The 95,419-nt window shown below is 44.1% G+C and carries 87 protein-coding genes and 1 pseudogene; 62 read left to right on the top strand and 26 right to left on the bottom strand.

The features are described from left to right. Positions 1 to 171 precede the first annotated feature (171 nt). The 17 genes from BM241_RS04780 (at position 172) to BM241_RS04705 (ending at position 18,900) form a co-directional block, all read left to right on the top strand. Positions 172 to 1,545 (top strand): ABC transporter substrate-binding protein, encoded by a 1,374-nt coding sequence (locus BM241_RS04780; protein WP_092282163.1) that lies wholly within the window; start codon positions 172 to 174, stop codon positions 1,543 to 1,545. Positions 1,546 to 1,645: 100 nt separating this feature from the next. Beyond that, positions 1,646 to 2,575, top strand: coding sequence for a carbohydrate ABC transporter permease (locus tag BM241_RS04775; protein ID WP_092282162.1), 930 nt, complete (start codon positions 1,646 to 1,648; stop codon positions 2,573 to 2,575). Between the two features lies 1 nt (position 2,576). Further along, positions 2,577 to 3,425, top strand: coding sequence for a carbohydrate ABC transporter permease (locus BM241_RS04770; RefSeq protein ID WP_207648968.1), 849 nt, complete (start codon positions 2,577 to 2,579; stop codon positions 3,423 to 3,425). Between the two features lie 409 nt (positions 3,426 to 3,834). Further along, entirely contained in the window at positions 3,835 to 5,370 is a 1,536-nt protein-coding gene (locus tag BM241_RS04765; RefSeq protein WP_092282161.1) for a tagaturonate reductase, read from the top strand. Further along, positions 5,371 to 6,858 (top strand): UxaA family hydrolase, encoded by a 1,488-nt coding sequence (locus tag BM241_RS04760; protein WP_092282160.1) that lies wholly within the window; start codon positions 5,371 to 5,373, stop codon positions 6,856 to 6,858. It abuts the gene before it with no gap. A 223-nt stretch (positions 6,859 to 7,081) separates the two neighbouring features. Then, the gene (locus tag BM241_RS04755) at positions 7,082 to 7,771 is read left to right on the top strand and encodes a P-loop NTPase family protein (protein WP_092282159.1); all 690 of its coding nucleotides are present in this window, start codon (positions 7,082 to 7,084) and stop codon (positions 7,769 to 7,771) included. 314 nt (positions 7,772 to 8,085) lie between these two features. Continuing rightward, positions 8,086 to 8,292, top strand: a complete 207-nt coding sequence (locus BM241_RS04750; RefSeq protein ID WP_025747584.1) for a 4Fe-4S dicluster domain-containing protein — start codon at positions 8,086 to 8,088, stop codon at positions 8,290 to 8,292. Between the two features lie 204 nt (positions 8,293 to 8,496). Further along, positions 8,497 to 9,570 carry a 3-methyl-2-oxobutanoate dehydrogenase subunit VorB gene (locus BM241_RS04745; RefSeq protein WP_092282158.1) on the top strand — a complete coding sequence of 358 codons (1,074 nt, stop codon included), beginning with the start codon at positions 8,497 to 8,499 and terminating at the stop codon, positions 9,568 to 9,570. Then, positions 9,567 to 10,304, top strand: coding sequence for a thiamine pyrophosphate-dependent enzyme (locus BM241_RS04740; RefSeq protein ID WP_092282157.1), 738 nt, complete (start codon positions 9,567 to 9,569; stop codon positions 10,302 to 10,304). Before BM241_RS04745 ends, BM241_RS04740 begins: the two co-directional genes overlap by 4 nt. 1 nt (position 10,305) lies before the next feature. After that, positions 10,306 to 10,857, top strand: a complete 552-nt coding sequence (locus BM241_RS04735) for a 2-oxoacid:acceptor oxidoreductase family protein (RefSeq protein WP_092282156.1) — start codon at positions 10,306 to 10,308, stop codon at positions 10,855 to 10,857. Positions 10,858 to 11,125: 268 nt separating this feature from the next. Beyond that, on the top strand, positions 11,126 to 12,145 hold the full coding sequence (locus BM241_RS04730) for a lysylphosphatidylglycerol synthase transmembrane domain-containing protein (RefSeq protein WP_092282155.1): 1,020 nt from the start codon (positions 11,126 to 11,128) through the stop codon (positions 12,143 to 12,145). A gap of 22 nt (positions 12,146 to 12,167) precedes the next feature. Then, positions 12,168 to 13,910 (top strand): B12-binding domain-containing radical SAM protein, encoded by a 1,743-nt coding sequence (locus tag BM241_RS04725; protein ID WP_177206095.1) that lies wholly within the window; start codon positions 12,168 to 12,170, stop codon positions 13,908 to 13,910. 265 nt (positions 13,911 to 14,175) lie between these two features. Beyond that, on the top strand, positions 14,176 to 15,561 hold the full coding sequence (locus tag BM241_RS04720; RefSeq protein ID WP_092282153.1) for a 2-isopropylmalate synthase: 1,386 nt from the start codon (positions 14,176 to 14,178) through the stop codon (positions 15,559 to 15,561). Between the two features lie 60 nt (positions 15,562 to 15,621). After that, on the top strand, positions 15,622 to 16,719 hold the full coding sequence (locus BM241_RS04715; protein ID WP_092282152.1) for a GNAT family N-acetyltransferase: 1,098 nt from the start codon (positions 15,622 to 15,624) through the stop codon (positions 16,717 to 16,719). 307 nt (positions 16,720 to 17,026) lie between these two features. Further along, entirely contained in the window at positions 17,027 to 17,485 is a 459-nt protein-coding gene (locus BM241_RS04710; RefSeq protein ID WP_143094052.1) for a hypothetical protein, read from the top strand. 264 nt (positions 17,486 to 17,749) lie between these two features. Further along, positions 17,750 to 17,893 carry a hypothetical protein gene (locus BM241_RS12395; RefSeq protein WP_177206094.1) on the top strand — a complete coding sequence of 48 codons (144 nt, stop codon included), beginning with the start codon at positions 17,750 to 17,752 and terminating at the stop codon, positions 17,891 to 17,893. A 299-nt stretch (positions 17,894 to 18,192) separates the two neighbouring features. Beyond that, positions 18,193 to 18,900 (top strand): hypothetical protein, encoded by a 708-nt coding sequence (locus BM241_RS04705; protein WP_143094051.1) that lies wholly within the window; start codon positions 18,193 to 18,195, stop codon positions 18,898 to 18,900. Positions 18,901 to 19,291: 391 nt separating this feature from the next. Here the strand turns inward: BM241_RS04705 and thpR are convergent, their stop codons facing one another. From thpR to BM241_RS04690, 3 genes are all read right to left on the bottom strand, one after another. Next, complete coding sequence (gene thpR, locus BM241_RS04700) at positions 19,292 to 19,846, bottom strand: RNA 2',3'-cyclic phosphodiesterase (RefSeq protein WP_092282149.1); 555 nt, start codon at positions 19,844 to 19,846, stop codon at positions 19,292 to 19,294. A 5-nt stretch (positions 19,847 to 19,851) separates the two neighbouring features. Further along, positions 19,852 to 20,370 (bottom strand): nitroreductase family protein, encoded by a 519-nt coding sequence (locus tag BM241_RS04695; protein WP_092282148.1) that lies wholly within the window; start codon positions 20,368 to 20,370, stop codon positions 19,852 to 19,854. Between the two features lie 348 nt (positions 20,371 to 20,718). After that, on the bottom strand, positions 20,719 to 21,516 hold the full coding sequence (locus tag BM241_RS04690; RefSeq protein ID WP_092282147.1) for a CAP domain-containing protein: 798 nt from the start codon (positions 21,514 to 21,516) through the stop codon (positions 20,719 to 20,721). A gap of 383 nt (positions 21,517 to 21,899) precedes the next feature. Between BM241_RS04690 and polA the strand changes: the two genes are divergently transcribed. The 6 genes from polA to BM241_RS04660 all read left to right on the top strand — a co-directional run bounded on the left by polA (position 21,900) and on the right by BM241_RS04660 (position 29,573). Beyond that, on the top strand, positions 21,900 to 24,491 hold the full coding sequence (gene polA, locus BM241_RS04685; RefSeq protein WP_092282146.1) for a DNA polymerase I: 2,592 nt from the start codon (positions 21,900 to 21,902) through the stop codon (positions 24,489 to 24,491). 159 nt (positions 24,492 to 24,650) lie between these two features. After that, positions 24,651 to 25,241: a dephospho-CoA kinase gene (gene coaE / locus BM241_RS04680; RefSeq protein ID WP_092282145.1), complete on the top strand. Its 591-nt coding sequence runs from the start codon at positions 24,651 to 24,653 to the stop codon at positions 25,239 to 25,241. Beyond that, a complete protein-coding gene (locus tag BM241_RS04675; protein WP_092282144.1) occupies positions 25,226 to 25,801 on the top strand; it encodes a lytic transglycosylase domain-containing protein in 576 nt (191 codons plus the stop codon). Before coaE ends, BM241_RS04675 begins: the two co-directional genes overlap by 16 nt. A 20-nt stretch (positions 25,802 to 25,821) precedes the next feature. Beyond that, the gene (locus BM241_RS04670; RefSeq protein WP_177206093.1) at positions 25,822 to 27,678 is read left to right on the top strand and encodes an ABC transporter substrate-binding protein; all 1,857 of its coding nucleotides are present in this window, start codon (positions 25,822 to 25,824) and stop codon (positions 27,676 to 27,678) included. Between the two features lie 317 nt (positions 27,679 to 27,995). Beyond that, positions 27,996 to 29,009, top strand: coding sequence for a UDP-glucose 4-epimerase GalE (gene galE, locus BM241_RS04665; RefSeq protein WP_092282142.1), 1,014 nt, complete (start codon positions 27,996 to 27,998; stop codon positions 29,007 to 29,009). A 30-nt stretch (positions 29,010 to 29,039) separates the two neighbouring features. After that, positions 29,040 to 29,573 carry a VanZ family protein gene (locus BM241_RS04660; RefSeq protein ID WP_242948250.1) on the top strand — a complete coding sequence of 178 codons (534 nt, stop codon included), beginning with the start codon at positions 29,040 to 29,042 and terminating at the stop codon, positions 29,571 to 29,573. A 288-nt stretch (positions 29,574 to 29,861) separates the two neighbouring features. Here the strand turns inward: BM241_RS04660 and BM241_RS04655 are convergent, their stop codons facing one another. From BM241_RS04655 to BM241_RS04630, 6 genes and pseudogenes are all read right to left on the bottom strand, one after another. Continuing rightward, entirely contained in the window at positions 29,862 to 30,464 is a 603-nt protein-coding gene (locus tag BM241_RS04655) for a hypothetical protein (RefSeq protein ID WP_092282141.1), read from the bottom strand. Positions 30,465 to 31,475: 1,011 nt separating this feature from the next. Further along, positions 31,476 to 32,512: pseudogene (locus BM241_RS04650) on the bottom strand (transposase); the annotation flags it as partial. A 143-nt stretch (positions 32,513 to 32,655) separates the two neighbouring features. Then, a complete protein-coding gene (locus BM241_RS04645; RefSeq protein WP_092282140.1) occupies positions 32,656 to 33,564 on the bottom strand; it encodes a carbohydrate ABC transporter permease in 909 nt (302 codons plus the stop codon). 13 nt (positions 33,565 to 33,577) lie between these two features. Next, positions 33,578 to 34,432 carry an ABC transporter permease gene (locus tag BM241_RS04640; RefSeq protein ID WP_092282139.1) on the bottom strand — a complete coding sequence of 285 codons (855 nt, stop codon included), beginning with the start codon at positions 34,430 to 34,432 and terminating at the stop codon, positions 33,578 to 33,580. Between the two features lie 111 nt (positions 34,433 to 34,543). Then, positions 34,544 to 35,650: an extracellular solute-binding protein gene (locus tag BM241_RS04635; RefSeq protein ID WP_143094050.1), complete on the bottom strand. Its 1,107-nt coding sequence runs from the start codon at positions 35,648 to 35,650 to the stop codon at positions 34,544 to 34,546. Positions 35,651 to 35,712: 62 nt separating this feature from the next. Beyond that, the gene (locus BM241_RS04630; RefSeq protein WP_092282137.1) at positions 35,713 to 36,237 is read right to left on the bottom strand and encodes a hypothetical protein; all 525 of its coding nucleotides are present in this window, start codon (positions 36,235 to 36,237) and stop codon (positions 35,713 to 35,715) included. Between the two features lie 650 nt (positions 36,238 to 36,887). Here BM241_RS04630 and BM241_RS04625 point away from each other — a divergent pair. The 6 genes from BM241_RS04625 to mmsB all read left to right on the top strand — a co-directional run bounded on the left by BM241_RS04625 (position 36,888) and on the right by mmsB (position 44,802). After that, on the top strand, positions 36,888 to 37,874 hold the full coding sequence (locus BM241_RS04625; RefSeq protein WP_242948248.1) for a sugar-binding protein: 987 nt from the start codon (positions 36,888 to 36,890) through the stop codon (positions 37,872 to 37,874). Further along, positions 37,798 to 39,327: a sensor histidine kinase gene (locus BM241_RS04620; protein ID WP_242948247.1), complete on the top strand. Its 1,530-nt coding sequence runs from the start codon at positions 37,798 to 37,800 to the stop codon at positions 39,325 to 39,327. The genes BM241_RS04625 and BM241_RS04620 overlap by 77 nt, the downstream gene beginning before the upstream one ends. An 8-nt stretch (positions 39,328 to 39,335) precedes the next feature. Beyond that, positions 39,336 to 40,649 carry a helix-turn-helix domain-containing protein gene (locus BM241_RS04615; protein WP_092282134.1) on the top strand — a complete coding sequence of 438 codons (1,314 nt, stop codon included), beginning with the start codon at positions 39,336 to 39,338 and terminating at the stop codon, positions 40,647 to 40,649. Positions 40,650 to 40,807: 158 nt separating this feature from the next. Continuing rightward, positions 40,808 to 41,917, top strand: a complete 1,110-nt coding sequence (gene chvE / locus BM241_RS04610; RefSeq protein WP_092282133.1) for a multiple monosaccharide ABC transporter substrate-binding protein — start codon at positions 40,808 to 40,810, stop codon at positions 41,915 to 41,917. 153 nt (positions 41,918 to 42,070) lie between these two features. After that, entirely contained in the window at positions 42,071 to 43,627 is a 1,557-nt protein-coding gene (mmsA, locus tag BM241_RS04605) for a multiple monosaccharide ABC transporter ATP-binding protein (protein ID WP_092282166.1), read from the top strand. Then, positions 43,627 to 44,802, top strand: coding sequence for a multiple monosaccharide ABC transporter permease (gene mmsB / locus BM241_RS04600; protein WP_092282132.1), 1,176 nt, complete (start codon positions 43,627 to 43,629; stop codon positions 44,800 to 44,802). The genes mmsA and mmsB overlap by 1 nt, the downstream gene beginning before the upstream one ends. A 97-nt stretch (positions 44,803 to 44,899) precedes the next feature. Here mmsB and BM241_RS04595 read toward each other — a convergent pair whose 3' ends face one another. Continuing rightward, complete coding sequence (locus BM241_RS04595; RefSeq protein ID WP_092282131.1) at positions 44,900 to 47,272, bottom strand: glycoside hydrolase family 2 TIM barrel-domain containing protein; 2,373 nt, start codon at positions 47,270 to 47,272, stop codon at positions 44,900 to 44,902. A gap of 329 nt (positions 47,273 to 47,601) precedes the next feature. Here BM241_RS04595 and BM241_RS04590 point away from each other — a divergent pair, with 329 nt between their 5' ends. Next, complete coding sequence (locus tag BM241_RS04590; RefSeq protein WP_092282130.1) at positions 47,602 to 49,974, top strand: sialidase family protein; 2,373 nt, start codon at positions 47,602 to 47,604, stop codon at positions 49,972 to 49,974. Positions 49,975 to 50,095: 121 nt separating this feature from the next. Here BM241_RS04590 and BM241_RS04585 read toward each other — a convergent pair whose 3' ends face one another. The 7 genes from BM241_RS04585 to BM241_RS04555 form a co-directional block, all read right to left on the bottom strand. Beyond that, positions 50,096 to 51,772 carry a sensor histidine kinase gene (locus tag BM241_RS04585; protein ID WP_092282129.1) on the bottom strand — a complete coding sequence of 559 codons (1,677 nt, stop codon included), beginning with the start codon at positions 51,770 to 51,772 and terminating at the stop codon, positions 50,096 to 50,098. Next, entirely contained in the window at positions 51,769 to 52,449 is a 681-nt protein-coding gene (locus tag BM241_RS04580) for a response regulator transcription factor (protein WP_092282128.1), read from the bottom strand. The genes BM241_RS04585 and BM241_RS04580 overlap by 4 nt, the downstream gene beginning before the upstream one ends. Further along, positions 52,446 to 53,099, bottom strand: coding sequence for a phosphate signaling complex protein PhoU (gene phoU / locus BM241_RS04575; RefSeq protein WP_092282127.1), 654 nt, complete (start codon positions 53,097 to 53,099; stop codon positions 52,446 to 52,448). The genes BM241_RS04580 and phoU overlap by 4 nt, the downstream gene beginning before the upstream one ends. Next, on the bottom strand, positions 53,099 to 53,845 hold the full coding sequence (gene pstB, locus BM241_RS04570; protein ID WP_092282126.1) for a phosphate ABC transporter ATP-binding protein PstB: 747 nt from the start codon (positions 53,843 to 53,845) through the stop codon (positions 53,099 to 53,101). The genes phoU and pstB overlap by 1 nt, the downstream gene beginning before the upstream one ends. 8 nt (positions 53,846 to 53,853) lie before the next feature. Further along, entirely contained in the window at positions 53,854 to 54,720 is an 867-nt protein-coding gene (gene pstA, locus BM241_RS04565) for a phosphate ABC transporter permease PstA (RefSeq protein ID WP_025747539.1), read from the bottom strand. Beyond that, positions 54,717 to 55,568: a phosphate ABC transporter permease subunit PstC gene (gene pstC, locus BM241_RS04560; protein ID WP_025747538.1), complete on the bottom strand. Its 852-nt coding sequence runs from the start codon at positions 55,566 to 55,568 to the stop codon at positions 54,717 to 54,719. The genes pstA and pstC overlap by 4 nt, the downstream gene beginning before the upstream one ends. 72 nt (positions 55,569 to 55,640) lie before the next feature. Continuing rightward, positions 55,641 to 56,540, bottom strand: coding sequence for a substrate-binding domain-containing protein (locus BM241_RS04555; protein WP_025747537.1), 900 nt, complete (start codon positions 56,538 to 56,540; stop codon positions 55,641 to 55,643). Between the two features lie 279 nt (positions 56,541 to 56,819). Between BM241_RS04555 and BM241_RS04550 the strand changes: the two genes are divergently transcribed. The 3 genes from BM241_RS04550 (at position 56,820) to BM241_RS04540 (ending at position 59,059) form a co-directional block, all read left to right on the top strand. Then, the gene (locus tag BM241_RS04550; RefSeq protein WP_025747536.1) at positions 56,820 to 57,254 is read left to right on the top strand and encodes an OsmC family protein; all 435 of its coding nucleotides are present in this window, start codon (positions 56,820 to 56,822) and stop codon (positions 57,252 to 57,254) included. Positions 57,255 to 57,710: 456 nt separating this feature from the next. Next, on the top strand, positions 57,711 to 58,505 hold the full coding sequence (locus BM241_RS04545; protein WP_177206092.1) for an RDD family protein: 795 nt from the start codon (positions 57,711 to 57,713) through the stop codon (positions 58,503 to 58,505). A 239-nt stretch (positions 58,506 to 58,744) separates the two neighbouring features. Continuing rightward, positions 58,745 to 59,059, top strand: coding sequence for a PadR family transcriptional regulator (locus tag BM241_RS04540; RefSeq protein WP_025747534.1), 315 nt, complete (start codon positions 58,745 to 58,747; stop codon positions 59,057 to 59,059). Between the two features lie 34 nt (positions 59,060 to 59,093). On the opposite strand, the gene BM241_RS12390 is transcribed toward BM241_RS04540, so the two are convergent. Continuing rightward, the gene (locus tag BM241_RS12390; protein ID WP_084054663.1) at positions 59,094 to 59,255 is read right to left on the bottom strand and encodes a nucleotidyltransferase domain-containing protein; all 162 of its coding nucleotides are present in this window, start codon (positions 59,253 to 59,255) and stop codon (positions 59,094 to 59,096) included. 297 nt (positions 59,256 to 59,552) lie between these two features. On the opposite strand from BM241_RS12390, the gene polX reads away from it, so the two are divergent. The 6 genes from polX to BM241_RS04510 all read left to right on the top strand — a co-directional run bounded on the left by polX (position 59,553) and on the right by BM241_RS04510 (position 65,832). Further along, the gene (gene polX, locus BM241_RS04530; protein ID WP_025747533.1) at positions 59,553 to 61,265 is read left to right on the top strand and encodes a DNA polymerase/3'-5' exonuclease PolX; all 1,713 of its coding nucleotides are present in this window, start codon (positions 59,553 to 59,555) and stop codon (positions 61,263 to 61,265) included. Positions 61,266 to 61,475: 210 nt separating this feature from the next. Beyond that, positions 61,476 to 61,742: a hypothetical protein gene (locus tag BM241_RS04525; RefSeq protein WP_025747532.1), complete on the top strand. Its 267-nt coding sequence runs from the start codon at positions 61,476 to 61,478 to the stop codon at positions 61,740 to 61,742. Between the two features lie 169 nt (positions 61,743 to 61,911). Beyond that, positions 61,912 to 62,091 (top strand): hypothetical protein, encoded by a 180-nt coding sequence (locus BM241_RS12630; protein WP_207648967.1) that lies wholly within the window; start codon positions 61,912 to 61,914, stop codon positions 62,089 to 62,091. Between the two features lie 24 nt (positions 62,092 to 62,115). Then, positions 62,116 to 63,216 (top strand): ADP-ribosylglycohydrolase family protein, encoded by a 1,101-nt coding sequence (locus tag BM241_RS04520; RefSeq protein ID WP_340147905.1) that lies wholly within the window; start codon positions 62,116 to 62,118, stop codon positions 63,214 to 63,216. Positions 63,217 to 63,355: 139 nt separating this feature from the next. Continuing rightward, complete coding sequence (locus BM241_RS04515) at positions 63,356 to 64,840, top strand: MATE family efflux transporter (RefSeq protein WP_092282123.1); 1,485 nt, start codon at positions 63,356 to 63,358, stop codon at positions 64,838 to 64,840. A gap of 20 nt (positions 64,841 to 64,860) precedes the next feature. After that, positions 64,861 to 65,832 carry a small ribosomal subunit Rsm22 family protein gene (locus BM241_RS04510; RefSeq protein WP_025747529.1) on the top strand — a complete coding sequence of 324 codons (972 nt, stop codon included), beginning with the start codon at positions 64,861 to 64,863 and terminating at the stop codon, positions 65,830 to 65,832. Between the two features lie 38 nt (positions 65,833 to 65,870). Here BM241_RS04510 and BM241_RS04505 read toward each other — a convergent pair whose 3' ends face one another. The 3 genes from BM241_RS04505 to BM241_RS04495 all read right to left on the bottom strand — a co-directional run bounded on the left by BM241_RS04505 (position 65,871) and on the right by BM241_RS04495 (position 68,824). Beyond that, a complete protein-coding gene (locus tag BM241_RS04505; RefSeq protein WP_025747528.1) occupies positions 65,871 to 66,395 on the bottom strand; it encodes a GNAT family N-acetyltransferase in 525 nt (174 codons plus the stop codon). 145 nt (positions 66,396 to 66,540) lie between these two features. After that, complete coding sequence (gene argF, locus BM241_RS04500; protein ID WP_025747527.1) at positions 66,541 to 67,506, bottom strand: ornithine carbamoyltransferase; 966 nt, start codon at positions 67,504 to 67,506, stop codon at positions 66,541 to 66,543. 106 nt (positions 67,507 to 67,612) lie between these two features. Next, a complete protein-coding gene (locus BM241_RS04495; protein ID WP_025747526.1) occupies positions 67,613 to 68,824 on the bottom strand; it encodes an acetylornithine transaminase in 1,212 nt (403 codons plus the stop codon). Between the two features lie 213 nt (positions 68,825 to 69,037). Here BM241_RS04495 and BM241_RS04490 point away from each other — a divergent pair, with 213 nt between their 5' ends. Then, on the top strand, positions 69,038 to 70,441 hold the full coding sequence (locus BM241_RS04490; RefSeq protein ID WP_092282122.1) for an endo-1,4-beta-xylanase: 1,404 nt from the start codon (positions 69,038 to 69,040) through the stop codon (positions 70,439 to 70,441). 55 nt (positions 70,442 to 70,496) lie between these two features. On the opposite strand, the gene BM241_RS04485 is transcribed toward BM241_RS04490, so the two are convergent. Continuing rightward, the gene (locus BM241_RS04485; RefSeq protein ID WP_143094053.1) at positions 70,497 to 71,870 is read right to left on the bottom strand and encodes a glycine--tRNA ligase; all 1,374 of its coding nucleotides are present in this window, start codon (positions 71,868 to 71,870) and stop codon (positions 70,497 to 70,499) included. 231 nt (positions 71,871 to 72,101) lie between these two features. On the opposite strand from BM241_RS04485, the gene BM241_RS04480 reads away from it, so the two are divergent. The 7 genes from BM241_RS04480 (at position 72,102) to BM241_RS04450 (ending at position 76,825) form a co-directional block, all read left to right on the top strand. Beyond that, the gene (locus BM241_RS04480) at positions 72,102 to 72,626 is read left to right on the top strand and encodes a hypothetical protein (RefSeq protein WP_025747523.1); all 525 of its coding nucleotides are present in this window, start codon (positions 72,102 to 72,104) and stop codon (positions 72,624 to 72,626) included. Between the two features lie 123 nt (positions 72,627 to 72,749). Further along, positions 72,750 to 73,013: an HPr family phosphocarrier protein gene (locus tag BM241_RS04475; protein WP_025747522.1), complete on the top strand. Its 264-nt coding sequence runs from the start codon at positions 72,750 to 72,752 to the stop codon at positions 73,011 to 73,013. A gap of 299 nt (positions 73,014 to 73,312) precedes the next feature. Beyond that, complete coding sequence (locus tag BM241_RS04470; RefSeq protein ID WP_025747521.1) at positions 73,313 to 73,627, top strand: carbohydrate-binding protein; 315 nt, start codon at positions 73,313 to 73,315, stop codon at positions 73,625 to 73,627. A 181-nt stretch (positions 73,628 to 73,808) separates the two neighbouring features. Beyond that, complete coding sequence (locus BM241_RS04465) at positions 73,809 to 74,072, top strand: hypothetical protein (protein ID WP_025747520.1); 264 nt, start codon at positions 73,809 to 73,811, stop codon at positions 74,070 to 74,072. Between the two features lie 140 nt (positions 74,073 to 74,212). Next, the gene (locus BM241_RS04460; RefSeq protein WP_025747519.1) at positions 74,213 to 75,898 is read left to right on the top strand and encodes an MASE3 domain-containing protein; all 1,686 of its coding nucleotides are present in this window, start codon (positions 74,213 to 74,215) and stop codon (positions 75,896 to 75,898) included. Between the two features lie 120 nt (positions 75,899 to 76,018). Continuing rightward, positions 76,019 to 76,279, top strand: a complete 261-nt coding sequence (locus tag BM241_RS04455) for a TM1266 family iron-only hydrogenase system putative regulator (protein WP_025747518.1) — start codon at positions 76,019 to 76,021, stop codon at positions 76,277 to 76,279. A gap of 9 nt (positions 76,280 to 76,288) precedes the next feature. Next, positions 76,289 to 76,825, top strand: a complete 537-nt coding sequence (locus BM241_RS04450) for an ECF transporter S component (RefSeq protein ID WP_025747517.1) — start codon at positions 76,289 to 76,291, stop codon at positions 76,823 to 76,825. A 42-nt stretch (positions 76,826 to 76,867) separates the two neighbouring features. On the opposite strand, the gene BM241_RS04445 is transcribed toward BM241_RS04450, so the two are convergent. Next, complete coding sequence (locus BM241_RS04445; protein WP_092282121.1) at positions 76,868 to 77,905, bottom strand: hypothetical protein; 1,038 nt, start codon at positions 77,903 to 77,905, stop codon at positions 76,868 to 76,870. Between the two features lie 28 nt (positions 77,906 to 77,933). Next, positions 77,934 to 78,080, bottom strand: a complete 147-nt coding sequence (locus BM241_RS12385) for a hypothetical protein (RefSeq protein WP_156925077.1) — start codon at positions 78,078 to 78,080, stop codon at positions 77,934 to 77,936. 144 nt (positions 78,081 to 78,224) lie between these two features. On the opposite strand from BM241_RS12385, the gene BM241_RS04440 reads away from it, so the two are divergent. Together BM241_RS04440 and BM241_RS04435 are read left to right on the top strand one after the other, a co-directional pair. Then, positions 78,225 to 78,452 (top strand): hypothetical protein, encoded by a 228-nt coding sequence (locus BM241_RS04440; protein ID WP_025747515.1) that lies wholly within the window; start codon positions 78,225 to 78,227, stop codon positions 78,450 to 78,452. A gap of 83 nt (positions 78,453 to 78,535) precedes the next feature. After that, positions 78,536 to 79,786, top strand: a complete 1,251-nt coding sequence (locus tag BM241_RS04435; RefSeq protein ID WP_207648965.1) for a S8 family peptidase — start codon at positions 78,536 to 78,538, stop codon at positions 79,784 to 79,786. 49 nt (positions 79,787 to 79,835) lie between these two features. On the opposite strand, the gene BM241_RS04430 is transcribed toward BM241_RS04435, so the two are convergent. Next, entirely contained in the window at positions 79,836 to 80,978 is a 1,143-nt protein-coding gene (locus BM241_RS04430) for an aminotransferase class V-fold PLP-dependent enzyme (protein WP_092282165.1), read from the bottom strand. A 167-nt stretch (positions 80,979 to 81,145) separates the two neighbouring features. After that, the gene (locus BM241_RS04425; RefSeq protein WP_092282119.1) at positions 81,146 to 83,008 is read right to left on the bottom strand and encodes a hypothetical protein; all 1,863 of its coding nucleotides are present in this window, start codon (positions 83,006 to 83,008) and stop codon (positions 81,146 to 81,148) included. Positions 83,009 to 83,266: 258 nt separating this feature from the next. Here BM241_RS04425 and BM241_RS04420 point away from each other — a divergent pair, with 258 nt between their 5' ends. From BM241_RS04420 to larC, 13 genes are all read left to right on the top strand, one after another. After that, positions 83,267 to 83,599, top strand: coding sequence for a uroporphyrinogen decarboxylase family protein (locus tag BM241_RS04420; RefSeq protein WP_177206091.1), 333 nt, complete (start codon positions 83,267 to 83,269; stop codon positions 83,597 to 83,599). A 111-nt stretch (positions 83,600 to 83,710) separates the two neighbouring features. Continuing rightward, positions 83,711 to 84,031, top strand: coding sequence for a hypothetical protein (locus tag BM241_RS04415; protein ID WP_092282117.1), 321 nt, complete (start codon positions 83,711 to 83,713; stop codon positions 84,029 to 84,031). A gap of 71 nt (positions 84,032 to 84,102) precedes the next feature. Next, positions 84,103 to 84,777, top strand: a complete 675-nt coding sequence (locus BM241_RS04410) for a uroporphyrinogen decarboxylase family protein (RefSeq protein ID WP_242948246.1) — start codon at positions 84,103 to 84,105, stop codon at positions 84,775 to 84,777. A 293-nt stretch (positions 84,778 to 85,070) separates the two neighbouring features. After that, entirely contained in the window at positions 85,071 to 85,709 is a 639-nt protein-coding gene (nth, locus tag BM241_RS04405; protein WP_025747510.1) for an endonuclease III, read from the top strand. Positions 85,710 to 85,901: 192 nt separating this feature from the next. Further along, entirely contained in the window at positions 85,902 to 87,074 is a 1,173-nt protein-coding gene (locus BM241_RS04400; protein WP_092282115.1) for an NAD(P)-dependent malic enzyme, read from the top strand. A 19-nt stretch (positions 87,075 to 87,093) separates the two neighbouring features. Continuing rightward, positions 87,094 to 87,906, top strand: coding sequence for an Asp23/Gls24 family envelope stress response protein (locus BM241_RS04395; protein WP_092282114.1), 813 nt, complete (start codon positions 87,094 to 87,096; stop codon positions 87,904 to 87,906). Positions 87,907 to 87,940: 34 nt separating this feature from the next. Next, entirely contained in the window at positions 87,941 to 88,771 is an 831-nt protein-coding gene (locus tag BM241_RS04390; protein ID WP_092282113.1) for a sulfide/dihydroorotate dehydrogenase-like FAD/NAD-binding protein, read from the top strand. Positions 88,772 to 88,780: 9 nt separating this feature from the next. Continuing rightward, positions 88,781 to 90,163: an NADPH-dependent glutamate synthase gene (gltA, locus tag BM241_RS04385; protein WP_394328173.1), complete on the top strand. Its 1,383-nt coding sequence runs from the start codon at positions 88,781 to 88,783 to the stop codon at positions 90,161 to 90,163. Between the two features lie 92 nt (positions 90,164 to 90,255). Next, entirely contained in the window at positions 90,256 to 91,116 is an 861-nt protein-coding gene (locus tag BM241_RS04380; RefSeq protein WP_092282112.1) for a DNA-3-methyladenine glycosylase family protein, read from the top strand. Positions 91,117 to 91,399: 283 nt separating this feature from the next. Continuing rightward, positions 91,400 to 92,857: an IMP dehydrogenase gene (guaB, locus tag BM241_RS04375; protein WP_025747505.1), complete on the top strand. Its 1,458-nt coding sequence runs from the start codon at positions 91,400 to 91,402 to the stop codon at positions 92,855 to 92,857. Between the two features lie 78 nt (positions 92,858 to 92,935). Beyond that, a complete protein-coding gene (gene larB / locus BM241_RS04370; protein WP_092282164.1) occupies positions 92,936 to 93,697 on the top strand; it encodes a nickel pincer cofactor biosynthesis protein LarB in 762 nt (253 codons plus the stop codon). A 241-nt stretch (positions 93,698 to 93,938) separates the two neighbouring features. Beyond that, a complete protein-coding gene (locus BM241_RS12910) occupies positions 93,939 to 94,817 on the top strand; it encodes a nickel pincer cofactor biosynthesis protein LarC (RefSeq protein ID WP_278292100.1) in 879 nt (292 codons plus the stop codon). 17 nt (positions 94,818 to 94,834) lie between these two features. Next, a complete protein-coding gene (larC, locus tag BM241_RS12905) occupies positions 94,835 to 95,293 on the top strand; it encodes a nickel pincer cofactor biosynthesis protein LarC2 (RefSeq protein WP_051456356.1) in 459 nt (152 codons plus the stop codon). Positions 95,294 to 95,419 lie beyond the last annotated feature (126 nt).

Below are 95,419 nucleotides of genomic sequence, written 5' to 3'. Positions count from 1 at the left end.
TGGAGTATAAAAAAGCATCTTAATAGGTATATAAATTGGCTGAATTATTGATTTTTCAAGGTCTAGCAGTCAATATTTAACTGCGAAGTTTGAGTTTATTTAAATTTTTGTACCCATCCGATAAAATCAATTGTGTAAAGGCTTCAATTAAAAATAAAAGGGGTGTGTATAATGAAGAAATGGTGGGGTTTATTAATCATTGCAATTCTGGTCATGACAATGGTATTGACAGCATGTGGGCAAAGTCAGCCGACTAAAGATACCGATGGTACAACTACAGGGGATCAGCAAAAGCAGGATGAACCAAAACAGGATGAGTCAAAAGAGAATGCTGGGAGTCAAAAAGCTGAGCTGCGTATTTTTTGGTGGGGTTCTCAAGATAGACACGATAGGACAATAAAAGTTATTGAAATGTTTGAGGAAAAGAATCCCGATGTTTCTATTCAATATGAATTTTCCGGATGGGATGGATATTGGGAGAAAGTAGCAGCTCTAGCGGCTGCAAACACCTTGCCTGACGTTTTTCAACAGGATTATCAATATCTAGCACAGTATGCCAAAAAGGGACTTTTAGAGGCATTAGACCCCTATGTAGAACGGGGAATTTTAGATTTGTCGGATGTGGATGAGAGTAGTATAGTAGGTGGGAAGGTAGATGGCAAACTTTATGGAATAAATTTGGGTTCTAATGCTCCTTGTATTGCCTATGACCCTGCTTTGTTCCAACAAGCAGGTGTTCCAGAACCGACACCTGATTGGACATGGGAAGATTATATGGATGCTGCTAAAAAAATACATGAAAAATTAGGTATTTATGCCGATAACACTTTCCCTGGTGGTTATTTTCACGGGTTAAAACATTATATTCGTCAACATGGACAGAAATTGTACTCCGATGACGGAACTAAGTTAGATTATAGTGATGATAAGCTTTTTGAGGAATTTTTTACAATGGAGTTAGAATTAGTAAAGCAAGGGGCGCTACCCATGCCGGATGAAAGCTTAGAAGTTAAATCGGTAGAGGACCAATTCCTTGTCACCAAAAAAGCGGCTATGGCAGAAGTTCATGCTAACCAGATTGTTGCTATGGTAAAAGCTGCTAATCGACCTCTTAAATTGGCATTACTTCCTAAACATAAAGACCAGGTTAAGGAAGGAATGTATGTGAAACCTAGTCAATTTTTCTCGGTGGCAGCTACTAGCAAAAACAAAGATAAAGCTGTACAGTTTGTGAATTATTTTACTAACGATATAGAAGCAAATAAGGTTTTGATGGCAGAACGTGGTGTTCCTATTTCCTCTAAAGTGCGGGAAGCCTTAATGCCATTGTTGAATGATGCGCAGAAAGAACTGTTTAATTTCATGGAGGTAGTTATTTCGAACAGTAGCCCAATAGATCCGCCAGATCCTCCAGGGCATCCAGAAGTAGACAAGCTTTTGAAGAATTTAGAAGCACAAATGCTATATGGACAGCTTACTCCAGCAGAGGCAGCTATAAAATTTAGAGAAGAAGCTAATAAGATTTTAGCAAAGAGTGCTCAGTAATAATAAGAGTTAGTTAGATATGGTTTGTACTTTGTGCAAACCATATCTAACTAAACCTTTTAAACCTTAATTTTCTAAGTTATAGAAAGGGGCACTTTTAATGGTATTTGCAAAAGGGTTGAATAAACAAAGAAAAAGAAGAAATGATTATAATAATCTAGCCGGTTATGCTTTTATATCTCCATGGCTTATTGGTTTTATTTTATTTACTGTTATTCCAATTGGGGCATCTTTTGTATTATCATTTACACGATATGATCTCGTGTCGCCACCCAAATGGGTTGGGCTAGAAAATTACAAAACCATGTTCCTACATGATGAGCGTTATATAAGTGCATTGAAAGCAACCTTTTCTTATGTTTTTGTTGCCGTGCCTTTGCGCTTGATCTTTGCGCTTTTTATAGCTGTGCTTCTTGTGAAAGATAGAAAAATGGTAAGCGTATATCGTGCGGCCTTTTATATTCCTTCTCTCATTGGAGGAAGTGTAGCCGTAGCAGTGATGTGGCGGCAGTTATTTGGGGTTAATGGTGCCTTGAATTCTATTCTTATTGAATTAGGAGTTATTGATAAAGGAATTGGTTGGATAGGAAACCCACACACTGCTATGTGGACTCTTATTTTATTAGCTGCATGGCAATTTGGTTCCCCTATGCTCATTTTTATTGCTGGGCTGAAACAGATTCCAATAAGTTATTATGAAGCTGCTTATATTGATGGAGCTAATAGCTGGCAGAGGTTTATTAGAATTACTATGCCGTTGTTAACACCTATTATATTTTTTAATTTTATTATGCAAACCATAAGTGGATTTATGGCGTTTACTGAGAGTTATCTTATTACTGGTGGAGGCCCCTTTGATAGAACTTTATTTTATGCGTTATACCTATTTGAAAAGGCTTTTAAGTTTTATGACATGGGGTATGGATGCGCAATGGCATGGGTACTTTTATTGATTATTGGGGTATTTACAGCACTTATCTTTAAATCATCAAATTATTGGGTATATTACGAATCAAAAGGGGAATGGTAATATGAAAATGAAAAAAAAGGGATATATTAATACTCTTTTATATCATGCTTTTATATGGATATTTGGGTTTTTTATGCTATATCCGGTATTGTGGCTTATAAGTAGTTCTTTTAAGGGACATGCCGATATTTTTCAAAGAGCTCATCATTTAATCCCTACACAGTGGGAATTTAGTAATTATATAGAGGGGTGGAAAGGATTTGGAGGAATTTCTTTTGCTGTTTTTTTTAAAAATTCCTTTATTGTAGCTACTTTAACAACCATTGGTCAGGTTGTATCATCGGCATTTGTTGCGTATGGATTTTCGCGTATTCGGTTTAAGGGAAAGAAGATATTGTTTGGATGTATGATTACTACTATGCTGTTACCTTCTCAGGTATTGATCATTCCCCAATATATTATGTTTAGCAAATTAGGATGGATAGATTCTTTTAAACCCCTGATTGTTCCTGCTTTCTTTGGATTACCTTTCTTCATATTTTTAATGATGCAATTTATTCAGGGAATCCCTAAAGAATTAGATGAATCAGCTACTATCGATGGATGTAACCATATGGGAATTTTCCTCAGAATTATTGTACCACTGTTAGTTCCAGCACTGATGACTTCTGCAATCTTTGCATTTTATTGGAAATGGCAGGATTTCTTTGGACCTTTGTTGTATTTGCAAACTCCCGGAAAGTACACAGTCTCCTTGGCGTTAAGGATGTTTTCTGATCCTGCAGCTGTTACTAATTGGGGAGCTATGTTTGCCATGTCGGCTTTATCCCTCGTACCAGTTGTTATATTGTTTATTGCGTTTCAGAAGTACATTGTAGAAGGAATTAGTACAAGCGGATTAAAAGGATAATGGTTTATGCGTAAGTGTAAAATAATCCCCACCTTGAAAAAGGCGGGGATTATTTATGTTTAGTCTACCTTACAACTTTTGTATGCTTCAATTCTGGATTTCCTCTGTTATTTCCGTTTTTTTGTGTAATGAATAATCCCTCTCTATCCTTTTTGTAGATGAATTATTTCATATTTGCCATTATAGTTTAAAGTAAGCTCTATTTGAGGCTTACTAATTGACAATTGCAGGGCATTAATGTTAAACTCTTAAGGTAAGCGCTTTCCTATAGGAAATGGACTTAAATAAGGCGTTTTTATGTGAGGGTCGCTGACGGTATTTATTATATTTCTTAATAAAATATAACAAAATTCACAACAGATGCTTAAAATTTATCCAGCTTAAATCAAAAAATTAAGGAGGAATAATTGTGGAAAAGCTTTGCAGCAATCTACTGAAAGGAAACTTTAACTTTCCTGATGATATTGAGGTTCCAAAATATCCTGCAAATCTACCCGAGAGAGTTCTTCAGTTTGGAGAAGGGAATTTCCTCAGGGCCTTTGTGGACTGGATGATTCATCAAATGAACAAAAAAGGTTTATTTAATGGGCGTGTGGTGGTTGTACAGCCCATTGCTGAAGGACTTGTTGAAAAATTAAATGAGCAGGATGGGCTTTATACTCTGATTTTGAGGGGATTGAAGAATGGCAAACCTACGGAAATAAAGGAGATAATCAGCTCGGTAAGCCGGGGAATAAATCCCTATAAGGATTGGGACGAATTTATAAAATGTGCTGAAAATCCCCAAATAGAGTTTGTGATATCCAATACCACCGAAGCGGGAATAGCCTATGACAGAGAAGACAGCATTGAAATGAAACCGCCCCGTTCTTTTCCTGGAAAGCTTACGGCATACCTTTACCACAGATTCAAACATTTTAATGGTGACCCCGAAAAAGGAATGGTAATAATACCCTGCGAACTTATAGACAGGAACGGCGATAACCTGAAAAAAATAGTATTGCAGCTTGCTGATGACTGGAATTTACCTGGAGAATTTAAGATATGGGTAAAAGAACACAATATTTTTCTTAACACTTTGGTGGACCGAGTGGTAACAGGGTATCCTAAGGATGAAATAGAGGCAATAAGGGAAAAACTGGGATACGAAGATGAACTTTTGGATACAGGTGAACTTTTCCATCTCTGGGTAATAGAGGGTCCGAAAGAACTCTCAGAAAAGCTGCCTTTTACAAAAGTAGGCCTTAATGTTATATGGACTGATGACATGACACCATATAGAACTCGCAAAGTGAGGATATTAAATGGTGCCCATACGTCGTCGGTCCCGGCAGCGTTTCTTTACGGGCTTGAAACTGTGGGTGAGATGATGGATCATGAAGTGATGGGCGAATATGTAAGGAGCATCATATACGATGAAATAATTCCTTCAATTGACCTTGACAGGAATATGCTTATAGAATTTGCCGACGCTGTTATAGAGAGGTTTAAGAATCCCTTTATCAAGCATTATCTTATAAGCATTCTATTGAACTCAACGTCCAAGTTTAAGGCGAGGGTACTTCCGTCCATCAAGGAATATTACAGTAAATACGGCAATTTGCCCGAGAAGCTAACATTTTCTATGGCAGCGTTGATAGCGGTTTATAAGGACGGTAAGGTGGAAGGAAATGCTATGAGGGCCTATAGGGAAAAGGGAGAATTTATCATGAGGGATGACCTCCCTCTCCTGGAATTTTATGAAAATGTTTGGAAAGCGTTTGACGGTAGCCGCCAGTCTGCATTTGAGGTTGCCAAGAGGATACTTGGTAATACTGCACTGTGGAATGAGAACTTGAATGCCATCCCGGGATTTGCCGAGAAGGTGGGTGAATACCTGTATGAGATAGCAGTATCTGGAATCAAAGACGTGGTGAACCGGTTGGTGAAGGGAGGAAACCGGTAAATGAAAGTGCTGGTCATAAATCCTTGTGATAATGTAGCTGTAGCTTTGGAGAGGATAAACAAGGGGGAAGCCTTCAAAATAGGGGCTTCCTCCATTGTTGCCCTTGAAGATATAGAAAGGGGACATAAGATAGCACTTAAGGATATCCGAAGGGGAGAAAATATAATAAAGTACGGATTTCCAATAGGCCATGCTACTGAAGACATAAAAGCAGGGCAATGGGTTCATTCCCATAATTTGAAGACTAATCTGGGAGAGATTTTGGAATACGAATACTGTCCTCAAAAAAATGAATTTAAATATGAAGAATGTTGTAAGACTTTTATGGGTTACCGCAGGAACGATGGCAGGGTGGGTGTAAGAAACGAGATTTGGATAATTCCCACTGTAAGCTGTGTAAACAGAAATGCTGAATTGATAGCGTTGAAAGCCAGGGAGATATATGCGAATGCGGATGGTATAGACGGTATATATGAATTTAAACATCCTTATGGCTGTTCTCAGCTGGGGAAGGATCATATTAATACACAAAAAATCCTGGCCAATCTGGTTAAACACTCGAATGCCGCGGGAGTGTTGGTGCTGGGCCTAGGCTGTGAGAACAACAATATAGAGGAGTTTAAAAAGGTGCTGGGAGAGTATAACCCTAACAGGGTAAAATTTCTTATAGCTCAAGAAGTGGAGGATGAGATTGAGGAAGGGCTAAAGCTTATCGGTGAACTCATTGAATATGCCGTGCAGTTTAAAAGAGAAGAGTGCCCTATCTCCGATTTGGTAATTGGCCTAAAATGTGGAGGGTCTGATGGATTTTCTGGGATTACCGCCAATCCCCTGGTTGGCTTTTTGTCAGATAAACTCATAGCCTGTGGTGGAAGTGCCGTGCTTACCGAGGTACCGGAAATGTTTGGAGCAGAAACCATACTGATGAACAGGACTAAAGACAGGGAAGTGTTTAAAAAGATCGTAAAGCTTATAAATGATTTCAAAGAATACTTTATGAGTTACAACCAGCCTATATACGAAAATCCTTCTCCAGGCAATAAAAAGGGAGGTATAACTACACTTGAAGAAAAGTCCCTGGGATGTACGCAAAAGGGTGGGACAAGCCCGGTCGTGGATGTATTGGATTACGGTGATGTGGTAAGAGAAAAAGGGCTGAATTTGCTTTACGGGCCGGGCAATGACATGGTGGCCTCAACGGCGCTTGCATCAGCAGGATGCCAGATTGTTTTGTTTACCACAGGGCGAGGAACGCCGCTTGGAACGGCGGTCCCCACCATAAAGATTGCCACCAACAGTGAGATATTTAACAAGAAGCCCCACTGGATGGATTTTGATGCAGGAAGGCTTCTTGCGGGGGAAACCATGGAACAGCTTACCGAGGAACTCATAGATTATGTGATCAGGGTGGCATCTGGCATGCCGACAAAGTCCGAAAAAATGGGATTCAGAGAAATCGCTATCTTCAAAAATGGTGTGACGTTGTAATGATTACAAGAAGACCCGTCATCCTGTTATTTTGTAATTAAAGGGATGGCGGTCTTTTTTTCTGTTCAGAAAATATGGGGAAGGTTATAATCATGAAGCCATCACCTTTACAGGTTGTTGGTAGTTCACCAAAAGGAACAAACAATTAATAGAATAATGCAAAAAAATGTGATAAAATAATCGAAAATGTATTTGTTTTATAGCTGAAAGGGTTGGATGCTACATGCAACAGGAAAACAGGCGGATTATACTTTTTACAGGTCACTTCGGTAGCGGCAAGACTGAGCTGGCCATAAACTATAGTATAAAATTGGCCAGGCAGGGGCAGGCGGTGACTGTTGTGGACCTGGATATCGTGAATCCATTTTTTCGTTCAAGCGAGGTTAGGGATGTTTTAGAAAAAGAGGGGATAAGGCTTTTGTCGCCTAATTTTGTTGGGACTACTGTGGATGTCCCGTCGCTGCCCCCTGAAATTTATTCGGTGTTTCAAAGCAAAAACAGCAAGGTGATTTTCGATGTAGGTGGAGATGATATAGGGGCTACGGCACTGGGGCGATACTATCCTTATTTCATGCAAGAGCCTTATCGAATGTTTTTTGTGATCAATGCGCGAAGGCCGCTGTCCAGTACCCCTGAGCAGATCATAGAGATGCTTAAGGCTATTGAGAGTCATTCAAGGTTAAAAGTTACTGACCTCATTAACAACACCAATTTGATGTATGAGACAAATTTAAATCATTTGCTTGAAGGACAGGAGATCGTGGAGCAGGTATCTGAAAAGTTAAATATACCGATTGCTTATATTTCCGGTGTCGCGGAGGTTATTGAGCAACTGCCGGAACAGTACAACAAAAAGGGATTCCCTATAGATATCTATCTCCATCCTCCCTGGGATCGCGAGGATGAGGTGTAAACGTTGTGATTCTTTTAAATTGTTTTTAGTGAATAAATGGAAGTGGTGTAATTGTGGAGTGAAGTACTGTGTTTTTCTTTGTATATTATAAAGATATTATAAATAAAGCGTGAAAATTGCGATTTATAAAGACATTAGCCTTAATGGATTTGTGTGGTACGATTTTCACAATGTTGTTCACAGCATTATTGCTGGCAAAATAGCGTTTATTCATTTAAAATAAGATTGTATGGAAGGACAAGATAGACATTAATGTACTTAATACATCAGTTAAGATTTTAGGCTAAAAATTCTCTAAGGAGAGGGGTATATTTATGGCAAGGGTTATTTTTGATGAGGAACGATGCAAGGGATGTGAACTATGCGCCACGGTTTGTCCCAAGGGGATTGTGGTGATGGCTCGTGATCGCATGAATTCCAAAGGGTATCACCCGGCTACGGTGATAGAGATGGATAAATGTATTGGGTGTGCATTTTGTGCGCGAATATGCCCGGATGTGGTTATTGAGGTGGAGAAGTAGAAGTGGAGTGCGGGATTTAGCAAAGGGACTACGCAGTGCAACACCAGTATCGGGCAGATAAAAGCCCATATGTGCAAGGGCAATTGATGATTAACTGTGTTGAACTGAAGCGGTTTATCAGTTGTCTGCCAAGTTGATACTGCAAAGCGAGCCGGTACGCGTCATGCAAGGCAATAAAAGCAAGAAAATGGGGGTTGTGTATTTATGTCAAAAGTGTTGATGAAAGGCAATGAAGCCATTGCTGAGGCGGCCATCCAGGCCGGATGCAGATATTTTTTTGGATATCCCATAACTCCGCAAAATGAGATCCCCGCGTATATGGCCAAGAGGCTCCCAGAGGTGGGCGGGTGTTTCATCCAAGCCGAAAGTGAGGTATCTGCCATAAACATGGTGTATGGTGCAGCGGGTGCGGGTGCCCGCGTTATGACGTCTTCTTCCAGTCCGGGCATAAGCCTGAAGCAGGAGGGGTTGTCATATATTGCGGGGGCTGAGCTTCCCTGCGTTGTGGTAAACATGGTTCGCGGAGGTCCGGGATTGGGAGGAATTCAGCCTGCGCAGTCGGATTACTTCCAAGCAACAAAGGGAGGCGGCCACGGCGACTATCACCTGGTGGTGCTGGCACCTTCCACAATACAGGAAGCGGTAGACCTGGTAATGGAAGGCTTTGATATAGCTGACCAGTACCGCAACCCGGTAATGATATTGGGAGATGGAATGCTGGGACAGATGATGGAGCCGGTGGAATTCAGGCCTTTGAGCAGTAAACGGGAGCTGCCACCAAAAACCTGGGCTACTACCGGATATACGGGAGACCGGCCGAGAAATATTATAAACTCGCTGTTCATTGACCCGCAGGCTCTGGAAGAGCATGTAAAGAGAATCTATCAGAAATATGAAGAGATCAAGAAAAACGAGGTAAAGGTTGAGTGCTACAACTGCGAAGATGCAGAGATAATCGTGGCAGCATATGGCACCACCGCTCGAATTGTAAAGAGCGTCATTCAGAAGGCAAAGCAGGAGGGCATGAACGTTGGGCTTATACGCCCTATCACCCTTTGGCCTTTCCCCACCAGCACCTTTGAAGAATGGGCTCAGCGTGAACACGTCAAGGCCTTTATGTCGGTGGAGATGAGCATGGGCCAGATGGTGGAAGATGTGCGCTTGAGCGTCAATGGCAGAAAACCGGTGTTCTTCTATGGTAGGACGGGCGGGATGGTACCCGAGCCCAATGCGATATTGTCCGAGATCAAGAAGGTCATAGGGGGTGTTTCAAGATGACCAAGGTTTTTACCAGGCCCAAATCGCTGACAGATAAGCCGTTTCACTACTGCCCGGGTTGTACCCACGGCATAGTTCACAGGTTGGTGGCCGAAGCGATAGATGAATTGGGTATCCGTGAGAGGACGATAGGGGTTGCCCCGGTGGGATGTGCCGTATTTGCCTATGAATACTTCAATTGTGACATGCAGGAGGCCGCACACGGTAGAGCGCCGGCTGTGGCTACCGGTATAAAGCGGGTTTTGCCCGACAGGGTTGTGTTTACTTACCAGGGAGACGGGGACCTGGCGGCCATAGGCACGGCTGAGATAGTGCATGCTGCCACCCGGGGTGAAAACATCACCGTCATATTCATAAACAACGCCATATACGGCATGACAGGAGGGCAGATGGCACCCACCACCCTTATTGGACAGGTGACCACCACCACTCCCTATGGGCGTGACCCTGGCAAGGCGGGCTATCCCATAAGAATGAGCGAAATGCTGGCAACCCTTGAGGGTTCGGCATACATCGAAAGGGTTTCGGTGCACGATATAAAACATATAAATCAGGCCAAGAGGGCGATTAAAAAAGCATTTGAAATCCAGCTGGCCGGCAAAGGTTTTTCAATGGTAGAGGTCCTTTCTACCTGCCCGACCAACTGGGGTATGACGCCGGTGGAAGCGCTGAAATGGCTGGAGCAAAATATGATACCTTATTATCCTTTGGGTGTTAAAAAGGAGGGAAAGTGATATGACCCACCAGATTATCATTGCAGGATTTGGCGGGCAGGGGATTATGCTGATGGGACAGCTCCTGGCCTATGCTGGCATGCTGGAAGGCAAGAATGTGTCATGGCTTCCTTCATATGGCCCCGAGATGCGCGGCGGCACGGCCAACTGCAACGTCATCATATCTGATGAGCCGGTGGCGTCGCCAATTGTGACCGAGGCAACGACGGTTATGGTGATGAACAGGCCATCGCTGGAGAGGTTTGAAAGTGCTGTCATGAAGGGAGGCCTGCTATTGGTTAACAGTTCGCTGATAGATAAAAAAGCCTCCAGAGATGATATAGAGGTTTGCTATATACCCGCAAATGAGATTGCGGATCAGCTGGGAAATAGCCGTGTGGCCAATATGGTAGTGTTGGGAAGTTTTTTAGCAAAGACGGGTGTCGTATCGCCGGCATCTGTCATAGAGTCTTTGAGAAAGGCGCTGGGGCCTTCCAAAGAGCACCTCATTCCGTTAAATGAGGAGGCTTTAAAGAGGGGCGCCGAATGCGTTAAGGAATGTGTAAGGAGATAAATCGAATCCTTTTCATCGATAGAAATATTTTGATCGAGAACAAGCAGTATCACAGGGGTAAGAAGCCGCGGTCTTGTATGCCGCGGCTTTTATGTGATTTTATCAGGCCATGGTGGTGTATACTGTCTTCAGTTTGCGGTATTCTTTGGAGTATAGTATAATAGAGACAATGATGGAGCCGCCAGTGTGTTTTTGTTTTATGCAACTGGTATTTGGCTTGATGTATGCAATATGGGAAGTAAGGATATTAATAATTTAAGGAGAGAATATGGACAAGAAAAAGTACGCAATTCTTTTTTATATTTCAGTAAATATCATAATTATTGCAGTTATAGGGCTTTTGGATCCCAACCTTAAGGATATAGGCCGTGCGTTTAACACGCTTAAACTGCACTGGCTTGCCGGGGCAGCGGCGTGCATGCTGATGTTCTGGGTTATGGATGCTCTAATACTCAGATATTCGCTGGCTGCTATTTTTGAACCCAGGCGTTTTAAGGGCTGTATGGAGGTTGCCTTAATAGGTCAATATTACAATGCCGTTACGCCCTTTGCCAGTGGTGGGCAACCTGCGCAGGTGTATTATATGTCCCGATTTGGCATCCCGGCCGGTTATTCCACCTCGGCTCTCATAATTAAATACCTGGTCTACCAGGTGGTTTTGTCAATATTCTGTGCGATAGCCTTTATATTTAAGGCTAGTTTGATATTTTCATATCCTTTTGTAGTGGTTTGGATATCTTTAATTGGGTTTGTGATCAATGCGGGAGCAGTGTTTTTCATATATTCTCTCTCGCTCAATCGCGGTTTTATAAGAAAAATAGTATTGTCTGTATTGAAATTTTTTCACCGCGTGCGTATAGTGAGGGATTTAGAGAAGTGGAAGGCACGAATGGAAGCGGCTGTGGAAGACTTTCACAGGAGCCTGTGCATGTTCCGGGGAAACTACAAAGGCATGGCTCTGATGGCCGTTATGACGGCTATGCAGCTCATCTTTTATTTCAGCGTTACGTTTTTTATCTACAGGGCGTTTGGTTTGAAGGACAGTGCGTGGATGGATATGATATTTGTTCAATCCTTTTTGTATCTGGCGGTATCCTATTTCCCAGCTCCGGGTGCCATGGGAGCCTCTGAAGGCGGGTTTTATCTGTTCTTTCAACGGTTTTTCCCCGGGCATTTGATATTTGTTGCCATGCTACTGTGGAGGTTTATGACCTATTATTTGAACATCATAGTGGGTGGTTTGGTGATTCTAACTAGAAGTATCAAGGATTTGTCACGGATCCGATAAAAAGAAAATGGAGGAGCCAGTCATGAAGGTGCTTTTAGTTGCAATCAATTCGAAATTTATTCACAGCAACCTGGCTTTGAGGTATCTGAAAGCGTACTGTGGCAAAGAGCATTCGATGGATCTCCTCGAGTTTTCTATAAATGATCATATAGAGAGGATAATCAGGGAGATTTATCTTGCAAGGCCTGATGTGGTGGCCTTTTCATGTTATATCTGGAATATTAGAGAAGTATTGATGGTGGCCGATACATTAAAAAGGGTGATGGACCGGTGTGTGATTGTACTTGGGGGTCCCGAGGTTGCCTTTGATGCCGAGGATGTCATGAGGGATAATCCTGCGGTTGATTATATCGTTGCGGGAGAGGGAGAGGAGACCTTCCATGAGCTGCTGCATATCCTTGAGGACAAGGGGAATCCGGCACAGGTAAAGGGTCTGGTCTACCGCCATGGTAGGGACATAGTCGTCAATCCGGCCAGGCCTTTGATACAGGATTTGGATATGATTCCATTTCCGTATCAGGATGGCTTTGCGGGGCTTGAAAACAAGGTCCTCTATTACGAAACTTCAAGGGGCTGTCCCTTTAACTGTCAGTACTGTCTTTCTTCAACCATTCCGGGTGTGAGGTATTTTTCGCTTGAGCGGGTGGAAAGGGAGCTTGCGCTATTTGTAAAGGCAGGTATACCGCAGGTCAAGCTGGTTGACAGGACGTTCAACTGTAATCCGGTGAGGGCAAAGCATATATTTAAGACCCTCATTTCGCTCGGTGGGCAAACCAACTTTCATTTTGAGATGGCGGGGGATTTGATAGACGATGAGATGCTGGATATATTGAGGCAGGCGCCTCCCGGACTTTTTCAATTTGAAATAGGGGTGCAGTCCACAAATCCCGACACAATACATGAGATTCAAAGGAAGATGGATTTTGACGCTTTGGCCAGGGCGGTTGCACGGCTGCGTGATAGCGGGAACATACATCTCCATCTGGATTTAATAGCCGGATTGCCTGAAGAGGATTATGCCTCCTTTAAACGCTCATTTAATGACGTGTATTTTTTGCGACCCAACAGGATCCAGTTGGGATTTTTGAAGTTACTCAAGGGTTCGGGTCTCAGGCTGAAGGCTGAACAATATGGTTACGAATATACGCAGTATCCGCCATATAAGGTGCTTAAGAATAACCACATAACTTACGATGAAATCGCAAAGCTTGAGATGATAGAGGATCTGGTTGAGAAGTATTACAACTCCGGTCGCTTTAAATATACTCTTGAATACCTGATCAGTTGCCATGATGACAATCCATTCGAATTTTTTGAAAGGTTTATGGCTTTCTGGAAGGAAAAGGGCTATGAAGGGCTTTCATATAGCCAGATACGCCTTTATGAGATATTGCTTGAGTATGGACTTACGCTGGATAACGTGGATCACAGGCTTTTGAGAAATATCATGCGGTTTGACTGGGTAAGCCAGGAGAAGCCCAGCAGGTATCCTGAAGGTTTGGAGCCGCCCCAGATACCGGGCCTGAGTAAGGCTGTTGATTCTTTTTTCAAAAGCGAAGAAAATGTGCTAAAATTTATGCCGCACCTTAAAGGGTATACGCCCAGGCAGATATCCCGTATGGCTCATATAGAGGTGTTCGAATACGATGTTGTGGAAGGCGTAAAAAGCGGCGTTTATCCTCCTTCCATCACTTACGTGCTGTTTGATTATAATGCTGGGAACAGGATATTTCGTAGAAGCAATTTCCATAAGGTCCGATTATAAATCGTATTCTTAATAATTTTTCAATTTTTACAATTAAGAGCTTGACAAATACGTGTATAACTGTATACAATTATACACAAATAACTGAAGATGTGCCGGCCCGAAAGTACATCGACCCTGTGTTTCAATGTTTTTTTGTTGAAAAATAATTTATTGAATTTTTTACATGAACACAATTGAAAGATATAGCAGGTTGTTGAAATATAGCCGACTTAAAAGACGTCAAGAAAGCCTGGAGACTTATTTGGGAGGAGGAGATGTTGAGGTGCTGGAATTCAGCAAGAGGACGAATACGTTGGAGCAGTCGGCATGTAAATATTCGCTTCAGGACGTAAAGGAGCCAAATCTTTATAGGCATCTGTTCCCGTATGACAGCATACCCAGAATACCGTTTAATCATCGTCTTGTGCCGATGCATGTACCTGATGAAATATGGATCACCGACACCACCTTTAGGGATGGACAGCAGGCAAGAGCACCCTTTACGGTGAAGCAGATTGTGGACCTGTTTGATTTGCTACACAAGCTTTCGGGGCCCAATGGCGTTATTCGCCAGAGCGAATTTTTCCTGTACACCGATAAGGATAAGGAAGCAGTGCGCAAGTGTATGGAGCGAGGGTATCAGTATCCCGAGGTTACCAGCTGGATACGCGCTTCCAAAAAGGATTTTGAGCTGGTAAAGGAGATGGGGGTAAGAGAGACCGGCATTCTGGTGAGCTGTTCGGATTACCACATATTCAAAAAGCTCAACATGACTCGTAAGCAGGCCATGGATATGTATCTGTCGGTGGTAAAGATGGCGCTGGAATACGGTATCAGGCCTCGCTGCCACTTTGAAGATATTACGCGGGCTGATTTTTACGGCTTTGTGGTTCCATTTGCCATTGAGCTTAAGAAGCTGATGGATGAATCCGGGATACCTATAAAGATTCGTGCATGTGATACTTTGGGGTATGGCGTGTCTTATCCGGGTGTTGCGCTGCCCAGGAGCGTGCCGGGTATAATATATGGTTTGAGACACTTTGCGGGCATACCCAGCGAGCTGATTGAGTGGCATGGACACAATGACTTTTACAAGGCGGTCACCAACTCTGCTACTGCCTGGCTGTATGGCGCTTCGGCGGTCAACTGTACCATGCTGGGCATAGGCGAGCGTACCGGAAACTGTCCTCTTGAGGCCATGGTTATAGAATATGTGGCTTTAAGGGGCGACACCAATGGCATGGACCTGTCGGTTATTACCGAGATTGCCGAATACTTTGAGAAAGAAATAGGCTATGAGATACCGCCTAATACGCCGTTTGTGGGCAGGAATTTCAACGTAACCCAGGCGGGGATTCATGCCGATGGCCTTTTGAAGGATGAGGAGATATACAACATATTTGACACGGGTAAGATACTTAAGAGGCCGCCCAGGGTGGCTGTAAGTCAGCATTCTGGCTTGGCCGGGATTGCCCATTGGATCAATTCTTACTTTGGGCTGGAAGGGGAAAATGCCATAGATAAAAGGGATCCGGTGGTGATCAAGCTCAAGGAACTGGTGGATAAGGAGTATGCACAGGGACGCACCACTGTTATGTCCGATGGCGAGCTGGAGGATATGCTCAAGCAGATTGCTCCCGATTTCGTTGAGAGGTTTAAGAAGGAATAAATAAATGGCTTCGAAAGGAAGCCTTACGCTTGATTATTTCTTTTCGAGGGGGGAAGGATTATGGTGGATTTTCGCCCGGCCAGGCCGGAAGACGTGGAACAAATTCTAGAGTTGGTTAACTATGTTTTTCGTACGTCCAGCGGGTTAGAGCCCACTATGGGCAGGCAGTTTCCTACTTTTATATGTGTAGAAAACGCTCCTAATCTTTATGTGGCTGTTGACGATGGAAGGATTGTAGCACACATCGGTATAAAGAAGAATACAGCCGTGGTATATGGCCATAAAGTCAGTATGGCCAACATGGGTGCGGTATGTACCCATCCGGACTACCAGGGGAGAGGGATTGGAACCAGACTTCTTCATGAGGTGTTCAGGAGCCTGGGTGAGGAAGGTATAGGGTTGGTCAGTATATCTGGTACCAGAGGCTTGTACAAGAGGAATTCCTGTGTAGAGATAGGTGAGGCATTTACGTTTGTATTAGAAAAGGGTAAATTCTCATGTGAAAATTTTGAAGGAATCCGGTACCATATCTCTGAAGACGCAGATAGAGCAGATGTTCTTTTTGATATATATAAGCGAGAGCCGGTAAGGTATCAGCGAACCAAGCGGGAATTTCCTATGCTGCTTGAAGCGGTTCCCATGGTCCATCCCCCCGTTCCAGCTTTAACTGCGGCAGTGGCTTTTGCTGAGGAAAATGTAGGCCTTGCCTATCTTATAGGGTACGAGAGGAAACCCGGGGCATTTAAAGTGGTGGAGTATGCCGGGGAAAGAATGGTTGTTGTTTGGCTTATTGATAAGCTATTGCATGACAGGGAAATGGAACAGGTGATATTGGAGGTACCCGCATATGATAGGGGTCTTGTATCAATCTTGAATTCAGCAGGATTAAATGGGGTTTCATCATATTATCCCGGTACCACCTTGAGAATCGTTAATAAGGAAAGCTTATGGAAGGAGATATATCCTATCATTGAGGAAGCTTGGGATGAGGGTGTACTTCCTTCCTCTTTAGCTGAATTACCAAACAGAGTGGTTGATGATGCCGCAAAGCTGGCAGAATTTCTGTTTACTGGGTTCAATCGACCGTCTTATGGTCAGCCATGGGACCAGGTTTTCCCACTGCCTTTACCTTGGCCGAATGGTTTAAACTATATATAAAAAGGGCTTTAAGCCCTTTTTATTTTTCTGCAATTTTGTATTTATATTTTTCATTAAATATGCTATTATCATTGTAGTAAAAAATTTCATGATAATTTTAAACTCAAAGTAAAACAATTTTTTGTTTTTCCGTAAAATGTATTTTTCGGTTTTTCTAAAACGATTTCGCGGGATTGATGCTGTTGATTCACAAGGATATTTGGCACTTCAACGGAGCTATTTCTTAACGAGGGAAGCTGCGATAATCCAAATGTATGGCCCACCGGGACAGTTGTGGGATACCTTAGACGACCAGGGGTTACCCATATTGAAGAAGGCTGAAGGTGAATTGACGGCCGAAGAGCGTGATCGTTTGGGGCTTTGGTTCTGGATGATGCCAGGACACAGCGACCATGTTGATACCATCAAGTTTGCAGTAAATGATAAGCTGCCAGAGGAAAAGAGAAACTGGGTAGTTTCAATGCAGGCACATATCTTGACGCCAACCAAGCTGTTAAGTGACGAGTTTGTAGGCATTGGCGAGACCATCGACCCACAGAGCGATTTGGGTATTCAGAGGACTTTGTGCGAAGACTATATAAAGGCGAATTATCCAAAAGTGATCATGGCAAAATCCCCAGTAGAGGCAGAAAAGGTATACGAAGACATTATCAAGTTCTGTGATCAAAATGGAATGCCTCAGATAGAGGAAACATATGACAAGAAGTATCAAGATAATGTCAAGCGCTTTGGTACTGTCTTGAAAAAGGGAAGGTATGCAAAATAATGTCAGGTACTTTGGCACTGTCTTAACTAAGTAATGAATCGTTAAATAAATGAATGTGCATTAAATGGTATGTTTTTGCCGTGTGGGCAGAATTGTGTGTCTGCTCACACGGTAAAAATTTTTAGACTCAGTTAATTTAGAGTACACTTATGACTCACGATTCAGTGGTAGATTAAGTCTGCAAAAAGAGAAGTAGGATGTGGTTATAAAAGCGGGGCTAAGTTATGAAAATGTGAAATCAAAAGAAGGGGAGTGGTATTTTTGATGAAGATGTTAGACTTAAGTAAGTTTACTCCTATCAATTGCAGGGTTGAGAATGGACAAAGCGGAGAAGTCTATCTTATTTGCAATAGCGAAGGAGGAAAGCTTAAGGTAGAGGGTATACCTGGCAGTTTGGGGGGGTGTTGACTGGAGGGATGCTAAGTACATAGTTTTTGATGCTATCAACCACGAGGATTATGTGATGGGGGTGACCTTGGAATTTTGGGCTAAGGGAAATCCTGGCGATCAACCTAATTTGACTGTAACCCTTGGACTGTTTCCAAGACTTAAGACTAGACTATCATTCCCCCTTGAGGCTTTAAACTCTCAAAGGATGTTTCTTAAGGAATGAACCACAATGGGCTTTTATCCACGATTTGAATATTGCTGAAGAGCTGCTGGAGAATGAGCAGGATTTGGCCTCAAAGGAGGTTCTAATAAAATTCTTGTCAACACGGTATGACGGTGATATTGAAAAATTCAATCGGGCTTGGAATCTTGCATTGCACAGTTTTGGCGAACTTAGGAAAGGCGTTAAGCGTGCATCAAAGCTATCCAAAAAGGCGTCAGAGGACCTGAATGAGTTTTCAAAAATGATGATCAAGGCATATGTGGAGATTCCCAGCGTTGCTTGCAAGAGGGTAGATCCACACCACATGAATCTCGGTATGCGGTACGCTTATATTGCCAATGAGAACCTACTGGCAGGCTATGAAAATTTTGATGTGTTTTCTATTAATTGTTATAAGATTACTCCCTATGAGGACATCGAGCAGATAGGTAAAATTACAGGAATGCCGGTGATGATAGGTGAATTCCACCATGGCGCTTTGGATCGGGGATTGCCAGCCACGGGAATACGCGGGGTTGCTTCGCAACAAGAACGCGGAAAAGCCTACCGCTATTATATGGAAACTGCTGCTATCAGCAAGTATTTTGTGGGAGCACACCACTTTACCCTGAATGATCAGGCGGCTTTGGGACGATTCGATGGTGAAAACTTTCAGATAGGGTGTGTAGACATCTGTCAAAGGCCTTATCATGAATTCATCGAGGGGATTATGCAGACTAACAGGATTTTGTATGAGGCAGCCGATGGCAGGCGGGCAAATTATGACCAGCCGCCTAAGGAAATACCCAGGGTGGGCTTTTGAGTCAAGTGGGTTTTTAAGCCGTAGTGGTGATGTTGTTTCTATAGCGGAAGAATTAGAGTTAGTACAAAGCTATATGTATATACAAAATGTACTTTTATACAAAATGTACTTTTTCAGAATCGTATTCAACTGTTGGTCGATGTTCCAGAGTATATACAGCAGTGTTCAATTTCTGAGATCACTTTACAGTCTATTGTAGAAAATACCATTATTCATGGTATACTTGGAAATGTAAAAAGTCGGTTGTATTTAAATAATTAGAAGACTAGTGGAATGATTGAATTATCAGTAATAGATGATGAAGTGGGTGGACGCTGGTAAACTTGAAAAGCTTAAAAGGGGTGAGGGAAGCTGGCGCATTTGTTGTTGCAATAGCACCTGCTGGCTGGGATTAATCGGCCAACGGTTGTCTGTGGAGGGGGATGTACATAAGGCGGCCTTCTTCTCTTTTGCTTTCCATGAGGGATATTTTGTGCACCTCGATTATCTGTTGCTGGTGGTCTATTGCAACAGCGCTGGCAACTTTTGAGAAGGGCACTGCCAGGCGCACCTCCCTGCCCAGGGTAATATGGGGCGAATATCCCCTTGTGTCTTTAGCAATGCCTATGCTGCCCAGCGATGTTTCCAGCTGGTTAAACAGCAGGTTTAGCACATCCAGCTCTCCGCCCACTCCCATCCATATGATCATCTTATTTCCCCGAGGGAAGTTCCCAAGATTGTGTAGGCGAAGCTTAAAAGGCTTTATGCCATGGACCGATTGTGCCATCGCTGCAGTAATGCTGCCCAAAAAAGACGGCTGTACCTCTCCTATGAATTTGAGCGTTAGGTGGAAATTTTCCGGCCTTGAAAAGTTTCCATCGGTGCTGTAGCTCATTACCTGTTTCTGGATTTTATTTAGGTAATCCTTTATATGCTGTTCAAACTCAATGGCGATGAAAACTCTCATTGCTTTTACCACCTATTCATATGTACTCTTTCAGGATTGTATCTGTCGGATGGACCTTTTTCCTCATCCGGTACGCCAATTGCCACGATAGCGAAGGGCACAATATGGTCAGGGATGTTGAATATCTTGCGGATCGCTTCCTCACGTTCCTTCCTTGGATGGACGCCCAGCCATACTCCGCCCAGCCCTAGCTGCGCTATGGCCAGCAGCATGTTCTGTGTGGCAGCTGCACAGTCCTGTACCCAGTAGCCTTCGTATCTTTGCGAAGACACATCCCCTGCTACGATGATGCACTTGGGTGCCGTGTTGAGCATTGAAGAATAGGGGTGGTATTTGGTGATCTCCTTCATCTTTTGGCGGTCGTCTACTACTATGAAATGCCAGGGCTGCTGATTCCCTGCGGATGGAGCTGACATGGCCGCTCTCAGGATGATGTCGATGTCTTCCTGGTTTACATCCATATCCTTGTACTTCCGGATGCTCCTTCTTTTAAAGAAGAAGTCTAGCACCTGTTGTCTATCCATATTACATTCCTCCCGCCTCATTGATTTAGTTGTAGATGAGCGCCTCAAAAATTATTATACCAAAATAATCCGCAAACTACCACCGTCCATTGTGCCCAATATGGAACTGGCCAGGATTTTTGCTAAGAGGGAATTGATAGAACCACTACATGCAGTTGTATGAAGGATAAACCGCTGATTGGGGAAATAGCGATTTCATATAAAGGGTGTAGCCGATTTTCTGCTTTTTGGCCTTAGCTATCTGCTATCTTCTCGTTCTTTTTGGGGGATGAAATTTTCTTGGGCGAGGGAATATTAAAAATATAAAAAAGCGGTATCATGTAGATACCGCTTTTGTTGATTATCCGGTTATCTGCCGACAAACATTTGGACGAACACATAACCGTATCTCGGGCTCTTTTGAACCCCTATGCCTATATGCGTGAAGCTGGGGTTTAAGATGTTCTTCCTATGCCCTTCCGAGTTCATGAGGCCGTTGTGTGCCCCTTCCACAGAGGGATAGCCCGCCAGGTTTTCGCCTGCAGTCCTGTATTGTATGCCAAATTTCCTCATCATTTCAAACGGACTGCCGTAAGTTGGTGAGGTATGGCTGAAGTAGTTGTTGTCAACCATATCCTTGGCCTTGATGTTGGCCACTCTGGCCAGGTCAGCATCCCATGTAAGGGGTTTGAGGCCTGCTTTTGTTCGCTCGGCATTGACCAGCTCCAACATTCTTGACTGCTCATAGCTTAGCTGGTTTGAAGGCTCCTGCGGAACAGGCTGTTGAGGTTCAGGCTGCTGCGGAGCGGGTTGCTGTGGAGCAGGCTGCTGTGGTGCAGGCTGCTGTGGTGCAGGCTGCTGTTCCACAGGCCTTGTAAACCACTTAAGGATCGATCCAATTTCTCCGTTATCGGTCTTTATTATATACCAGTTGCCCTTCTGACCCAGTACATTAACTACCTGGTTATTCTTCAGAACATCTATTATAGACGACTGTGTGTTGCTGTTTGCCCTTACATTCAGGTTGTTCGCCGTGACCATTACTTTGGCGGGGCATGCTTTTTCAGCTGCTGCCAGTACTGCTGTCTGCGGCGATGCTTGTCCTGCTGTGAGCAGCAACCCTATTAGGAAGATACCCAATAAAATTGCGGAAATACGTTTTTTCATAACTATGACCTCCAATTTTTAATATATTTTATATATCTGTAATACATTTTAACATAATCGTAACATATTTGTCATTATAAAAATTATGGTAATTTTATTGGTGAAAGGCTAAAATTTTTCTTTTGTAGCGCTGTTCCTTTAATTATAAATTTTATGTAAATTATATATTGATCCGTCATATATAATACACGTTAAAAGACATCAATATTAAGCAATAGTCACTATGGTTGACAATAAAAGCAAAGCAATTCATAGGAAATATATGTTAATGAAAAAGGCTGATTGAATTTTGATGGTGGATATGATAAAGTCTAAATGTCAGGTAATATAAGCAATGAATGGCTGCTGGCTCGATAAATGCCAAGTTTTAAGGAGAGATTTTCATGGGACGACCGCGAGTGATGATAATAGATGGAAACAGCTTGATGCACCGTGCGTTTTATGCCCTTCCTATGTTGACAAATAAAAAGGGCGTGCCTACCAATGCCGTGTATGGCTTTACCAATATGCTTTTAAGGCTAATAGAGGATTATAAGCCTGACTATCTGGGGGTGGCATTTGACAAGAAGGGGCCCACCTTCCGCCATGAGGCCTATACCGAGTACAAGGCCACAAGGCAAAAAACACCTGAGGAGCTCATTCCCCAGTTTGACCTCCTCAAGAGGATGTTGCAGCTTATGGGAATAGCCATATACGAAGTCGAGGGCTATGAGGCAGATGATATCCTAGGGACTTTTGCGCGTTTGGCCAGGGAAAGGGGATGGGAGGCTTATCTGGTCACCGGCGACAGGGACGCCCTTCAGCTGGTTTCCCCCGAAGTGAGGGTTATTATGACAAAAAAGGGTATATCAGATGTACGGGTTTTTGATGTTGAAGGGATAAAGAACGAGTATGGCTTGACTCCTGCTCAAATCATAGATTTAAAGGCCTTGATGGGTGATAGTTCCGATAACATACCCGGTGTTCCAGGTATAGGCGAAAAGACGGCTCTTAAACTACTGCACCAGTATCATACTGTTGAGCAGGTTTTGGATAACGCCGATAAGATAAGCGGTCAAAAGCTTAAGGAGGCGTTAATCAAGTACCGGGAGCAGGCCATGCTGAGCAAAAGGTTGGCCACCATTATGCAGGATGCACCGGTGGATATAAAGCTGGAGGATCGCTGTTATGAGATACCGCACTCGAGAGAACTGTTGGAATTCCTGGAAGAGTTGGAGTTTCACAGCATAATTAAGAAGCTCGGTATACAGCCAGAGAGCAGGGTTTCGGTTAAAACGTCTGTTCGTGAAAAAAACGTGATAGAGGTTAACACGGGGGAAGAGTTGCGACAGCAGGTGGAAAATCTCATCAAGAGCAGCAGGCTGGCCATATTGGTAACTGATGGCTGTGTAACCATTGCTGATAATCCAGGCAGGGTGTACAGGATAAAAGTAAAAAACGATTTGCTGTCCCAAGGGTTAAACCTGCAAGATATATTTATAGAGTTAAAACCCATTTTGGAAAGGCAAGAGGTGCGGAAGATCGTACACGATGGCAAGAGGTTAATTTTGGAGGCCCACAGATGCGGCATTCATGTGGAAGGGCTTGAATTCGATGTGTTCATAGCGGCTTATCTGTTGGACCCAGCAAAAAATCGCTACGATTTGAGCCAGCTGCTTTATGAGTATGCTGACCTAGACGTCGATGATGCCGATGCGGCTGACCTATACTTGCTGGCGGACCATATGCGCGACAAGCTCAAGGAGACCGAGATGCTCTATCTCTACGAGGAGATTGAGCATCCGCTTATAAACGTGTTGGCCGATATGGAGATTACGGGGTTTAAAGTGGACAAAAGAATGCTGGAGCAGCTGGGAGAGGAGTTTTCCGCCGAGCTATCAAGCCTTACCCGGGAAATATATGCCCTGGCGGGGGAGGAGTTCAACATAAATTCGCCAAGACAGCTGGGCAGTGTGCTGTTTGAAAAGTTGGGGCTACCGGTCATAAAAAAGAGCAAGACGGGGTATTCCACCGATATCGAGGTGTTGGAACAGCTGCGCCCGTATCATGAGTTGGTGGAGAAAATCATCGAGTATCGCCAGGTGATGAAGCTTAAATCTACCTATATAGACGGGCTTTTGAGCGTCATCGACCCCGGGGATGGAAGGATCCATTCCAGCTTTAATCAAACGGTGACAGCTACCGGCAGGATCAGCAGCGCAGAGCCCAATTTGCAGAATATCCCTGTTAAGCTTGAGATGGGGCGTAGAATACGTAAAGTGTTTGTTGCCAGCGGAGAGGATTATGTCCTGGTGGACGCCGATTACTCGCAGATTGAGTTGCGGGTACTGGCGCATATGTCAGGAGATCCTACTTTTATCGACGCTTTTAGAAACAATCAGGATATACACCTGCGAACCGCTTCCGAGATATTTGGCGTGCCAATCGACAAGGTCACTCCCGAGCAGCGTAGCAGCGCAAAGGCGGTTAACTTTGGGATTGTGTACGGTATCAGCGATTACGGTCTAGCAAAGAGCTTGGGAATAAGCCGTAAGCAGGCCAGGGAGTATATAGACAGTTACTTTGCCCGCTATCCAAAGGTGAAGGAATATATGGAGCGGATAGTGGAAATCGCCAAAAAGCAGGGCTACGTGACCACGCTGATGAACCGGCGTAGGTATTTACCCGAGCTCAAGTCCCGAAACTTCAACATTCGTTCGCAGGGCGAGCGGTTGGCCATGAATACGCCCATACAGGGCAGCGCGGCTGATATAATAAAAAAGGCCATGAATGACGTGTATGCTGAATTGAAGAGGCGGAACCTAAAGTCAAAGCTGATTTTGCAGGTGCACGATGAGCTGATCATAGACACCTATAGGCCCGAATTGGAGGAGGTAAAGGATTTGGTGGTGCGGTGCATGGAGAATGCCGTAAAGCTCTCGGTTCCGCTGGTAGTGGATGTAGGAGTGGGCAGGAGCTGGTATGACGCTAAATAGGATATAATAACTTGGTATGATATAGAAATTTGACATTGCTGCGGTCATGGCATGAGGAATTTTTAAATAGTAATGATATTGTTATGGTGTAACGAAATGATTGTGAAGGAATTAATCTAAGTTGATATGATATGATCATGATGAAAAGCAGGGGGAGCTATGAAGGTAATTGGACTAACCGGCGGGATAGCCTGTGGCAAGTCCACGGTATCCAGGATGCTCGCAGATTTGGGAGCTGCAGTCATAGATGCTGATATGGTTGCCAGGGAAATAATGAAAAAGGGAACGCCTGTGTGGCAGAGGATAAAGGAAACCTTTGGGGATCAGTATTTGCTGCCCGATGGCGAGATTGACAGAAAAAAATTGGGAGAGCTGGTGTTTGCCAACCCCGAAGCTTTAAAAAAACTTAACTCCATTACGCATCCGGCAATTCAGCATCAGGTGCTATCCGAAATAGATAGGTTAAAGTCCAGGGGCGGCTATAAGGCCGTTGTGGTGGATGCTGCGCTGCTGATTGAGGCCGGATGGTGCGATATGGTAGATGAGGTATGGCTGGTTGTGGCCGACAGGGAAACTCAGATAGAAAGGCTTATGAAGCGGAACGGGTTGACGCGCCAGCAGGCTTTAAACCGGATAAACAGCCAGATGGATCAGGATATAAAGAGGCGGTATGCTGACAGAATAATAGATAATTCGCATGGCCTGGAGCATACCCGGAAGCAGGTGGAGCAGCTATGGGCAGAACTTTGACCTTTAAATTTGTGCTCATCATCATACTGGCATTATTTATACTGTGCGTGGCGTTGGTGTACGGTTGGGTTCAGAGGAGGATGTATCCCTTAAAATACGAGGGCTTGATACTTCAGTATGCGAGTGAATATAGGCTGGATCCATATCTGGTGTGTGCAGTGATATGGGTTGAAAGCAAATTTAACGAGGCTGCAACGTCACACAAAGGGGCAAGAGGGCTCATGCAGGTCATTCCCTCTACTGGACGGTGGGCGGCAGAAAGGCTGGGTATCGAAGGATACAGCGATGACAGCCTTTATGATCCAGCGGTGAATATACGGATAGGGTGCTGGTATCTTGATAGGCTTCGCAATCACTTCAAAGGGAATTTAGATCTGGCTCTTGCAGCGTATAATGGCGGCAGTGGCAATGTCGAGAGATGGCTACAAGATCCCAGGTACAGCAAAGACGGGAAAGGGTTGGATAATATCCCTTTTAAAGAGACACGGGATTTTGTGGCCAGGGTATGGAGCGCTTACGATAAATACAAACAGCTATATCGCATACATGATGTCTATTGATGAGAGGGATTGGGAAGCGTATGAAGAAAGGGCTTGCTTTGATATCGTTGGTCATCTATATATTGACTTTGACAGCATGTCAAATTGTAGAGGCACCGCATATCGTAGAACAGGATATCGACATGGGTGAAACTGAGGGGGAAGAGGCTCAAACTCCTGAGCCCCAAAAGGGGGGCGAGTTGGTGGTGCCCATACCATCACCTGATACGCTTAATCCTTTGTTTACCAAATCCAGGGATATGATTAATTTTTTTGGTTTGATATTTGAAGGGCTGTTTGAATACGATGAGAATATGAAGCCTCAACCCTGCTTGGCTGAATCATGGGATGTGGAAGATGACGGAAAACTATGGCGTTTTCATTTGCGAAAAAATGTGGTGTTTCATGATGGACGGCCGCTCACCGGGGATGACGTGGTGTTTACCTTTTTGGCATTGCAGGGAGGACGCCTTGGGTCGTTTTATCAAAAGGGCATCGCCGGCAACGCAAGTATACAAAAGATTGAAACAGACCCCTTTGATCCCTATACGGTGAACGTGTATCTATCTCAACCTGTAAACAACATGCTGGATATTATGACCTTCCCCGTGCTTCCTAAATGGGTGTATCAATCCGATGAGTTTATGCTGCAGCACAGGCAGGACATGAGTTTCCTGCCAGTAGGAACAGGGCCTTACAAGGTAGATGAGGGAGGAATTGAGCGGGAGGAGAGGGGGAATGGGCTTAGGCAAATCAGGTTGGTGAGAAACGAAAAATATTGGGGGAAACAGCCTTATATCGATGCCATACTGGCCCGGATTTATCATGATGAGATGCAGGTAAGGCAGGCCTTCCATGACCGAGAGATAGACTTGATGAATATTATGGCTACTGTAATTAATCCCTATCCGAGGGAAGAGGATGCGAAGGTCCACCGATATCTCACGCGCAATTACGAATTTTTGGCGTTTAACATGAGCCACCCGGTATTGAGCGATGTTAGCGTTAGGAAAGCCATTGCCTATGCTCTGGATAGAAAGGATATCATTTTCAAGGTATATTTGAACAATGCGGAAGCTGTGGATGTTCCCATTCCTTCCGATTCATGGCTTTACGATAGCAGTTACAGGATATATGATTACGACCCTGATAAGGCAATTGAACTGCTCGAGCAAGCGGGCTGGGTGCTTGGCAAGACAGATCAAACCGCCAGTAATGGGTCCAATGCTCAAAATACACAGGAGCGGATTGAGGAAGGGCAGATGCTGGAAGAGGAGGCTGCCGAAAATGCACAGGAGCAGACCGATGAAGGCCAAGTGTTGCAAGATGAGGCTGCTGAAAACGGTTTGGCACAAAGTCAGCAGGAGGATAATTGGGTCAGGCACAAAATGATCGGGTCTCAAAAAGTTGAGCTTAGATTTTCTATTCTAACAAACTCTGAAAATATCTTGAGGAAGGATGCCTTGGAAATAATTGCTGAACAGCTAAAACGGGTGGGCATTGCAGTGGAGATAGAAATCCTCCCCTGGGAGGAGCTAACCGAAAGGTTGAAAAGTGGCCGGTTTGAAGCGGTATTGACCGGCTATTATCTGGACATATTTCCGGAACTTAGGTTCATGTTTCATTCAGGGGAGATAGGGAATGGTCTCAATAATTTTATGAGATACCGCAATGAAGAACTTGACAAGTTGCTCGATGAGGCGGCTTTGACTTATGAAGATGCCAAGCTTATTGAGCTTTATAGCCGCATACAAAAGCACCTGGTCGAGCAGCTGCCTGTGGTCAGCCTGTATTTTCAAACCGCTTCCCTTATGACCAGCAACAGGGTTTACGGCGTCAAGGCCCCTGGGGAGCTCAATATATACAGAAACATCGAGGAGTGGTATTTGAGCAAGTAGTGGTGTTTTGCAGTAACCATTTTAAAATTGCATTAATAGATGACTGAAATGCTTTGGAAGGATATGTTTTAATTGAATTTTATCCTATTTCAGCTAAAAAATTCCATCTTAATGAAGATGAATTATCCGAAAAAATATGATAGAATATTTTTCGGTGATGGAAAAGAAAGTATAGGACGGATTTGGGTCCCATTAGGCAGCCAGCATTAGATTTCCCATAAAAGTCATTATCTCGTAAGTTGACAGTAGTGTGTAAATTTGCTATTTTGCTTTAATTTTCAACTAAATTGCATTGCAAATACAAGAGGAGGGATAACATGTCTATACTCGTAACAGGTGGTGCAGGGTATATTGGAAGCCATACCTGCGTGGAGCTGTTGGACGCAGGCTATGACATCGTTGTTGTGGATAACTTCTCCAACAGCAAACCCGAAGCGTTGAGGCGTGTAAAGGAGATAACCGGCAAGGATTTCAAGGTATATGCCGTTGACCTTCTGGACAGAGACGGGCTTGACAAGGTGTTTTCGGAGAACGACATTCAAGCCGTCATACACTTTGCAGGGCTTAAGGCCGTTGGTGAGTCGGTGGCCATACCGCTTAAATACTATTACAATAACATCACGGGTACCATTATATTGTGCGAGGTCATGCAGAAGCATGGCGTCAAAAAAGTAGTCTTCAGCTCCTCTGCCACTGTATACGGCAAGCCCGAAAGCGTCCCCATAAAGGAGGATTTCCCGCTTTGCCCCACCAATCCATATGGGCGTACCAAGTACATGATAGAGGAGATTTTGAGAGATGTGTATGTTGCGGATAACGAGTGGGGTATTATTCTGCTGAGATATTTTAACCCGATAGGTGCTCATGAAAGCGGCAGGATAGGGGAGGACCCCAACGGCATACCAAACAACTTGATGCCCTATATAACCCAGGTGGCTGTAGGAAAGCGAGAAAAGCTGTATGTATTTGGCAACGATTACGATACCCACGATGGTACAGGTGTAAGGGATTACATCCATGTGGTGGATTTGGCCAGAGGGCACCTGAAGGCACTGGAGAAGGTGATGAAGGACAATGGTGTGGAGGTATACAATCTGGGAACGGGCATGGGGTACAGCGTGCTTGACGTGGTTAAGACCTTTGAGAGGGTTAACGGCGTAAAGATACCCTATGTCATTACCGGTAGAAGGCCTGGGGACGTAGACAAATGCTATGCTGATCCCACAAAGGCGCATAAGGAACTGGGCTGGAAGGCAGAGAAAAACCTTGAGGACATGTGCAGGGATTCGTGGAACTGGCAGAAGAACAACCCCAACGGGTATGAGAAATAAATCGGCCGTGTATTCAAACGATGCGGGTCCATGACACAATTGTCAAAATGGCAGTTGCTTTTTCTGCAAAAAGCTGAGCGTGAAAATGTAATGTATGCGATGGGAAAGAAAAAAAGAATATCCACACTGGTGTCATGGACTCTTGTATTTGCCTGGATGGCGGTTATCTTCTTATTTTCGGCTCAACCTGCACATGAATCCGATGGCCTGAGCAAAAGTGTAACCCTATTTGTCATTCAGCTGGCAAAAAGAGTTATGCCTTTAGATGAGCTGACTGTGGATATAGCAACGCTAAACCACTTAATTAGAAAATTGGCTCATTTTGCAATCTATCTTGTACTAGGCGTTTTAACTGTAAACGCACTGAGGGCAAGCGGCGTTCCGACATTTAAAGCTGTTGCTTGGGCTTTGGCTATTTGTATTGTATACGCTGCTACTGATGAAATACACCAGATGTTTGTGCCGGGCAGAGGTGCGCAGGTGAAAGACGTGTTGATTGATTCCGCAGGGGCAGTTGTGGGGGTTGGTGTTTATGTATTTGTTAGTGATTTCATAGGGCCTTAACAAAATTGCCTACAAGGAGGTGTATCAGCTGGTGCGCTAAAGAAGCGCACCAGCTTTGAGCTTCCTTGGCTTTTGAAGGCTATTAATTAATATATCCATCTTTATTTTTTTAGTAGGGATATCATTGTTGTTTTTCAAGCTATGAACAGGGAAGGCTTTCATGTAAGATAGGAGATTTTTTATTCAATGTTTTGTTATGGCCGGGAGTTTAGCGATCCAGTTATCGCTTTGTTTATGAATATTTGTTCCATAAAATAATAATTTTCTGCCTCTTTTAAGCTAACTTCCTTATCCACGTGTTCGTGTTGTTGGTACAAGTACCGCATATTGAACAGCAATTCGAATCCCTGTATCTGGAATATACTTCATCTCCAATGTAACCGATATTTCATCATTAACTTTCCATGTTTCCATATAATGAGAAATCCTGTCAGTTGCTAATTCTTCGTAACTTGGAATTTTTGAAATGCTATTCGGCGATTCTGGATAAGTTGTAGGATCTCCGTATTCTTTAGTTAAATCTTGGTACAATTTTTTTGTAAGATTATATCCATCCTTTAGATTATCTTCAAAATCTTTAATGTACATAAATCCGTACATTTTATCATTATTTGCATCAAAATTAAGTGCAAGAAGAAAATCTTCACCATAAAATTTTTGTTCATCTTTTAAAATATATGCACCAGCCATTTTATCAGATAATTCTACATTTTTACCTTCCTTAAGGTTTAAACTTTTAAATACTACCTCCTTCGTTTTTCCTATATTTTCGCTTAAAATATCTATTCCTATACCCCCATTTAAACCATTAGTTCCTACTTCGTTCTGTGTGCTACATGCCATAAAACTCAAAATTATTATAAGAAACAATGTGAACCCAATTTTATTCATACTAACTCACATTCCTCCTTTTGCTTCCTTAATTTACAAATAGTAATGAAAGTACTTTAGCTAATTTTTTATTTTTTGGTTAATGAATTAAAATAATATAGATAACCTCATGATCATGTATTACAGACACCTTCTGTCAAAAGTTAGATTGCATAATGTCCTAATTTCAGGGACACATGATCAAATTCCATCAAAGGTTTAAATATGATTCGCGTACAGTGGAACGCACCAATAAGAGATTATTCGTGAATTATTCTATTGAAGATGCACGTCCCCGAAGCAATATGATGAAATTTGCCATGGCTACCTTTGCTGCAGTTAATATTCATCTTGATGCATGGGGCAAACATACAAACTTTAGTTTTGTAGATACTTTTATCGAAGCGACATAGATACTTAGCCTTCATATAGTGTTAGAAGCTTTAAAAAATTGTATTTTTAAGAATTAGATTGCTATACCTTTTTTCGGTTATCCAGTTAATACCATATAAGTTTTTCAAGGTCCATTTGTTTTATTTCCTGATAATACCTGCAATTTTGTTAATATGACCCATTTTCAAAAGCTTCGCCACTATTTCCAGCTATTTTTCGAGAGTGTTCCATGTAAGTTATGAACATTAGCATAGCCAGAGGCTTGATTACGTCCTATAAGGGTTCTGTTACTCGATTGTCTTAAGGCACTACGCCAAGACATTGTTTTTTATAAGTGGGTTATATTTGACGCTTACTCTTATGGTTTCTTCATTTTCTATGGTAGCATTTTTATACCTGTTTAGTAAAATTGGATAATGCATGAAAACTAATTTAAATAAACTAAAATAAACTATTATTGGAATTTATATCTTTTGTTCTCACTTTTATACTTTAAATGTCTAAAATGTAAAACAATCCGCGATAGAGATATAAATGCAAGTAAGAACGTGTTAAATGAAAGTAAAAGAATATTAGGAATAGCATAAATTTTGAAATAAAGTAGGGTAGGAACTACCCGAAGTTACGCCTGGAGACTTGTCAAGAATTTTGTGTCTGATTAAAGTAACGTAGCTGGAAAATTTGTGTTGTATATCATAGATGTGAGCATTTATCATTGGAACCAATTTTTTCTATTTTGTACGTCTTAAATTCTCCCTCTGCAAATATATATATTGATTTCTAGTACTTTAACAGAATTGAAGTATCCACCCGATCTTATGCGGATTTTCTCAATTAGACTGTTAACGCTTTCTACACTATTGGTAGTGTAGATATATTTCCTCAAGGGTTCAGGATACTTAGTAAAGGCCAAATAATATTCTGCTTTTTTCTATAAGAAGGTTCATATAGCGGCCGTATCTATCTTTGAATTTACTGCAGAGGTCCTGAAATTTTTCAACAACCTCATCAAATGAAGAAGAGAGCTTTATCTTATTGAGTTCTTTATTGAATTCTGTAGCATCAGCTTTGGTCATATATTTGCGTATATTTCTTTGAAGATGAACAAAACAGAGTTGGTGATGAGCGTATGGATATACGGCTTTGACTGTTTCAATTATCCCAAAGATGTTTTTACCTTCCATATAGATACCAAGAAAATTATGTACCATGCAGCTTTTTTAGCTTTTGAGCCATCTTTAATTTTGCAGTGGTAGGCATTGATGAATAGTGCAAAGACTGTTTCAGGCAATTCCCTTTGTTTGAAAAGGTCTAATTCACTTTTGATGTCATCTTTGATTTTATTAAGTTCATCATCAGAATAAGGCAGGTGAAGACTTTTGAGGGTATTCAAGAGAGAAGATTCTGAATAGCCGTTAATAATCAGGGACATAAGGAGTTCGGTGTATGATTCGTCAATCTTTTTATATGGGTTCAGGGAGGATGTTGGGTCTAAAATCACCTGTACGAGTTCTGGGCGCAGAGATTTTTAGATTACTCACAGGAGTAGCAAGTTTTCTATCATAGAAACCATTGCCTTTGTCGTTGTCGTTTTTCAGAAGATAGATTTCACGTTTAGACATCATGAACCAGTCGAGCAAATCTTCTAGAAGTTTTTTCAATGCAGGACGGGATGGGGCCTGGTTAAGAGGTATTTTTTAGGTTGTTTGTATGTGTTAGAGTGAAGGTTTTGCCAAACGAGAATAAAAACAGGGTTCCCATAAAGAATGAGAAGTTGGGAATCCTGTTTTTACTATTAAATTGCTTTGATACAATTTTTTTATCCTTTTAGTGAACCTATCATAACACCTTTTACAAAGTATTTTTGTACAAAAGGATAGAGGAAAAGAATGGGCAGGGTGGCAACTATTATAGTACAATACTGCACAAGCAGTCGTGCGAAGTATACAATGTCAGCATTTGCTTGAACGCTTACGTCTACCAATCCTTCAAGGTTACTCATGCTTTGCATGTCATTGGCTATAAGTATTTCTCTTAGTATTAATTGTAAAGGGAAGAGTTCTCTCTTTCTTAAGAATATCATTGCATTGAACCAGGCATTCCAGTGCCCAACTGCATAGAAGAGGGTCATGACAGCTAATACAGCCTTTGATAAAGGTAGTATTATTCTAAACAAAATTATAAAGTCGTTTGCACCGTCAATCTTTGCGGATTCTTCTAAACTGTCCGGGATGCTAGCAAACGAAGTGCGCATGACAAAAAGGTTATACGTAGATATGGCACCTGGTATAATTAATGCCCATCTGGTGTTAACCATTCCTAGGCTTTTAACGAGTAGGTAGAACGGTATTAATCCACCACTGAATAACATAGTGATGGTTATCATAAATGCTATTGCGTTTTTCCATAGCACATTTTTTCTGGAAAGAACATATGCACCAAGTGACGTCATGAATAGATTTATAGCCGTGCCAGCAGTAACATAAAATAACGTATTTAGATACCCCGTGGTTATACTTGAGTTTTTAAAGACGAGCTTGTATCCTTCAATGGTAAATCCAAGGGGTCTTAACATAAGTCCTCGGTGTTTCATTAGCTCTATTGGATCACTAAAGGAGGCAAATAATACATACAGCATAGGATATAGGCAGGCTATTGCCAGTATTGTCAAAAAGGTGATGTTGATGCAATTAAATATTCTTTCGCCTACGGTTTTCTTTGTAACCATCACAGTGTACCTCCTACCATAAACTGGTTTCTGAAATTTTCCTACTTAATTTATTTGCTGATGTTATCAATATCAAATTGATGACCGAATTGAAAAGACCTACGGCGGCACTGAAGCTGTAGTCAAAATCTAATAATCCTCTTCTGTATACATAGCTGGAAATGACATCAGCCGTTTCCATAGTGGCTGAATTGTAAAGCAAAATTATCTTTTCAAACCCTACACTCATTAATCCACCTAATCTCAGTATAAGCAGGATGACAATGGTAGGCACAATACCTGGTAGAGTGATATGCCATGTTTGTTTCCAACGACTTGCTCCATCAATAGTAGCAGCCTCATATAATTCTGGATCAATATTTGTTATAGCAGCTAAATAAATTATACTTCCCCATCCAACTTCTTGCCATATGCCTGAACCTACATATATAGGTCTGAACCATTCTGGCTTCATAAGGAAATTGGTCCTTTCTCCCCCTAAAAGTTCAATTATGTCATTTATTACACCATCCGTACTGGTGAAGTCTTTTATTATACCACAAACGACGACTAGAGAAATAAAATGGGGAAGGTAAGATATGGTTTGAACCGTTCTTTTAAAATAGTTATTTTTGACTTCGTTTAATAATAAAGCTAAAATAATCGGGGCAGGGAACCCCCATACAAGGCTATAAATGCTTATGAGCAGAGTGTTTCTTATTAACCTCCAAAAATAAACGCCCTCAAAAAAGCTTTTAAAATGTTTAAACCCTACCCAAGGGCTTCTAATTATGCCAAGGGCCGGATTAAACTCCTTGAAAGCGATAATGGCGCCGTACATGGGCATGTAGTGAAATATTATATAGTAAGCAATTACAGGTAATGCCATTATATATATACTTGTTTCTTATAATATCAGTTTTTATCTGAGCACGGGTCATATAGCAGCCTCCTCCTTAAATTATTGGGTTGATTAAGAAAGAAGCAAAAAGCTTCTTTCTTAATCAACCTTTTCAAGTCTCTTGTTATATCGGTCAAGTGCAGCTTTATAAATCTCTATAACCCTGTCAATGTTCATAGCCTTTATGTTGTTTACATATTCATCAAATTTGTCCAGAGGCTCTTGCCCCATGATGAATTTGAGCATCATCTCATTTCTATAGGCTTCTATATCACTCATGATTTTGGCGTATTCGGCGCCTTCTTCTGCTGTCAGAGTAATAGGAGGCAGTACATAGTCAGCCGGTTGGTTATTCCATGTAATGCGATACTGCTCTAAGTCTTCCATCCATCTTCTGGGATTGCTTCTAAGGTCGCTCTTTAGATAAGGTCCATTATGAAGTCTGAATACAGAATTGTACCTGTCAAAATCCTGATAGTTGTTTTTGCTTATATATTCAACATATTTTGGTCTTCCCTTTTCATCTATGCCAGTATAGCTCTTTCCTTCCACACCGAAATTGAAGAGTTTGAAACCATCTTCGGTATAATGGTAGTCAAACCATTTGACAGCTACTTCGGGGTTTTTACACTTAGATGTTATAACACCGTAGTTGGCTCTGCATATATTATTTTTATATCTCCAGTGTATTTCACTATTTTCGTTCTTCTTTGGATAAGGAGCTCCTGCAAATTCAATACCAACGGCTCTTGCTTTTAACACCAATGCGGTTCCATCCTGTAATTTTGCGCCTACTTTTCCTGACATTACAAGAGCATCTATGCTCTTAGCATCCCTGGTTGGGAAATCCCTGTCTATCAATCCTTCCTCATACCACTTGTTTACTAATTGTAAATACTCTTTAAATCCTGGTTCTATCGGACCATACTTTATTTCACCGTTTTTTATATAGAAGCCTGGACCAATATCGAAAGCACTTACAAAAGCGCCTGTTGAAGGTTCCATACCTATTGCATTGTTCCATATCATGGGAACTTCAGCATTCATCTGTTCCTTGAAAGCTTTCAGTGCAGTATACCACTCATCTATGGTGGTGGGTATCTCCATGCCTAGTTCATCCAGCCAATCTTTCCTTATAAAAGGACCACACCACGGATTCTCTGCTGTCGGTTCTAATGATGTTCCGGGAACATCACTGGTAATCATGCCGAACCCTAACAGATTGCCTTCATCCGAGTATACTTGCTTTTTCAGTTCTTCATTTGATTCTATGACTTTTTAAAGTTGGGAGCGTATTTATCTACCAGTTCATTTAGCCTAATATAGATACCGTCGGCAATGGCTTTATTTATACCGCCTTTGTATCTTTCGCCTTGTTCTATTATATCCGGTAGGTCACCTGAAGAAATCATAAGATTGAAGTGCTCTGTCTCCTGGCCTTCTGGAGGGTGAATGAATTCAATTTTTACGTTTGTCAATTTTTCAAGCTCCTGGTAAACTTCATTTTGACTTAAATCGGGTATGATTTCTTTGGCTGTTCCACCGAAAGGCACCCAATAAGTAAAGGTTATAGGCTTATCCACAATAGGTAGTGCAAAACTTCCTGCTTCACTTTCACCTTCTTTAGTTTCGCTCTCGGCTGGTTTTTCATCGTTTTTATCTGTTGAATCTTTTTCTACTTTTGTAGTGGTATCACCTGTTTTGTCAGATGATGTTCCTGTGCATCCGCTAAACAAGCCTACTGTTAGAATTAAAACCAGTAAGAAAGAAATCATTTTGATTGGTTTTTTCATTTTAAGTTCCCCCTCTAATTTATTTTTCTGAGGATTTTCATAAAGTTCCTGATGTATGTATATTACTGATTTTTGTGGTATAGTACTGATTGTCATAACTATTTTTAGATATGTTCCATAACTGCTAGATCATATAAGTATGGCTAATGCAACGTCAATCCCGTTTACTATGGTGAGTACAGCATATAAATCTAAAAAATTTACATAATCTGCTAAAAATTTAAATAAAATTTGAAAAAGGTAATTGTATATGTATATGTAAATTAATAACAATATTTTGATATTTGCAGAGGCAGGGTGTCATAGGGATACAGTAACGATTTCTCCATTTCAAGTGAAACTTTTAATTAAAAATCAATTGGTACGTAATCAAATATGCGTTTTCCATTGGCGCTGTTGTGAGTGGCTATGTTCTTTGGAAACATTTTTGGTTGTGTGCTTGTAATTAATTAGAGACTTTTATTGTATCCCATGATGAATTAGAAAGTATTTATTGTCCATTTTTCTAGAATAATTTGGAAACTAAGGCAAGCGTTACAATAGTGTAAACCTCACAAAATAATGCTATAATAAATATGAACAAGCTGGCTCGCTGGTTATAATTATTTTTAAGCCGGTAACTTTGTTCCCTTACAGAGGGGGTGAAGCGGGTGAAAAGATTCTTAAAATACGCGGTATATTATTCGGCGGCCTTACTTTTCATTATATTTAATTTGGTGCTGCTTGACATAAAATATGAGAAACCTGTTGAAGAGGAGATAAAACCCAAAATAGTGCTTATAAGCCATGTTTACGCCAATCCTTACTGGCAACAGGTACGCTTGGGAGCTGAGAAAGCTGCTAAGGAAAGAGGAGTTATCATAGATTTTCAGGGGCCTGATACTGCGAGTGTTGAGGAGGGTATAAGGTTGATTAAGATGGCGTACGCTGCAAAGGTGAGTGGAATAATAGCCTATGTACAGGATGAAACACGCTATAATGATGTCATCAATAAAGTTATAGAAGGCGGTATTCCATTGGTTACCATTGACTCTGATGCCGAAAACAGCAAGCGCCTTGCATATGTGGGCACAGATAATGTAGAGGCGGGAAGAGTGGGGGGCAGGGAAGTGATTCGTCAAATCGGCACCGAAGGCAAGGTTGGTATAATTATGGGTGGCAAAAGTGTAAAGAACCAGATAGAGAGGGTGGAGGGCTTTAAAGACTATATAAATAGCAACTCAAATATTGTTATAGCGGCTATTGAGTCATCAGATTCGTATCTATTAGAAGCCGAGCTGGCAGCAAAAAAGATTTTAAATCAGCATCCCGACGTAAAAGCATTGTTTTGCACTTCAGCTTTAGATGGATTGGGTGCAGCCAAAGCGGTTAAGGGTTTGGGGCTTACCGGAAAAGTAAAAATTATCTGTTTTGATGATTTGCCCGAGACCCTTGACAACATTGAAAAAGGGGTAATCACATCCACCGTAGTGCAGAAGCCTTATCTTATGGGCTACAAAGCTGTAAATATCATTATGGATAATATCGAAGGAAAAACTACAAAGGGGTTGTTTATTACAGATGTGCTGGTGGTCGACAAAGAAAACCTTGATGAGTTCAGAAAACAACAGCAAGGATACTATAGCGAAATCCAGTAGCTTAAAGAAGAAGTTCATTATATTTGCTGTGATCATTATATTGCCTATTGCTACCAGCAATGTTGTATCTTTAATAATGAGCAATAGGATAAGCAGCACCTATAATATTATGATGAACAGAATGAGCGTCACCAATCAAATTAAAAATAGTTTAAATGAATCGTTTTTTCACTTTAATCAATATATATTGACCAATGCGGAAGAATCTAAACGGCTTTATAAATTTCATTACGATAAAGCCGTTGAAAATGTAATAGCGCTTCAGGAGGATTCGGATCTTAGAAGTAGATACATTCTGAGGGATCTTTTAAATTCCCTGAAGAGTTTTAAGGAAGCTGCAGACCGTACCATTGAGATTTATGACAACCATTCCGGGGTTGATGTGTATTACGAGGAATATGTGTGGACCAAAGAAATCGTATCCTACTGCAATGCTTTTATATCAATGCTGAGCGACAGCTATTTTGATTACAATGTCAACATTTATAATGAGTTGAAGCAAAAGCAGGACTATGTCAACAGGGTATTGATGGCGTATATAATGACGGCATTGATGGTAAGTGCTATCTATACGCTGTTGTTTATAGGCGATATAACAAGAAAACTGAGGGAGCTGGTAAACGTTTCAGAAAAGGTGGTAAAAGGGGATTTTACCTATAATGAAGGTGAAAAGACGTATATTTATGAATTGGACATTCTCTCGGAGGCTTTCAGTAAGATGATTACCCACATAAGCAAATACATTGAATCCTTGCAGGAGAAAGCTGAGCTTGAAAGGAAGCTTCAGGATGAGCAGATGAGGCTATTGAGCTATGAGAATGCCTTAAAGGTGTCACAGCTTAAAATTCTACAGGCTCAGATAAATCCTCATTTTTTGTTTAATACTTTAAACTGCATAAGCCAGACGGCGATTAAAGAAAATGCCGATAAAACAGAAAGCCTTATAAGAGCGGTTGCCGGTATACTCAGGTACAGCTTAAGCATGATGGATCGAAATGCTACTCTAGAAGAAGAAGTAAACGTTGTAAGGCAGTATATGTATATTCAAAAAATAAGATACGAAGATAGGTTTAAGTTTAATTTGAAGATAAATGCCGATTTGAAAAAGGTGATAGTTCCGGCAATGACACTGCAGCCTTTTGTAGAAAACGCATTTATACACGGTATAGAGCCCAAAGAAGAGGGAGGAGTTATAAATATTGAAATAAACGAGCAAGGGGATTACTGTACGATACTCATAGAAGATACAGGATGTGGAATGGATGAGGATATGCTGGAAAAAATTATTTCAGATAGCCCGGAACAGCGGCCTGTAGGACATACTACGGGTCTGGGTATAAGGAGTGTCGTTCAAAGGCTTAAGCTGATGTACAACCGGGATGATATCTTCTCAATTGAGAGCAAAAAAGGTTTTGGTACTAGAGTATATCTCAAAATTCCTATAAGGGAGTAGAGGAGGCCATGTTAAGATTTTTAATTGCCGATGATGAAAAGTATGTTCGTGATTCCATTAGAGATGTTATAGAAGGCGCATTCAAAGAGCTAAAAGAGCAATTTGAAATCAGCGAGGCGCGAAACGGAAGAGAGGCCATAGAAATTTCCGAACGCTTAAGGCCTGACATTATAATCATTGATATAAAAATGCCAGGTATTGATGGATTAAAGGCTATACAGGAAATTAAGAACTTTCTTCCCCATGCTTATTTTATTATTCTTACGGCGTATGACTATTTTGACTTTGCAGTGGAAGCTGTTAGGAATAACGTCAGGGAATATATTTTAAAGCCATTTGACCGTGCGGAACTGCGCGAAAAAATTAGGGAAGCCGTCGAATATGTACAGTCCGAGAAGGAGAAGCGTAAAAGAGAGATTGAAAATGAGGAGAAGATATACAATCTGATTCCGGTGATGGAAAATGAATTGAGCTATTCCATTGTCAATGATATGCTGGAAGTCATTGACGTTGAAATGTATATGGAGTATTTGAACATGGATTTTAAAAACACCTTTTGCATGGTGGTAAGGCTTAAGGAAGAAGATGACAACGATGGGCCGGTCTATTTTTCTGAAAGATTAAAAACTCAGATTGGTGAACATATAAAGGTTTTTTTGAATCAGCGCTACAAGGCCATAGGAAGCTACCGTTTTACCAAAGATCTGATTTATTTTATTCAAATGTCACTTCATAAAGATGCGGATGAAACTAAATTAAATGTGATCAATCTGGCTTTGGATGTGAAGAGGGAAGTAAAGAGGTTTTTTGGTGTACCAATTAGAATAGGCTTAGGGAAATGCTACGATGGCATACATCAAATGCATGAATCATATCAAGAGGCCTGCAAGGCTTTGGAGTATTCACTTGATGATACTGGTGTGGTTTATTATCAAGATATCGAACATCTCATAGCTCATGATCAATTTTTGAATGACAAGTTTAAAAACGGTTACGGGGAAAAATTTGCTCTTTTTAAAGCGGTAGAGCAATATATTACTGATAACTTAAAAGAAGATATTAACCTTAAGGATACTGCGGCAAAATTTAATCTAAGTCCATATTATTTTAGCCGTACCTTCAAAAAGGTGTTTGGATACAATTTTTCTGACTATTTAAATTTGATTAGAATAAATAAGGCTAAAGAATTGCTTAAGGACGATTCTCTCAGCATCAAGGAAATATGCTATTTAGTAGGATACAGCGATCCTAATTATTTCAGCAAGGTATTCAAAAAGTATGAAGGGGTGACGCCAACCGAGTACAGGGAGAAACTGCGTTAAAATCTACACCGCAATGGAGTACCAATAGTAAAATATTGCTCTCTAAGAGAGCATTTTTTTTTTGTAACTGAGCAGCTAATTACGTTGAGCATTGCTTGTAAAAACTGTATAATGGGCATGGTTCTAAGTCAATATATTAAAAAAAAGGGGGAGCTCTTATGAAGAAACTTATTATCTTTATTTTAGCAGCTGCTATTATGGTGAGCATTGCTGCGTGTGGTTCAGCGACAAAAGATTCAGCAAATCCATCGTCTGGTTCTTCGGATAATGGAAAAGATGTTCTTATCGGTGTTTCCATGCCCACTCAGTCTTTGCAGCGATGGAATCAGGACGGAGCCAATTTGAAAGCTCAACTTGAGGCTAAAGGATACAAGGTTGACCTTCAGTATGCGAACAATGATGTAAATACCCAGATACAGCAAATTGAGAATATGATCCTTAAAGGTAGCAAGGTTCTGGTAATTGCAGCTATCGATGGTTCGGCTCTTACTGATGTGCTTAAAAAAGCAGCTGATAACGGTATAAAGGTTATTGCATATGACCGCCTTATTATGCAATCAGAGCACGTTGATTACTATGCAACATTTGACAATTTCAAGGTTGGTGTAATCCAGGGGCAGTATATTGAAGAGAAGCTCGGGTTGAAAGAAGGTAAGGGGCCATACAACATAGAGATATTTGCGGGTTCACCCGATGACAATAATGCTACCTTCTTCCACAATGGCGCTATGAGTGTGCTTAAGCCTTATATTGATAACGGTCAGCTGGTTGTGGTAAGTGGACAAAAGGATTTTGTAACGGTAGCTATTCAAGGTTGGGATTCTGCTAAAGCTCAGGCTAGAATGGACAATCTTATCACTGCTTATTATGCAGATGGGACCAAGTTAGATGCTGTGCTTTCGCCCAATGATAGTTTGGCAATAGGTATTATCGCTTCTCTTAAGAATGCCGGATATGGTACAGCTGATAAGCCGTATCCGATTCTGACGGGACAGGACTGCGATAAACCCAATGTAATTGCCATGATCAACGGACAGCAGTCGATGTCGGTGTTTAAGGATACAAGGGTACTTGCTTCTAAAGTTGTTGAGATGATTGAAGCTATAACTCAAGGCAAAGAGGTACCTGTGAATGACACTAAGACTTATCATAATGGAGTGAAGGTCGTTCCTTCATACCTGTGCGATCCCGTATATGTAGATGTCAACAATTATAAGGAGATATTGCTGGACAGCGGTTATTATACCGAGGATGATTTAAAACAATAATTAAAGTAATGGTTGGGGTTTAAAATCTTTAAATAATTGGCCTTTAACTTAAATGTATATTTGCAAGCCGGACAGGTTTTAGCTGTTCGGCTTGCAAATATGATGTCATATAGTTTTTGCTGCTTGGAGACCATATTATTTGTCAATACAATGATGTTAGGGGTTGATAAAGCAGTGGAGTACATTCTTGAAATGAGAAATATTACAAAACTTTTTCCGGGGGTAAAAGCGCTGGACAATGCTAACCTCAAGGTTCGAAAAGGTGAGATCCATGCGCTGGTGGGCGAAAACGGCGCCGGAAAATCTACCCTTATGAATGTGCTAAGTGGTGTTTACCCTTATGGCACTTATAGTGGCAGTATTTTCTTTGAAGGTAAGGAATGCATCTTTAAAGGTATCAAGGACAGTGAGAAGACTGGGATAGTCATTATTCATCAGGAACTGGCTTTGGTACCATCCCTTTCTATAGGAGAGAATATCTTTTTAGGGAACGAAAGGGCAAAAAGATGGCTGATAAACTGGAATCAAACCCATATGCAGGCTGCCGAGCTTATGAAAAGAGTAGGGCTTAGGGAAAGTCCTGCTACCCTTGTAAAAGATATAGGTGTGGGTAAACAGCAGCTTGTGGAAATTGCAAAGGCACTGGCCAAGAATGTAAAACTGCTAATTTTGGATGAGCCAACAGCGGCTTTAAATGAAAAGGAGTCAGAGAATCTTTTGAATCTTCTCTTGGAGCTTAAAAAAGAAGGGATTACTTGCATATTAATTTCGCATAAGTTGAATGAAGTGCTAAAAGTTGCCGATTCCATTACAATTCTCAGGGATGGTCGTGTGGTTGAAACGCTTGATAGACATAAAGATGATGTAAGTGAAGATAGGATTATCAAAGGAATGGTAGGACGTGAGCTTACAAACCGTTTTCCTGAACGAACGCGCAAAATTGGCGAGGTTATTTTTGAAGTAAGAAACTGGAATGTGTATCATCCTTTGATCGAAGGCAGAAAAGTGATTAAGGATGTAAGCATAAAAGTGCGAAAAGGTGAAATTGTAGGGATATACGGGCTTATGTGCTCGGGTAGGACCGAGTTTGCCATGAGCGTGTTTGGTAAATCTTACGGAAAGCATATAAGCGGGCAGATAATAAAAAACGGCAGAGAATTGGTGCTGAATAGTGTGCGCCAGGCGATAGAGAATGGTTTGGCTTATGTTACTGAAGATCGGAAATCAGCTGGACTTATTTTGATTGATGATATTAAAAGAAATATCTCTCTTGCAAGCCTTGATAATATAAGCAAAAACCTGGTGGTTGATAAAAACAGGGAAATATACGTTGCTGAAGAGTATCGCAGAAGACTCAATATTAAATGCAGCAGCGTGTTGCAGAAGACAGGCAATTTATCAGGGGGAAATCAGCAAAAGGTTCTACTCAGCAAGTGGATTTTTGCTAAGCCTGATATACTGATACTGGACGAACCTACTAGGGGTATAGATGTAGGTGCTAAATATGAGATTTATAAGATTATAAACAACCTTGCTGAGGAAGGGAAAGCTGTTATTCTTATTTCTTCTGAACTTCCCGAGATTTTGGGAATGTGCGATCGAGTATATGTTATGAATGAGGGAAGGATTGTAGGAGAACTTGATCGCGAGGAAGCATCTCAAGAGAGCATAATGAAATGCATTATGCAGAGCATTAAGGAGGTCGTATAATGCAGCACGTCAGAGACGTATTTAAAAATAATATAAGGCAGTATGCAATGTTTATCGCCCTCATAGTTATAACTATATTTTTCCAGATCCTTACCGATGGTAAACTACTTTTGCCCATGAACGTTACTAACCTGGTTCTGCAGAACAGCTATGTATTGATTCTTGCCATAGGAATGACGCTTTGTATATTGACGGGTGGCAATATTGACCTTTCAGTAGGTTCCGTATGTGCCTTTATTGGCGCTATTGCAGGAACTCTCATAATAAACATGAAAATGGATGTGGGCTTGGCCATAGTTATCTGCCTTCTAACAGGAATAGCCATAGGGATATGGCAGGGGTTTTGGATTGCTTATTTGAGAATACCCTCTTTTATTGTAACCCTTGCCGGAATGCTCATGTTCAGGGGACTTACCATTACCATGTTAAAAGGGCTTACGTTATCGCCCTTCCCCGAGAGATTCCAGCAAATAAGTGCAGGCTTTATTCCGGATGTGTTTAAGAGCTCTGGTATCAGCTTAAATATTACAGCCCTCGTAGTTGGGGTCATTATTTCCGCAATTTATGTGGTTTTCCAGTTTAAGAAGAGGGCAGAACAGAAGAGATACGGCTTTGAGGTAGTTACAATGCCGCTGTTTATTGTAAAGATAATACTGGTTCTTGCTGGTATAAACTTGTTTGCCTATTGGTTGGCAGCCTATAAGGGATTGCCCATTATACTCGTATTGATAGGGATTTTGTTGTTTGCATATTCGTTTTTTACCACCAAGACCGTACCTGGGCGTTATATCTATGCTATGGGCGGCAATGAGAAGGCTGCAAAGCTTTCAGGCATAAACACAAATAGAGTGCTATTTTTCACCTATGTAAACATGGCTTTCTTGGCAGCAATAGCCGGTATTGTATTTTCAGCGCGTTTGAATGCTGCTTCGCCGCAAGCCGGTATGAACTTTGAGCTGGACGCCATTGCGGCCTGCTTCATTGGTGGTGCATCTGCTTATGGAGGCATAGGAACGGTTACCGGTTCCATTATTGGAGCATTGGTTATGGGTGTGCTCAACAATGGAATGTCCATAATGGGTGTGGGCAGCGATATGCAAATGATTATTAAAGGTTTAGTTCTACTGTTGGCCGTGGCATTTGATGTGCTGTCCAAAAATAGAGCAAGGGTGTAGTTGAATTTTAATTGGAAAGTGTAAGGGAATAACCCCCTGTCTTTTCAAGGCAGGGGGTTATTTTGTGCACGGTTGTGTTATAGTAGCTGTCAAAGATTTAATTGACTTCTATAATTATTTGTGCCGAAGGGATGCCTTCTGCTGAAGCAGTCAAAATGATATTGCCAGCCTCTCCATTGGCACGCACAACTACCATAGCACGGCCATGGTAGACTTTGCGCTGATTCCCTACGTACATCTCTTCGCTTACAGGGTTCCCATTACCTACAGCCAGCACCGACCCCACTCCGCTGGCGGTGAAATAGATGTTGGTATCTGCATTGTGCACCACGTTTCCTTCAGCATCCAATACTTCAACGGTAACATAAGACAGGTCCCCGAATTTTGCGTTTAGCCTGTTGCGGTCGGGTGTTAACCGAATTGCTGCCGGTTTTCCTGCAGTTTTAAGGACGGTACGGGAGGTTTCGATGCCTTTTTCATTATAGCCCACAGCTTCAAGTATTCCGGGTTCATAAATCACTTCAAATGAGGCTATATACCTGTTGGGCTTTCCAGCGGGTTTGCGGCCAAGCGACTTTCCGTTGAGAATCAGTTCTACTTCGCTGTCCATGCTGTATACGTCCACTCTGGTTGGTTTACCCTCAAAACCCGGCCAGGTCCATGATGAAACTACATCAGGCCATCCCCATCTAGATATGTCGGCCTCTTTGCCGTAATATTCCGGCTTATAGACCGCAATATACGGTGCCTTGGCAATACCCCAGACACAGTCGCGGTAATAGGATTGAGGCCTTTTAAATCCACATATGTCAATATCTCCGCAAAAGGCTTGATGCCACGGGTATTTTCCAAGGAAGCTATTCTCTCCATTGTACCACACATGCCCGATGCCGGCTTCACCTAGATAATCTAGGGCGGTCCATACAAAATCGCCTATGACATAGGGCAGATCTTCAATGGTGGACCAAATGTCAAAGACTTCTCTCGGGAATGACTCGGTGCCACAGATTATACGGCCTGGGAATTTTTTGCCATCACTTTCATAACGCTGTAAAAGATAATTATATCCTACCACATCCAGGGGCTCTGCAAATTCTTTTGTGACTTCACCCCAGACATCGTAGTCCTCAGGCAGGTCGCCTAGCTTTGCCTTGAGCGCTTTAACTGCCGTATCATCCCACAGGGCGCACAGCGCATTGGTAATGGCTCTTGTGTTGTCCAGGCTGCGTATGAAATCGGCCAGCTTCCGAGCATAGATGTAACCTTCCGAACGGCCATCTCTTTCTATGATTTCATTGCCTGTCGACCACATGATGATGCTGGGATGATTTCGATCGCGGAGGACCATGGATGCCATATCTTTTTGCCACCAGTCTTCGAAATACACGCTATAGTCGTTGGGATTTTTGCCCTCGCGCCAGCAGTCAAATGCTTCATCGATTACCAGCAATCCCAGCCGATCGCATGCATCAAGAAAAGCCGGCGAGGGAGGATTGTGGGCGCAACGCACAGCATTGAACCCATTGGCCTTTAAAAGTTCCACTTTGCGCTCCTCTGCCCTGTCATAAGCCGCTGCTCCAAGCAGTCCGCAATCGTGGTGTACGCAACCTCCCTTGAGTTTTATGGGAACGCCATTTAGCTGAAAACCATTTTGTGGATCGAAAGAAATGGAACGAATTCCTATTCGGGTTTCGGTGCTGTCAATTACCTTTCTGTCTTTTATAACCTCGCTCTTTAGGGTATAAAGATAAGGATTTTCTATTGACCATAAATTTGCAGGTGATACAATAAGGTCCTGCTGCGCCTCTGCTGTATTTTTGCTGGGAACATATAGGTTTGTTTCATCCATGGCTGCCACATTACCACAAGCTGTCAACAGCGTGGATCGAATAATGATATTTTCGGGTTGCTCACTGATGTTTTCTACCGTGGTCTTTACGTGAACCGTGGAGCATTCGGTGGAGACGTTGGGTGTTGTGACATATACGCCCCAGGGTGTTATATGCACGCTTTCACCTATCATTAGCCACACATGGCGGTAAATTCCTGATCCGCTGTACCATCGGGTATTGGGCAGTGCGCTATTGTTTACGGTAACGCGGATTGTGTTGTCCTGACCGTATAGCAGATACGGGGTTAAGTCGCAGTGAAAACTGGTGTAGCCATATGGATGACGGGCTACCAATTGGTTGTTTAGATGTACTGTGGCATTCATATATACGCCTTCAAACTCGAGAATGACCTTTTTGCCTTTCCACTCAACTGGGGCATAAAGGGTCTTTTCGTAGATTCCTATGCCACCCGGAAAAAATCCGTTGCTGGCGCCTGATAGCGTGTGCGGATCTCGCTTCTGAATTATGCTGAAATCATGAGGAAGGTCTACCACAGTGTACTCAGATTGGATATCCTGGTTTGGGGATGTGCTGATTAGCTTAAATCTCCACTCTCTGTCCAGATTTTGTCTTTTCATGGGTTTATAACCTCCTTTGAATTTTTATATTAAATTGATTCTATGCTCTTTTAAATATTCCTGCTAGGTTTTACAGACCTGAGCAAACATCTTGTCTGTTTGTCTGTACAAAAATTCTTGACTTATCAGTATTTTTCTGGTAAGTTTTGCGGATAGATGCTATGTACGTTATTGACGTACGCAGGTATTGATGTTAAATTTTGCATCTTAATGTTAATGGTATATACTTGAACTAATATTGGATTTAATGCTTTGGCCTGGTCCCAGGCTTGATATTGGCATACTGGTGTACGAAAAAATTCAAAGCATGAACCTTAGGAGGGGAAAACGTGGAAAACTCAAAAAGATATGAATACATTCCATATGTTTACAGGCATGCACCCATACCGGGCGGTGGTTTTGTCACCGGTTTTGTCTTTCATCCTAAAGAAAAAGGAATACTGTATGCGAGAACCGATATTGGCGGGGTTTATCGCTACGATTTTGATGAAAAGGCTTGGATTTCTCTGGTGGACCACGTCACGCACATCGGCAAATGGGAGACCTTTCCTTTATCCATAGCTATTGACCCAAACCATCCCGACTGGCTGTATGTAGTTGCCGGAGACTGGAAACAAAATTATCTGTGCCGCTCAAAGGACCGGGGCGAGCACTTTGAGTATTTTCCCGTTCCGGCCGGAGTCCACGGCAACGCTCCGGGTCGGGGAACAGGCGAGAGGCTGGCAGTTGACCCTGTGGATTCAAGGATAATATATTTTGGCTCGCAGACCCACGGCCTTCTCATTTCAGAGGATTACGGGGAGCACTGGAGGGAGCTTCCTGTATGTCCTTCGGGAGGCAAACCGGAAACCGATGTGGCGTTTGTATGGATAGACCCGCGGTCTGTCAGAAACGGCCGTTGTCAGACCATTGTGGTTTCGGTTTCAGGTAAAGAAAACTCGCCAGGCAACAATGTTCGTGGGCCCAGCCTTTATATATCAAATGATTGTGGGAACAGCTTTGTGCCTATGCCTGGGCAGCCGCCAGTGCCAGGTATAGGCAATTATCCCGGTTTTGTGGGTCAGCGCGCGACATTTGATGGAGAGTACCTGTATGTTACCATGGCGGCTGTGGAGTATTCATGGGCTGGATGGCACGGCTATGCCTGCGATATGGGCGGAGCGCAGCAAGGTTGTGTGCTAAGATACCGCATAACCCCTGAAGGGGAGATAAAGGAATGGCGGTACATAACGCCCGATTTGTCTTTTCTTACTGGTAAGAAAGAAGATATAAGCTCTATTACGGGATTTGGCGGTATCTGCGCCGATCCAGCTCATCCAGGACACCTGGTGTGTTCAACGCAATGTTGTCAAAAAGGGGATTGCGTATTTTACAGCCAAGACAGGGGTGAACATTGGATACCCATCCTTCATGGTTTGAGCATTGGGAAGATGGATTTCGAAGGCGTGCCATATATGAAGCCAGAATACAACGGTGGAGGGAATTTGATACACTGGCTTTCGGATATAAAGATCGACCCGTTTGACAGCAATCGTGCGGTTTTTAACACGGGAACGGGTATATTCATGACCGAAAACCTGCAGGATGCGTCCAGGGGTGAGCCTGTCGTTTGGAAGCCGTCCTGCAGGGGACTGGAAGAAACCGTTCATCTTAACGTATACAGTCCGCCAGATGGCGATGTGAAGCTCATAGATATAGTGGGCGATTTGGGAGGATTTGCTTTTGCAGATTTAACGCGTCCTGCTGAAAATTCTTTTGCCGACGAGAACAACAATAGGTATATCACCTGCTTAAACGCTGATTTCCCCGATGCCAATCCCTGGCTGGTAGTGGTAACGGCAAGAGGAAACTGGACGGGCACAACTACAGGAGGGTTAATACTGTCGGAGGATCAATGCAAGACGTGGGTTCGACTGCCTGATCCAGTCGGCATAACGCCGCATATAGACAGGTTAATACAGGCCATAAGGCGACCAAATACCAATTCCGGGTGGACGGCCATATCGGCAGACGGTAAAACAATAGTGTGGTGCGTAGCGGATGGTACGCTGCTGCCGCTTGATGCAGTGGTGTATACCGATGACCGCGGGAAAACCTGGGAGAGGAGCAGGGTATTTGACCTGGATGGCCGTCTGGTTGAAGACCCAAAAGCCACGTTAAAGGTATTATCTGATCGCGTTGACCCAGAGGTGTTCTACGGATTTGGCGATAATTCGCTTATGTATATAAGCACCGATAGGGCGCGCACTTTCCATCAGATAGAGGTTCCAGAAGAATTCCCTAAGCTTGAGTTAGGGGGAATTGATGGCAGGATGCCCGCAGAGATACGCGCTGAATCGCAAAAGACGGGAGTTGTATGGATTTCCACCGGTGAAGGCGGGCTTTGGCGTATAACGTTTGATAAAGCATCGTGCAGCGCCAAGTTTGAACGGATATCGGCGCCGGGGCATGTGATTTTCAGGCAGGGGATGGGTAAGGAGGCTCCGGGAAGCAGCTGCAAAACGCTGTATGTGAGCGGCATAATTTACGGCGAATACGGTTTTTGGAGGTCTACAGATGAGGGCAGGACATGGCAAAGGATAAATGACGAGAAGCAGATGTTTGGGGATATCCGCAGCATTACAGGGGATCCGCGGGTGTTTGGGCGATTCTATATTGGCACCGGTACGAGAGGGGTACTGTGGGGTGAACCGGCCTTGTGATTGCCTTTCAAAGGCAGTTGCAAGGCCTTTTTTATGTATTCTCGACAAATTCGGTTTTAATTGGGTGTCGGGTTTCTTGATTGGCGTTGTGTTAAAGTGTAATTTTAAATAGGCCTAATCTTCAATTGTGTGATACGGGGAAAATTATCCGTATTGTCGTGCCATGTCCTGGTTGGCTTTCCAGCTCTATTCTGGCGTTGTGGTGCATTGCCCCGTGCTTCACTATGGAAAGCCCCAGGCCGGTGCCGCTTGTTCGGTTTGACCTGCTTTTGTCGACCCTGTAAAATCGCTCAAATACCCTGCTTTGATGTTCTTTGGGGATGCCTATTCCCGTATCAGATACGGTCAAAACCACTTCTTTTGCGCTTGGAGAGATGTTAACATCTACTCTACCGTTTTCTTTGTTGTATTTAATGGCGTTATCGCAGAGGTTGTATATCATCTGCTCGAGGATTTCCTCTACGCCAAACACGAATCCGTTTTGGCCCGATACCGAAACGATGACGCTTTTTTCCCTTGCCTGCGGTTCTAACCTGGCACATACCCTTTTCGACAGTTCAAGCAGGTTCACGCGTTTGCGTGGGATGTCAATGTTATCTTCGTCAAGGCGTGAGAGCTTGATGATGTCGTCTATAAGGGCAATGAGGTGGTTGGCCTCGTTGTAAATGCGCTCAGCAAAGCGGGGGATATCTTCGATCTTTACCATACCGTTTTTGATGATTTCGGCATATCCCAATATCGATGTAAGCGGCGTTTTAAGTTCGTGGGACACGTTGGCCGAAAATTCACGGCGTATCTGTTCTGCGGCACGTTTTTCGGTTATGTCAAGAATCAAGACAACGGCTCCCTTTACTCGTCCGTTGACCCACACGGGGTTGGTGGTAAGCTGGTAGTGCCGATTGCCCATTTCGAGTATTTCCTCGCAGTGGTCGCCTTCGATGGCTTTTTTTACTGCAGCACGTAAAGTCAAATTGCGGCTTAAAGTGAGGATGTTTCTGTGGAGGTAATTGCTGCTGTCGTGGCCTCCAAATATGCGTATGGCGCTTTTGTTGACCGACAGGATATCGGCTTTTTCGTTGAGCAATATCAATCCTTCGCTCATGTTTTCGGTGATAGCGTTAAACTCTTCGTGCTTTTCCTTTAAGGTGTGCATCTGGTTTTCTATCTGCTTGTTCTGCTGTGCTATGCGGATAAGCAGAGGAGATAATTCATCATAGACATCATTGGACATGGGATTTTGTAGATTCAGCGCATTTATGGGCTCAACTATTTTTTTTGTCTCCCGATTGGCTATAAGTAGGGCAAGTGCAAGAGTGACGGCGATGATGAACAATATATAGGGCACAAAACTCAATATGGCGCTGTAAACGCTGTCCATCACGTTTGCTACCCGCAGCACCATGCCGTTTTTCAGAAGGACGGCGCAATAGAAGGTTTGCTTGCCCAGAGTCCTGGACAGGCGCACTGACTTTCCAATTCCGTTCTTCAAGGCGGCCGATACCTCTGGCCTGTTTCTATGGTTTTCCATGTTTTCTGCTCTTTCAGCGCTGTCAAACAACACAGTGCCATCGTCTGCTATAAGCGTGATGCGATGTGCCTTGGTTGATACGTTCTGCAAAAAAAGACGTGGGTCTTGAGCGGTTTCAAGGCTTGCCGCAATGTAAGACGCCTCTTTTTCTATTTCACGCTGCATGATATCGAAAATTTGCCGATACATGACGACGAAGGTCAGCATGCTGGAGAGCAAAACGGTTAGTATAGCAAGCAAACACATGCTTAAGAATATTCTCCGCTTCATCTTTGGCCTCCGATTCGATATCCCACTCCCCGCACCGTTTCTATCAATTTGCCCCATTCTCCTAGCTTTTGCCTGAGCGAGCGGATATGAACGTCGACGGTGCGGGTTTCGCCATCGAAGTCATAACCCCAAACCGCCTCAAGGATTTTATTTCGGTTCAAGACGATGCCTTCATTTTCCATAAGATAGCGTAACAGTTCGAATTCCTTATGGGTTAGCTCTAATTTGTTGCCGTTGACGGTCACTTCATATTTATGGGGGTCCAGGGTTATAGGGCCCACCGTTAAGGTCTGCATGGATGTGCTACCTCTGGGTGAAGCGCGGCGTAGTACCGCCTTGATGCGCGAGACCAACTCCATCATGCCAAACGGCTTTGTGATGTAATCATCGGCTCCGCTGTCCAAGCCAATCACCTTGTCGTATTCGGTGCTTTTGGCTGTAATCATTATGACTGGGATTTCTCTGGTGGCAGGGTCGGATTTCAGCCTTTTTAGAATCTGTAGCCCGTCTTCATCGGGTAACATGATGTCCAAGAGCACAAGTTCGGGCTTTTGCACTGACAGCGCTTCAAAAAAGGCTTTGCCGTTCTCAAAGCCGCGAGCTTCAAAACCTACCGTTTGCAGCGTATACACCACCAGCTCCCTTATGTTATCATCGTCCTCGACGAAAAAGATCATATCCTTTCTCCACCTTTATGGATCCCCGTTATGGAGTATTCCACCCATTCTGCTATGTTGGTGGCATGGTCGCCTATTCTCTCAAAATATTTGGCAACCAACAGGAGGTCGACAGCATATTCTCCGTTTTGCTTGTCCTTGCCTATAATATCTATGATTTCCTTTTTTACCTGATTAAACAGGTCATCCACCACGTCATCGTAATCTATGACCGCTCGCGCCAGATCCAGGTCCCGTCTCACGTAGGCATCGATGCTGTCGGTTACCATTTTAATGGTTGCTCTGGCCATTTCGTCTATATGCACGGCGTTGTCCACGGAGTGCAGATTCCCAAGTAGGATTATTTCGGATATATCAGCTGCCTGGTCTCCTATGCGCTCCATGTCGGTTATCATCTTGAGGGCAGAGGAGATCTGCCTTAGATCCCTGGCTACAGGGTGCTGATGGAGCAGAAGCTTGAAGCACAGGCTTTCGATGTCCTTTTCCTTCTGATCAATTTCGGCGTCGATACGGATGACTTCCTGAGCCAAAGAGTTGTCGTGGTTTATTAGCGCTTTAGCAGCGTTGGCTATTGCCGTTTCGCACAGGGCGCCCATCTCTATTAATTCACGGTTGAGCAACTCCAGCTGCTCATCGAATTTTCTCCTCATTATCCGAACCTCCCGGTTATATAGTCCTCTGTGCGCTTATCCTGTGGCATAAAGAACAGCTTTTCGGTATCGTCGTATTCTATTACCTCGCCGTTTAGCATGAAGGCTGTTTTGTCCGAGATGCGTGCGGCCTGCTGCATATTGTGGGTTACGATAATTATAGTATAGTTTTTTTTGAACTCCATAACAAGGTCCTCTATCTTTGATGTGGAAATTGGGTCCAGTGCCGACGTTGGTTCGTCCATTAACAACACCTCGGGCTGCACCGCTAAAGCCCTTGCAATGCAGAGCCGCTGCTGCTGACCGCCCGACAACTCCAAAGCGCTCTTTTTTAGCCTGTCCTTTAATTCGTCCCATATGGCGGCGGCTCGCAGGGATTTTTCGACGATGTCGTCCAGCTTTATTTTGGAGCGAATCCCGTGTGTGCGCGGCCCAAAGGCAATATTGTCGTACACGCTCATGGGAAAAGGGTTGGGCTTTTGAAAGACCATGCCCACTCTTTTGCGCAGCAGACTTACATCGATGTTGTATATGTCCTCTCCATCAAGCAGTATTTTGCCTGTTATTTTGCAGTTTTCCACCAGGTCGTTCATGCGGTTCAGGCACTTGAGGAGAGTCGATTTGCCGCAGCCCGAAGGTCCGATGAGGGCGGTGATCTTGTTGGCTTCTATGTCTAGGTTGATGTCCTTCAGCGCATGAAAATCTCCATAGTACAGGTTTAGATTGTTTATGGTTATCTTCCCCATATATCCCCCTATCCTTTCGTAATCTTTTTTGCTAAAAAATTTGACAGCCAATTTATTATCATTACAGTAACCAGCAACACGACTGCTGTAGCGTATGCCTGATTTACATACAGCCCTTCGCTCGAGAGGACGTACATATGCACCGACAAAGTGCGGCCCGACGACAACAGGTTTTTAGGGATTTCCGCTACCGTTCCGGCGGTGTAAAGGAGAGCTGCCGTCTCACCAACTATTCTTCCTATGCTGAGGATGATGCCTGACAGGATACCGGGCATAGCGCTGGGGAGGACGATCCTGAACACGGTACGTAACTTGTTTGCGCCCAGGGCGAAACTCCCCTCACGGTATGAGTCGGGTACGGCCTTTAAAGCTTCTTCTGTGGTGCGCATGATAACAGGCAGTATCATGATAGCAAGGGTAAAGGCGCCGGCCAGAATGGAGAATCCCCAGCCCATTGCCGTTACAAAAAACAACAAGCCGAACAAACCGTAGATGATGGAGGGGATACCAGCTAATGTTTCGGTGGTCAGCCTTATCATTTCAACCAGCTTGTTTCTGCGCTTTGCGTACTCCACCAGATAGACGGCCGCAAAGATGCCCAAAGGCACGGCAATAAGGAGGGCCAGTACCACGATGATAAGCGTGTTTATGATGGCCGGGGTGAGCGATACGTTTTGGGAGGTGTATTCCCATGCAAACAGATCAGCGGTTATATTTGGAATTCCCTTAATGAGGATGTACGCGATGATGAACAGCAGGGTGCTTACGGTAATGGCTGTAGCCGATAACACCAGCAACAACAGTACGAGGGAAAGGGGAGACCTTTTATACGTTCTCAGCTTGCGGTGTATGCTTCGTGTGTCTATCTTAATCATCTATTTGTCCTCCTCGTAAGCAGAGAAAATGAGAGGTTGATGATGAGTATGAATACGAACAGCACTACTCCGGTGGCGATGAGCGCGCCCCTGTGCAGGTCGGCCGCATATCCCATTTCTATTACTATATTGGCGGTGAGGGTTCTGATGCCTTTGAGCAGGCCTGCAGGCATCCGTGCCTGGTTTCCCGCCACCATGATGACCGCCATGGTCTCGCCGATTGCCCGCCCGATGGCCAGGACCACGCCTGCCATAATACCCGAGATGGCCGCGGGCAGAGTGATGAAGAACACACTCTGCTCGTGGGTTGCCCCAAGGGCAAGACCACCCTGGTAGTAGCTGTCGGGAACGGCGCGAATTGCTGATTCGCTCACGCTGATGACGGTGGGCAGTATCATGATGCCCAGCAAAATGGAAGCCGTCAGTATGCTGCTGCCGTCGCCACCAAAGTTATCGCGCACAAAAGGGACTATCACGACCAAACCGAAAAATCCGTATACTACCGATGGGATGCCTGCCAAAAGGTCAACAGCGGGTTTTAAAAAACGGTATATATATTTTGGACAGAACTTTGCCATGTACACTGCCGTCAGTATGCCGATTGGAACGCCTATTATTATGGCACCTGCTGTTACATAGATGCTCCCTAAAATCATCGGCAAAATCCCGTAGATGTCATTGGATGGCCGCCATTTTTTGCCTAGAAAGAAATCCAGTACTCCAATTTCGGACATGGCTGGTATTCCGTTGGCAAACAGGAATACGCAAATCAAGGCCACCGCTAGGATTGAAGTGCAGGCGGCCATCAAAAACACAATTTGCATTGCCTTTTCTTTGTAATTTCTCATCTTTGTCTCACCGTCTTTTTAAATTAAATAATGGAGAGATGGATTTTGTTGCTGAAACTTTATTTACAAGTTTTACTCTAGCACCTCGGACCACTGCGTTATTTCGCCTGTGAAAATGGCCCTGACTTGCTCGCTTGTCAAGTTGTCTGCTGGATTTCCTTTGTTGACGATTACCACAAGCCCGTCCATAGCGATGGTGATGGGGGTCAAACCGGCATTGAGTTCGCTCTCTTTCAATTCTCTGGACGACATTCCTATATCGCATATCCCGTCTATAACCGAATTGATGCCGGTAGTTGAGTCGCTGGTCTGAATTTCAATTTGTGCATTGGGATTGATAGCAAGGTAGGCCTCCTTGAGCTTTTCCATAAGCGGGGAGACCGATGATGAACCTGCGACTACGATTTTGCCTGCGGGCTTATCCCCGCTGTAAGCTGGATTATCCAATACCGGGATATATCCGTTTTCTTCAACCACTTTTTGGCCATCGCTGCTCATGATAAACTCTATAAAGTCCTGTACCACTTTGCTTATTTCGCCTTTTGTGGCAATGATGAAGGGACGGGCGATTTTGTACTTTCCGCTTTTTACGTTGCTCACCGTAGGTTCAACTCCGTCGATTTTGAGGGCTTTTACGGTATCGTTTAGAGAGCCCAGGGATATATACCCTATAGAGTATATATCTCCTGCGACAGATGTCATCATTACCGCTGTGTTGTTCACTATGCGGGCCTCTTCCGTCGTATAGTCGATCTCATTGCCGCTGCTGTCTTTCTGCTGGATGCCAAACAGCTCTACGAAAGCACCCCTGGTACCCGATCCCTCTTCACGGGAGATTACATGGATTTCTCTTGAGATGTCAAATTCGTTGCCGTTTTTGGCGCTGTCGGAATTGTTGCCCTGAGCGCCACATCCTGCCAAAATGGCCACTATGAATATGGCGTACATGAACAAGGTTACTGTTCTTTTCATACTTAAGCTCCTTTCTCATATAGATTTATCATTTTGCTTTCACCAAACAGTGTAAAGCGGCAATGTAAAGTTAAAGACAAGCTTGTGTTAAATCTGTGTAAAATATTTTTATGTTTTAATTGCATCCCAAACGGGTAAATATAAATTATAAGCCTATTGAAGCGGTAGCCAGGAAAGTTTTTACTTGACTGTTGGTGATTAGGCTTTGGCGGTTACTGCCTCCTTAATGGACGGTAGTCCGCAACAGGAAAAACATATGTTGATTTGGGAGATGATGGTATGCCGGATTTAAAGTTCAGGGCAAAAGCGCACAGTGAAAATCCCACCAAAACGGTGGTAGAGACAAGGGGATTTAAGATTATCATCGACGAGCCCGAGAGCCTGGGCGGTACCAACGCCGGAGCTAATCCGGTAGAGTATCTGCTGGCCGCCCTTGCCGGGTGCATCAACGTGGTAGGGCATGTGGTGGCAAAAGAGATGGGCTTCGAGCTCAAGGGCTTGCAGATCGACCTTGAGGGTGATTTGAATCCTGCAAGGTTTATGGGCAAGTCCAATGCCGACAGGGCAGGGTACAAGGAAATCAGGGTAAACATAAAGGCCGATACCGACGCCGATGCCGAAACGCTGTCGAAGTGGCTTGACGCTGTAGAAGACAGATGCCCGGTGAGCGATACCTTGTCCAATGGTACGCCGGTAAAAATAAGTTTGGTGTAAAAGACTGCCGTGTGAAAGGAACAGTAAAAGGCCCAGTTTATTGGGCTATGGTCAGCAAAAATATAATATAAAAAATCAGTCTATTGAGAGACAATCAACCAAAAGTGCAAAAAGCCAATTGGCAGTGCGGAAAAAATCAAAAGACGGGGTACCCCGAGAAGCTTTCCATAAAGTTTTTGTAGCAGGGGCTACCCTGTTTTTTGTTTAAAATCCGGATGGTGAAGTATTATGGTTTTATCGTAATTGAAGAGCGATTTCACTATTGTTTTTTGAATAATAGTGTGGTATACTGTTAGCGTACTATTATTCATTGAATAATAGTTGTGGGATGAAATATGGAAAAGTTTTATATTGGCTAATAGTCAGTAAATGGTGAAGGGCGGGCACAGAAGGATGTACTTCAACAGCTGATTTTATATTGGCCAATTGTCAGTCAATGATTATGGAGGGATGGCGATGAAAAAAAGCGAATTTTTAAGGGAACTTAGGTATAACTTGATGGGCAAGATCAGCGATGACGAGCTGGAAAACATTATTATGGACTATGATGAGATATTTGAATCAGGCAAAGCCGAGAACAAGACCGAGGATGAGATATCGGACATGATCGGTTCACCGGCATTGGTTGCAAACACCATTTTAGACGAGTGGCCTAACAATAACACATCAAAGCCGGGCGCTGAGAGCAGTTATCCTGTTGCGCCGCTTGGCAGGCGGGTTGTGGCATTTATCATTGATTATATACTCTCTTTGGTCCCATTGGCTTTGCTCGTAATCATCGGAGAAGCACCCAGATTTGTCCTTTTTCTTATTTTGCCAATGATGATGTACAATCCGGTGCTTCCGGTATTTTTCATTTTTAATTCTTTACATCTTTTCCGCCCTCAACCTGGTGTTATCCTTCACTACTCTAGTTCTAGCCCTACCGTGGACACCATCCATATTATTCTTATATTAGCGGGTTTTATCTTTTTCTGGCTGTACAGTACGCTGGCCATGATAATAATGAAGGACAAGACGATAGGCATGCGGCTAATGAATATAAAAGTTGTAAAGAGGGATAGAACGGCTTTAAGGCCAATTGATGTGTTGGTACGTCAGTTTATAGGCAAGGTCCTGCTCGCAAGTTTAACTTGGAACATATCCTATATTGTCTCGTTCTTTTGGGCAGTTTTTTCGAAAGCAAACAATACTGTTCATGATAAATTGGCAGGAACCATGGTGGTTGAGGATGTCAGGGATGGACATTGAAATAAAAAGGACGTCTACGCGTAAAAGCATTTTGCTGCTTAAATCGAAAGTTTCTTGAATTTGAAATCAAAAATTATCCGGTTAATGCAAAGCAAGTCGGGAGTGCAGTAAATTGCGCGTCGTAGTGTTGCTGGTTTCAGTATCGCTTAAATGATTTTTTACAGCAAAATCAGTCCAAATTAGGGGATAATACAAGCACAGAAGGCGGAATATCACGAAGGAGGAAATATAAAAGTGCCATGAATACCCAGCTCAAAAAGGGTGTACTGGAGCTGTGTATCCTTTATCAATTAAAAGATAAGGAGCTATACGGCTACCAAATAATGAAAACCATAAAAGATCAATTTAGCGATGTGTATGATGGTTCGATATATGCAATACTCAGGCGGCTTAACGCTGAGGGATACACACAGACGTATACAAGAGATTCTCCCAGCGGGCCCGCCAGAAAATATTACCGGATCACTCCGGCTGGCATCGATTACCTTCACAGGATGATTGCGGAATGGCAGAAGATGGTCGAAGGAGTAAGAAAACTGGGAATACCTTTTTAAGGGATTTATCAAGACTCGGTCGTAAGATATTTGACTATTTCACCGAATAGATGATTCCAAAATCGATATCGCTGTTTTGATTGTAATAGGGAGTATTGTATGATCCAAACACTATTACGGCAATAATGTTCGGATATTGTTCAAAGACCTCGTTTAACTGGTCGAGTTTTTGTTCTATCCTTACAGGATTGTCCATTTTGTCATGTTCCTCCACTAGACTATGCTTAGAGTTATTATATATATCTTTTTTGGAGCATATACAACTTTCTGTTGTTGAGCGCGAATAATATGATGGCATATACGATATGACAAGTTTAAACTGATGGTCAAACGCTATTTTTGTCGGTTGCTATTGTATTTTTGGCACTTTATAAGTAATATTAAAAGATGTAGGAAGTTAAATGGAACGACATGAGGAACACTTGTTGGGGTTTAGTACAACCGAAAAACGCTAGACGTTTTTTGTACGTTTTCAACAGCGAAGTGGTGAAATATGGATAAAAAAACTGTGGTGGACATATTGAACGAGATCGGGCTTTTGCTCGAGCTTAAAGGGGAAAACCCTTTTAAATCAAGGGCTTACTACAATGCCGCTCGCATCATCGAAGTTCTCGATGAAGACCTGGAGACGCTGGTGAGTGAAGGGCGGCTCAAGGATGTAAAAGGCATTGGGGAGGCGCTCAACAAAAAGCTTACCGAGCTTGTGACAACGGGAAGGCTTAAGTACTACGAAGAGTTAAAGGAGTCTGTGCCTCCTGGCCTTGTAGAGATGCTCAAGATTCCCGGTCTGGGGCCTAAGAAGATAAAGACTTTGTATGATAAGCTGGGCATTACGACGATAGGGGAACTGGAGTATGCCTGCATTGAAAATAGGCTGGTAAGCCTTCCGGGTTTTGGAGAAAAGACCCAGAAGAAGATCCTTGAGGGGATCCAGTTTATAAAGCAGTTCAGCGGGCATCACCTTTATTTCGAAGCCTATGAGGAGGCTGTAAAGCTTAAGGAGTATTTGAAGAATACGGGGCTTGTAATAAGGTGTGAGATCGCGGGCAGCATACGGCGCAAAAAGGAGATCGTGAAGGATATAGATATACTGGCCACATCCGCCCAGCCTGATAGGCTAATGGACTGCTTTGTGAACTACCAGGGCGTCAAGGATGTGGTTGCCAAAGGGGATACCAAGACCAGCGTTGTTTTAAATTCGGGTATAAATGCCGACTTAAGGGTGGTAAAGGATGAGGAGTTTCCTTATGCTCTACATCATTTTACCGGAAGCAAAGAACACAACACTGCCATGAGGCACAGGGCAAAAGCCATGGGCATAAAGATGAACGAATATGGCCTTTTCAAGGGGGATGTTTTAATAAGGTGCGCTTCTGAGGAAGAAATTTTTGAAAAGCTCAACCTATGTTACATTCCGCCCGAGCTCAGAGAAAACGCCGGGGAGATTGAAGCGGCCGAAAGAGGAAAAATTCCCACGCTGGTGGAAGAGAAGGATTTGAAGGGCATATTTCACGTGCACACGACGTACAGCGATGGGCGAAACTCACTACCTGATATTGTACAAAGAGCTCGAGAACTGGGATACAGTTACATAGCCATCACCGACCACAGCAAGTCCGCTTTTTACGCCTCTGGGCTTAGCGAAGAAAAGCTTTTAACACAATGGGAAGAGATAGAAGCCCTGAACAGGAAGTATGATGATATGGTTATATTGAAAGGTATAGAAGTGGACATACTGCCCGATGGTTCCCTTGATTACAGCGATGATGTCTTAGAAAAGTTCGATTTAGTGATAGCATCGATCCATTCGCATTTTAAGATGAACAGGGAAGAGATGACCAGGAGGGTGATAAGAGCCATTGAAAGTAAGCATGTACACATTATAGGACACCTAACTGGCAGGCTTTTACTTTCAAGGGATGGCTACGACATCGATGTGTATGAGGTCATTGAAGCTGCCAGAGAGTACGGGAAGATAATTGAGATAAATTCGAGCCCCTATAGGCTGGACCTTGACTGGAGGTACATAAAACATGCCAAGGAGAGGGGAGTAAAGTTTGCCGTGTGCCCCGATGCCCACAGCATAGAAGGGCTTGAAGACGTAAAATACGGCATTGGAATTGCCAGAAAGGGCTGGCTTGAGGCCAACGATGTCATAAACGCGTATGAAATACATCAGGTCTTGCGTTTTTTGAAAAAGACATAAATGGATGAGGACCAGGGTATGATCCCTGCTTTTTTTTGTGCTTATTTTGCTTTTTGATGCATATTGATGATATTGGCAGGTCTATTGCGAGAAAGCGATGTTTTGAATAAGCGATAATGGGCATTAAGATGAAGCTTGGGTAGTAGCTGGAGTTTGCTGTCTTGATTTCATTAAAGAGAATTCTATAACGCTTTGTAGGGAGGGTTTTCAATGACCATATATGATATCGCGATTATTCCTCTTATCGTGGGTATCGTCGAACTTTTAAAGCAAATCGGGCTTCCGTCCAAATTTGCTGCGCTTGTATCAGTGATACTCGGAATAGCCATTGGAGTGGTGTACGTTTCGCCCGATGACATCAAAAAAGGCGTGCTTGTAGGGCTGGCCCTTGGCTTGGCGGCGGCGGGATTATACTCCACAACAAAGGACACAGTTGAAGGGGTAAAGGGATTATTTGTTACAAAGAGAAAAAGGTGATTTCAAAGTTTTAATAAAGTATAAAAGGAGTATAGAAAAGTATACTTTGCTCTTGAATATGACATGGTAAAAGGGTATAATGGATGCGTAATTCCACATCAGAGGCGGTAGTGGCTGTGTTGTCATCTTCATAGAGTGTATATAGAATTCAAATTAGGAGGAAGTTATTATGGAGTATCCACAAATACCCAACTACCATGTTCTTATCGATTATTTGATTGAATACGCAAAGTTACGATGTGAATACGGTGCGCAGGGCGTTGAAAGCATCCTTAAAGAAGTAGAGGAAAGTTTAAAAAACGCCATTTTTAGAATAAATGAGCTGCCTATTGATGAGAGGTTGGCATAGCACGAACCAAATTCTTTAAGTGAGATTCGCAAATTAAGGCCTAATGGGCCTAGAAGATTATGGAAAAAATTTCAAAAAGATAAATATCTGAATAAACTGGAAGGAGCCCTTCTTGCGCGTATGGCCGGTTGTACCCTTGGGGCTATTGTAGAGGGTTGGTCAATAGAGAGCATGCAAGAATGGGCTAATTTTATTGGTGATCCTTTCCCGCCTGTTGATTACTGGTCGCAGGCCAAAGACCCTTCTAATATCCGATATGGTAAAAGCTCAAATTATGCATACACGCGTAATGGCATGTCTGGAGTACCGGTAGATGATGACATTACATATACGTTACTGGGGCTGTTAATAGTAGAAGAATATGGCAAAGATTTTACCACCCAGGATGTGGCAAAGGCGTGGAAAAAATATTTGCCCATAGCGTGTACGGCCGAGGATATAGCTTTGAAGAATATAAAGGCTGGTATAAGCCCTTATCAAGCCGCTGATCATGACAACCCTTATTGTCAGTGGATAGGCGCTTCTATTCGGTCAGATCCTTGGGCCTATATGGCACCTGGGTATCCTGAAAAAGCCGCAGAAATGGCGTACAGGGATGCTTATCTTAGCCATAGGCGCAATGGCATATATGGTGAGATGTTCTTCAGCGCTGCTCAAGCTGCTGCTTTTGAGGTTGACAATTGTATAGACACCATTAAGATAGGACTTACAGAGATTCCCAGTGATTGTTTTTTGGCACAAGCAGTCAGATGGGCGCTTGAGGAAGCGAAAAATATAAAGGATTATCGCGATGCGCGCCAGGCTGTGGATGACCGGTTTAAGGGTATGAGCAGCGTGCACACCATAAATAACGCCTGTTTGACAATTTTCGGCCTTATAATAGGAGGAACTGATGTTACTAAGGTGCTTTCACAGACGGTGGCCATGGGGTTAGATAATGATTGCACTGCAGCTACAGCGGGAAGCATAGTGGGCGCAATAGTCGGCAAAAGCGGGATACCCGAACACTGGTACAAATCTTTTAACAATACGATATATACATATATGAACGGCGTAGAGGTATTTAGGATAGACGATGTGATAAATAGATTTGCAAGGCAGGCTGAGATAATATTGGAATTCTGACATTAAGTTTGCTGTATCAAGCAATGCAAGGGTTATGTAGAGTTTTTTGTCTTATTGAATGAATAGACACAATATTTTATTTATGATATGATATTTCAGGTATGTAATTTTATCATTTAAAGGAAGTGTAGGGGCAAAGATGAATATTAAACTAGGCAACTTAACACTCAAGCATCGTACACGTGAACCCCGCAAGCCGGTGCAACTGGCCATTGAATTGGTAGAACCTGGTGATTTGGACAGCTGTGAACAACCAGAGCGTGTAACAAAACATCTCCCACCCGGTATAACTTCAAAGATGTTGTATCAGGATATTATTAGGATAGCGTGGCCGGCCTTTACGGAATTCATTCTCACGCAGCTAGCATCCATGGTTGACATGATGATGGTGGGTCAGCTGGGACCGTGGGCTATTGCTGCTGTCGGGTTGACAAATCAGCCCAAGTTTTTGCTGATGACCATGTTCATGGCCATGAATGTGGGAGCTACCGCGTTGATTGCACGGTATAAGGGTGAAGGGGATCAACGAAAGGCCAATATAGTCTTACGTCAGGCGCTGCTGCTCACGTTTGTTTTGTCGGCAATCTCTTCCGCCATAGGCTTTATATTTTCAGAACCGATGGTGCGTTTTATGGGAGCAGCTGATGAACAGACGCTGGCCGGTGGTACGGTTTATTTAAAGATTCAAATGGTGGGTTTTGTGGTTTTGGCCCTGACAAGCACCATAACGGCGGCTCTGCGGGGTATTGGGGATTCAAGGACGGCTATGATATACAATCTAGCTGCAAATGTGGTTAACGTGATATTCAATTACATGCTTATATATGGACATTTTGGGTTCCCGAGGATGGAGGTTGCCGGTGCGTCTATAGCCACCGTCATAGGACAGTGCGTAGCCTTTGTATTGGCTATGCTTTCTGTGTTGCGAGGGAATCGATACCTTAGACTTAGCTTCAAAGATGATTTCAGGCCGAAATGGGATATAATGAAAAATATATTCAAGATAGGTATACCTGCAATGGTTGAACAGCTAGTTATGAGAGCGGGAATGATAGCCTATTCGAAAACCGTTGCATCCCTGGGTACGGTGGCTTTTGCAACCCACAACGTGTGTATGAATATTCAATCCATGTCGTTTATGAATGGTCAAGCCTTTGGGGTATCTGCTACCTCGCTTACAGGACAGAGCTTAGGGAAAAGGCGACCTGACATGGCCCAGGCCTACAGCAGGTATACAAGGCGCATGGGAATGATGGTGTCTTTGTTGCTGGCTTTAGCATTTGTACTGTTTGGGAAGGAAATCGTAAAGCTGTATACCGATGATAAAACTGTTATAGAAGAGGGAGCAAGAATACTTAAGCTGGTGGCTATCATGCAGCCCTTTCAATCGTCCCAGCTCATTTTGGCAGGTGCGCTGAGAGGGGCGGGGGACACAAGGGCCACAGCTATAATCATTTTTATAACCGTATTGTTAGTACGACCAGGATTGGCTATGTTTACCATTCGCGTGTTGAAATGGGGACTGATAGGCGCGTGGATTGCTTTGATGGCCGACCAATTTCTCAGATCTTTTCTGGTGCTGATGAGGTTTAATTCGGGCAAGTGGAAAACTATAAAGGTATAGCGAGAGAAGGGGATTAGTGCATGGAACTGCCATTTGAGCTGAGTACTGCAATAGAGGAACAGCTTGCGTTTATACCGGTAAAAAAGCTTTCGGCTCTTGTAGCCAAACTCTCTGAGGATTATCGCAGCGGCAAGATTTTGGGCAGGGAACCCTATATTCGTACTTATGAAGAAGCATTGGCTTATATGGCCTTCAGGTTGCCCGCCACATTTGCCGCCGCCTATTTTGTCCTGTCTCAGGTGAAAGGACGACTGCCGGATTTAAGCCCTAATACGCTTTTGGATGTGGGGGCTGGGCCGGGTACTGCCATGTGGGCTGCTACTATGGTGTGGCCGGAGCTGGAGCGCATAACCCTCATTGAGCGAGACCAGAATATGATAGATATCGGCAAAAAACTGGCCAAATATGCTAGCCTGCATTCTATAAGGGAGGCAGAGTGGATAAAGGCTGATGTAATGGGCGAATGGAACGTTCCTAAGCATGATGTGGTGATAGCCTCGTATGTGCTCAACGAGTTGCCTCCGCAGAGTATAGGATCATTTATTTTGAAACTGTGGGAGAGTACAGCCTCGATTTTGATCTTCATAGAGCCGGGGACGCCTGCCGGGTTTTCATTGATAAGGCAGGTGCGAGAACGGCTGCTGGGAGAGGGTGCCAGCATTGCAGCACCGTGTCCCCATAGCAGTTCCTGTCCCATTGCCGAGGATGACTGGTGTCATTTTTCTCAGAGGTTGAACCGTACTCGGCTGCACAGGCAAATCAAAGGGGGTACCCTCTCGTATGAAGACGAGAAGTTTTCTTTTGTGTGTCTATCCCGCATCCCGGGAGTGGACATAAAAGGTATAGTTGTGCGACACCCACAAATAAGAAAGGGGCACGTTTATCTTAAACTGTGTACCCCTGAAGGCATTGTAAATGCGACTATAACTCGAAAAGATAAGGAAAAGTTTAAAGAAGCCCGCAAGCTAGAGTGGGGTTCGATTGTGCATTAGTAATCTATGTCAAGATTTTTTAGGGCCAGGCCCTATCCTCATTTGGCATAGGCCGCGTTTAGCTCAGAATTCAAATCAAGGGCATCGCATTGCTCTAGCTCCTTGCACAGCAGTGCACGGATATAGCCCCTATCGGTGGAAGTGGAATGGATATAAAATCCCATTCCATAGTAGAAGCGTACGAGGGAGGTCATCTTTGAAGCGGTGTGAAGCGTAAGGACACGCAGGCCCAGCTTTTTGGCTTCCTCTTCTACCGCTCTGATGAGGGCTTTTCCCACGCCGCAGTTTTGTACTTGAGGGCGTACGCCAAAGCGGCTGATATAGCCCACTTTCCCGGGGGGGAGAACCTCTAGGCGTATGGTTCCCACCGGTTGACCATCAAGAAAGGCTATGAATATGGTCTTTTTTCGCATCTCTTCCAGGATGATGTGCGGGGTTTCTTTCAGTGCCGATACCTTATCGGGGAGTCCCAGCTCCCTCGCGTATTCTTTAAACGCTTCCTGAACGATCTCATGTATTGCAAACACATCCTGTTCGGAAGCCTTCTTTATGACCAAATCCATTTTCACTCGTCTCCCTTTTAGTAAAAATTTCGGGGTTGTTTTTGTTGATATCGTGGTACGTTATATCCCTATACTTTTTTACGACAACATTAACATCTCTTGTATGAGCTTTGAGTTGCAATCTGAATAAACTATCAATTTAAGCCTACTTATCGCCCATCAGGAGTACCATAATGGCCTTATGAACGTGCAGGCGGTTTTCAGCCTCGTCAAACACTACCGATTGCGGGCCATCTATAATATCATCTGTTACCTCTTCACCGCGATGGGCTGGTAGGCAATGCAAAAAGATTGCATCGCCTTTGGCGTGCGAAAACAGCTCTTTGTTGACCTGGTATGGGCCAAATACCTTTGCACGGCTTTCAAACTCGTGTTCCTGCCCCATGCTGGCCCATACGTCGGTATACACTACGTCTGCATCCTGTATGGCTTCTACCGGATCATTAGTTATCGACACGCTGGCCCCTGTGGCTTTTCCGTTTTCTTTTGCCATTTTGACAATTTCCTCTTTTGGCTCATAGCCCTTGGGTGAGGCTATGGATATATCCATGCCCACTTTGGTGCATCCGATAAGCAGCGAATGGGCCACGTTGTTTCCGTCTCCTATAAAGGCCAGTTTAAGGCCACTCAAAGTACCTTTTTTCTCATATATCGTCATCAGATCGGCCAGTATCTGGCAGGGATGCAAAAGGTCGGTAAGCCCGTTTATAACGGGAATGGAGCTGTATTTGGCCAGCTCTTCTACGTCCTGCTGTTTATAGGTCCTTATCATTATACCGTCTAGATAACGGGACAATACCCGGGCGGTATCGCTTATGGTCTCTCCGCGGCCCAGCTGGATGTCGCTGGCGTTCAGGAAAAGGCCGTATCCTCCCAGTTGGTAAATACCCACTTCGAAAGAAACCCTGGTGCGGGTGGAGGATTTGGTGAATATCATGCCCAGAGTTTTGCCCTTAAGATAGGGGTGAGGGATATTCGCCTTGAGCTTTTTCTTTAAATCAAACGCAGTGCTTAATACCTGGTATATTTCGTCCTGGCTGTAATCCTGTAGGGTTATGAGGTGTTTTTGCGAAAAAGGCTTTTCTGGCTTGTAATTATACAGATCTAACATGTTAGTTCACTCCTTATGCAGTCTTTCTATTAATCAGTACTGCGTACTATTCGCACTATCATTTTCGTAATTTGATGGAATTATCATTTTTGCTAGGAAGAAACTTTTACTTTCTGGTTTCCAATGTCCGTTTAAATATCTTATCCAGAGTATCTACCAGGCCATCGATCTCTTGTTTGGTAATCACCAGCGGTGGTACAAACCTCAGGGTGTTATGTCCGGCGCAGTTTATGATGTATCCCTCGCTTAATGCCGCGTTCACCACTTCTTTGCCCGGAACGGATGGGTCAAGCTCCATGCCCAGCATCAACCCTTTCCCTCTCACGTCTTTGATGAAATGGTATCTGTCTTTGAGGGCATTGAGCTTTTGTTTAAAATAGTTACCCACCTCGGCGCATCTTTCTATGAGCCCTTCCTGCAAAAGGGTGGTAAGCACGGCTATGGATGCCGAACAGGCGAGGGGGTTCCCGCCGAATGTTGAGCCGTGGCTTCCGGGTTCAAAGGCCGATGCCACGCTTTCCTTGGCTATTATGGCCCCTATCGGCACTCCACCTCCCAATCCCTTTGCCAGGGTTATGATGTCGGGTTGTATATCAAAATGCTGGTACGCAAACAGCTTTCCAGTCCTTCCTATGCCGGTCTGAACTTCATCGAGTATGAGCAAAATGCCTCTTTCACTGCACAGCTGTTCCAAGCCCTTTACGTATTCATGGGTGGCTTCGATGACGCCGCCCTCCCCTTGAATAAGCTCTATCATGACGGCGCAGGTGCTGTCGGTGATGGCATTTCTGACAGCCTCCAAATCGTTGTATGGTACGCTTTTAAACCCGGCTGGCATGGGGACAAATGGTTTCTGGTATTTCTCCTGTCCAGTGGCGGCAAGGGTGGCCAGGGTTCTGCCGTGAAACGAGTTTACGGCCGTTATTATCTCATATTTATTCATCCCCTTGTCCCGAAAATATTTTCTGGCCAGTTTGATGGCCCCTTCATTGGCTTCGGCTCCGCTGTTGGCAAAGAACACCCTATCGCCGCAACTGTTTTCTACCAAAAGCTTTGCCAGCTGTGCCTGGGCTTCAATGTAGAACAGATTTGAGCAGTGGATCAGCTTTTTTGCTTGGGAGGTGATAGCCTCCACGAGAGCGGGATGGCCATACCCCAGCACGTTGACCGCTATCCCAGCGACAAAATCTGTATAGGCTTTTCCTTCTTTATCGTACAGCGTGGATTGCTGACCGTATTCAAATACGATTGGTATCCGCTCCCCGAAGGTATTCATGTAGTATTTTTTATCGAGGGCTATTATTTTCTGTGTATCCATGTTTTGACCCCCTTTAAATTGATGTTTATAATTATACAATAAAATGAATAAAAATGCAATAATTTAAATGTCAAAACTTATCAGACTGGTCAAAATAGTTTTTTCGACAAACAAACTATTGATTATTTGGGTGAAAACCATATATACTCATACTTGTATAAACATTTCATGTTTTTGCAAAATTTATGAAGTGCTCAGGGGGTATCTGGAATTATGAGAAAAAGGTGTTTGTTATTGGTGATGGTATTCGCAATAGCAGTTTTTCTTTTGTCATGCAGTCAAACAGGTAAATTTCAGATAGGGCAGACAAGAGAGAATGAAGGTTCAGGTGACAACGTCGTTGACGCAGGAGATGGGGACGATAAATCAATAAGCGATGATTATGATACGAAAGATAGCCCGGATGGGGATAGTGACAATGCCGGAGGGAAAAATTCTGATGATGCTGAAGGACAAAATCAAACTGCCGAGGGGGGAAGCCGAGTGATCGTGGATGGATATGATATTACTGCATCGGTAACGGGTACACCTCTTAAAGAGGCTTATAGGGATTATTTCAAAATAGGCGTGGGACTGAATGGATCTTCTACTTCAACTGATACCGTTCGGTCTGCTGCTATGGTAGAAATTATCAAGTATCATTTCAACAGTGTGACTTATACCAATCTTATGAAGCCATCCTATTTGCTTGATCAAAAAGGAAGCATAGAAAATTATAAAAATGGAAATCCAGAGCCCGCAGTAAAATTTGATACCGTCATACCTGGTTTGGAATTTTGCAAAGAAAACGGCATTCAAATGCGAGGACATGTTCTTGTATGGCACAATCAAGTACCGGACTGGTTTTTCCGTGAGGGATATGAATCCGATGGTGAATTTGTGGATAAAGAGACCATGCTGGCGCGAATGGAAAGTTATATTAGGCAAGTTATGGAGTTTACCCAGAATGAATACCCCGGCGTAATATATGCATGGGACGTTGTAAATGAAGCTGTTGAAATAATAGACGATAGCTATGAGACTGAATCGGGTTTTAATATTCGAACCAAATATGATGGTAATAAGGCTAATCTGTGGTATAAGGTAATAGGCGTAGAGTACGTTGAAAAGGCATTTGAATATGCTAGGAAGTATGCAGCGCCGGGGGTTAAGTTGTTTTACAATGATTACAATACTTTTCAACCCAAAAAGACCGAAAGCATCATAAAGCTGGTATCCTATCTGAAGGAGAAAGGATTGATTGACGGAATTGGCATGCAAGGTTATATGAACCTGACATACCCTGGCATAGTGAATGGACCGGACAGTTTCAAAACAGCGCTTTCTAAATTTGCCGAGTTGGAGTTGGAGATACATATTACTGAGCTGACCATAAGCAGCGATGATAAAAGCGAACAATCTATGAAAAAGCAGGCTGAGCGCTATAAAGAAGTATTTACCGTATTAAAAGGTATGGATACTGCAAGTGGTGGCAATGCCAACATTACCAGCGTCACTGTGTTTGGTCTGATGGATGAGTATCTTTTTTATAGCAATGACAAAACTTATTCTCGTTTATTTGATGGCAAATTGCAGCCAAAGCCTGCGTTTTACAGCGTGTTGTCTGTGGTAGAATAGAACTTTATCATGAGCAATTTTAAAAAAGCAGCCGGGTGTACACCCGGCTGCTTTTTTAAAATTGCGTCTTCTCTTCCAGGTAATCTTCTACCTCATCCATCTTAATCCTTATCTGCTCCATCGAATCCCTGTCTCTGATGGTGACGGTATTATCCTCCAGCGTATCGAAATCTATGGTTATGCAGAATGGGGTTCCGATCTCATCCTGGCGCCTGTAGCGCCTGCCAATGCTTCCACTTTCGTCGTAGTCCACCATGAACTTCTTGAGCAGGTTAAGGTATAGCTGCTGTGCCGGCTCGCCCAACTTCTTCACTAGCGGCAGTACCGCTGCTTTAAAGGGAGCCAGAGCCGGATGCAGCCTCAATACCGTCCTCACATCTCCGTCTTCTAGCTGCTCCTCGTCGTAGGCGTTGCACAGGAAGGCCAGCATTATACGGTCAACGCCTACCGAAGGCTCTATACAATAGGGAATGTACTGTTCGTTGGTGGTAGGATCCAGGTAATTGAAGTTCTCGCCGGAGTACTTTGCATGCTGTTTTAGGTCAAAGTCTGTTCTGTTGGCTATGCCCCACACTTCGCCCCAGCCGAAGGGGAATCGGTATTCTATGTCGGTGGTGGCTGTGCTGTAGTGGGATAGCTCCTCTGGAGAGTGGTCCCTGAAGCGAATGTCCTCTTCCTTCATCCCCAGGTCGATAAGCCATTTCTTGCAGAACTCCTTCCAGTACTGGAACCACTGCATGTCCTCTCCCGGTTTGCAGAAGAATTCCAGCTCCATCTGTTCAAATTCCCTGGTTCGGAAGATGAAGTTGCCCGGAGTGATCTCGTTGCGGAAGGCCTTACCTATTTGCCCGATTCCAAAGGGGATTTTCTTTCGGGATGTCCTGAGCACGTTCTTGAAGTTGACGAATATGCCCTGCGCTGTTTCGGGCCTCAGGTACAGTTCTGATTTTGAGTCCTCGGTGACACCCTGGAAGGTCTTGAACATCAGGTTAAAGTATCGTATGGAGGTGAAGTTGTGCTTGCCGCAGTCGGGGCAGGGAATCTGGTGCTCCCTTATGTAGTTCTCCATCTGTTCGTCGCTCCATCCAGCCACCGAGGGATTGGGCACGCCCTGGGCTGCCATGTAATCTTCAATCAATTTGTCGGCACGGAAACGGGCTTTGCACTCCTTACAGTCCATCAACGGATCGTTGAACCTCTCCAGGTGGCCAGAGGCCAGCCATGTGCGAGGGTTCATGATGATGGCGGTATCTACACCAACATTGTATGGGTTTTCCTGGATGAATTTTTTCCACCAGGCTCTTTTGATATTGTTTTTAAGCTCCACTCCCAAAGGACCGTAATCCCAGGTATTGGCTAATCCGCCATATATCTCCGAACCGGGATAAATAAAGCCACGGTTTTTGCATAGGGCTACTATCTTGTCCATCTTATCCTGTGTTGCCACGCTGTGTATACCTCCTCGTCATTGAAATTAGCTTATACCGGCTTTTTATGTAATCAACCTGCAAATTTTCACGGTTATCAAAATAATATCATACTATGGATATGGTTGCAACAGATGTAATTTTTTATGGTGTTTGTGGGCGTCAAAATTGAAACCTTTCAGTTTTAACTACCGTCTAATAGTTTGGAGAATCGAGGGGTTGGGGTGAGGAGCATGAAAACGACCATGGTATTTTTGATTGTTTCAGCTGTTATGATGCCCTTAGCAACCATTTTAGGAGGGTGTTCCTTTGAGACAGGGATATCCTATGACCCATCTTCTGAGAATGCAATCATTCGCATAAAGGAAGTTAAGGGTGATAATACGGTATTTGAGCTGTATGGCAACGGGGTTATACGCGTACGAAGGGACATCTTTGAGAGTAAAGTGGAAAGTGGACAGCTCAGCCAAAGACAGGTTAAACAGATACTAAATCATGTTATAAATAAACTGCGGATAGGGGAGTTGCAGTCCAGTTACCCGAAAGAATTTATTCCTGGCATTGAGATGTATCCAAATATGGAACTTATACTGGAGGTCAATATAGACGGGTTCAATAAGCACATCAGCTTTGCGTACAGCAATGTATGCGATGAATTGGAGTATTTTCTGGAGGAAGGTCGCATTGACCGTCAAGCCTTTAAGCAGCTCAATAGGTTAAAGGCGGTATTTGACTATCTGTTGGAATATAAATTTTAAATTTATGCAAACATCGGCATTGTATTTTATGTCAAATTGCAGTACAATATAGGACAAGAATATTTTTCATGATAACGTTATTTTCAAGCAGCTATAAACGGGGATGGGAGAAGAGGGGACAAAATGCTGGAGAAGGATTTTGTCATTGAAAACGAGGTAGGTCTTCATGCACGTCCTGCTGCAAAATTTACAAAGGTTGCAAACAGCTACAAATCAGAGATTTTTGTTATAAAAGATGGAAAGATTGGCAATGGCAAGAGCCTGCTGTCCATCCTTGCACTGGGGATCTATAAGGGCTGTAGATTCAGGGTTCAAGTTGTAGGGCCCGATGAGGCAGAGGCCTTATGTGGAATCACTAAGCTGATCAATAGCAATTTTGAGGAGTGAGCTGCCAGCCATCGAGTCTGGCGCTTTTTGTTTTTTGCCAATCATATGCATTTCCCATCAACATATCAAACAAAATATCAAGCAAATTCTGTCTTTGAAAGCAAATAGGATTACAGATTCAATTTATAGCGGTGTAAAATATATCTTCGGGCTTAAATGGAATTTTATACAATAAAATACATTTTATTGAAGGAGATTTTTCGATAAAAACTATTGAGAAGAGAAAAAATATACAGATATATTTTAAAAAATTCACCGCATACTATGATTGATGGCTTTAAAGGAGGGTGATGATGTAAATGAACGGCGGGAAATATGCACAGTACGGCGTTTATTGCAATCCCGAGGTTGTTGAAAAAGGGAAAGTGGTCAATCTAACATATGAGGGCATACTCGCTCAGCACGGGGCTGACAGGGTTTTTGCCTGCATAGGTTATGGGCCCAATACCAGGTGGACAGATGTTTCCTTCATTGAGATGAGGAAAGTGGGGCCTCAAAAGTTTGAAAGCCAGTTTGCCGTAACCAGCAAGGGTAACCTCAATGTGGCCTTTAAAGACTCCGCTGGCCACTGGGACAACAACAATGGACAAAACTATGTGTTTGCATCTAAGTAGCTTTATTTAGTGAGTCTTTTCATTTCAAGGCCTATGGGAGCTTGTCTCCCATAGGCCTTTTTGATTTACTTCTAATTTTAATTTTAATAAATTGGCGGAGTTCCAAGTATAAAACCAGGGGAATTAGGGTACCATTGAAAGGGAAAAATACCATAACGAAGTAAAAGGGGTTTTGATTGGCATGAAGGTTGATGAGATGTTGAAGGAATACACTAGGGAAGGGAACAAAAAATTGGATAAACAGTACAGTGGTACGCGTCAGGCCATTCTGGATCTGGCCAGGGATAAGATGCGTGAGTTTATGAAAACCGCGGATGTGGGTCTGGATAAGGAAAGCAGGGAATTATTGGTCCTCATCATCGCAGGCAGCATGATGCAGAGCTTTTCATTGGGATATGGAATCGGCAAGTTGGAAGGGAAAACTGATAAACAGATTTACTTGTAAAGCATATAATAAAAAACGCGGGGAGGTGGTATGGACTTTATCCCAAATAGCGAGTATAATAAAAATATAATTTTGTCGAAAATTTGAATAAACTCGCTAAATAGAAATTTAAGTATGGTTTGGGGGCAATTGTAAATCTTATGGCGGGTTATGCTTTAAAGTTAAAGAAAGACCTTACCGGTGTTGCTTACATAATAGTGATATCTGTGTTTTTGTTCATCGTGCTTGCCTGGTGTGACCATTTTTTGTACAGGATCTTTTCGTCGGATTTTTTTTTAACCTGGCACATTTTTTTAGAATTATCTAGCATTGTGATGTCGTTTGCCGTATTTGCCATTACTTTTTACACTTTTGAGGAATCCAACCGTTTAAGATCGATGATAATTGCTTGCACTTTTCTTGCGGTATCGCTGATTGATTTATTTCATACCTTATCCTACAAGGGGATGCCGGTATTTTTAACTGAATCTTCGGCGGAAAAGGCCACTGCATTCTGGATTTTGGCACGCCTTACCATGTCATGTGGTATGCTGACTTCCACCCTGGTGCCGTGCGATAGAAAGGTGAGAAGCTGCGAGGGATTATGGCTTTTACCCACGATAGCGTATTCAATTTTTTGGCTCATTGTGGTGCATTACCGGATTGATTTTTTGCCGCCTCTGTTCATTGAGGGAAAAGGTTTAACGCCTCTTAAGATATACTTGGAGTATTTAATAATACTCATCCAGCTTATAACAGCTGCTTTATTTTTGATGGCTTACATAAGGGGGGATTGTGAAGATAAGGGGGATGCCCTCATAGTAAAAGCGCTGGTGTTTAGCATCTTCAGTGAAATGGCTTTCACGCGCTATACCAATGTATACGATACATATAACTTTTTGGGACATATTTACAAAATAATAGCCTATTACCTTCTATTTAGGGCTCTGTTTGTGCAAAACGTGCAGAAACCATACCAGGACCTTCGGGCCGTTGAAACCCAGCTGAGCATTTATGTAAACAACCTGGAGCAGCTGGTGGCTCAAAGGACTGCTGAAATCACCGCAGCCAATCAGAGCTTGATGAAAAACCTCGAGTATGCCCGAAATATCTTGCTGGCGCTTTTGCCTACCACCTTTCCCAATGTAAAAGGTGTGGAATTTGCGGCCAGGTATATGCCCTGTGAAAACGTGGGCGGTGATTTCTATAATATATTCAAGCTGGATGATGAGAACATAGGCATTCTCATAGGGGATGTGGCGGGACACGGCGTGTCTGCTGCTATGATCAACGTCTTCATAAATCAAAACATAAACTTTAAAAAGGAGTATGACGATGGACGGCAGAAGGTGTTCACTCCGAGGGGAGTGCTCATGAACTGCTATCACACCTATAACGAGATGCCGTTCCCCGATGAGGTATATGTGGTGATGCTGTATGGCATTTACAACATCGCCACTCGAAAGTTTACCTATGCGTCGGCCGGTATGAACACCAATCCCCTTATTATCAGAGCAGATGGGGAGGTTGAGGTCCTACAGGCTGATGGATTTCCGATTTGCAAGTTTGCCCCCTATTTTAAGCCGTCTTACGAGAGCAGGACGGTGCATTTGGAACCGGGAGACAGCCTTGTATTTTATACCGATGGGCTGATAGAGATTGACCCTGCCCAGCCTGAGCTTTTCTCGCAGGATAAATTGGTGGAATTTGTAAAATGGCTGAAGGATACCTCGGCTAAGGAGATATGCGACGAGATCATCGATGCATACCACGTGCTTTTGGGGGATAAGAAGATGCTGGACGACGTGACGGTTCTGGTTGTAAAAGCCTGTAAAAATGATGTATAATTTTTTTAAAGAAGCTCCTGATTATGAGGGGATGGCCCTGAGTAAGAGGGGAGGCGTATATCGCGAAGTGAAGAGGGTAAATTGTGAAGTTTTTAAGATTGAGGGGTGGAGGTACAGGCCGTGGAAAAGAGGATTGGGGTAATTGGAATTGTGGTGGATGACCATAAGGAGTGGGGCGAGCAAGTTAACAGTTATATCAGGGAGTATTCGCATATCATCGTGGGAAGGATGGGCATCCCTTATCGGGAAAGGGGCATATCTGTGATTGCCCTTATAGTGGAGGGCACCACAGACGACATCGGAGCGCTCACCGGAAAGCTTGGGAATCTAAAAGGGGTTACGGTTAAAACCGCTTTGACGTCAAAAAAATTTTATGATTGATGGGGAGTGATGATTATAAATAAAACGGTTAATTTTATTGGCAGGACGGCAATCCTTCTGGCTTTGGCAGTGCTGTTTCAATCTTTGAGGCTGTTTATGCCCATTCCGAGCCTGGTGGACCAGTACGTTGTAGGTTCATTGGTAAATCTGTGTTTGATCATCGCAGCGGTGGTTGTGGGGATCGAGGGAGGGCTCATAGTCGCAATCTTGACTCCGGTTATAGCATTTTTGCAGAATGTGCTGGCAAATCCCATTATGGTGCCTTTTGTAGCCCTGGGCAATGCCACCATCGTCGTTTTGGTAGCGCTTCTTTATAGAAAGAATAAATACGTAGCTCTGGCTGCAGGGGCCCTGTGCAAATTCTTAGTTTTGTACATAACGGTGGTACATGTGGCAATCCCCTTCTTTATGCCCAACACGCCGCCACAGGCCAAGGAGCTGATGTCTTTAAAGTTTAGCTGGCCTCAACTGATCACCGCTTCGATAGGTGGTGTACTGGCGTTAATAGTGCTACCCATGCTAGAAAGGGCTTTGGAGCGCAGTTGAAAATGAACAAGGGAAAAGGGCCTGATAGCAAGGGCCCTTTTTTCATTCCGTTTTTGTGTTGGAAGGCTGCAATAGGAGCTGCATCAACCTGAGCAGCATTTCAAGGGATTGATTCTGGTCATTATTTGATGCGGTTTGATGGTCATCGCTGTGAGCCGTGCTTTTTTGTTCCCTGGGATAGATGTTGTCCTTGTGCTGCATGGCTTTGTCTATAATAACCTCGTCTTCTGTTTTAAATTTATCTTTTTGTGAATCATTGTTTCTGGACTGAAGGGTTGAATTCCTGTTTTTTATGACCTCGTCCAAATCCATTACTTGAGCAACCTGAATGAGCTTTTGCAGTTTATTCAGTTTGCTTTGCTGTTCATCAGGGATTATGGGTTTTACAACCTTTATGATTTCGCCCAATTCCTCTATGGGGTTTGGCTTGCGATTGCCTGCAATTTTCAGGTTGTTTCTGTATATTTTTATGTTATTGGAGAGCTTTTCGATCGATTCGTGGATCTGTATAGCCCTGTCAATGGTGGGACGGCTATTTTCAGGCATGTAGTCTCTTAGGGCCTTGATGATCCCCAATCCCTTGTTTTCATTTTCCAGTCCCAGGACAGGTATTTGCTGCATGCGCTGCGCCTGATAACTTCCTTCTCGAAGTCCTTTGAGTACTTGGATGGCTTCCAGTATGCCTATAATGGTATATATCCCTTCCTGCTCTGGTACATCCAAGTAAGGGCTTACGGCCATCAGCATGTTTATTGTTTCGGGATTGTACACCGCCTGGCTGATGGAGTTCCACAGGTTTATTGAAAATCTACCCTTGTTGCCGCTATGTATTTCTGAAGCCAGTACTTTGATTGTGATGAAAAGAAGGAACAGCGGCAGCGGATTTATGGGAGGGGTCAAGAAACCAGGGATTTTTTTTGGTACATTTGGTAAGTTTCTGGTAGCTGAATTTGTTGGTGCAAGCGGTGTCGGTTTGGCAGCGACAGATGGCCGTTCCTGCGGAGCACTGAGGTATGGTTGCCCCATTTTATGGGCTGTTTGTCTTGAGGGTACCGGGGTAAAAGGGTATTTGTTCTCCATAGAATTCCTCCTTGCTTTTTGCACGGTTCTATACCGCAGATGTCAATACCAGAAATATAAAGAAGAAAAACAGGTGATTTATCTCAAAATGTACATCCCATATAAGCGTCAGTATCATGAAGAAAAACAGCACATTGGTACCTTTGAAACTGCCTTTGAGCACTTCTTGTGACATAAGTCGCTCACCACCCTTGATGCTTTCTTTACCCATAATATGCTGCTATCTATAAAATGTGCATTGGTTTGGAGTAGCAATATTTGAGATTTTGAATAATTATGTATTATAACAACATTAAAATGATTTAGAGGTGGTGTTGTTATGAATATGGGAAATCAGGACATAAGAAGATTGTTGCAGATGGTTCAAAGCATGCAGGGGAAATCGGAGGATGAGATGATACGTGAGCTGGCTGCCATGATCAAATCGGGCAAAGGGGGAATTACACGAGAAAAGGCCGAAGGTATGATAAAGGCTATTATGCCTGTGCTGGAGCCACAACAGAGGAGGAAGCTGGATAGACTTCTTAGGGAGTTGCAAGGCCGCTAATTGATAAACTTTTTCTGTACCCCTTAACAACTTGCTGACGGTATACATAAGATATACCAAATGCAAGTAAAGGGGGCGAAATATTGAACATTCTATTCGGAATGTTGCTATTTCCTTTTTTAGATCGAGTAACTAGAGCTGAGGAGAAAATTGATCGTAGGCTTATCAAGAAAGTTCAAACCTTAAATTCAGACAGTAGGCTTTCGGCTATTATATTTTCTAAAGAGGAGCAGGCCTCTGTTTGCAAGGAATGCTTACAGAAGATGGGCGTAACGATAGTGTATGAGTTTCCGCTTATCAATGCTTATGCGGTTGAGATTCCTAGGTCCATGCTTGAGAGAATTGTAGAGATAGAGTCCATAAGATATATTTCTGACGATGTGGATATAAATTCTCTTTTAAATATAGCCACACAAGAGGTGGGTGCCAGGGATGTCAACCTAAAGGGGTATACTGGAAAAGGCATAGGAATTGCCATACTTGATACCGGTGTTTATCCTCACCCTGATCTGATAAGGCCCAAAAATAGGATCATTGCCTTTAAGGATTTTGTGAATGACAAAAAGGACCCTTACGACGATAACGGGCATGGCACCTTTGTTGCAGGGGTGGCGGCCGGGAACGGCTATTCATCGGGAGGAAAGTATGCAGGGGTGGCTCCAGAGGCCAACGTAATCGCGGTTAAAGTTATGAACAGGGATGGGGAGGGCAGCGCTTCAAAGATAGTCGCTGGAATGCAATGGGTGGCAGATCACTGGAAGGAATACAATATAAGGGTGGTGTGCCTATCGCTCGGCTCCAAACCTTCCGGAGCTATAAGGAATGATCCTCTTGTGGTGGCTGTCAACCAGCTCTGGAAACAGGGCATTTTTGTGACGGCTGCGGCGGGCAACTCTGGTCCAAAGAAAGGAACTATCACCACCCCGGGTATAAGCCCAAGCATTGTAACGGTAGGAGCGGTCGATGATAAGCGAACCGTTGATATAAGCGATGATGTGGTTGCAGAGTTTTCAAGTCGCGGACCAGCCCATGGCAACATACCCAAGCCCGACGTGGTGGCGCCCGGAGTGAATGTGGTATCTTTAAACACCGACCGCGACTATACCGGTGGACCAAAGCTTTATTCATTGGAGAAGGCGTACACTACCATGTCTGGGACGTCGGTGGCAGCGCCGATAGTAGCCGGCATAGCAGCCCTTATCTTTGAGGCACATCCCGAGTACACGCCGGATGAGGTAAAGGCGCTGATCATGAAATACGCAAGAAGTATAGATAAGAATATATATGCCCAGGGCAGAGGGCTGGTGGATGTCAAGAGCATACTCGGCCAATAGATAGAGAAACCCTTGCAGAGCGTCAACTTGCAGGGGTTTTTCTTTAATGCTATTTGAGGTGGCTGAGCTGCTCCAGCGCTCTTATGCATTCCTTGACTTCGTCCATGGTATTGAAAATGCCGGGGCTGAAGCGTACGGTTCCTTGCTTTAAGGTGCCTATAGTTTGATGGGCCAAAGGAGCGCAGTGAATGGCACCGCGAGTTGCGATGTTATACCTTTCATCCAATAAGTTGGCGATGTATGCCGAGTCAAAATCCTTTATATTTATTGAAATCGCACCGATTCGTTCATCCATGTTTGTGGGGCCGTAGATCTTTATACCGGGAATATGGGATACAGCCTCTAAAAAGAACTTCTCGAGCCTGATGATGTGGGAAAGCAGCTTTTTTTGGCCCTGTTGGAGTATGTAGCTAATTCCCGCTCCAAGGCCGGCAATTCCAGGAGTGTTTTGCGTTCCGGCTTCATACCTGTCGGGGGCAAATTCGGGTTGATAAAGGTTTTCCGATTGGCTTCCTGTACCCCCTTCCTTTAACGGCTTTAACTTTACATGGGGGGCGATGTAAAGCACGCCGGTCCCTTGAGGGCCAAGTAGCCCTTTGTGTCCCGCCATGGCCATCATGTCCACAGGCAATTTTGAAAGGTCGATGGGTATGATTCCGGCGGTTTGCGCTGCATCTACTAGGTAGAGTATGCCGTATTCCCTTGCGATTTTGCCTATTTCGTCTATGGGTACAAGGGTCCCGGTCACGTTGGAGGCATGGGTGGTGACGATGAGCCGTGTATTGGTTCGAATAGCCTTTTTTATGTCGTGAGGATCGATTCGTCCCTGGCTATCGGCTTTTACGTAGGTGGTTTTTATATCATACTTTTCGAGCTCTTTGAGCGGGCGCACTACCGAGTTGTGCTCCATGGAGGTGGTGATGATATGGTCGCCTGGCTTTGTACACCCTTTGATGGCCAGGTTCAGGCTTTCGGTAGCATTCAGGGTAAATATCATTTGAAATGGGTTATCTATCGAAAAGAGCTGACACAGCATTTTACGGGTATGTAGTAGTATTTTTCCCGCTTCTATAGCCATCTTATGCCCCGAACGGCCAGGGTTGGCTCCATATCTCTTCATGCAATTTAGAACGGCCCTGTAGACTGATTTGGGCTTTGGCCATGAAGTGGCTGCGTTGTCCATGTATATCACCATAATTGAGTTCTCCTTCCTTTAGAAGTATATCATTCTCCAAGACAGAAGAATATATTTCACTGATATTCCGGTTTTTGTGGCAGTAATTTTGCTAAATGCATTTATTGGGAAATATAATTTTTGTGGCCAATAGCTGTGTTGTTTTGTATTGGATGATTGTTGGATTAGCCTATGATTTTTCTTAAAAAACCCCTTCTCAAGTTTTTTTCTAGTAGGTCTTTTATTTCCTCAAATTCTTCCAGGAGGATTTCCCATTGCCGCTGATTTTCTATGGAACGCCTTCGCAGCGCTTCGATTTCCCTCATGATGGTCTGGTTTTGAGCCTGGATTCCCTCGGCTTTTTTGATCCAGGAATTCAAGAGGGCATCAAGCTGGAAAAGGTAGTACGTGCTGTCCTGTTCTGGTTGGTTTTTGGCAATGAGAGCCTGAAATCTTGCTCTCAGGCCATTGACCTTGTTCATCTCCTGTATCAAGGCCAGTACGCGATTTACGACATTGTCGGGTATGGTCTGGTTGGCAGGTAATTGCCCTGCTTTTTCATAAGGGTGATGGCACTCTTGCCTTATATTATCTGACTTTATGGGTGCTTCTTTTAATTCAGTCTCCGGCTGTTGTGTGTTTGGCTGTGGTGTACTTTGCTCTTTATCTGCCACGTAGTCTGTGGCATGCAAAGCTGTATCACGGGTTGTGGAATTTGCGTTGGTTGAATGCACGCTTTCGGAAGCATGCCCGCCGTCGGCTGGTTTTAAATCGTGCATTTCCTGATTGGAGGTTGGCGGTGTGGGGGATGCATCTCCCTGTGCTGCTTTTTCTGATGAGCTGTAGGGTGCATCTTTGGATGCGAGCAGCTCAGAAGCGGCGCTGTTTTGTTTTAAAGGTGCAGAAGGTGCATTTACCTGCTGAAATGAACCAGGATGTTCAAAATGCGGTTGGTCCATGGTTGGTTTCGAAGGCAAATCCTCTATCTTTACACTATGTATGGCTTCGGGAAGGCCCTTGCATTCTCCCGGTATGGGAATTTCCAGGCCGTTGTCTAGGTTTGCAAATATTCGACGCACTTTAAGGTTGGACTGGTCTTCGGGATAGTTGCTGGAATATTTTATGCAGTAACAGCTGCCGATATGCGACCATTCCAGGGATTTCGCTTGGGTCCAGGTCACGCCGTCGTCGAGGGATGAGCAGCAGTATATATCGTCGTTTTGATACCACATGCACCATAACTGGTTATCTGCCCAGAAGAGCTGTGGATCCGAACAGTTCGATTCTTCACTGGACAAAAGCACCTCTTTTTCCAAGCCAGTTTTGAAGTATGAATTCAGGTTCCAGTTTCGGTACATAACCTGCAGGTTGGAATTTTTTATTGACGTCCATGCAAGATGAAGCCTGTTGTTTTTGACGAGGATGCTGGGCATGTTGCAGTCGGTCAGGTTGCGGCTTAAGCTCTCGGGCATGCTCCATCGATTACGGGCGCCATCAAAATGGCAGTAAAATAATCTGTGATGGTTGCGGTACAGGCTGCGGTAAATCATGTGAATGTTTCTTTGGTCATAGTCAAGGTAAAAGGGGCTGGTCTGTTTTCCATCCGCATACCTGGTTATCTCGCCTTTAATCCAGCCGTTGCCGTTGTTATAGCAATGATAAAGGCTCCAAAGGCCGGTAGAGGGGATTGTGCCCACAGCAAAAATGGCGTGAACCTGCTCGTTGAGAACAATAATGGTAGGAAATTGCACTATGTACGATGAAGTATCGTATTGATGAAGCAACTGTTTGTTCCACGTATTCCCGTTATACTCCATGTATACTATTTCTCCGTTATGGTCCTGGTATATCAGGTGCAGGTGGTCATGGCTGTCGATCGACACGGAAAAGTACTCGTGGGCGTTTGCTACAAGCTCTGTCTCATTTCCCCAATTTCGGCTTTTTTCCATGCAGCGGAAGTATATACCCTTTCCTTTTTGAGAGAAAAAGTGCCATAAGTCACCGTTTTTAAACCGCACTATATAGTCATTGCGGTAATAGAGTTTCACCTTGCCACCTCCTATCTGTAAACCCCTTGATTTTTGACATTAATAAATCACGTAGGACAGGTAAGTTCAGTAAATTTATATGCACCGCATGAGAATTTTATTGCAAGGATTTTGATGCGTTTTATCGCTTCTGTCAATTTGTTTTTCTGAGGATGAGAAAGATGAATTGCCTAATAAAATATGGTAAAATAGTTTTGGCAGAAAACAGCTGATGAGTCTGTGTGTTGTCAGGTGACAGATAGAGAATGTATGAGTTTTGTGTTGAGAACAGAGGTAGTGCGCTGCAAAGCTTTTCGGCAGGTCTCTATATCCATAAGTTATCTTGGTATTGAAGATATGGAATATGATGCAAAGCATTCCTTTGAGGATGCCATCATGCCAGTGGAGGAGGCATATGATCGCTGGGGTGGAAGAATAGCCATTCTTGGTGGTATTGATGTGGATTTTGTGTGTAGGGCTTCGATCGATGAGATCAAGCAGCGCTGCAGGGCCATGCTGGAAAGGACAAAAAACACAGGCGGTTACGCGCTGGGGACAGGCAACAGCATCCCGGAGTATGTGCCGGATGAAAAGTACTTTGCTATGCTATGATATCGGTGGCTCTGGAAGGATAGATTTGCTTGGCCAAGGTTTTCACTTACAATTAAACTATGGCTTAGAAACCCAATAATTTTAAAAGGGTTGCATAGAAAGGGGAGCATTGTGAATAGTTTGGAATTGTTTAAGGCGATAGTGGAGCATATTCCACATGATGAATACCTTTTTTTCTTCCATTGTACTCCGGATTTGGAAAGGCGCCTTCGCCAACATCTGGGCTTAAAGCCACAGGACAGCTTTGTAGAAAATTTTGATATGCCTCGTGTTGCGTATGTGGCCTTAAAGCCCCCTGAGGATTTTAAAAAGCCCGATTTTTCTAAGTATTACGAGGATATGGATATTCCACCAATGCGTTTATCAACGATATTGGTGTACTGGAGATACCGGGAAGTCTGTATCATTTCACTAGATATGTCAGTCCTTTGAGAAACGCAAAAACTCTTAGGGAAATAGAAGATTTTCCATATCCAAATGTAGAGGGTTGGACGGATTGCCATATGGCAGAACAGGTTAAGATAGCTCATGAAAACAATCAACCTGTTATCTGCTGGGTGGGGCATATCTATGAGGTTGCTTGGCAGATCCGGGGATACGAGCAGTTTCTCGTGGATATGCTCCTTAATCCCGAGATATGTGAATTCATACTGGATAAGATTTGTGAGCGGAACGTGAGAGTTGCTCAAGCTGCGGCAAAGGCCGGGGTAGATTGGCTGACCATAGGCGACGATGTGGCCAATGAAAGGACGCTTATGTTTTCGATTGAACACTGGAGAAGATTTTTGAAGCCCAGATGGGCCAAAGTGATAAAAGCTGCAAAGGATATAAAACCTGATATACAGGTGGATTATCATAGCGATGGAAATATTATGGATATTATACCCGAGCTTATTGAGATTGGAGTTACCATTTTGAATCCTATTCAGCCTGAGTGCATGGATCCGATTGAGGTAAAGCGAAAATACGGGGAGTACTTGGTTCTCAAAGGCACGGTTGGAACTCAGAGCACCATGCCTTTTGGAACGCCAGATGAAGTAAAAAGAGTGGTAAGGGAACGAAAAAGGACCTTAGGATATGACGGAGCTTTAATCCTTGAGCCTACACATGTGCTGGAACCCGATGTCCCTATAGAGAATGTCATCGCCTTTGTGGAGGCCTGTAAAGAAAGGACTTAACTAGTGAGAGGATTTATAACGGAATCAGAGGAAAACTTACCGAGTTTGGTTGAATATTTTATAAAAGGCATAGAAAATGGGCGTAATTGGCTGTCGTTTTCTATGCCTTATAAAACCGGTGGTTATAGTGAATTAGTTCATGGTATGCCGCCCATATGGCCTGTAAAGGCTTGATATGGGCGGCACAGGTATTTGCTTATAGATTTTTATATATATCCTGCTTGAGTAAATTGCAGCGTTTATTGTATAATATGCAAAGATAATCTGTTTGAAGGAAGGAGAAAAGAGCTCTGTTGACGGACAGGGAAAGATACCAAAAAATCCTGGATGAACTGGAAAAACATTATAAAGGAGCCACTACAGAGCTCAAATATAAAACCCCATTTCAGCTTCTGGTGGCTACTATGCTTTCGGCCCAGAGCACCGATAGGCAGGTAAATAAAGTTACATCTACGCTTTTTGCAAAATACCCGGGACCGGAGGATTTTGCGCGACTGTCGCCGGAAGAGCTGGAGAAGGAAATTTACAGTTGTGGCTTCTATAAAACCAAAAGCAGGAATATAATCAAGACAAGCCAAATCATACTCGATAAATACGGTGGACAAGTTCCACAGGATATTGAGGAACTTCAGACTCTTCCAGGAGTGGGCAGAAAGACGGCAAATGTTGTGGCCAGCAATGCCTTTGGCGTGGATGCCATTGCGGTTGACACCCACGTGTTTCGTGTGGCTAACAGGCTGGGACTGGCGCATGCTGCAAACGTAAGGGATACCGAGATGCAGCTTATGGAGAATATACCCAAGGACAAGTGGTCGAGGGCCCATCACTGGCTCATACGCCATGGGAGAAGGGTGTGCACCGCCCGAAAGCCCAAATGCCATGAGTGTTTTCTGGCCGAATACTGTGAATATTATAACGCCAGAGATAAATAATTTTTGCAGAGCAATTGGTCTTCGTTGACGCCTTTTAATTTGGGCCTTCAGCACTTTATTTGAAAGTCATAGGGAGCAGACGGGGTGAATTGTGTTAATAAAATCAGCATTGTTGTAATGTAAAATCAGGCATAAGATGTGAGCGAGGGCCATATTGAGTGCTTTAAGCATGTAAGAAAGGGGAATAGTTGTATGGCGATACAGCAGGAAGCCCTGGAGCTCCACAGGCAGTGGAAGGGCAAGATAGAAGTCGTAAGCAGGGTATCCATCAAAGACAAGAAGGACTTGTCATTGGCTTATACGCCAGGGGTTGCACAGCCCTGTCTGGCCATACAAAAGGACGTCAACCTTTCGTATGAATATACCCGGAGATGGAACCTGGTGGCTGTAGTGACCGACGGGTCGGCAGTGCTGGGACTGGGCGATATAGGGCCCGAGGCTGGCATGCCGGTTATGGAAGGAAAGTGCGTGCTGTTTAAGCTGTTTGCCGATGTGGATGCCTTTCCCATATGCATAAGGTCAAAAGACGTAGACGAGATCGTAAACACCATAAAGCTCATATCCGGAAGCTTTGGAGGTATAAACCTGGAGGACATATCGGCGCCTAGGTGTTTTGAGATAGAAAGAAGGCTTAAAACTGAGTGCGATATTCCCGTGTTTCACGATGACCAGCACGGCACTGCGGTGGTGACCCTTGCTGCTCTGATCAATGCTCTCAAGATAGTAGGCAAGGACATGAAGGATATATCGGTGGTGGTAAACGGCGCTGGTGCAGCGGGGATTGCCGTTACCAGGCTGTTGATGGCTGTAGGGCTTAAAAACGTCATACTGTGTGACAGGATGGGTGCTATTTATGAGGGCCGGGAGGGCTTGAATGCCGAAAAGGCCGAGATGGCAAAGCACACAAACCCCGAGCGGAAAAGGGGAAGCCTGAAGGATGTGATCGCAGGAGCTGACGTCTTTATCGGCCTGTCGGCCGCTGGCATGCTTACAAAAGAAATGGTTAAATCCATGGCCAGGGACCCCATAGTCTTTGCTATGGCCAATCCGGTGCCCGAGATAATGCCGGATGAAGCCAAGGAGGCAGGGGCCAGGGTAGTAGGAACAGGGCGCTCGGATTTTGCAAATCAGATAAACAATGTGCTGGCTTTCCCTGGCATTTTCAGAGGGGCTCTTGACGTGAGGGCAAGGGATATAAACGATGAGATGAAGATAGCGGCGGCATATGCCATAGCGTCGTTGGTAAGCGATGATGAGCTCAACGAGGAATATATAATACCAGCTCCCTTTGATAAACGGGTGGGGCAGACCGTAGCCCAGGCTGTGGCGCAGGCTGCCAGACAATCCGGTGTGGCGCGAATATGAGATTAAGGGGAGGCAAGCCTTGAAGGTTTACGCCTTGATAGGCCCAAGTGGCACGGGTAAGAGCTATAAGGCCCTTACCCTGGCCAGCAAAAAAGGAATTGAGTATATAATCGACGATGGCCTGTTTATAAAGCGCAATAAGATAGTTGCCGGCATTTCTGCCAAAAAGGAGTCCACGAGGATAGCAGCTGTCAGGAGAGCTCTTTTTATGGATGAGGAGCATGCAAAGCAGGTAAAAGAGGCTATCAGAGCTGTTATGCCTGATTCTATCTTAATCCTTGGTACGTCCATGAGGATGATAGACAGGATAATTAAACGCTTGGAGTTGCCACCTGTTCACGAGGTCATAAGGATTGAGGAAATTTCAACCAGCCAGGAAATCAGGCTGGCGCAAAAATACCGGTATGAACAGGGCAAGCACGTCATCCCGGTACCGACGTTCGAGATACGCAAGGATTTCTCGGGCTATTTCATTGACCCCCTGAAGATATTCAGGATCGCCGGTAAGGGCAAGAAGGTGGAAGCGGTGGAGAAGACGGTGGTGCGCCCTACTTACAGCTATATGGGCAGGTTCTACATTGCCGACACGGCAATTGAGTCCATTGTAGCGTATAATGCTCAAAAGGTGGAAGGGGTAGCAAGAGTTTTGAATACCAGCCTTACCAGCAGGGATGACGGGTTGATAATATACATCGATTTGGCGGTGAAGTATGGCTATAGAATACATGTGGTGCTGGAAGAGGTACAGTCGGCGGTGGCAAAGGATGTGGATAGATTGACTGGTATAAACGTGATCGCTGTAAACGTCACGGCACGAAATCTGGTCGTTTAAAGGAGCAATAAACCAATAAAAGGGGGAAGGATGGATGTACAGGATTTTACGGAAGGAAAAGCTGGCTCCGGGGATATGGCTTATGAAAGTCATGGCGCCGTTTGTAGCCCGAAGGGCGATGCCCGGGCAGTTCATAATTCTGCGCGTGAAGGAGGGAGGGGAGAGGATCCCCTTGACCATAGCCGATTACGACAGGCAGGAGGGATGGGTTACCATCATCTTTCAGGAAGTTGGGTTGACCACCCGCCTTTTGGCCAAGCTGAATGAGGGCGATGGCATCCTGGACTTTGTAGGGCCGCTGGGCAGGGCGTCTGAGCTGGATGGCTTAAAGCGCGTGCTGTGCATAGGCGGCGGGGTGGGCGTAGCGCCCTTGTACCCGCAGGTAAAATATCTATGGGAAAAAGGTACTTCCGTCGACGTGATTGTAGGCGCCAGGAGCAAAGAATACCTTATTCTGGAGAAAGAGATAAGGGGCATATGCAATAATTTGTATATAACCACCGATGATGGTTCATACGGGCGCAAAGGGTTTGTATCCGACGTCTTGAAGGAATTGCTTGATCAGGGAAATGTATATGACAGGGTAATCGCAATTGGCCCCCTCATTATGATGAAGGTAGTATCCGAGATTACCAAGCAGTACAATGTGCCCACCGTTGTCAGCATGAATCCCATAATGGTGGACGGTACCGGTATGTGCGGAGGATGCCGCGTCACCGTGGGCGGTGAGGTCCGTTATGCTTGCGTGGACGGTCCGGATTTTGATGGGCACTTGGTGGATTTCGACGAGGCTATGAGGAGGCAGCGTATGTACCGGGAAGAGGAGCAGCACATCTGCAAATTGATGGAGAAGGAGGGGCTGTAAGCCATGGCAGTGAACTTGAATAGAGTACCCATGCGGGAACAGGACCCCGAGGTAAGGCGCAGGAATTTCGATGAAGTGGCTTTGGGCTATACCCTGGAAGAAGCCGTGCAGGAGGCAAAAAGGTGTCTGCAGTGCAAAAAGCCCATGTGCGTTGAAGGCTGCCCTGTAAATGTCAGGATTCCCCAGTTCATTGCAGCTATAGTGGAGGGTAACATTGAGGAAGCATTCAGGATCATACGTCAGACCAACAACCTACCTGCCATATGTGGAAGGGTTTGCCCCCAGGAGACCCAGTGCGAGCAGAGGTGCGTGCTTGGCAGGCGTGGACAGCCTGTGGCCATAGGCAGGCTTGAGCGGTTTGTGGCCGACTACTGCATGGAGAAAGGCATAGAGGATGAGGTAGAGGTAAAGCCCAACGGGAAAAAGGTGGCCATAGTGGGGGCAGGGCCTGCCGGCCTGACGGCTGCTGCCGACTTGGCAAAGCTGGGGTACGATGTCACCATATTCGAGGCTTTTCATGAGCCCGGCGGCGTTTTGATATACGGTATACCCGAGTTCAGGCTTCCCAAGTCTCTGGTCAAGAGGGAAATAGAGGGGCTTAAAAAGCTGGGAGTAAAAATTTTAACCAACGTCATAGTGGGTAAATCCATTACAATAGATGAGCTGCTGGAAGAAGGGTACAAAGCGGTGTTTATAGGCAGCGGTGCCGGCCTGCCCAAGTTCATGGGCATCCCGGGTGAAAACTTAAACGGCGTGTACTCTGCCAACGAATTCTTGACCCGGATAAATCTGATGAAGGCCTATGATTTTCCCAACAGCCATACTCCCATAAAGCGGGGTAAAAAGGTGGCGGTGGTAGGCGGAGGAAACGTGGCTATGGACGCCGCCAGGAGCGCTTTGAGGCTGGGGGCCGATGAGGTGCATATAGTATATAGGCGCTCGGAAGCCGAGATGCCTGCCAGGCTGGAAGAGATACATCACGCCAAAGAAGAAGGAATAATATTCGATGTGCTCACCAACCCCATCGAGGTGCTGGGTGAAGATGGCTGGGTAAAAGGACTTAAGTGCATAAGGATGAAGCTGGGCGAGCCAGACGAATCAGGCAGGAGAAGGCCCATACCCATTGAGGGTTCGGAGTTCGTGATGGATGTGGATACGGTGATAATAGCGATAGGAACAAGCCCCAATCCGCTCATAGCTTCCACCACCCCTGGCTTGGCGGTTCAAAAATGGGGCGGTATTATAGTAGATGAGGAGACATGTGCCACCAGCAAGGACAGGGTGTATGCCGGTGGCGATGCCGTGACGGGGGCTGCCACCGTTATCCTGGCCATGGGAGCGGGTAAAAGGGCTGCCAAAGCCATACATGAGAGGCTGTCCAAGGAAGAGTAACAATTTACACTTTATCGTCATCTTGATAAAAGCGGCGATAAAGTGTAAATTGTATTTTTGGAGAAAATTGACGATGAAAAGGTGGTAGTGCGTTGGAGATTATACAGGTAAGCGAAGGTGTACTCCTGAAAGATGTTGACGATTTTTATCCTGTACACATCTTTGAGTGCGGGCAGGCTTTCAGGTGGAACTGGGATGGCACCGGTTATGTGGGAGTCGCAGGTGACAGGGTAATAAGGGTATCGTGTCATGAGGGGGATATTTTACTGGAGAATGCCTCCATCGAGGATTACTGCTCATTTTGGAGACGCTATTTTGACATGGACAGGGATTACGGCCAGGTGAAAGCCGCTTTATCCTGCGACCCTGTGCTTGAGAAGGCAATGGAGTATGGATGGGGGATACGCATTTTAAATCAGGACCCATGGGAGACCCTGATCTCGTTCATTATATCGGCTAACAACAACATACCAAGGATCAAGCGTATCATTGAAAATCTGGCAGCCAGGTTTGGAAGAAGGGTAAGCTGGCGGGGAAGGGAATTCTATACCTTTCCTGCTCCGGTTGATTTGGCTGGCGCATCGGTTGAACAGCTCATGGCCTGTGGGTGTGGTTACAGGGCGGACTACATAAAGAGAACGGCCGAGATGGTATGCAGCGGTGAGATACGCTTGGAACAGATAACTGGCCTGCCCTATCAAGAGGCTTACAAAGCTCTTATGGCCTGCCCGGGGGTCGGGCCTAAAGTGGCTGACTGCGTTCTTCTGTTTTCAATGGGTAAGACCGAGGCCTTCCCGGTCGATGTGTGGATCAAAAAGGTTATGCAGCGTTTTTACCCTGAGAGTAGTGGCACCAACAGGGAGGTGAAGGAGTTTGCCTGGCGAAAGTTTGGCCATCTGGCAGGCTTTGCGCAGCAGTATTTGTTCTATTACGCACGCGAATGCATCACATGATCTGGGTTTTACCTACGGCGTATCTGGGCAAATTTGCCGTTTGACGAAGAATGCATGACATGATCGAAGAAGATCATAAAAGCCAGGCTTAAAGAGCTCTATCTGGTGGACCACAAGGTTATTATCGAAAGGATGAAAAGAGTTTTTGGTTGCCATTTAATTTAGCCATGAGGTTTGCGGGAAAATGCGGGTTGACAGAGGAGCGTCATTTTTGGTAGACTATCTTTCAATTACATGATCGGCTGTATTTAAACCTCAAGTTCAAGGGAAAGGAGTGTTGGTCATTAGTAATAAAATTATTGGTGAAGGGTTGACGTTTGACGATGTATTGCTGGTTCCTCAAAGGTCGGAGGTTCTTCCTAAAGATGTGGACTTAAGAACCAGGCTTACCAAGACTATCACGCTTAATATTCCCCTTGCAAGTGCGGCCATGGACACCGTTACAGAGGCCAGGATGGCCATTGCTATAGCCAGGGAGGGCGGCATAGGAATTATTCATAAGAATATGTCCATAGAGGAACAAGCCGAGCAAGTGGATAAGGTTAAGCGCTCCGAGCACGGCGTTATAGTGGATCCCTTTTATCTTTCGCCAGACCATTTGGTCTCGGATGCTGTGGCTCTCATGGAGAAATATCACATTTCGGGCGTTCCCATCACTGAAAACGGCAAACTGGTAGGAATCATTACTAACAGGGATATCCGTTTCGAGACCGACTTTTCCAAGAGGATACGCGAGGTAATGACCTCTGAAAACCTGATCACAGCTCCTGAGGGGACAACCCTTGAACAAGCCAAGGAGATACTGAGAAAATACAAGATTGAGAAGCTGCCCATAGTGGATGAAAAGGGAATGCTCAAGGGCTTGATAACCATCAAGGACATAGAAAAGGCCATTAAGTATCCCAATTCCGCTAAGGACAAAAACGGGCGCCTTCTGGTGGGCGCTGCCGTCGGCATTGCGCGTGACACCATGGAACGGGTAGAGGCTTTGGTAGCTGCCAAGGTGGACGTCATAACGGTGGATACCGCCCATGGCCACTCTGTGGGAGTCATCAACATGGTAAAGCAGATAAAGAAGAAGTTCCCTGATCTGCAGGTCATTGCCGGCAATGTGGCAACGGCTGAGGCTACCCGCGAGCTGATAGAGGCGGGTGCCGATTGCGTCAAAGTAGGCATAGGGCCTGGTTCGATTTGTACCACCCGTGTTGTTGCGGGGGTAGGGGTTCCGCAGATCACGGCCATAATGGAATGCGCGGAGGAAGCCGATAAATACGGCATCCCCATCATTGCCGATGGAGGTATTAAATATTCTGGGGATATCGTGAAGGCCATAGCTGCGGGGGCCAGTGTGGTTATGGTGGGCAACCTTTTGGCGGGTACCGAGGAAAGCCCCGGCGAGACAGAGCTCTATCAGGGCAGGCGCTTTAAAGTCTATCGTGGTATGGGTTCCCTTGGCGCCATGGCTGCAGGCAGCAAAGATCGATACTTCCAGGAAGACGCTAAAAAGCTTGTTCCCGAGGGCGTTGAAGGACGAGTACCCTTTAAAGGGCCGCTGGCCGATACGGTGTATCAGCTGATGGGTGGCCTGAGGGCTGGCATGGGCTACTGCGGTGCTCGTACCATTGAAGAGCTAAGAAAGAATGCAAAATTCATAAGGATTACCAGTGCCGGGCTCAGGGAAAGCCATCCCCATGATATCTATATCACCAAGGAAGCGCCAAACTACAGCACAGGCGTATGAGGATTGTATCGCTTTGTTGTGCGGGTGGCTGAGTACCTGCTTTGTGATGCCACCACTTTGAAAGGGGAAGGGAGAATTATGGATGTTGAGCGCCTTAAGTTCATACTGGAGGATGTCAAAGCAGGGCGATGTACCGTGGAGCAGGCCATCGATGCCTTGAAATATCTGCCGTTTGAAGACCTTGGCTTTGCCAAGGTGGATCACCACCGCCAGCTCCGCAATGGCTATCCCGAGGTGATATACTGCCAGGGCAAAAGGCCCGAACATGTAAAGGCCATTGTGGAACGTATGATGGCCAGGGGCAACAGAAACATCCTTGCCACCCGGGCAAGCCAGGAGGTATACCAGGCCATCAAAGAGGCGGCTTACGATGCCGAGTATCATGAGATAGCCAGAATCGTTGTGGTGAAAAGAAGCGAAGTGCCTGTTTCAAAGGGCAAGATAGCCGTTGTAAGCGCGGGCACGTCGGATTTGCCCGTGGCCGAGGAGGCGGCTATTACGGCAGAAGTTCTGGGCAATAAAGTGGAACGGGTGTATGATGTTGGCGTGGCAGGACTGCATAGGCTGCTGGCAAATGTCAAGACGCTTAATGAGGCCAATGTGGTCATAGCGGTGGCCGGCATGGAGGGAGCACTGGCCAGCGTGATAGGGGGCCTTGTGGACAAACCCGTCATCGCTGTTCCTACCAGCGTGGGATACGGTGCCAACTTTGGCGGGCTGTCAGCATTGTTGACCATGCTTAATAGCTGTGCAAGCGGAGTGGCGGTGGTCAATATAGATAATGGCTTTGGGGCAGGATACATGGCAAGCTTGATAAATCGCTTGGCACAGCAATCATAGCAAATTTTATTATACCGAGGGGTTCCTCGGTGTTTTTGTATTGTCTGATTGCATTATATATCCTCTGGCTATTTAATGTTTGTATTTGTAAAATAGTAAAGGATTTGGGGTTATGGGGCTTTTTACGATAGTATGGTGAATGTATATTTTATCTGTAAACGGGTTTTATAAAACTGCGCTGCCTTTAAACGAGCAGTTGGAATGACAGCTGGTGAGTAAATTTAAAGAAGGAGGAATTCCGATGAAAATACTGTATTTTGATTGTTTTTCTGGCATCAGCGGCGATATGACATTGGGGGCACTGCTGGATTTGGGATTGGATCAGCAGGCTTTTTTAAACGAGCTTGATAAACTGGGGCTGAAGGAGTATGACATCGAAATTAAAAGAAGTGTCAAAAAAGGGATTACGGGATTGGATGTGACGGTTAGAATTCTTCATTCCCATCAGAAAGGTCATGGCGTAAACCACAATCAGCATGTTCATGACGTGCATCACAAAGAAGAGGCTGCTGAAGAGTTTTCACAGATGGAAATCGATGAGGTGCACCAGCATTCCCACGTACATAGCCACACCCATGTTCATTCCCACAATGGAGGAGGGGTTCAGAGAAATTTCCGCGAAATAAAAGAGCTGATAGAAAACAGCGCGTTGTCCCAGAGCGTTAAGGATACCGCTTTAAAGATATTCGAGAAGCTGGCCATGGCCGAAGGCAAGATCCATGGTATTCCCTGTGACCAGGTGCATTTTCACGAAGTTGGAGCGGTGGACTCTATCGTCGATATCGTTGGGACTGCCATTTGCATAGATATGCTAAAGCCTGATATTATTATGGCTTCACCTGTAAATGTAGGCGGGGGGTTTGTAAAGTGCCAGCACGGGATATTCCCAGTCCCTGCTCCTGCCACGCTGGAACTGCTTAAAGGTATACCCGTTTATTCCAAAAATGCTCAGGGCGAGCTGGTCACTCCCACCGGTGCTGCCATACTTTCGGCTTTATGCAGTGAGTTTGTTGACTTTCCATCCATGGTTATAGAGAAAATTGGGTATGGATTGGGAAAAAGGGATTACAAGGTGCCCAACTGCCTGAGGGTGTGCTGGGGTGAGGCGTTAAAAAAATAGAATCCCCTGGGGAGGAGGTGAAGGTTATCGAAACAAACATCGATGATATGAGTGGCGAATTTTTGGGCTTTTTGATGGAGCTGCTGCTGCAGCACAATGCCCTTGATGTGTGGTATACCCCGATTTACATGAAGAAGAATCGCCCTGGTGTTAAAGTGAGCGTGTTGTGCCATCCGCAAGATCAGGAGAAGCTGGAGGATATACTGCTGAGGGAGACCACCACTCTGGGGGTAAGAAGCTACAGCGCTTTCAGAAAGACGCTGCAAAGACAATGGATAAAAGTGAGCACCCGATATGGCTATATCCGTATCAAGGTGGCCTATGGGGATGGAGTATTCAAGGCGGCTCCCGAGTATGAGGATTGCAGGCTTGCCTCCAGGACATATGGCGTCTCGTTGAGAGAAATATACGATGAAGCCATGCAGGAGTTTTCAAAACTGGATATAAAGCTAAAAGTTTTGGAGTCGAACGTTTGATGTTTACTTTTTAAAAACGTTCGATTTTTTTATGTCAATAGTCTGTGAAAATGTCACCTCAAAAAGGATAATTTTATTCAGTAAAAATGTCAACTATGGGTTTTAAAAAATATTACAGAGATAATT

The organism is Caldicoprobacter faecalis, assembly GCF_900115765.1.
GTDB lineage: Bacteria > Bacillota > Clostridia > Caldicoprobacterales > Caldicoprobacteraceae > Caldicoprobacter > Caldicoprobacter oshimai.
This window is presented reverse-complemented; position numbering and strand designations above follow the sequence as displayed.

Bases quoted from the DNA above. Each gene is read 5' to 3' on its own strand.
- BM241_RS04660 (WP_242948250.1), top strand. From the start codon at position 29,040: ATGACACAATTGTCAAAATGGCAGTTGCTTTTTCTGCAAAAAGCTGAG.
- BM241_RS04770 (WP_207648968.1), top strand. From the start codon at position 2,577: ATGAAAATGAAAAAAAAGGGATATATTAATACTCTTTTATATCATGCT.
- mmsA (WP_092282166.1), top strand. From the start codon at position 42,071: ATGTTAGGGGTTGATAAAGCAGTGGAGTACATTCTTGAAATGAGAAAT.
- BM241_RS04620 (WP_242948247.1), top strand. From the start codon at position 37,798: ATGTGCTGGTGGTCGACAAAGAAAACCTTGATGAGTTCAGAAAACAAC.
- BM241_RS04495 (WP_025747526.1), bottom strand. From the start codon at position 68,824: ATGGATACACAGAAAATAATAGCCCTCGATAAAAAATACTACATGAAT.
- BM241_RS04505 (WP_025747528.1), bottom strand. From the start codon at position 66,395: ATGGATTTGGTCATAAAGAAGGCTTCCGAACAGGATGTGTTTGCAATA.
- BM241_RS04555 (WP_025747537.1), bottom strand. From the start codon at position 56,540: ATGAAAAGAACAGTAACCTTGTTCATGTACGCCATATTCATAGTGGCC.
- BM241_RS04775 (WP_092282162.1), top strand. From the start codon at position 1,646: ATGGTATTTGCAAAAGGGTTGAATAAACAAAGAAAAAGAAGAAATGAT.
- BM241_RS04445 (WP_092282121.1), bottom strand. From the start codon at position 77,905: ATGGAGAACAAATACCCTTTTACCCCGGTACCCTCAAGACAAACAGCC.
- BM241_RS04470 (WP_025747521.1), top strand. From the start codon at position 73,313: ATGAACGGCGGGAAATATGCACAGTACGGCGTTTATTGCAATCCCGAG.
- chvE (WP_092282133.1), top strand. From the start codon at position 40,808: ATGAAGAAACTTATTATCTTTATTTTAGCAGCTGCTATTATGGTGAGC.
- BM241_RS12385 (WP_156925077.1), bottom strand. From the start codon at position 78,080: ATGTCACAAGAAGTGCTCAAAGGCAGTTTCAAAGGTACCAATGTGCTG.
- BM241_RS04585 (WP_092282129.1), bottom strand. From the start codon at position 51,772: ATGAAGCGGAGAATATTCTTAAGCATGTGTTTGCTTGCTATACTAACC.
- BM241_RS04460 (WP_025747519.1), top strand. From the start codon at position 74,213: ATGGCGGGTTATGCTTTAAAGTTAAAGAAAGACCTTACCGGTGTTGCT.
- BM241_RS04550 (WP_025747536.1), top strand. From the start codon at position 56,820: ATGCCGGATTTAAAGTTCAGGGCAAAAGCGCACAGTGAAAATCCCACC.
- pstB (WP_092282126.1), bottom strand. From the start codon at position 53,845: ATGGGGAAGATAACCATAAACAATCTAAACCTGTACTATGGAGATTTT.
- BM241_RS04715 (WP_092282152.1), top strand. From the start codon at position 15,622: ATGGTGGATTTTCGCCCGGCCAGGCCGGAAGACGTGGAACAAATTCTA.
- BM241_RS04760 (WP_092282160.1), top strand. From the start codon at position 5,371: ATGAAAGTGCTGGTCATAAATCCTTGTGATAATGTAGCTGTAGCTTTG.
- BM241_RS04450 (WP_025747517.1), top strand. From the start codon at position 76,289: ATGATTATAAATAAAACGGTTAATTTTATTGGCAGGACGGCAATCCTT.
- BM241_RS04730 (WP_092282155.1), top strand. From the start codon at position 11,126: ATGGACAAGAAAAAGTACGCAATTCTTTTTTATATTTCAGTAAATATC.
- BM241_RS04515 (WP_092282123.1), top strand. From the start codon at position 63,356: ATGAATATTAAACTAGGCAACTTAACACTCAAGCATCGTACACGTGAA.
- BM241_RS04750 (WP_025747584.1), top strand. From the start codon at position 8,086: ATGGCAAGGGTTATTTTTGATGAGGAACGATGCAAGGGATGTGAACTA.
- BM241_RS04635 (WP_143094050.1), bottom strand. From the start codon at position 35,650: ATGATTACCAGTGATGTTCCCGGAACATCATTAGAACCGACAGCAGAG.
- pstC (WP_025747538.1), bottom strand. From the start codon at position 55,568: ATGAGAAATTACAAAGAAAAGGCAATGCAAATTGTGTTTTTGATGGCC.
- BM241_RS04630 (WP_092282137.1), bottom strand. From the start codon at position 36,237: ATGAAAAAACCAATCAAAATGATTTCTTTCTTACTGGTTTTAATTCTA.
- BM241_RS12910 (WP_278292100.1), top strand. From the start codon at position 93,939: ATGAAAATACTGTATTTTGATTGTTTTTCTGGCATCAGCGGCGATATG.
- BM241_RS04485 (WP_143094053.1), bottom strand. From the start codon at position 71,870: ATGGACAAGATAGTAGCCCTATGCAAAAACCGTGGCTTTATTTATCCC.
- BM241_RS04410 (WP_242948246.1), top strand. From the start codon at position 84,103: ATGGCAGAACAGGTTAAGATAGCTCATGAAAACAATCAACCTGTTATC.
- BM241_RS04545 (WP_177206092.1), top strand. From the start codon at position 57,711: ATGAAAAAAAGCGAATTTTTAAGGGAACTTAGGTATAACTTGATGGGC.
- BM241_RS04695 (WP_092282148.1), bottom strand. From the start codon at position 20,370: ATGGATAGACAACAGGTGCTAGACTTCTTCTTTAAAAGAAGGAGCATC.
- BM241_RS04400 (WP_092282115.1), top strand. From the start codon at position 85,902: ATGGCGATACAGCAGGAAGCCCTGGAGCTCCACAGGCAGTGGAAGGGC.
- coaE (WP_092282145.1), top strand. From the start codon at position 24,651: ATGAAGGTAATTGGACTAACCGGCGGGATAGCCTGTGGCAAGTCCACG.
- BM241_RS04655 (WP_092282141.1), bottom strand. From the start codon at position 30,464: ATGAATAAAATTGGGTTCACATTGTTTCTTATAATAATTTTGAGTTTT.
- BM241_RS04735 (WP_092282156.1), top strand. From the start codon at position 10,306: ATGACCCACCAGATTATCATTGCAGGATTTGGCGGGCAGGGGATTATG.
- BM241_RS04615 (WP_092282134.1), top strand. From the start codon at position 39,336: ATGTTAAGATTTTTAATTGCCGATGATGAAAAGTATGTTCGTGATTCC.
- BM241_RS12630 (WP_207648967.1), top strand. From the start codon at position 61,912: ATGGAGTATCCACAAATACCCAACTACCATGTTCTTATCGATTATTTG.
- mmsB (WP_092282132.1), top strand. From the start codon at position 43,627: ATGCAGCACGTCAGAGACGTATTTAAAAATAATATAAGGCAGTATGCA.
- BM241_RS04510 (WP_025747529.1), top strand. From the start codon at position 64,861: ATGGAACTGCCATTTGAGCTGAGTACTGCAATAGAGGAACAGCTTGCG.
- BM241_RS04540 (WP_025747534.1), top strand. From the start codon at position 58,745: ATGAATACCCAGCTCAAAAAGGGTGTACTGGAGCTGTGTATCCTTTAT.
- BM241_RS04755 (WP_092282159.1), top strand. From the start codon at position 7,082: ATGCAACAGGAAAACAGGCGGATTATACTTTTTACAGGTCACTTCGGT.
- BM241_RS04465 (WP_025747520.1), top strand. From the start codon at position 73,809: ATGAAGGTTGATGAGATGTTGAAGGAATACACTAGGGAAGGGAACAAA.
- BM241_RS04725 (WP_177206095.1), top strand. From the start codon at position 12,168: ATGAAGGTGCTTTTAGTTGCAATCAATTCGAAATTTATTCACAGCAAC.
- BM241_RS04745 (WP_092282158.1), top strand. From the start codon at position 8,497: ATGTCAAAAGTGTTGATGAAAGGCAATGAAGCCATTGCTGAGGCGGCC.
- phoU (WP_092282127.1), bottom strand. From the start codon at position 53,099: ATGAGGAGAAAATTCGATGAGCAGCTGGAGTTGCTCAACCGTGAATTA.
- BM241_RS04645 (WP_092282140.1), bottom strand. From the start codon at position 33,564: ATGGTTACAAAGAAAACCGTAGGCGAAAGAATATTTAATTGCATCAAC.
- pstA (WP_025747539.1), bottom strand. From the start codon at position 54,720: ATGATTAAGATAGACACACGAAGCATACACCGCAAGCTGAGAACGTAT.
- BM241_RS04475 (WP_025747522.1), top strand. From the start codon at position 72,750: ATGCTGGAGAAGGATTTTGTCATTGAAAACGAGGTAGGTCTTCATGCA.
- BM241_RS04525 (WP_025747532.1), top strand. From the start codon at position 61,476: ATGACCATATATGATATCGCGATTATTCCTCTTATCGTGGGTATCGTC.
- BM241_RS04580 (WP_092282128.1), bottom strand. From the start codon at position 52,449: ATGATCTTTTTCGTCGAGGACGATGATAACATAAGGGAGCTGGTGGTG.
- larB (WP_092282164.1), top strand. From the start codon at position 92,936: ATGGATGTTGAGCGCCTTAAGTTCATACTGGAGGATGTCAAAGCAGGG.
- BM241_RS12395 (WP_177206094.1), top strand. From the start codon at position 17,750: ATGAAGATGTTAGACTTAAGTAAGTTTACTCCTATCAATTGCAGGGTT.
- thpR (WP_092282149.1), bottom strand. From the start codon at position 19,846: ATGAGAGTTTTCATCGCCATTGAGTTTGAACAGCATATAAAGGATTAC.
- BM241_RS04670 (WP_177206093.1), top strand. From the start codon at position 25,822: ATGAAGAAAGGGCTTGCTTTGATATCGTTGGTCATCTATATATTGACT.
- BM241_RS04390 (WP_092282113.1), top strand. From the start codon at position 87,941: ATGTACAGGATTTTACGGAAGGAAAAGCTGGCTCCGGGGATATGGCTT.
- galE (WP_092282142.1), top strand. From the start codon at position 27,996: ATGTCTATACTCGTAACAGGTGGTGCAGGGTATATTGGAAGCCATACC.
- polX (WP_025747533.1), top strand. From the start codon at position 59,553: ATGGATAAAAAAACTGTGGTGGACATATTGAACGAGATCGGGCTTTTG.
- argF (WP_025747527.1), bottom strand. From the start codon at position 67,506: ATGTTAGATCTGTATAATTACAAGCCAGAAAAGCCTTTTTCGCAAAAA.
- BM241_RS04675 (WP_092282144.1), top strand. From the start codon at position 25,226: ATGGGCAGAACTTTGACCTTTAAATTTGTGCTCATCATCATACTGGCA.
- BM241_RS04780 (WP_092282163.1), top strand. From the start codon at position 172: ATGAAGAAATGGTGGGGTTTATTAATCATTGCAATTCTGGTCATGACA.
- BM241_RS04490 (WP_092282122.1), top strand. From the start codon at position 69,038: ATGAGAAAAAGGTGTTTGTTATTGGTGATGGTATTCGCAATAGCAGTT.
- BM241_RS04740 (WP_092282157.1), top strand. From the start codon at position 9,567: ATGACCAAGGTTTTTACCAGGCCCAAATCGCTGACAGATAAGCCGTTT.
- polA (WP_092282146.1), top strand. From the start codon at position 21,900: ATGGGACGACCGCGAGTGATGATAATAGATGGAAACAGCTTGATGCAC.
- BM241_RS04690 (WP_092282147.1), bottom strand. From the start codon at position 21,516: ATGAAAAAACGTATTTCCGCAATTTTATTGGGTATCTTCCTAATAGGG.
- BM241_RS04480 (WP_025747523.1), top strand. From the start codon at position 72,102: ATGAAAACGACCATGGTATTTTTGATTGTTTCAGCTGTTATGATGCCC.
- BM241_RS04440 (WP_025747515.1), top strand. From the start codon at position 78,225: ATGAATATGGGAAATCAGGACATAAGAAGATTGTTGCAGATGGTTCAA.
- BM241_RS04595 (WP_092282131.1), bottom strand. From the start codon at position 47,272: ATGAAAAGACAAAATCTGGACAGAGAGTGGAGATTTAAGCTAATCAGC.
- BM241_RS12390 (WP_084054663.1), bottom strand. From the start codon at position 59,255: ATGGACAATCCTGTAAGGATAGAACAAAAACTCGACCAGTTAAACGAG.
- BM241_RS04640 (WP_092282139.1), bottom strand. From the start codon at position 34,432: ATGGCATTACCTGTAATTGCTTACTATATAATATTTCACTACATGCCC.